The following is a 115,343-nucleotide window of genomic DNA, read 5'->3' on the forward strand; positions in this document are numbered from 1 at the left end:
GATACGGCCGAGGCCGGCTCGGACATCGTCAAGCTCTTCCCCACCGAAGCCGGCGGCATCCCTTACGCCAAGGCGGTCCTGGCGCCGCTCGCGCACGTCCCGATCCTTCCGGCGGGTGGCGTCACCACCGCCAACGTCGGCGACTGGTTCGCCGCAGGCGTCGCGGCGGTCGGAGTGGGCAGCGCCATCACCAAGGCCGGCCGCCCCGACGGCGACATGGGCAAGGTCACCGCAGCGGCGGAGGAGTTCGTGGCCGCGATCGCGCGGGTGAAGCGGTGACCTGCGACGTCGGAGCCCTGCCCGTCGCCTACATCACGCTCGGCGGGGCGGGGTCGGGTAAGTCGACCTTGTCGAGACACCTCAGCTCCCTCACGGGCGCGGCGTATCTCGACAAGGACACGCTCGCCGAGCCCCTCGTGCGAGTGGCTCTCGAGGCGTTCGGGCAGGATCCCACCGATCGGGAATCCAACGAGCTGTACCTGCGGACCGTCATGCCGGCCGAGTACGAGACGCTCTTCACGACCGCCGGCCGGAATCTGGAACTCGGCCACTCCGTCGTCCTTGATGCGCCGTTCGTGGCCTACCTCGGAGACCCCGACTTCCTGCGTCGCTCGACCGAGAGTGCAGGCTGGCCCGCCGCTCGTATCCGAGTGATCCACGTACGCACCTCGCCCGAGGTCGTGCGGCAACGGTTGATCGAGCGCGGCAGCGAGCGGGACCGGGTCAAGCTCGCCGGATGGGACGTCTACTGGGAGCGATTCGGCGCGCTCGAGTGCCGCTGGAACACCGGCGAGCACGACGTCGTCGTGAACGATGACGAGTCGGCGTTCACGCGTCTGCGTGAGCTGGTGCAGCAGAGCTGACCGCCGAGTTCTCGGGGTCTGACGACCAGGATCACCCGTTGCTCTTGACAGCGATGGCGGAGGCATGTGACGTTTCGTAACGCCGTTACAGGCGGCGCGGGCGTATCCACGATGGCGAGGAGACGAAGACATGGCACTGGCCGATCACGTCACACATGCAATGCGTGTGCTCGAACTGCTGGCGCCGCATCCCGAAGGCCGACGCATCACGGAGATCGCTGAACGCCTGGGCGTCAACAAGGCCATCGCTCATCGTCTCCTCGCCGCCCTGGCCGACGCGGGCTATGTGAATCAGGATCCCCGCACCTCCAGCTACTTCGCCACGCACAGCCTCGGCGCCCTGGGGCTCCGCCAGCTGTCCTCGTCAGCGGTGGAAACGTGGGCTCAGCGAAGCCTGGACTCGCTCGCGGCGGAGTGTGAAGAGCTCGTTCGCCTGGCGGTGGCCACCAACGACTCCTTGAAGTGGATCGCCAAAGCCCAGGGGGCGAACTCGTCCCTTCGCATCGACCCTGTCATGGGCCAGGACGCGGTCCCCCACGCCACTGCGTCCGGGAAGGCGTGGCTCGCCACTCTTTCCGCGGACCGAGTCGAGACCGTGCTGGCGCACGCAAGCCGTCTCGACGTCACCCCCAGGTCCCCCCTCGATCGGTCCGCTCTCCACGTCGAGCTCGACGAGGTTCGTCACCGCGGGTACGCCACGACGATTGAGGAGATGGATCTCGGCATCAGTGCCGTGGCGGCCGCCATCCACGGAGCCGGACCGGGCCGGGAGGCCACCGGGACGATCAGCATCGCGGGCCCCTCCGTGCGGATGACCCGAGCGCGCATGGCCGAGCTGGCGCCACCCCTGCTCGCGGCCGCGGCTGACGTCTCCCGGAGCTGGCCGAGTTACACCTACCTCGTCGCAGACGAGGAACTCTCCGCCTAGACAGGCAGACACCCTTTCAACAGGTTCAGCGACCCTCGGCCCGGGGCGTTGGGATGTTCACTCGCGGCCAAATGCAATGGAGAATGCAATGACGCCCTCACGTTGCGCGCCCAGCGCATCCACCCCCGACAGCGCAGATCCTGTCCCGCGTAAGGGACGGGCCCGTAACCTGCTCGCCGGGACCGTCGGGCACTTTGTCGAGTGGTACGACTGGTACGTATACGGTCTTCTCGCCTCTGTCTTCTCCGCACAGATCTTCCCCTCGGACTCGAAGTTCGCGTCCCTCATCGCCGCGTTCCTCACTTACGCCATCGGGTTCGTCGTGCGGCCTCTGAGCGGCATCATGATCTCCCCACTTGCCGACCGGTACGGGCGTCGACGCGTCCTGTCCCTCGCGGTCTCGGGGATGACTCTCGGCGCGTTGATCATCGGGTTCACCCCCTCGTACGCGACCATCGGCTACTTCGCGCCGATCCTGTTCGTCGTCGCCCGCATCCTCCAGGGCATCTCCGCCGGTGCCGAGGGGCAGAGCGCCATCGCGTTCATGGTGGAACACTCTCCAGCCGACCGGCGTGGACTGTTCGGCTCCTTCACCAACATGGCCAGCGGGCTGGCAACCCTCGCCGCAACGGGCGCCGCGGCCGCCGTCACCTCCGTCTTCACCGACGACGCCCTGGAGTCGTACGGATGGAGGATCCCTTTCATCATCGGTGGTGTGATCGGCGTCGCTGGACTCATCCTCCGCTCCCGCTCGGACGAGTCTCCGGAGTTCGAGGCTGCCAGCACGCTCGACGAGCAGAAGTCCGCACCCGCGAAGCTCCTCCAACTGCTCCGCGAGCACCCGAAGGCGATCCTGCAGACTGCTGCCCTTTCCGCTCCCGCCGTGGCCTACTACACCTGGGCGACGTTCCTGCCCACCTACGCCAACCTCACCTCGGACCGAGACCTGTCCTCCACCCTTGCCGGCAGCGTGATCGGCCTGGCCCTGCTGGTTGTCGTCGTTCCCGCCAGCGGCTACCTCTCCGACCGTCTCGGCCGCCGGAAGATCTTCCCCATCATCGGCGCCATCGGAATGATCGTCCTGTTCTATCCGCTCCTTCTCCTGCTACAGGCGCCCGGCTTCGGTGTCTACGTCATCGTCGCCGCCTCCGGATGGGTTGTCCTCGGAATCTGGCAAGGCGTCTACCCCACCATCCAGGCTGAGCTGTTCCCCGCCTCGGTCCGCGTCTCCGGAATCGGATTCGCCCATCAGATCGTCATCGCCCTCTTCGGCGGTACCGCCCCCCTCGTCGCGTCCGCGTTCGTCGGCGCCGGACGGCCCATGTACGTGGCGATCTACATGATCGTCGTCGTCGCCCTGTGCCTCATCGTCTACTTCACGCTCCCGGAGACCGGCAGCCGCGCCCCGCGGGAGATCGTTTCCGCGACCGACACCCTCGCCCTCGTCACGATCGACGACTCGTCCACTGCTGCCAGTTCAACCCCCGCCCCGTACAAGGAGTCCCGGTCGTAGTCGCTCGTGCTCCCGAGCGCGTGACGCGGGACACTCCAAAGACTGAAAAGATCGAACGGAAACGCACATGATCATCAATACTTTTTCGTACCTTTGGTCGACAACGGCGATCGATGCGATATCGGAGTTGGTCCGGAACGGGTACAACACCTTCGAGGTCCCCATCAGCTCTCCCCACTGCTGGCCGGAAGAGATCTCCAGCTCCGAGCGTTCGGCAATCCTGGCAGAACTCAACGAGAACGGCGCCAAGATCCGGTCCCTGAACGCCGGCGGATACGACATCAATCTGGCCAGTCCTGCTGCCAGCATGCGCCGGAAGAGCATCGAGCACATCGCCTCGGTGATCGACCTTGCGGTGGCTTGGGATGTCCCTGAAGTCGTGATCTCACCCGGCACGCGGCGTCCAATGATCTCCCCTCCACTGGAGAAGGTATACGGGTGGATGCACGAAAGCCTGGATGAGCTGATCCCGCTGGCCAAGCGAGCGGGAAAGCGACTCCTCTTCGAGAACACCCCTTACTGCTTTGCTCCCACGATTGGGGAACTGGCGGAAATCGTCGGCACTGTCAACGATGACGCACTGAAAATCGTGTACGACGTCGCGAATGCTGCTTACATCGGGGAGGATCCCGTGTCGAGTCTGCGCTTGCATCACCGATCGGTTGCACTCATGCATATCTCCGACACGGGTACGGAGACTTGGGGCCACGACCCCATCGGCACTGGGGTGATCGATTGGAGCAACTTGGGCGCAGCAGTTCAAGAAACAATCGGGGTGGACAATGTAGTGCTCGAAATCATCCGGGAAAAGAACACCCTTGAAGAATTCGCGAAGGCAATGCGTGACCTCAGTGAAGAGGGTTGGACCGTCGGACAGTGATTTCAGTGCCTCGGGGTTCAGGGTGACTCCGAGGGGCATCGAAGATGCAAATATGCAAGGAGAGTGTGCAATGAGGGCTCTGGTCAGTGGCGGAAGCAGCGGTATCGGCGCGGCCGCAAGCCTTAGGCTCGCAGAGGCAGCGCTTGCCCGTGGCGAACAGCCGATGATCGCGGTAGCCGGCCTTACTGCGAACGCGCGACAAGACGAGGTCGTCCGATCGATCCAGTCGATGGGCGGCAAGGCCATTGCATTGACAGGAGACCTGGGTGATCCCGGCGTGCCCGGTCAGCTGGTAACCGCTGCGGTCGACGAGTTCGGCGGCTTGGATGCGCTGGTGGCAAATGCCGGAATCGCCAGCCCTGGCGCACTCAAGGATCTCTCCCTCGAGGACTGGGACAGCATGTTCTCCGTCAACCTTCGCGGGGCGTGGCTGCTTGCCAAAGCGAGTTACCCGCACCTGAAGGATAGCCGCGGGTCCGCCTGTTTCACCTCTTCAATGTCCGGCCAGCTCCCACATGCCGGATCGGGTGCTTACAGTCCGACCAAGGCTGCGCTCACACTGTTGGCTCAGACGCTCGCACTGGAGTGGGCACCTGACGGAATCCGCGTGAACGTGGTATCCCCGGGCATGACTCGCACGCAGATGACTGAACAAATGTACCTCGACCCCGAAGTCAAGAAGGCGAGGGAAGAAATCATCCCGTTGGCGAAAATTGGCGACCCGATGGATATCGCGAACGTGATCGAGTTTCTTGTCAGCCCGCTGGCGGGATATGTCACCGGCCAGGATGTCTGCGTCGATGGGGGTTTCTCCAAGTCTATTCTCAGTCACATTCCCGGTCGGCCCAGCTCCAAGTCCTGACGGGAACTGTTCCACCAGCTTGACAGTCACACAGCGGCGCCCCTTGGAAGCCCGGCCCTCCCGAGGGGAGCCTGTCGGTCATTCGGCGACGTCGACTCCGTAGCCACGAGCCAGGTCGGCCAGGCCGTGTTCATAGCCCTGACCGACGGCACGCAGCCGCCAGCCCTCTCCTCGGCGGTAGAGCTCGGCAAGGATCATGGTGCGCTCGGTGGTAGCGGCGTCGAGGGTGGCCCGGGCGGCCGGGGCCGCGCCGATCGCGCAGGTGGCGGTGATCTCGATAGCTCCGACGTCGGAGAAAGTCGCGACGCCGTCTGTCGCGGCGGCGATGACTACCCTGTGGGTCTCCAGGGGCAGGCGCTCCAGGTCCGCGGTGACGGCCTGCTCCGTCGGACCGTCCGTGGTGAGCCGCACGGTCCCGTCCGGGTGCTCGGGGGCGCTGTAGAAGACGAAGTCCTCATCTCCGGGAACCTGTTCCCGCGCGTCCACCGCGAAGGCGACGACGTCCACGTCGCAGTCGGCCTGCTGACGCCAGGTGGCGGCCACCGTCCAGGGCGTTCCGGTTTCGGACAGGTCGATGACGGCACCTCGGACCAGCACCGCAGCCGAGTCCGGCTGGTTCCCGGCTGTGCTCTTCGTCGGTGCGGGTGCGGGTGCGAGCAGCCAGTCGGCGTCGTGGACGCGGAGACCGAGGGCGGTGATGCGAGTCATGCGCCGGTCCGTTTCGCCGCCGGGCAGCACGACGACGTCGGTCACGCCGGCGGAGAGGTTGACCGCCGCGGAGGCGCCAAGGACGACGGCACGCGCGCGTGCCCCGACGGCCTGATCGTGGGTGCCGCCCAGGACCAGGACTCTGCGTCCGGTGAGCGACTGATCCGCCGTGACGGTGGACGCGGTCGGTGCGGCAGTGCGCTGGGCCGGGAGGTTCTGCGTGGGCGCAGGCTGTGCGGTCGCAGCACTCGCGGGCGTTTGCGCCACGCGACGCGGCCGGGCGGTGCCCTTGGCCTGGCCCGGCTGCACACTCTCCAGCAGCCGCAGATAGGTCGGCTCGTCCACGAGGGGGACGCCCTCGTCCGCCGCGCGATTCAGCTTTGCAGTTCCGGCGCCGGGATCGTTGGTGACGACGACGCTGGTCAGGCCGCTGACCGAGGTCATCATGTTCAGCCCGGCCGTCGCCGAGCGGGCGACCAGTTCCTCGCGGGCGACCTGGGTGTCGCCCGTGATGGCGACCTTCATCCCCTGGACCAGCGCCCCGCCCGATTCCAGACGACCGGGATTGCGGTACGCGCACGGTGTCTTGGGGACGTACGGCTTGTAGTCCTGGCGCGGCGGACAGTCCAGGAGCGGCAGGGACAGACCCAGTTGCTCGGCCGCACCCAGCGAGCCGCGCAGGACACCGGAGAGCACCCGTACGTCGTCCCGCGCGTCGTGGGCCTTCTCCTGGCGCACGCCGTAGTGCGCGGCGAGGGTGCCCAGCTTGAGATCGGGGGTCGCGGGTCCGACCAGACGATTGAGGGCCAGCGTGCACAGCCGCCTGCTCACCGGCACCCAGGACCGGACGTGGGCGAACTCGTGGGCCAGGAAGTCGTAGTCGAACTGGGCGTTGTGGGCGACCAGGACGCGGCTGCTCAGCAGCGCTCCCACCTGCGGCGCGATGTCCTCGAAGGTGGGAGCGCCGGCGAGACGGTCGGAGGTGAGGCCGTGGATATGCGCCGGGCCGGGGTCGCAGCCCGGATTGAGGAGGGTGGAGAACTCCCCCGTCCGGTTGCCCTGTGCGTCGAGCGTGAGGATCGCGAGGGACAGGACACGGTCCCGGCCGGGTCTCAGCCCGGAGGTCTCCACATCCACCAGCGCCCAGTCATAAGCGTAGTCAGGCAGGGTGGACCACTTCGGGCTCGATGACAGCAGGGCCATATATGACTTCCCCCCAGAAACAGCTGCGCACTCGACCTCTCCGTAATGATGGTCGAAGGGGTGAGATTTTCGCACGTATCGGGCCCTGTTCGTGGTGGATCCATGACGAAGAGCCAGCTCGGCCCCGCCTGGACAAGTTTCGGCCTCGGCCACGGCCGAGGCGACACGGTGACTTGATGGATCACCGATGCCCACTCCGCGTACGCACCCTGAACCGCCCCGGGTTCGTTAGAGATCTCAGTTGGTGGCTGTGAGCTGGGGTTTCGTGGTTGCTCGGTAGGAGTTGGCTTCGTATTCGACGGGCGGAATGTGCCCTATCTCACCGTGGAGTCGGCGGTGGTTGTACCAGTCGACCCACTCGGCGGTGGCGAGTTCGACGTGCGAGAGCGTCTTCCATGGCCGCATCGGCTTGATGACCTCGGTCTTGAACAGGCCGATCGTCGACTCCATCAGCGCGTTGTCGTACGCGTCGCCGACCGAGCCGATGGAGGCCGCGATCTGGGCCGCATCCAGGTGTTCGGCCAGCCGGAATGACGTGTATTGCGACCCCGCGTCGGAGTGGTGGACCAGTTCGCCGGGCACGGGCGGCCGGCCGTCGCGGTCGCGCTGCCACAGACCCATGTCCAGGGCTCAGGACGAGTTGGGTCTCCTTCGACAGCGAGGCGGACCAGCCGACGATGCGGCGGGAGAAAGTGTCCACGACGAAGGCGACATAGACGACGCCCGCCCAGGTGGCCACGTGCGTGAAGTCGGCGACCCAGGTCCGGTTGGGGGCCGGGGCGACGAAGTCCCGGTCGACGCGGTCCGGGGCCCGGGCGGCGGCTGGGTCCGGCATGGGGGTGATCACCTTCTTGCCGCGCACCGCGCCGGCGATGCCGATTTCGCGCATCGGGCGCTCGGTCGTGCAGCGGGCCGCCGCATGCCCCTGCCGCTTCAGCTCGCGCCAGACCTTTCTCGCGCCATAGACACGGTAGTTGGACTGGTAGACCTCCTGGATCAGCTCCTTGAGTTCTTCGTCCCGCACCGCTCGCGGCGAAGGAGCCGCTTGTCGTTTCTTGCAGGCGTAGTAGGTGGAGGGGGCGATCTTGCAGCCGTGCTGGGTCAGCGTGCGGCAGATCGACTCGACCCCGCCGAAGCGGACCCGGTGCTCGTCGATGAACGTTACGAGCGAGGCAGTGGCCGGTCGAGCTCGGCTGCGGAGAAACTCGCCGCGGCCTTCAAGATCTCATTCGCGCGCATGAGTTCGGCGATCTCCTTCTTCATCGCCTTGATCTGCGCGGATTCCCCGCTCGTGGTCCCCGGCAGGGTCCCGGAATCGATCTGGTCCTGGCGGGCCCACTTGCGCAGCGTCTCGCGTGAGCCGATACCGAGCTTGACCATGACCGCGTTGATCGCGGCGGACTCGGTCGGGTAGTCACCGCGGACCTCAGCGACCATGCGCACCGCGCGCTTGCGCAGCTCAGGGGGATAAGAGGAGGGACGTGCCATGACTCTGATCCTTACACGGAATCGAGTCTCTATTCGAACCGGGGCGGTTCAACCCGCGGGAACAGACCGCCGACCTCCAGCAGCAACTCCTCCAGCCGGTCCGACCACTCCGCATCCGTGATCTCGGCCGGAACCTCCAGCAACTCTGCCTGCATACACGGCAGTTACCCGCCACCAGAGATCACCGAACTACCACACCCACCGTGATCTACAACTGAAGGGCCTGAGCCTCGATCTTGCAGAAGGGTCCGCCGATGGATTCGACGGACCCTTTCGAACAATTGAGGTTAATCCTCACCGTGTAGCGCGCGATACTGGGAATAGACACGCGCTAGTGTCCTGCGCCAGAAATTGCAGGCTTAAGTCTGTTTCAGGTTTCGGTGGTCGGTGGGTTGATTTTGGTGAGGTAGTCGGCGAGGGAGTTGAGGATCTCGTCGGCGGTCTTGGTCCAGGTGAAGGGCCTGGGGTTCTTGTTCCATCCGTCGATCCAGGCCCTGATGTCTTGCTCAAGGGCCTTCACGGAGGTGTGGACGCCGCGGCGGATGAGCTTGTCCGTCAACAGGCCGAACCATCGCTCGACCTGGTTCATCCAGGAGGAGCCGGTGGGGGTGAAGTGGACGTGGAAGCGGGGGTGTTTTCCCAGCCAAGTCCTGATCTCGGCGGTGTTGTGGGTGGCGTAGTTGTCACAGACCAGATGGACGTCGAGGCCGACGGGCACCGCCTTGTCGATCCGGATCAGGAACTTCTTGAACTCGATGGCCCGGTGGCGGCGGTGCAGTTGCGATATGACGCTGCCGTCGGCGATGTTGAACGCGGCGAACAGGCTCGTGATGCAGTACCGGTAGTAGTCGTGGGTGCGCCGCTCGGGCATGCCCGGCATCATCGGCAGTACGGGCTGGGACCGGTCCAGCGCCTGGATCTGGCTCTTCTCGTCCACGCACAGCACCACCGCCTTCTCGGGCGGATGGTGGTACAGGCCGACGACGTCGACGACCTTCGCGATGAATTGCGGGTCGGTGGAGAGCTTGAAGGCGTCCTGGAGATGGGGCTTGAGGTCGAACTTCTTCCAGATCCGCCCGATGGTGGACTTCGACAGGCCGGTGTGCTGGGCCATCGAAGCCCGCGACCAGTGGGTGTCCTGACCCGGGGTGGACTCCAACGTCGCCGTGAGCACGTCCTCGACCTGGTCCAACAGGATCGAGGGCGGTCTGCCGGGACGCGGCTCATCACTCAGCCCGTCCAGCCGCAAGCGGATGAACCTCGACCGCCAACGGTTCACCGTTCCGTGTGAAACACCGAGCTCGGCGGCGACCTCCTTGTTCGTCCCACCGTCCGCGCACCGCAGCACGATCCTCGCCCGCAGCGCCAAAAACTGCGCGGTCTTCGCCCGCCGCGCCCAGCGCGTCAACTCCGCGCGCTCAGCCTCGGTGAGGACCAGGTCCGGCTTGCGCCGGCCCGGTCGCGGCTCGTCGGCCAGACCTGCCAGCCGGTGAGCCGCGAACCGGGAGCGCCACTTGCGCACCGTCGCCACATTCACACCCAAGTCGGCCGCCACCTGTGAACTTGACGCACCATCTGCACAAGACAGGACGATCCGAGCGCGCTCGGCCGAACGAGATCCCGCCCCACCACCCGCCCAACGCGACAACTCGGCGCGCTCCTCCTCGGACAGCACAACCTCGACAGCACGCGGACCCCGATGCGACATGAAAACAGCCTACAGATTTAAGACCATATTTTCCGGCGCATCACACTAGGTCGACGTCCTTTGGGTCGATCTTCAGGTAGACCAGCAGCTTGCTTCGCTGCGGCGGGCACAGGCAGGCGAAGTTTCGCAGCCGCTGATACGCCCGGTAGGTCTTGCGCTCAACCCGGTTCACGCCATCCCCGAGCCCGAGCAGGACCTTGTCGACCGCGCCCGCCAACTCCACCATCGACGCGCCCTGGACGCCGGCCGCCGCCCGGACAACTGCCTGGCGCCGACTCCGGTGGCCCACCTGCATGCCGCAGCTCACTGAGGCCACGGTCTCAAGCCCGAGCAGGTCGCTGCCGAAGAGCCGGTAGCGGACCAGGTCGATCGACCTCCGGTGCTCGCGCACGGCGTGCACGTCGTAGCGAGTGAAGTCGCCGGCGATGCAGATCAGGCGTGGAGCGCTCCACAGGACCTGGGACGCGGCCGTCACCCCGAGCCGGTCGCGGACCAGGTACTCGAACTCAGCGCCGTGGTCCATCAGCCACGAGAGGTAGAACAGCCCCTGGTTGATGACGCCGGCGTCGACACCGCGCTTGTACTCCACGATGACCGGCGATCCGTTTTCGTCCAGCCCGAGCGAGTCGATCCGGCCCCCGTGCACCGGCCCGGTGCCGTACTCGCTCGCCAGGAACCGGACGCCCAGCAGCGTCTCCATGTGCGCCTCGACGAGACTCTGCACATCTGCCTCGATCTCAGCAAGAAGCGGCATGACCTCGGTCATGCCTCTATTGGCCGTGTCCATGCGGAACAGCTTCAGGCCCGACACCTTCCCCTCCTCGGCTCGGAGATCACCAACGCCGACGAGGTACAGGATTGTTTCCGCAAGAGCGTTCGAGGGTGTGAAGATGGGGTGAGAAGCACTTTCGAGACCATGGGAAGGTGCCAGCACCCCACCGGTCACTCGAACGGCCAGATCCCACATACGTCCCACAAAACACCTGGCTACCCATCACAGATTCGGTAAAGCGCAGGTCAGAGCGGGTCTACGTGGGATACAGCAGGCGCCTTCTAAGCGCTTGGCCGCAAGTTCGAGTCCTGCCGGGGGCGCATGTCTCCGCCCACTTGAGAGGGCTTTTTGCTGGTCAGAGCGGGTGCAGCCAGATACAATAGAACGCCGGACCGCCCCCGGCGCTCGCGGGGAAGGTCCGGAGCTGTCCGACTGTCACCGGGCCTCTGCGGGTGGCTGCGGTGAATACGCGGAGAAGTTCTCCAGGGTCGACGGGGCCGGCTACCGATCGGCTGACGCTTCCCCTTCGCGGCCCGTGCACCGCAGCCGCTCGTTGCGGAAGATTTCAAGTCCAGTGAGATGGTCGTGACGGGGAGCCGGATCAGATCCGGCGGGCTTGGCCCTGGTCATGAGAGGGTGGTTCTCCTGTCGTGCCCTCGCAAGCCAACCCGACGAGGCGGGACGTCTCACCCAAGGCTGACAGAGAGGGGTCGGGCCATGGCGGGTACGGTGGCTTCTGTACACGCTGGCCCACGACGAAGTCGAGCAGGCTGTGCATGACATGACGGGTCCTCGCATACGCGGGGGTGGTCCCCGAGATCATCCATCTTGAGGTGTACCGAATCTGTGATCCCCGCGCATGCGGGGCTACGAGGCGACACAGGTGCGTTCTGTTATGAGCACAGGAGTCAGTCTGAACTGAGATCATCTCCCCCTTTTCTCCCGTCAACTCTTATGAACCGAGAACATCCTCTTGAGGTGATCCTTTCAGCACCCGACCAACTAGGCGTCTCCCGACTTCGGCTGAAAGCCCGCGAGGCTCGGTGTGGAGCCACTAGGCTCCACACCGAGCCTCAAGCTCGGCCCAGCATGTGGGCCGGACTCGGATACATACTCCGCAGCATCGGAGAGCCGAGCCCGACCCGTCCCCAAGTGCCTCAAGGACAAGGAGATTCTAGCCATGCCCGCGTTAATCGCGCCTGACCAGCCGCCCGATCCCCCGATCTGGGGGCTGATCACCGCCATGATCGCTGCCTCGCCGGACCGGCCCTGGGCCTGGGCAGCCCTTCTCGCAGTCGGCGTCGTGCTCTCCAGCCGACGCCGAACCTGACCCTCCTGGCCCTTACGTGAGGGCGGGCACCCGCGCCAGCGGCTGTCCGCCCTCACCTGGCCGACAGCCCTGCCACGTCGTCCGTATCACGACCCGCTTACAGTGCTGACCAGCTCTGCGGAGGGAAACCGACATGAACCCCGTCGACATCGCTTCTTCCCGCCCCGAGCCGGATGCACGAGCCCTCTCTGCATCTGCCCGGTCTGCCTGGGCTAAGCACGACCGCAAAACCGATGGCTGGCTTCCGCTGTGGCGTCACATGATGGACAGCGCGTCAGTGGCGGGAAAGTTGTGGGAGGACTGGCTGCCCGCGTCCGTCAAGCGGCTGGTGTCCGAGCCTTTGCCAGGCGGCGGTGACGACGCCGCGCGGCTCGTACGTTTCCTCTCGGCGTCCCACGACATCGCCAAGTGCACACCGGCTTTCGCCTGCCAGGTCGAGCAGCTGGCCCAGCGGATGCGGGACCACGGACTGGACATGCCCACCGTCAAGGAGTACGGGCAGGACCGGAAACTGGCGCCACACGGGCTGGCGGGGCAGTTGGTGCTGCAGGAATGGATGCGGGAGCGGTTCGGGCTGGGGGCGCGAGTCGCCGGGCAGTTCGCGGTGGTGGCTGGAGGGCACCACGGTGTACCGCCGGGAAGTCCACAGATCCATGATCTGCAACTACGGCCGCATCTCCTGCGGCATCCCGGACCGAGTGAGGCCGTATGGCACCGGACGCAGTACGAACTTCTCGACTGGTGTGCCCAGTTGACGGGCGTGACAGGGCTGTTGCCGACGTGGCGTGGAGTCCGGTTGCCTCAGCCGGTGCAGGTGCTGTTGACGGCTGTGGTGATCCTCTCGGACTGGATCGCCAGTGCCCCTGAGCTGTTTCCCTACGCACCCGAGTCATGGCATCCGGTGGGTGCAGCCGGTGAGCAGCGTCGGCTGCTCGCTGCCTGGGAGGGCTTGAATCTCCCCGGTCCCTGGCAGCCGCAGATGCCCACGGCATCGCCGCGGGAGTTGTTCCGTCAGCGTTTCCCCAAGCTCCAGGACGCGGCGCTTCGTCCGGTCCAGCAGGAGGCGGTCCGGATGGCGCAGGTCATGGATCCGGCCGGCCTGCTCATCATCGAAGCACCGATGGGTGAGGGGAAGACCGAGGCCGCGCTGGCGGCGGCGGAGATCCTCGCGGCGCGTTCAGGCGCCGGCGGTCTGCTGATGGCGCTTCCCACCCGGGCGACCGGGGACGCGATGTTCGACCGGCTCCTGTCCTGGCTCGACGCGTTGCCCACGAACGGATCGCGGATGCGGTCGGTAGTCCTGGCTCACGCGAAGGCCGCACTCAAAGAGAGTTGGGCTGGCCTGCTGCGTGAAGGAAGCCGGGCCATCACCGCCGTCGAACCCGACGGGAGCCGGCAAGAGGTCACGCCAAGGGACAGGGATCAGGGCGGAGTGCAGCATCCTGCCGGTCTCCATGCTCACCAGTGGCTTCGCGGGCGGAAGAAGCAGCTGCTTGCCTCTTTCGCTGTCGGGACGGTGGACCAGGTGCTGTTCGCGGCTCTCAAGAGCCGTCATCTGGCCCTGCGCCATCTCGCGATGGCGGGCAAGGTGGTGGTGATCGACGAGGTGCACGCGTACGACGCCTACATGAACCGCTATCTGGACCGGACCCTTGAGTGGCTGGCCGCTTACCGGGTCCCGGTTGTGCTCCTTTCCGCCACCCTTCCGGCGGAGCGGAGGCGGGCTCTCGCCGCCGCCTATGCGGGCGATGGCGGTGCCGCGTCGGTCGCAGCGGACGCTGACGCCTACCCGCTGCTGACCGCCGTATCGCCGGGACAGGACGCGTTGACCGCCCGGCCGGCCGCGGCTTCCGACCGTGGCTCGGCCGTCGTGCTGGAGCGCATGGATGACGATCTCGACACACTGGCCGATCGGCTTGACGCGGAACTGGCCGACGGCGGATGCGCCCTCATCGTACGGAACACCGTGGGACGGGTGTTGGAGGCCGCCGAGGCGCTGAAGGACCGACTCGGTGAAGCGCGGGTGACCGTGGCCCACTCGCGGTTTCTGGCAGCCGACCGAGCCGCCAACGAGGTCGGTCTATTACGCAAGTTCGGCCCGGGCGGCGAGCGGCCGGCGCGGCATGTGGTGGTCGCCAGCCAGGTGGTGGAGCAGTCCCTCGACGTGAGTTTCGACGTGCTGGTCACCGACTTGGCACCCGTCGACCTTGTGCTGCAGCGTATGGGGCGGTTGCACCGGCACCCCTCGCCCCGGCCGGCCCGGCTGTCCACTCCCCGGTGTCTGATCACCGGCGTCGACTGGAGCGCGTCGCCACCCGCACCCGTGGCAGGCACCCGGGCTGTATATCCAGGCGACTGGACCCTGTTGCGTTCGCTCGCCACCCTCACACCGCACCTCGACGGCGTTCCCGTAAGACTGCCGCACGACATCAGCGCGCTGGTACAGAGCGCGTACGGCGGTGGGCCGTTGGGCCCGGTGGCCTGGGCAGGCAACATCGCTGAAGCCGAGGGACGGCACCGGGCTCTGCTCGCGGAGAAGCGGCGCAGGGCGGACGGCTTCCTGCTGGGACCCGTACGGCGTGCCGGCCGGCCGGTGTACGGATGGCTGGAGGCTCATGCGGGAGACGCGGACGACAGCCCGGCCGGGCGGGCACAGGTACGGGACGGCGAGGAGACACTGGAAGTCCTTGTCATCCAGCGGCAGGCCGACGGACGGCTGACCACCGTGCCATGGTTGGACGAGGGGCAGGAGGGCGGACGGGGCGGCCGGGAATTGCCCGTCGACTTCCCCCCGAACCGGCGTTCGGCCGAGGCGGTGGCCGCCAGCGCACTCACTCTGCCCGGACGGTTCAGCAAGCCCTGGATGATCGACCGCACCATCGCGGACCTGGAGAAGTTCCTGGTCCCGGCCTGGCAGGTGAAGGAATGCCCCTGGCTGGCGGGCGAATTGATCCTCGTCCTGGACGAGCGTTGTCAGACCCGGCTGGCAGGCTTCTCCCTGAGCTACAGCCGCGCCGAGGGACTGCGGGTAGCCGACCCCGGCGCGTCCGGGGACGGTCCGGACGGCCCCGGCAGTACAGAGCAGGAAAGGGACGAGCACGGTGCACAACAGTCGGCCGCGCAGCGAACGGTTACAGAAGTCTCGGCGGAATCAGGTGTCGCGAAGCAGAGTGGCGGCCCGGTGAGCCTGCCCGGACCTCGGCGCGGCCATGAGCGCGTCGATGACGTCGGCCCGGCAGCCTTCAACCTGGTGCGTGAGGCGTGGGTTCCGGTACAGCGCCTCGATGGCACGGTGGTAGAGCTGTCGTTGCGAGAGGTTTTCGAGGGCGCTGACACCTTGCGCGGGATCGTCGGCGACGTCCCCACCCAGAATCCCGTTCTGCTCAGGCTGCTGCTGGCGGTTCTCCATGATGTCCTGGAGGGGCCAGCCACCCTTGAGGACTGGGAAGACCTGTGGCAAAGCCGGGCACCGTTCACGGCTGCCGCCGACTACCTGCAACGCCACGCCGACCGCTTCGAACTTTTCGACGAAAAACGGCCGTTCTTCCAAGTGGCCGGACTCAGGACCGCGAAGGACGAGGTCGCTCCCCTCAGCCGGATCGTCGCCGACGTTCCCACGGGTTCCGCCCTGTTCTCCATGCGGCGTCCGGGTGTGGAGCGGCTGTCTTTTGCTGAAGCCGCGCGATGGCTGCTCCACGCTCACGCCTTCGATACCTCGGGCATCAAGTCCGCGATGAAGGGTGATGAGACACGCAGCAAGGCGGGCAAGGTCTATCCCCTGGGCGTCGGTTCGCTGGGGCATCTGGGCTGTGTGTTCGCCGAGGGAGACACTCTGCGGGAGACCCTGCTGCTCAATCTCATTCCGTTCGAGGAGGCGTATGGGGGAAGCGAGTTCGCCGAGCGGATCGGTGAGGACCGGCCGGTCTGGCGCCAGGACGAGCCGTACGGCCCTGGTCCCCGCGGTGAGCGTGCGGGCGGTGCCGACCCCATGGGCTTGCGGGACCTGTACACCTGGCAGTCTCGCCGGATCCGCCTGTGCGCTGCGGCAGGTGCGGTGACGGGTGTCGTCCTGGGCTATGGCGATCCCCTCCTCCCGCCCGCGCCGTGGCTGCTGGAGCCCATGAGCGGGTGGCGCCGTAGCCCCGTGCAGGAGAAGAAACAGAGCCGGGCGCTGGTCTACACCCCGTCCCGGCACGATCCGAACAGGTCGGCGTGGCGGGGTCTCGGTGCCCTGCTCCCCGCCCGTACCCAGCACGAGGAGTCGACAGGCCGCGGGGAGCCACCCGAGCAGCTGCGCTCCGGTGTCACCCGGTGGTACAGCCAGGTCATCACCGAGAGCGAGATCGATCCTGGGAAGCTGATCCGGCTCCGCCTGACTGGCATGGTCTACGGCACGCAGCAGTCCGTGATCGATGAGATCGTCGACGACTCCGTCGTGCTCCCAGTCGTCACTCTGCACGAGACCAACCCGGTGTACGGTGCCGCAGCCCTGGATGCCGTCAGCGACGCCGAAAAGGCCGTAGAGGCGCTGGGGCACCTCGCCCGCAATCTCGCCCGCGCTGCCGGAAGCGACCACCCGGCGGCGGGCGCGTCAGCCCGGGATCTCGGATACGGCGCCCTGGACGGCCCGTATCGCGCATGGCTGCGGGACCTGGCGCGGCAGCCGGACCTCCAGGCGGCCCGGCACACGTGGCGGGAGACCGTTCGCCGTCACATGCTCCGGCTGGCCCGGCAGGAGGTCAGGTCCGCCGGACCGGCGGCCAGCGAGGGCCGAGTGCTCGATCTCCCCGGCCGAGGCGCAATCCTGATGGACACCGGCCGCGCCGAACTCTGGTTCCACACACGGCTGCACCAGGTGCTGGGCCCGCCGTCGACTACTGCTTGACGGCCACCACCGCAGCCTCCTTCGAACGCCCCTCGTCAGGAGAACATCCATGGCACCGAACCCCCCGGCTCCCCCCGGCACCAAGGACACGGACAGCGGCGCCGGCCTTTCACTCCCTCGCCAAGCCGTTGCGCGCACCATCGGACGGTTGCAGTCGGGCTACCAGCGGGATGTCCCGTGGGCCGTCGCGTCCGTCGCACGGCTGCGCAGGGAGGCCGGCCGGGACGCACACGTCTCCCCCACCGCCTGGGGACTGGACCACCTGGAAACCCTGGCCGAACTCCGCGAGGAGCAGCGGGTGGCCGACGCAGAGCAAGGCAGTGACGGCAGCATCTCGCCTGCCTACTTCTCTTCCTCGGCTTACACACGGCGCCAGGAACAGGAACGCCGTGAGGACACGGCCGTCCACGTCGCTGTGACACTGTGGGCGCTGCACCAGCAGTCGCTGCGCGACGAGCCCATGCACCTGGCCGGATGGTCGCTCGGCCGCTCCGTTCGCCGTCTCGCCCACGGAAAGACAGGCATCCGTGACAGCGGCACGGCCACCGGCGACAGCGGCACCGCCGATGAAATCCGGGCCGCGGAACGGGTCGAGAACGCCAGCGAGACCGTGCGCCGACGATTCGTACGCATCGGAGCCGCGTCGGACACGGACGTTCTGGCAACCCGGCTGCGCGAGATGGCGTTGCTCCTGCGCTCGGCGCGTATCCCTCTCGACTACACGCTCCTAGCCGACCAACTCCTGCTGTGGCAGGACGAGAACCGCCGGGACGATGTCCGCCGTGGGTGGGGCCGCGACTTCCACCGCCACCACAGATCCTCCCCCCAGGCCCGTCCGGACGGCACCGACGGCACGCTGGGCACCGAAATCGCGCCGACGGAGGACCTCGATGCGGCCGACGCCGACTCCTGACCACGGCTGCCTCCGACCCCAACCACTATCCCTTCCCGCTCCCTTTTCCGGTCGTCAGACGAGAGAACGGAACACTCGTGACCCGCACCATCCTCGACATCCACATCCTGCAGAACGTGCCGCCGAGCAATATGAACCGGGACGACACCGGAACACCGAAGTCCGCCTACTACGGGGGTGTGCGCAGGGCCCGGGTATCGAGCCAGGCGTGGAAGCGTGCCACTCGGAGCCGCTTCAACGAACTGCTGCCGCCGGAGGAACTCGGCGTGCGGACCAAGAAGGTGGTCGAGGCCCTCGCAGAACGCATCTCCGCCTATGACCCGTCGGTGGCAGGCACGGCCGTCCGGCTCGCGGAGGAGACCCTGCGGGTCACCACTGGCTCATCGTTCGACCCGCCGAAGCGGAAGGTCCGGGACGGCGAGGATGAGGCGGTTGCCGAGTCGAAGTACCTGATGTTCCTCAGCCGGCGGCAGCTGGACGCACTCGCCGAGGTCGCGGTGTCGGCCAGCGGCGGAGGCGATGTCGAAAGCCTCAAGAAGTCCTTCAAGGACAAGGAACAGAAGGCCAGGGCACGTCACGCGGTCGACACCCGGCACTCGGTGGACATCGCGCTCTTCGGCCGGATGGTCGCCGACTCCGCCGACCTCAACGTGGAGGCGGCCACCCAGGTGGCGCACGCACTGAGCGTGCACCGGTCGGACATCGAGTCGGACTTCTACACGGCGGTCGATGACCGCAGCAGCGCATCCGAACCAGGCGCCGGCATGATCGGCACGGTCGACTTCAACTCCGCGACGCTGTACCGGTACGCGGCGGTCGACGTCGACGAACTCCAGCGCAACCTCGGCGCCGGCCTCAAGGAGGACGAGCCCCCGAGCACCCCCACGGCGAAAGCGGTCACCGCCTTCCTCGAAGCGTTCATCACCTCCCTGCCGACCGGAAAGATCAACTCGTTCGGCAACCACACCCTGCCCTCCGCCGTGATCGTCACAATTCGTGACCGGTGGCCGATCAGCTTCGTCGGCGCCTTCGAGGAGCCGGTACCGAAATCCGCCCAGGGCGGGTTCCTGCGGGAGAGCTGCCATCGGCTCGCCGCGTACGTACCCGACCTGGAGCGGCAGTACGGTCTCGAAAACCAGCCCACCTGGGTGTTCCGCGTCGGTGAGGAGACACAGGCGTTGGCAGAACTGGGCACCGGTGTGACGCTGCCCGCCCTGCTTGACCAAGTCGGCCGCACGGTGTCCGAACGCCTGGAGTCGGGAGCATGACGGTCCTGCTTCTGCGCTTGGCGGGCCCATTGCAGGCGTGGGGATCAGCGGCCCGCTTCGTGCGCCGGACCACGGAGAACGCGCCCACGAAGAGCGGTGTGCTGGGGCTGCTGGCCGCAGCCCAGGGACGTCCGCGCGGCGCGGACCTGTCCGACCTGGCCGAGCTGCGCTTCGGCGTGCGTATCGACCAGCCAGGAACACGAGTGCGGGACTTCCACAAGGCCCAACACGCCGAGTCGGGAAGGGTGATGCCACTGTCGGAGCGGTACTACCTCGCCGACGCGGTCTTCGTCGCCGGCGTCGAAGGCGCACAAGAGCTGATCGGGCAACTGCACCAGGCGCTGGGCGCGCCCCGCTTCCTCCCCTATCTGGGCCGGCGTTCCTGCCCGCCGGCCCAGCCACTGCTGTTCGAAGGCTCCCTGGCCGAAGGGCCGTTGGAAGACGCTCTGCGTGCCGCGCCATGGCAGGCGTCACGGTGGTACATCAGGCAGGTGGACCGTACCGGGGCCAGTGAGGAACAGCTGGACGTGCTGATGGACTGCCCCACGGACGAAACCCCCGACTTCTCGCTGCGGGACACACCCGTCACCTTCGCCCCACGTCACCGGCAGTACACGATGCGGGGCGTGCGAACCGGACACGTGAACGCCCCCGCGCACGACCCGACCGCGCATCTGCGCCGGGCCGCTCCAAACAGCCTTCCAGGCCCTTCCCCATACGCCTCCTAGGACCCGCCGATGTACCTGACCCGTTTCCGTTTCAACACCGCCCGGCCCGAGGCACAACGGCTCCTCGGCTCCCCGAACCGTCTGCACGGTGCCGTGAACATGGCCTTCCCCGAACCCCCGGCACGCGACGGCAACGGCCCACGCGTGCTGTGGCGGCTCGACCACGCACCGGCGGGCCGTGTCGACCTCTTCATCTCCAGCCCCTCCCGCCCCGACCTCACCCATCTCACCGAGCAGGCGGGCTGGCCGAGCCTGGGCGCCGAGGGCTGGGCCACCTTCGCCTACGGTGAGTTCCTCGAAGCCCTCCGGCAAGGCGATGTCTGGGCATTCCGCCTCACCGCCAACCCGGTGCACCACATCCGTAAAGAGCCCGAACCACTGGGCACCCCTACCAAGCGCGCCGCTCACGTCTCCCCGCGCCACCAGATCGGCTGGCTGCTCAAACACCAGGAGCGCGCAGGCTTCACCGTGATCAAAAGGCCGGCCGACGACAACACCGCCACAGCCGACGAGAGCTACGAGGTGACCGTGCACGACCGGATGCCGATCCGGTTCGGCAAGTCCCCCAACGAGGGCACGAAGATGCGCGGAGGCCGTACACAGGACGGACGCACACCCGTTGCCCGGGACGTCCGCTTCGTCCGCGCCACCTTCGACGGCAGACTCACGATCACCGACCTCATGGCGTTCCGCCGCACCCTGACCCACGGACTGGGCAAGGCCAAGGCATACGGCTGCGGCCTGATGACCCTCGCACCGGTGCGGTGAGGCCATGAGCACGATCAGCAAACGCACCCTCTCCTCGCCCCGCGAACTGACCCGCATCGGCGACCGCATCTCCTACCTCTACCTGGAGCGCTGCACCGTCCACCGGGACGACAACGCCATCACCGCCACGGATGCCGACGGCATCACCCACATCCCCTCGGCCACGATCGGCACCCTGCTGCTCGGCCCCGGGACACGCGTGACCCACCAGGCCATGGCGCTCCTCGGCGAGAGCGGCGCCGCAGTGGTATGGGTCGGCGAACACGGCGTGCGCTACTACGCCGGCGGACGCGCCCTGACCCGCTCCTCAAAGCTGCTCGAAGCGCAGGCCACGGCATGGGCAAACCGGCGTACGCGCCTGGAGGTGGCGCGCGCCATGTACCGCTTACGCTTTCCCGACGAGGACCCGTCGGGGAGCACCCGCGACGAACTGCTCCGGATGGAGGGCCGTCGCCTCAAGGAGTGCTATCGCCGCGAGTCGCAGCGTACCGGGGTGCCCTGGCGACGCCGCGACTACCACCGGGACGACTTCGCCGCCGCCGACGCTCCCAACCAGGGCGTCACGGCAGCGGCGCAGTGCATGTACGGCGTCGCCCACGCCGTAGTCGCCGCACTGGGCCTGTCCCCCGGGCTCGGCTTCGTCCATTCCGGACACGAGCGGTCCTTCGTCCTGGATATCGCCGACCTGTACAAGACGGAGATCGCCATCCCAGCCGCCTTCGACGCCGCGGCCGAAGGCGAGGATGACATCCCGACGCGCACACGCCGGGCCCTGCGGGACCGCATCAACAAGACACAGCTCCTGGACCGCTGCGCGAACGACATCAAGAAACTGCTGCGCTACGAGGAATCCAAAACCACCGCCGACGCGGACCACGTGGGACTCCAGACCGACAGCGGCGAACTCCTCGACAGCGGACGCAACTACGGGGACGAGCCGATCTGGTGACCGTCATCATCCTCACCAACTGCCCTGCCGGCCTACGCGGATTCCTCACCCGCTGGCTCCTGGAAATCTCACCAGGCGTCTTCCTCGGCTCACCCTCCGCCCGCGTCCGCGACACCCTCTGGGACGAAGTCCGCACCTACTCCGGCCAAGGACGCGCCCTGCTCGCCTACCACACCGACAACGAACAGGGGTTCACCTTCCGCACCCACGACCACGCCTGGCACCCCACCGACCACGAGGGCCTCACCCTCCTTCACCGCCCCTCTACCCCGGCCACGCCACGCCCGACAACCGAGCCGCCACGCCAGGGATGGAGCAAAGCAGCGAAACGACGAAGGTTCGGACGGTGAGAACGAACAAGAACCCAGCGCCCGTTATCACCCATTCGCCCCTTGCTCGGAAAGTGAGTAAAAACCAGTCCTCCCGGCCATAAAAACCCAGGTCGGCTCCTGTGGTCCCCGCGCACGCGGGGGTGGTCCCCGCGTTGCCGAATTGCTGGGCGTAGAGCCAGGGTGGTCCCCGCGCACGCGGGGGTGGTCCCACGGAGGCGACATCGACGCGGCCGGGGCGGCAGTGGTCCCCGCGCACGCGGGGGTGGTCCCCACCGCAATCTCAAGGGCGCTTGACGGAGCAGGTGGTCCCCGCGCACGCGGGGGTGGTCCCGTTTGTCGGGTGTCCGCCCATGATCAGCCGCAGTGGTCCCCGCGCACGCGGGGGTGGTCCCTGCGAGGTCTTGCCCTCTCGGGGAGGGGCCACGTGGTCCCCGCGCACGCGGGGGTGGTCCCCTGCTGGAACTCGGCCTGGACTGCGAGGAGCTCGTGGTCCCCGCGCACGCGGGGGTGGTCCCGTCATCAACGCGGCCAAGGTCAGCGGCCGGTGGTGGTCCCCGCGCACGCGGGGGTGGTCCCCGCAGTCGGCACCCTCCCCGCCTCGGAAGGCGGTGGTCCCCGCGCACGCGGGGGTGGTCCCAGGCCGAAGCAGCCGCAGGCGGGGCAGGGGTGGTGGTCCCCGCGCACGCGGGGGTGGTCCCCTCGAATACCCCGAAGGCGCCGTCCTCTACGAGTGGTCCCCGCGCACGCGGGGGTGGTCCCTCGATCCGCGCGTGCCGCCAGTTCCGCTCCCGGTGGTCCCCGCGCACGCGGGGGTGGTCCCTAACCCGACAGCCAGAAAGGCCCGCCCGTGACGTGGTCCCCGCGCACGCGGGGGTGGTCCCCGTGCACGATGGAGTCCATGCGGTCTGGGGAGGTGGTCCCCGCGCACGCGGGGGTGGTCCCTCCAGCTCGTCCACCTACGTCGGAGGACGCATGTGGTCCCCGCGCACGCGGGGGTGGTCCCTCGGCTTCGCCCTCAAGACGGCAGCCAAGCAAGTGGTCCCCGCGCACGCGGGGGTGGTCCCGCGAGGGACGCAACCCCGCGTTCGTCATCAACGTGGTCCCCGCGCACGCGGGGGTGGTCCCACGGAAGCGCCTTCGGTGACCAGGGTGTAGGCGTGGTCCCCGCGCACGCGGGGGTGGTCCCTGTCCACCACCGGTGCCGGGGTGCTGCCGGCGGTGGTCCCCGCGCACGCGGGGGTGGTCCCGCGGCCACGAGGGAGACACCTGCTGAGCGGGCGTGGTCCCCGCGCACGCGGGGGTGGTCCCCACTTGCCGCACTGGCCGCACTGCCAGTCGTCGTGGTCCCCGCGCACGCGGGGGTGGTCCCTTGCATCAAAAGCGAGCCGAGGAAATCGGCAAGTGGTCCCCGCGCACGCGGGGGTGGTCCCTACATCTACGCCTCCGCCAGGCGCCGGGCATGGTGGTCCCCGCGCACGCGGGGGTGGTCCCACTCCGCGCCGAGCTTCGTATTGGCTTGGGGTGTGGTCCCCGCGCACGCGGGGGTGGTCCCACGCATCCCGAGCACGGGATGGGTGATCTCCCGTGGTCCCCGCGCACGCGGGGGTGGTCCCCCTTGAACCGCACCGCCTGGCGGGCCGCGCTGGTGGTCCCCGCGCACGCGGGGGTGGTCCCAAGATGCTGGACCTGCTCAACAAGCACCGAGAGTGGTCCCCGCGCACGCGGGGGTGGTCCCTGATCGTCGGTGGTGTCGACCCTGACGACGTCGTGGTCCCCGCGCACGCGGGGGTGGTCCCGTGTACCACTTGCCCTTGTACTGCGACAGGACGTGGTCCCCGCGCACGCGGGGGTGGTCCCCAGACCAGCACGGCCAGTTCGGCGATGGGGGAGTGGTCCCCGCGCACGCGGGGGTGGTCCCTGCTCGGCGGCGGCAATGGCGACCGCCTCCCGGTGGTCCCCGCGCACGCGGGGGTGGTCCCAGGTAGAACCGCTGCTCCCGCTCATCGAGCTTGTGGTCCCCGCGCACGCGGGGGTGGTCCCGACGCGCGGGTGTCCGTGAACGGGACCGCCACGTGGTCCCCGCGCACGCGGGGGTGGTCCCGTGCAGATCATGCATTAACGACTGATCGATTCGTGGTCCCCGCGCACGCGGGGGTGGTCCCCCGGAATCCGGATCGACGACACCTTCGAGTACGTGGTCCCCGCGCACGCGGGGGTGGTCCCATGAGTCCTTCTTTCAGGGGGTGACGGTGAAGGTGGTCCCCGCGCACGCGGGGGTGGTCCCCCATTCCGGGAACCCAAATTGTCCCGATTCTTGTGGTCCCCGCGCACGCGGGGGTGGTCCCCTGTCCGACTACCGGGCGACGATGATCGCCCGGTGGTCCCCGCGCACGCGGGGGTGGTCCCAACGCCAGGAGGTGCTGGAGGCGATCAGGGAGGTGGTCCCCGCGCACGCGGGGGTGGTCCCCGACGGCGGCGAGCGGGGCCAGGACCTGGCCGGTGGTCCCCGCGCACGCGGGGGTGGTCCCATCCCCGCCGGCTGCTGGTCGGCCGCGAGCAGGTGGTCCCCGCGCACGCGGGGGTGGTCCCGCGGCCCACGCCGATGTTGCTGGCGTATTTCTGTGGTCCCCGCGCACGCGGGGGTGGTCCCCCTGGGGACGACAAGCGGCCGCCGGGCCCCGTGTGGTCCCCGCGCACGCGGGGGTGGTCCCGCCCTCGGCGCGGAGGGCGGTGAGTATGGCGGGTGGTCCCCGCGCACGCGGGGGTGGTCCCGGACGGTCGGACGCTGAGATCGCCTCGGTCCTGTGGTCCCCGCGCACGCGGGGGTGGTCCCTGTCACCGCACGACGGAGCCCCGGACCTGATGGTGGTCCCCGCGCACGCGGGGGTGGTCCCGGCATGCGGCCACATTGGAGGCCCGGCCCACCGTGGTCCCCGCGCACGCGGGGGTGGTCCCCCCTGATGTGTGCAGTGAATGGCGGAAGAATTGTGGTCCCCGCGCACGCGGGGGTGGTCCCAAGCGGTCAGGTGGTGCGGGCTCGCTCGTACCGTGGTCCCCGCGCACGCGGGGGTGGTCCCCGGGGTCGCCTGCCGCCAGGAACCTTCTCGTAGTGGTCCCCGCGCACGCGGGGGTGGTCCCCAGCGCGAGCACTGGTTGCACTGCCAGTTGCCGTGGTCCCCGCGCACGCGGGGGTGGTCCCGCGTGAGGGCACTTGTTGAGGCATGGAACAGGGTGGTCCCCGCGCACGCGGGGGTGGTCCCTGCGTGAGCGGCTGCTGTCCCACCTCGGCCTGGTGGTCCCCGCGCACGCGGGGGTGGTCCCGCACCAGCCCACAGTCCGGCGGGTGCGGCCAGGTGGTCCCCGCGCACGCGGGGGTGGTCCCCGGCTGCTGATGGTGGGCCGAAAGATCAAAAGGTGGTCCCCGCGCACGCGGGGGTGGTCCCGTGCGCCAGATCATCCGCAACGGCGCGTCCGGGTGGTCCCCGCGCACGCGGGGGTGGTCCCGACGCCTGGTGGCGCCCTGGGTGGACGTCTCAGTGGTCCCCGCGCACGCGGGGGTGGTCCCAAGCGCTGCGGCTTCCGCGCGTTCAGCGCATGGTGGTCCCCGCGCACGCGGGGGTGGTCCCACGATCTACCCAGTCCTCCAGACTGCCCTGAGGTGGCCTGTCGGCCTGTGACGCCTGCTGCCGCCTCGGGTCGCCTGGACGACGACCATGCGAAGTAGGCCGAGCGCCGTTCCCCCAGCGCCAAGCCACAGGGGTCCTCGCCTGCCGCGAGCTGTTAAAGCAGCGAGCGCTGTCGATCGTTCAGGGCGGATCGCCGACGCACGAGCTACCCGGCCCCCGCCGCACCGCCGCCACTGTATGGAACCGAAAGAGTGGCCACGGGCAATGGGAGTCCTCTGGGACTTCTCTGGGACTTCCGGCCGCATCAACGGGCATGACCGTGAAACAGCCGAAAGGCCGTTTGCACGGGTCAGGAACTCATGCCGACAGAGCGCTGCAGGTCACGGGGCCGCCTGGTCTCTTCCGGAACAAGTGACCATCAGAAACCAGCAGTTCCGCGCAGAGCGTCGCCCACCCTCAGCGCCCCATCGATACACACCACCCGACAGGGCCTGACCTGCAGCAATTCACCTGACACTGCATCAGAACGAGCGTCAAATGAGCGTCACGAGCGTCATTTCAGCGTCAAGATGTCGCCCGTAACGCCCATACCGCACATAATGCGCACGGACAAAACCGCAGGTCAGGAGCCCTTTGCGGCCGGTTCAAGGATGGCGACACACTCCACGTGGTGCGTCATCGGGAACAGGTCGAACGCCCGCAGTGTGCGCGGGCGGTAGCCGGCTTCCTGGAAGTAGGCCAGGTCGCGGGCGAGGGCCGCCGGGTCGCATGCCACGTAGGCGATACGGCGGGCGCCCAGGGACGCGAGGTGGGCCACGGTGCGGCGGCCGGCGCCCGCCCGGGGCGGGTCCAGGACGATCAGGTCCGCCTCGGTGATGCCGGTGCGCGGCAGGATCTGGTCGACCTTGCCCTGCTCGATACGGACCCGGGGGAACTCCCGGAGGTTGTGCCGGGCGTCCTCGACGGCACGCCTGCCGGACTCGATGCCCAGCACCGCGCCGTTGTCACCGACCCGGTCCGCGATCGCCCCGGCGAACAGGCCCACTCCGCAGTACAGGTCCAGCGCCGTCTCGCCCTTCCTCGGCAGCAGACCCTGCATCACGGCCTCCACCAGCAGCTGCGGCGCCTGCGGGTGCACCTGCCAGAAGCCGCCCATGCCCACGCGGTACGTACGGCCGTCGGCGCGTTCGCGGACGAAGTCGCGGCCGTGCACCCGGTGCACTCCCCCGTCGTTCTCCGCCACGTGGTCGACCGGCTCGACGTCGTGCGAACGGTGCTTGCGCAGCCCCGCGCGCCCGCTCTCGTCGACCGCGTACTGCACCCGGGAGCGCCAGGCCGGCACCTCGCCCGCGGGCAGCTTGTCGCCGGGCGCGGGCATCACGGTCCCGTCCCAGCCCGCCTCCTCGGGCGTGAGCCCCGCGAGCCGCCGCAGCTGCTCGGCGATGACCTCGCCCTTGAACCGCCGCTGCGCGCCCGGCTTGGCGTGCTGCCAGTCGCAGCCGCCGCAGCGTCCGGGACCCGCGTACGGGCAGGGCGCCTCGACCCGGTCCTTGGCGGCGTCCAGGATCTCCACCGCGTCGGCCCGCAGATAGCGGGAGTCCTCCCCGCCCTCCGTCACCCGGGCCAGGACCCGCTCGCCGGGCAGGGCGTGCCGTACGAACAGCACCCGGCCCTCGTCGGTGCGGGCGACGCAGTGGCCCCCGTGGGCGACCGGGCCGACCTCGACCTCGTACTGCGTCCCGATCAGCGACCCCGGAGACTCCTGCGCAGCCGGAGAAGCCGGTGAATCCTGTGAGGTTGATGAAGCCGGTGAAGCCTGCGGTTCGGTGTGCATGAGGGAGTGGCTCCAAGGTTCAAGGGGTACGGCGGGACGACAAGCCCACCAGTCTACGTCCGCGTCACCCGTGCGGCCTCCCGGCTCGTCCCCGGCCGTTCGGCTCCCCCGTCATCCCTTGCCGCTCGGCTCCTTCGGCCGCCGGTCCACCGGCCCCCGCCGCACCGAGCCCGGCGCGCTGTACTCCGCGCGCCGCTTGGCCCGCTTCTTCGCCAGCTCGGAGGACTCCAGCTGGTACGGCACCGAGGTCACCATCACGCCGGGCGTGAACAGCAGTCGCCCCTTGAGCCGCAGCGCGCTCTGGTTGTGCAGGAGGTGCTCGTACCAGCGGCCGACGACGTACTCCGGGATGTAGACGCTGATCACGTCGCGCGGGTTCTCGCCGCGCAGCCCGCGTACGTACTCGATCACGGGCCGGGTGATCTCGCGGTACGGGGAGTCGAGGATCTTCAGCGGCACATTGATGCCCCGTCGCTCCCATTCCTCCCGGAGCGCCTTCGTCTCGGCCGGGTCGACCTTGATGCTGACCGCCTCCAGGGTGTCGGAACGCATCAGCTTGGCGTACGCGAGCGCGCGCAGCGTGGGCTTGTGCAGCTTGGAGACCAGCACGATGGAGTGCACCCGGGACGGCCGGACGGCCTCCTCTGACGGCCCCTCGGCCGCGGCGATCTCGGTCGAGACGCGGTCGTAGTGACGGCGGATCGCCGTCATCGTCCCGTAGAAGATCACCATGCCGAGCAGCGCGACCCAGGCGCCGTGGGTGAACTTGGTGGCCAGGACGACGACCAGCACCAGCCCGGTGAAGAAGGCACCGAAGGCGTTGATGGCCCGGGAGCGGTGCATGTGGCGGCGCTTGGCGGCGTCGCGCTCGGTCCGCAGATGGCGGTTCCAGTGCCGGACCATGCCGGTCTGGCTGAGCGTGAAGGAGACGAAGACCCCGACGATGTAGAGCTGGATCAGCCGGGTGGAGTCCGCGCCGTAGACCCAGACCAGCAGCCCGGCGGCCCCGGCCAGCAGCACGATGCCGTTGGAGAAGGCCAGCCGGTCGCCGCGGGTGTGCAGCTGGCGCGGCAGGTAGCGGTCCTGGGCGAGGATCGAGCCGAGGAGCGGGAAGCCGTTGTACGCGGTGTTGGCGGCAAGGAACAGCACCAGGGCGGTGGCCGCCGCGAGGAGGACGAAGAAGAACGTGCCCTGGCCGAAGACGGCGGCGGCGACCTGGGAGATCACCGGATTCTGGACATAGGCGGACCCGACCGGCACACCGTTCCGCAAGAGGTTCATGCCCGGTGACTCGGTCATCTTCACGTCGGTGGCCAGTGCCAGGCCGATGATGCCGCAGAACATGGTGACGGCGAGGCCGCCCATCAGGGCGAGGGTCGTCGCCGCGTTCCTGCTCTTCGGCTTGCGGAAGGCCGGGACGCCGTTGCTGATGGCCTCCACACCGGTGAGGGCGGCACAGCCCGAGGAGAACGCCCGCAGCAGCAGGAAGATGAGCGCGAAGCCCGCCAGGCCCTGGTGCTCGGCCTTGATCTCGAAGCCGGCGGTCGGGGCGCGCATGGTCTCGCCGAGGACGATCCCCCGGAACGCGCCCCAGAGGATCATGATGAACACGCCGCCGACGAAGACGTACGTGGGGATCGCGAAGAGCTTCCCCGACTCCCGTACGCCGCGCAGGTTCATCAGGGTCAGCAGCACGATGACCCCCAGGGCGCAGAGGACCTTGTTCTCCACGACGAACGGGATCGCGGAGCCCAGGTTCTCCACCCCGGAGGCGATCGACACGGCCACCGTCAGGACGTAGTCGACCAGCAGCGCGCTGGCGACCGTGAGGCCGGCCTTGGGACCGAGGTTCGTGGTGGCCACCTCGTAGTCGCCGCCGCCGCTGGGGTAGGCGTGCACGTTCTGCCGGTAGGAGGCGACGACGGTGAACATCAGCACCACGACGGCCAGCGCGATCCAGGGGCTGAAGTGGTACGCCGAAACGCCCGCGACCGACAGGACCAGGAGGACCTCCCCCGGCGCGTACGCCACCGACGACAGGGGGTCGGAGGCGAAGACGGGGAGGGCGATGCGCTTGGGGAGGAGGGTCTCCCCCAGTCTGTCGCTGCGCAGGGCCCGCCCGATGAGGAGCCGCTTGGGCACGTCGGTCAATTTGGACACGCAGAGGATGGTATTCGCTTGTCCCGTCCCGCTGTGCCGCCCACCCCCTCTCGTCCCACGGCCCCGGCCCCGCTCCTCGCCCCGTCCCCGCGCGCGGGGACGGACGCGGGCGGCCGCACGGGGGTACGGGTACGGGATGAGGGCTTCGTCCCTCCCGCCGCATAAGCTCGACCCACGGAGAGCCGTGTACGCCGTTCCGCCTGGTGCCCGGCACGTCGGAAGAGGAAGAGTGAACAGGGTGTTTTCGCAGGTCATCGAGATGACCAGGACTGCGGGGTAAGACGACATGCACATCGTCATCATGGGCTGCGGCCGGGTGGGGGCCGCGCTCGCGCAGAACCTGGAGCAACAGGGGCACACCGTCGCCGTCATCGATCAGGATCCGACCGCCTTCCGCCGGCTCGGCTCGGGCTTCGGCGGCCGGCGGGTCAGCGGGGTCGGCTTCGACCAGGACACCCTGCGTGAGGCGGGCATCGAGGACGCCGGCGCCTTCGCCGCGGTGAGCAGCGGCGACAACTCGAACATCATCGCGGCGCGGGTGGCGCGCGAGATGTTCGGCATCGAGAACGTCGCCGCCAGGATCTACGATCCGCGCCGGGCCGAGGTCTACCAGCGCCTGGGCATCCCGACGGTTGCCACGGTCCGCTGGACCGCCGACCAGATGCTGCGCCGCCTGCTGCCGTCCGGCGCCGAGCCGCTGTGGCGGGACCCGAGCGGAGCCGTACAGCTCGCCGAGGTGCACACGCACGAGAGCTGGATCGGGCAGAAGATCAGTACGTTGCAGGAGGAGACGGGCGTGCGTGTGGCCTTCCTCACCCGGCTCGGCGAGGCGATGCTGCCGACGTCCCAGACCGTGCTCCAGGAAGGCGATCTCGTCCACGTGATGATGCGGACCGAGGACATCGAGAAGGTCGAGGCGGCATTCGCCCAGGGCCCGGACGGAGGCATGGGCTGATGCGCGTCGCGATTGCCGGGGCCGGCGCGGTGGGCCGTTCCATCGCGAGTGAGCTGCTGGAGAACGGGCACGAGATCCTGCTGATCGACAAGGCGCCGACGGCGATCTCGGTGGAGCGCGTGCCGCTCGCCGAGTGGCTGCTGGCGGACGCCTGCGAGATCACCTCGCTGGACGAGGCGGCGCTCCAGCGCTGCAACGTCGTGATCGCGGCGACGGGCGACGACAAGGTGAACCTGGTCGTCTCGCTGCTCGCGAAGACGGAGTACGGCGTGCCGCGCGTGGTGGCCCGGGTCAACAACCCGAAGAACGAGTGGTTGTTCAACGAGTCCTGGGGCGTGGACGTCGCGGTGTCCACCCCGCGGCTGATGTCGGCGCTGGTAGAGGAGGCGGTGAGCGTCGGGGACCTGGTACGGCTGCTCCGTTTCAGCCACGGCGACGCGAACCTGGTCGAACTGACCCTGCCCCCGGAGTCGGCCGTGACCGGCACGCAGGTGGGCGACGTGGTCTGGCCGGAGGACACATCGCTGGTCACGATCATCCGCGGGACGCGCGTGCTGACACCGGGCCCGGAGGAGACGCTGGAAGCGGGCGACGAGCTGCTGTTCGTGGCGGCGCAGGCGCGGGAGGAGCAGCTGGAGGACCTGCTGTCGGTACGGCGCGAGTCCGACTGACGACCGATACGGCTCCCGCCGGGGGGGTTGGCGGCCGCGTGCCGCGCCCGGCGGGGCCGTGGCCGCCCTCCCGTTCCCACCGTTCCCGGCGACCGGCGGAGGCCCCGGGGCCGTCGGCCGGGTGCCGAAGAGGGACAACGCACCGCGCCGCCCGCGCGGCGGGGCCCAGTGCGTCGGCCCCCGCCCCGCGCTCCCGTCCACCGCCCGGCGCAGCCGGCGCGACCACCCCGGGGGCCGGGGCGCGAGCCGGGGTTTCGGGAAGGGGCGGGACGGGGAGCAGGCCCGTCGCAGGCGCGCCCTGGGCACGACCGCCCGCGCCCGCTCCCGCGTGCCGCTCGTCAGTCCGTGCGGCGGTGCCTCGCAGGCCCGTGTTCCGTGCCGCCGGCACCGGCATTAGTACCCGCACCAGAGGACCCCGCGCCATTGGCCTCCGCCGCCGCCCGCGCCTCCTCCGCCTCCATCTCGGCGAACACGTCGATCGGCGCCGGTGCCTTCGCCAGGAAGATCCAGGTGAGGTAGACCGCCAGCAGGAACGGCGGGATCTTCAGCGTCACCAGCACCCAGCCGAGCTGCGTCGTGTCCGCCCACCAGTACAGCGGGAAGAGGATCGCGCACTTGCCGAGCAGGATCAGCCCCCACGCCCAACTGGCCTTCGCGTACGCCTTCTTGCGACCGGGGTTGCGCGTGCGCCAGGACAGGTTCTCCTTGAAGACCGGGCCCAGGATCAGCCCGATCAGCGGCACGCCCGCCAGCGTCGTGACGATGTACGCCAGCCCCAGCCCCAGCGTGTACAGCATGCCGGGCAGGTAGAAGTCCTTCGCGTTGCCCGTCATCATCGCGAACACGACACCGAAGGCGACACCGAAGACCCCGCTGAACGCGTGCTTGACGGTGTCCTTCCTGATCAGCCGGACCAGCACGAGCACCAGCGAGACGGCCAGCGCCGCGATCGCCGAGGTGTGCAGGTCCTTGTTGACCGTGAAGATCGTGACGAAGAGCAGTCCGGGCAGGACCGTCTCGATCATGCCGCGCAGGCCGCCGAACGCTTCGAAGAGCGCTGCCTCGGTGACGGCCCTCGCCTCACCCTCCGGGTCGGGCGAGCCCGACGGGGCGGCGGGTGAGGCGGTGGGGGTGTGCGAGGGGGCGGATTTGTCGGCTGACGTCACCGGCTACTCCTGTCCGAGCGGTCGGAGTTCGTATTTGGGGTTGAAGAGCACCCGCCGGCCGTGGCTCAACGAGATCCGGCCGGAGGCGATCAGCTTGCGGCCCGGCTCTATGCCCACGATGGAGCGCCGGCCCAGCCACACCACGTCCAGCGGCGCGGAGCCGTCGAACAGCTCCGCCTCCAGCGCGGGCACGCCGGCCCGGGGACGCAGGGTGACCGTCCGCAGCGTACCGGTGACACGGACGACCTGGCGGTCGTCGCAGTCGGAGATACGGGTGCAGCCCGACGCCTGCGCGTCCTCGCGCAGTTCCTCGGACTCCAGATCCTCCTGGGAGCTGGAGAGCCGGTTGAGCATCCGGCGGAATCGGCCGGTCGACTTCTCGGCACTCATGGTCAAAGCGTACCGGGGTACGGGCGTGGCCGGGTCATCCTCCCGATCACCGCCTCGCCCCGTGCCGACGCGCCCCGGAAGCAGCCGACGGCCGCACTCCGGGAGCACCACGCGCAGTCGGCGGGACCCAAGCCGGCACATGCCGGCCGGACCGGAGCCGACTGGGCGGAAACCGGCCGGACGGAAGCAGGCCGGACACAAGCCCGCCGGGCGTATCCGCATCAACGCTCGAAGCGGTAGCCCATCCCCGGCTCGGTGACGAAGTGCCGCGGGTGCGACGGATCCATCTCCAGCTTGCGCCGCAGCTGCGCCATGTAGACCCGCAGGTAGTTGGTCTCGGTGCCGTACGACGGTCCCCACACCTCCTGGAGCAGCTGCTTCTGGCTGACCAGCCGGCCCGTGTTCCGTACCAGGACCTCCAGCAGGTGCCACTCCGTCGGGGTGAGCCGTACGTCCCGGCCTTCCCGGTGGACCTTCTTCGCGGCGAGGTCGACGGTGAAGTTCTCGGTCTCGACCATCGCCGTGCCGTCGTCCGTCTCCCCGCCCACCGGCTCCGCCCGCCGGACCGCGGCGCGCAGCCGGGCCAGCAGCTCGTCCATGCCGAAGGGTTTCGTCACGTAGTCGTCGGCGCCCGCGTCCAGCGCCTCCACCTTCTCGTCGGAGGTGTGGCGGGCCGAGAGCACCAGGATCGGCACGCGCGTCCAGCCGCGCAGCCCCTTGATGACCTCGACGCCGTCCATGTCCGGCAGCCCGAGGTCGAGCACGACCACGTCGGGGTGGCGCGCCGCCGCGAGTTCCAGCGCGCCCGCTCCGTCGGCGGCGGCGTCCACGTCGTACTTGCGTGCCTTCAGGTTGATCACGAGGGCGCGCACGATCTGCGGCTCGTCGTCGACCACGAGGACCCGGGTCATGGGGCCTGCCTTTCTGCTGTCCCGGTCGTCCCGGTCAGGTGCCGATCCGGGCGGGTGATTCGGGGCGGGCCGGAGCGCGTCCGGACGCCGCGGAGAGGGTGAGGACCATGGTCAGTCCTCCGCCGGGGGTGTCCTCGGCGTCGAGAGTGCCGCCCATCGCCTCCACGAAGCCGCGGGCGACCGCGAGCCCGAGCCCGACACCCGCTCCGCGCGGCGCGTCCCCGTGCCGCTGGAAGGGCTCGAATATACGGTCCTTGGCGTCGTCGGGAACGCCGGGGCCGCGGTCCACGACCCGCAGCTCCACGCGTTCGCCGAGCGCGCTGGCCGCGACGGTGACGCGGCGGTCCTCGGGGCTGTACTTGACGGCGTTCTCGACGATGTTGGCGACGGCGCGCTCCAGCAGCCCCGGGTCGACGGCCACCATGGGCAGCGTCTCGGGGACGTCCAGGTCGACGCTGCCCTCCGGAACGCCGACGAGCGCCCACGGGACCACCTCGTCCAGGTCGATCTCGCGGATCAGCGGGGTGACGGTGCCGGTCTGGAGCCGGGACATGTCGAGCAGGTTGCCCACCAGGTGGTCGAGGCGGTCGGCACCGTGCTCGATGCCTTCGAGCAGTTCGGCCTGGTCCTCCTCGGACCATTCGACGTCGTCCGAGCGCAGGGAGGAGACGGCCGCCTTGATCCCCGCCAGGGGGGTGCGCAGGTCGTGGCTGACGGCCGCCAGCAGGGCGGTGCGGATGCGGTTGCCCTCGGCCAGCGCACGGGCCTGCTCGGCCTCGCCCACCAGGCGCTGCCGGTCCAGTACGACGGCGGCCTGGGCGGCGAACGCGGCGAGCACCCGCCGGTCCTCCGCGGGCAGCACCCGGCCCGAGAGCGCCAGCGCCATGTGGTCGCCGACCGGCATGTCCACGTCGGCGGACTCGGGCCGGTCCACGGGCTGGGGTCCGACGCTGGCGGCGGGCGTCCAGGGATCGACATCGCTCTTGCGTTCGAGAAGGGCCACCGACTCCATGGAGAACGTCTCCCGCACCCGCTCCAGCAGCGCCTCCAGCGTGGTCTCGCCGCGCAGCACGCTGCCCGCGAGGAAGGACAGGATCTCGGCCTCCGCCCGCAGTCTGGCCGCCTGCTGGGTTCTTCGGGCCGCCAGATCCACCACGGACGCCACGGACACCGCCACCGCGAAGAAGATCACGATGGCGACCAGGTTCTTCGGGTCCTGCACGGTCAGGGTGTGGCTGGGCGGGGTGAAGTAGTAGTTGAGCAGGAGCGAGCCCACGGCCGCCGAGCCGAGCGCCGGAAGCAGACCGCCGATCAGCGCGGACATGACGGTCAGGAAGAGGAACAGCAGGACGTCGTTGGCCAGCCCGAGCGTGTTGTGCAGCTCGCTCAGCAGCAGGGACAGCAGCACCGGCGCGGCGACCCCGCACAGCCAGCCCCACAGGACCCGGGACCGGCCCAGCCGGGCTCCCCGGGCCACCGGCAGCCCGCGGCCCTTGGCCGCCTCCTCGTGCGTGACGATGTGGACGTCCAGGTCGGGGCCGGACTCCCGGGCGACGGTGGCTCCGACGCCCGGCCCGAAGACGTACTGCCAGGTCTTGCGGCGGCTGGAGCCGAGGACGATCTGGGTGGCGTTCACCCCGCGGGCGAACTCCAGCAGCGCGGAGGGGATGTCGTCGCCGACGACATGGTGGAAGGTGCCTCCCAGGTCCTCGACCAGGGAGCGCTGGACGGCGAGTTCCTTGGGCGAGGCGGACGTCAGCCCGTCGCTGCGGGCGATGTAGACGGCGAGGACCTCGCCGCCCGCGCCCTTCTCGGCCAGCCGGACGGCGCGGCGGATGAGCGTACGTCCCTCGGGGCCGCCGGTGAGGCCGACGACGATCCGCTCGCGCGCCTGCCAGGTGGAGCGGATGCCGTGCTCGCCGCGGTACTGCCGCAGGTACTCGTCCGCCCTGTCGGCGACCCACAGCAGCGCCAGCTCCCGCAGCGCGGTGAGGTTGCCGGGACGGAAGTAGTGCGAGAGCGCCGCGTCGATCTTGTCGGGCTTGTAGACGTTGCCGTGCGCGAGCCGGCGGCGCAGCGCCTGGGGCGACATGTCGACCAGCTCGATCTGGTCGGCCCGGCGGACTATCTCGTCGGGCACGGTCTCCCGCTGCCGTACCCCCGTTATCGACTCGACCACGTCGCCGAGTGATTCCAGGTGCTGGATGTTGACGGTCGAGATGACCTCGATCCCGGCCTGGAGCAGCTCCTCGATGTCCTGCCAGCGCTTGGCGTTGCGGGAGCCCGGCACATTGGTGTGCGCCATCTCGTCCACCAGCGCGACGGCCGGGCGGCGCGCCAGCACCGCGTCGACGTCCATCTCGGTGAAGACCGTTCCCCGGTACTGGAGCTCCTGGCGGGGGACCGTTTCCAGGCCGTGCAGCATGACCTCGGTGCGCGGCCGGTCGTAGTGCTCCACGAAGCCGACGACGCAGTCGGTGCCCCGCTCCACGCGCCGGTGCGCCTCGGAGAGCATCGCGTACGTCTTGCCGACGCCCGGTGCCGCTCCCAGGTAGATCCGAAACTTGCCGCGTCCCATGGCCCCATTGTCGGCCCACGTGAGCCCTCGCGTCCGCCGCGTCGACCGCCCCGGCTGTCCCGCCCCGCCCGGCCACACCGACGCCGGCGCCGGGGCGGGCTCCGACTGTGGGGACCCACCGCTCAACGGGTCAGCTCCCTCAGTGCGACGTTGAGCTCCAGCACGTTCACCCGGGGCTCCCCCATGAAGCCGAGGACCCGCTGCCGCGTGTGTTCGTCGACCAGCCTCGCCACCCGCTCCGCGGGCAGGTGGTTGCGCTCGGCGACCCGCCGCACCTGGAGGTGGGCGTACGCCGGGGAGATGTCCGGGTCGAGGCCCGAGCCGGAGGACAGGACGGCGTCCGGCGGCACGGCGGAGGGCCGTACGGGGTGACCGGGGGTCGAGTTGTCCCGGACGACGGCGGCCCTGGCCTCCCGGACCGACCGGATCAGCTCCTTGTCGTCGCCGGCCCGGTTGGTCGCTCCGGACACCAGCAGTCGGTAACGCGTGTTGACGGTGTTGTCGGAGAGGCCGTCCGACGGGCGCGGCTGGAACCAGCGCAGATCGGGTGCGGGGGTTTTCCGGCCCTCCGCCTGCGGCAGGTCGTAGCGCTGTCCGATCAGCGAGGAGCCGACGACGGTGCCGCGCTCCCTGATCTCGGAGCCGTTCGCCCGGTGCGGGAAGAGCCCCTGGGCGACGCCCGTGACCGCCAGTGGGTAGAGCACGCCGCAGAGCACGGTCAGGACGAGCAGGGCGCGCAGGCTCGCCGCGAACAGCCGCGCCGCGCCGCCCGCCGAACCGTTCATGGACATCACGTCGTTCACCGGATTCCGGGGATGAGGGAGATGATCAGGTCGATGATCTTGATGCCGACGAAGGGGGCGACCAGGCCGCCGAGGCCGTAGACCGCGAGGTTCCTGCGGAGCATCCGGTCCGCGGTCATCGGCCGGTAGCGCACGCCCTTGAGCGCGAGCGGGACGAGCGCGACGATGATCAGGGCGTTGAAGACGACCGCGGAGAGGATCGCGGACTCCGGTGAGGACAGCCGCATCACATTGAGCGTGTCCAGGCCGGGGTACACCACGGCGAACATGGCCGGGATGATCGCGAAGTACTTCGCCACGTCGTTGGCGATCGAGAAGGTCGTCAGCGCGCCCCGCGTGATCAGCAGCTGCTTGCCGATCTCCACGATCTCGATCAGCTTGGTGGGGTCGGAGTCCAGGTCGACCATGTTCCCGGCCTCCTTGGCGGCCGAGGTGCCGGTGTTCATGGCCACTCCGACGTCCGCCTGGGCCAGCGCCGGGGCGTCGTTGGTGCCGTCCCCGGTCATCGCGACCAGCTTGGCACCGGCCTGCTCGCGGCGAATCAGGGCCATCTTGTCCTCGGGCGTGGCCTCGGCGAGGAAGTCGTCCACCCCGGCCTCGGCCGCGATCGCGCGGGCGGTCATCGGGTTGTCGCCGGTGATCATGACGGTTCTGATGCCCATCCGGCGCAGCTCGTCGAACCGTTCCCGCATGCCGGCCTTGACGACGTCCTTGAGGTGGATGACGCCGAGGACCCGGGCCCCGTCGGCGTCCTCCAGGGCCACCAGCAGCGGCGTGCCGCCTGCCGCGGAGATCCGCTCCGTCAGGTCCGCCGCGTCGTCGGCGATCCGGCCGCCGCGCTCCCCGACCCAGGCGGTGATGGAGCCGGCCGCTCCCTTGCGCACCCGCCGTCGGGCGCCGTCGTCGTCGAGGTCGACGCCGGACATCCGGGTCTGCGCCGTGAAGGCGACCCACTCGGCACCGGCCAGCTCGCCCTGGTGGCGCTCGCGCAGGCCGTACTTCTCCTTGGCGAGGACCACGACGGAGCGGCCCTCGGGGGTCTCGTCGGCCAGCGAGGAGAGCTGGGCGGCGTCGGCGAGCTCGGCCTCCGTCACGCCCCTGACCGGGACGAACTCGGCGGCCTGCCGGTTGCCGAACGTGATCGTGCCCGTCTTGTCGAGCAGCAGGGTCGACACGTCGCCCGCCGCCTCGACCGCACGCCCGGACATCGCCAGCACATTGCGCTGCACCAGCCGGTCCATGCCCGCGATGCCGATCGCGGACAGCAGCGCCCCGATCGTCGTGGGGATCAGGCAGACCAGCAGCGCCACCAGCACGATCACGGACTGTTCGGCGTGGGCGTACGCGGCGAACGGCTGGAGGGTGACGACGGCCAGCAGGAAGACGACGGTGAGCGAGGCGAGCAGGATGTTGAGGGCGATCTCGTTGGGGGTCTTCTGCCGGGCCGCGCCCTCGACCAGGGCGATCATCCGGTCGATGAAGGTCTCCCCCGGCCTGGCCGTGATCCTGATGACGATCCGGTCGGAGAGGACCTTCGTGCCGCCGGTGACGGCGCTCCGGTCGCCGCCGGACTCACGGATCACCGGCGCGGACTCGCCGGTGATGGCGGACTCGTCGACCGAGGCGATCCCCTCGGTCACATCGCCGTCGCCGGGGACGATGTCGCCCGCCTCGCAGACCACGTGGTCGCCGACGCGCAGTTCCGTGCCCGGCACGCGTTCCTCGGCGCCTCCGGCCAGCCGGCGGGCGACGGTGTCGGTCTTGGCCCTGCGCAGCGTGTCGGCCTGTGCCTTGCCGCGTCCCTCCGCCACCGCCTCGGCGAGATTGGCGAAGAGGGTGGTCAGCCAGAGCCAGGCGGCGACGGCCCAGCCGAACCAGTCGCCCGGGTTGACCGCCGCGAAGACCGTGGACAGCACGGACCCCACGAGGACCACGAACATCACGGGCGACTTGACCATCACCCGGGGATCGAGCTTGCGTACCGCGTCCGGCAGCGAGAGGAGCAGCTGTTTGGGCTCGAACAGCCCGCCGCCGACCCGCTCCCCGGCGTGTCCGGTACGCGAACCCGTGCGCTGCGCACGAGGGGCACCGGACGCAGGAGTGGCAGGAGGTGCCGTCGTGTGCTTCTTACGGGGGATCATGACGCCAGCCCTTCCGCCAGCGGCCCGAGCGCGAGCGCCGGGAAGTACGTCAGAGCGGCGACGATCACGATCGTCGCGATGAGCAGCCCGGAGAACAGCGGCTTGTCGGTACGGAGCGTGCCGGAGGTCTCGGGTACGGGCGAGCGCTCGGCCAGCGAACCGGCCAGCGCCAGGACGAACACCATCGGAAGGAAGCGGCCCAGCAGCATCACCATGCCGAGCGAGGTGTTGAACCACGGCGTGTCCGCCGCGAGTCCCGCGAACGCCGAGCCGTTGTTGTTGGCCGCCGAGGTGTACGCGTAGAGGATCTCGGAGAAGCCGTGCGGGCCCGTGTTGAGGAGGGAGTCGCGTGGCGTGGGCAGCGCCAGGGCCACGGCGGTGAAGCAGAGCACGAGCGCCGGGGTGATCAGGATGTAGAGGGCGGCCAGTTTGATCTCCCGGCCGCCGATCTTCTTGCCCAGGTACTCGGGGGTGCGGCCGACCATCAGCCCGGCCAGGAAGACCGCGATGACCGCCATGATCAGCACGCCGTACAGGCCGGAGCCGACACCGCCGGGCGCGATCTCGCCGAGCTGCATGCCGAGCATCGCGATTCCCCCGCCGAAACCGGTGAAGGAGGACAGCGCGGAATTGACCGCTCCGGTCGAGGTGAGCGTCGTGGAGACGGCGAAGAGCGAGGAGCCGGCGACCCCGAAGCGGGTCTCCTTGCCCTCCAGCGCGCCGCCCGCGATGTCGTAGGCCGGGGCGCCGTGGTGGAACTCGGTCCACATCATCAGCGCGACGAAGGCGATCCAGATCGCCACCATCGCGGCGAGGATCGCGTACCCCTGCCTGAGACTGCCGGTCATCCGCCCGAAGGTGCGCGTCAGGGCGAACGGGATCAGCAGTATCAGGAAGATCTCGAAGAGGTTGGAGAAGGGGTTGGGGTTCTCGAAGGGGTGTGCGGAGTTGGCGTTGAAGTAGCCGCCGCCGTTGGTGCCCAGCTCCTTGATCGCCTCCTGGGATGCCACCGCGCCGCCGCGCCACTGCTGGGAGCCGCCGAGGAACTGGCCGACCTCGTGGACCCCGGCGAAGTTCTGGACGGCGCCACAGGCCACCAGCACGATCGCGCCGATCAGGGACAGCGGCAGCAGGATCCGTACGGTGCCGCGCACCAGGTCGGCCCAGAAGTTGCCCAGCTCGCCCGTGCGGGACCGGGCGAAGCCCCGGACCAGCGCCACCGCGACCGCCATCCCCACGGCGGCCGACAGGAAGTTCTGCACGGCGAGCCCGCCGGTCTGGACGAGGTGGCCCATGGCCTGCTCACCGGCGTAACTCTGCCAGTTGGTGTTGGAGACGAACGAGGCGGCGGTGTTGAACGCCTGGTCCGGGTCGATCGAGGCGAAGCCCAGCGACCCGGGCAGGCCGCCCTGGAGGCGCTGGAGCAGGTAGAGGAAGAGGACGCTCACCGCGGAGAAGGCGAGGACGCCGCGCAGATAGGCGGGCCAGCGCAGATTCGCGGCCGGGTCGGCGCCGATGCACCGGTAGATCCACTTCTCGACCCGCAGATGCCGGACGGACGAGTAGACCCGGGCCATGTGGTCGCCGAGCGGACGGTACGCCAGTGCGAGCGCGGCGACGAGCGCGAGCAGTTGGAGTACCCCGGCGAGGACGGGACTCATCGCTCAGAACCTCTCGGGGAAGACGAGGGCGAGGACGAGATAGCCCAGCAGGGCGACGGCCACGACCAGGCCGACGACATTCTCGGCGGTCACAGCTTCGTCACCCCCTTGGCGACGAGGGCCACCAGCGCGAAGACCGCGACCGTGGCGAGGACGAAGGCCAGATCGGCCACCGTGTGCTCCTGAGTGAGTGCGGGACGAAAAACGACTCTCAGAGGAAACCCCGCGTTCCGGCCGCAGGCACGCACCGTTGACGGCTCCCATACGCCGTGCCCCGTCGGCTTGACGGACTCCATACACGCCGGTGCGTGCTGCGGGGACCTGCGAAAACGCCTGTGGGCCGCATCCCGTGCGCGGGATGCGGCCCACAGGGCGCGGCGGTGCGGACACGCGCCGCACATCGACATTCAGCCGTACGGCCCTGCCCGCGGGCGGCCGTCGCGCGGCTGCGGCGACCGTCGCCACCGGCCCGGTCGCCGGGTCAGGAGCCGGTCGTCAGGTCATCGGTCAGGAACCGGGTCAGCGCACCTCGGTGATCTCGGGACCGCGCTGGAGCTGCCCCATGCCACCGGAGAAGCGCGAGTTCTCCTGCTCCTCCTGCTGGACGCCCTCGGCAACCATCTGCGCGTCGTCGGGCAGCTTGAGGACGATCGGGTCGCGCGGTGCCATCGGTCCCTCGCCGCGTACCACGACGGTGTCCCGGAAGATCTGCTCCAGCAGTCCCGCGGCCTCCGGCTGCACCGCGCCCTGCCCGGAGATCACCCCGCGCAGGAACCAGCGCGGCCCGTCGATGCCGATGAAGCGCACCAGCTGGACACCGCCGGTGCCGTCCGGCAGCTGCACGGGCACCTGGGCGCGCAGCTCCCAGCCCAGCGGCCCCTCGATCTCGTCGATGATGCCGCCCTGCTGGGTGATGCCGGTGGCGATCTCCTCGCGGACCTCGCCCCAGATGCCCTCGCGCTTGGGCGCGGCGAACGCCTGGAGCTGTACGGCGGAGTCGCGCAGGACGACCGTCGCGGCGACGATCGCGTCACCGGCGACCTCCACGCGCAGCTCCATGCCGTCGACCGTGGGCACGAAGATGCCGCCCAGGTCCACCCGGCCCTCGGCGGGCCTGGAGACCTCGGAGATGTCCCAGGGACCGTCGGGACGGGGCGCCGGCGGAAGGTTGGTCCGGCGAGGGGCCTCGGCCTCCTCGCTCCCGGCGTCGTCCGTGTCGGTGCCGGAGTCCTCGACGAACTGCTCGGTCTCGCCCGCTGTTTCCGCCGTGTCCTGTGCGGATTTCTTCTTGCGACGTCCGAACACGTCACTGTCCTTCCCGGTCGGATACGACCGACGCGTATCGATTCCCACCCTGTACGCCGTCCACGGCGGCATGGCCACCGGTGGACCCGAAGCCCCCCTCGGCCCGCGCGGAGCCGGGGAGCTCCGCCACCTCGTGGAAGCGCACCTTCTCGACCTGCTGGACGACCAGCTGGGCAATCCGGTCGTACCTCTCGAACCGCACGCTCTCGCGCGGATCGAGATTGACCACGATCACTTTGATCTCTCCACGGTACCCGGCATCCACCGTCCCGGGGGCATTCACCATGGCGACACCGCAGCGGGCCGCGAGCCCGGAGCGGGCGTGCACGAAGGCGGCGTAGCCGTCCGGGAGGGCGATGGCCACGCCCGTCGGCAGGACGGCCCGCTCGCCGGGAGCGAGCTCGGCGGCCCGGGTGGTGACGAGGTCGACGCCGGCGTCGCCCGGGTGTCCGTACGAGGGGACCGGCGCCTCGGGGTCGATCCGGCGGATCAGTACGTCGACGGGACTGCGGCTCATGGGGTCACCTCGAAGGCGCCGGCGCGGGCGTGCCCCGGGCGTATCGACACGTACGCCGCCGTGTGCGGCGCGTACCGCGTGCGCGGCCCGCGGGGCGGGTACGGCGACGACACGGCCGGCCCGGCCGGGAGTCCGGGGGGCGCTCCCCGGGATGGCACGTTACTCACAGGCGCAGACCTTACCCGCGCGGTCGCCCCCGTACCGCACCGTGCCAAGCTTGGCTTCATGGAGCCTTCCGCCGTGCGCTACGACGAACGCCTGACCGCCCCCCGCTCCTGGTGGGGGATCGCCGCTCTCATCGGGGTGGCGGGCGGACTGATCCTGCTGCCCCTGGGCCCGTTGCCGATGCTCGGCGGGGTGCTCGCCGCGGGCGCGCTGGCGGCGGCGGGAGTGAGCGCGTACGGCTCGGCGCGGATCCGGGTGGTCGCGGACTCGCTGGTCGCGGGCGACGCCCGGATCCCGGTCGCGGCGCTCGGCGAGGCGGAGCCGCTGGACGGCGAGGAGGCGGTCGCCTGGCGGGGGTACAAGGCCGACCCCCGCGCCTTCCTGCTGCTGCGCAGCTATGTGCCGACGGCGCTGCGCGTGCCGGTCACGGACCCCGAGGACCCGACGCCGTACCTCTACCTCTCGACCCGGTCGCCGAAGCGGCTGGCGGCGGCGCTGACGGCCGTACGCGCGGGTCAGGAAACGGACCGGCCGGCCGGCACCCAGGGCTGACTCCGCGCCCGTGGGGCGTCTCCGCCGGGAAGGACGGACGGGCGGAGCGTCAGGGCCGCGGTCCGCCGGGCAGCTCGGGGAGGGGTTCCTCGGGCTGTTCCAGGGGCGGCAGCCCGGGCAGCGCGTTCCAGGCGACCTGGCGGGCGCGCAGGTCCTTGCGGACGCGCTCGGCCACCTTCTTGGTGTCCCGCCGGTTCATCATCGCGCCGACGGTGGCACCGACCAGGAACGGGACCAGGTTGGGCAGGCTGCGGATCGTGCGCTTCATGATCTGCTGGCGCAGTTCGCGCTTCACCGGGCCGCTCAGGGCGCCGTTGAAGGTGGACGGTCTGGTGATGTCGACGCCGCGCTCCTGCGTCCAGGACGTCAGGTAGGCGGCGCTGCGCTGGGTCAGTGTGCCGGGCGGTCGCAGCCCGTACACCTCGTGCAGTTCCGCGATGAGCTTGAGCTCGATCGCGGCGACGGCGGTGATCTCCGTCGCCAGCTCGGCCGGCATGGCCGGCGGTACGGGCAGCATCGCGACGGCGCCGATCCCGGCGCCGACCGTCGAGCTGCTGTTCGCGGCCCCGGCGATCAGCTTGTCGGCCAGTTCCTCGGGGCCGAGGCCCGGGAACTGTCTGCGCAGGGTCGCGAGGTCCCGCACGGGGACCCGCGGGGCGTTCTCGATGATCCGGTCGGCGAGGTGGCCGAGCGCCGCCTTGGCGCTGCCGCTTCCCTTGCGCACCCCGCGTCTGACGCTGTCCAGCCGTCCGCCGCGGTCCGGTCGGCGGCCCCTGGTCAGGGGGACGCCGAGGGTGGCGGAGGCCTCGGGGGACGCGGCTTCGAGCGAGGCCGAGCGGCCTCGCTCGTCGTCACGCGCGTCGGAACGGGGCAGCGGGACGGCGGCGTGCTCGGAAGTGGGCGTCATGCCCTCAGCCGGGCCCGAGCCGCCCTTGTGCGCCTCCGGTGGGGCCGGACGGCCCGCACGCCGGAAGCGGCGCTTCCTGGACGGTTTGTCGCCTGCCACGGCCGACCGGACCTCAGTCGCAGTCGCGGCAGATCGGCTGGCCGTTCTTCTCGCGGGCCAGCTGACTGCGGTGGTGCACCAGGAAGCAGCTCATGCAGGTGAACTCGTCGGCCTGGCGCGGCAGGACCCGGACGGAGAGCTCCTCGTTGGAGAGATCCGCGCCGGGCAGTTCGAGCCCTTCGGCCTGCTCGAACTCGTCGACGTCGACCGCGGAGGTCGACTTGTCGTTCCGCCGTGCCTTCAGTTCCTCCAGGCTGTCCTGATCGACGTCGTCGTCGGTCTTGCGTGGGGTGTCGTAATCCGTTGCCATGTCGTTCTCCCCCTCTGGGTGTCTGTGGTGTCTCAGCGCTCGTAACGCGTGAGGGGCCGGACTTGTGCCCGGCTCGAGGCGGAGATTTTGCCTCACATCAAGGTCTGTTACTCAATCGACACCCAGCCGTCTCCCCTGGGAGTGATCGGCTTCGGGTGGCGAGGGGGACCGTACACGGTCCCCAGGTGGTACTTCACGGGCGCCACCCCGTGTACTTCCCGTGATCCGACCCCTTGGAAACCCGGACTTTACCGGCTTTCCGCAGGACAATTGATCACGGAGAGTGGACAGGCAGGTATTCGCCCCTGTGATCGATCACACAGGGATCCTCCGGTGCCCGGTCCGCGAAATTCCGCGCAAAGCGAACAAAGCAATCTGCCGCCCGAACACCGCGCGCATTCTCTCAGATCGGGAGAGTGACACGCATCACGAGCCCGCCGCCCTCGCGGGGTTCCGCGTGGATCCGCCCGCCGTGCGCGCGGGCCACGGACCGGGCGATCGACAGGCCGAGGCCCACGCCCTTGTCGCTGCCCGTGCGTTCGGTCCGCAGCCGCCGGAACGGCTCGAAGAGGTTGTCGATCTCGTACGCGGGGACGACCGGGCCGGTGTTCGACACCACCATGACCGCCTGCCCCTGCTGCGACTCGGTCGTGACCTCCACCCAGCCTCCCTCCAGGATGTTGTAACGGACCGCGTTCTGCACCAGGTTGAGGGCGATCCGCTCCAGCAGGACGCCGTTGCCCTGGACGACCACGGGCGCCCGCTCCCCACGCACCTCGACGCCTTTGCTGTCCGCCTCGGCGAGCGTCTGGTCCACCGCGCGGGTGGCCACCTCCGCCAGGTCGACGGGCTTGCGCTCGACGATCTGGTTGTCGCTGCGGGCGAGCAGCAGCAGTCCTTCCACGAGCTGTTCGCTGCGCTCGTTGGTGGCCAGCAGGGTCTTGCCGAGTTGCTGCAGTTCCGTCGGCGCCCCCGGGTCGGAGAGGTGGACCTCCAGGAGGGTCCGGTTGATCGCGAGCGGAGTGCGCAGTTCGTGCGAGGCGTTCGCGACGAACCGCTGCTGGGCGCTGAAGGCCCGCTCCAGCCGGTCGAGCATCTCGTCGAAGGTGTCGGCCAGTTCCTTCAGCTCGTCGTCGGGACCGTCCAGCTCGATCCGGCGCGAGAGGTCGGAGCCGACCACGCGGCGCGCGGTACGGGTGATCCGGCCCAGCGGCGAGAGGACCCGGCCGGCCATCGCGTAGCCGAAGGCGAAGGCGATGACGCTCAGCCCGATCAGGGCGAAGATCGACCGCGTCAGCAGCTCGTCCAGCGCCTGCTGGCGCTGGTGGTTGACGCAGCTGTTCATCGCCGCGTTGAACTCCTCGGGCGGCGCCTGGTCGGGGAAGTTGCAGACGTCGCTGCTCACCTTGCCGGTCACGATCTTGAACGGCAGCTCGCTGCCCACGTGCAGGGCCTGCGCGGCCAGCAGATAGATGATCGAGAGCAGCAGGATCCCGGCGATCAGGAACATCCCGCCGTACAGGAGGGTGAGCCTTATCCGGATCGTCGGCCGCACCCAGGGGAGGGACTGGTCGGGCCGGCGCGGGTCCCAGGTGGGCTTCGGAGGTGCCGCCGGCGGCACCGGGGCGGTCGCCACGGGCATCAGATCCGGTATCCGGAGCCGGGCACCGTGACGATCACGGGCGGCTCACCGAGCTTGCGGCGCAGGGTCATCACGGTGACCCGGACGACATTGGTGAACGGGTCGGTGTTCTCGTCCCACGCCTTCTCCAGCAGCTGCTCGGCCGAGACGACCGCGCCCTCGCTGCGCATCAGGACCTCCAGCACCGCGAATTCCTTGGGCGCGAGCTGGATCTCGCGGCCTTCGCGGAAGACCTCACGGCGGTTGGGGTCCAGCTTGATGCCGGAACGCTCCAGGACCGGAGGCAGCGGTACGGTCGTACGCCGGCCGAGGGCCCGGACCCGGGCCGTGAGCTCCGTGAACGCGAACGGCTTGGGCAGGTAGTCGTCCGCGCCCAGCTCGAGACCCTCGACCCGGTCGCTGACATCGCCCGATGCCGTGAGCATCAGGACCCGGGTGGGCATCCCCAGCTCGACGATCTTTCGGCAGACGTCGTCGCCGTGGACCACGGGGAGGTCTCGGTCGAGCACCACCACGTCGTAGTCGTTGACCCCGATGCGCTCCAGCGCGGCCGCCCCGTCGTAGACCACGTCGACGGCCATGGCCTCCCGGCGCAGTCCGGTGGCCACCGCATCGGCGAGCAGCTGCTCGTCCTCGACGACGAGTACGCGCACGTCGCTTTTTCCTTCCTCTGGGCCCGTCACCCGTGATCAGGGCAGGTTGTGGCACTGGCTGTGCGGCCCCATCCTGCCTGTTACGGCCATAAACCGACGGTAAGGCGATGTCGGGTGACCAGGCACATCAGGGGCCGTCGCGGAACGGACCGGATTTATTGAAGCGTGGAGGTTTCTGGCGCTCCGCCCCTGGGGATGACGACTGCACACCCGAGATCGCGCCCTGTTTGTGGCTTGCCACACCCTTGTCTGCCAATCCAGAGGCAGTGGGTGCGTGATCTACCCGCCGTCGGCACACCCCCGTGCCACTGACCGACGCCGGCACACCCCCGTGCCGCTGACCCACGACGAGGGGGCGCAATGGACGCGTTCACCGCCGGGCTTCTCCAGCGTATAAAAGCCACGGAGACCGACCTGACCCGCGCCCGGGAGACGGGCGACGACTTCCTCGCGGACGTCGAACAGGAAGAGCTGGAAGACCTTCGGCGGCTCGCCGCCGAACACGGTGTGGAAGTGGGCGCGGGCAGCGCCTGACATCCGGAACCGGGGTCATACAGACACAGTCGCAGACACACAGTCGTAGACATATACAGATCCATACGCAGTACAGAGCCGTAGAGACCTACAGAGAGGGCTCCGACGCCGAGGGGATCGGCGCCGGGGCCCTTCTGCCTGTCGTCCGCCCCGATCAGTCGGGGATCAGTCGTGCCAGGCGCCGTACTCCTCCAGGAGCGCCTGCAGGGGCTCGAAGACCCCGGGGGACGCGGCCACCGTCAGATCGCCGTCCGGCCGGGCGCCTGGCCGGCCGCCGGTGAGCGCGCCCGCCTCGCGGGCGATGAGCTCGCCGGCCGCCAGGTCCCAGGGGTGCAGCCCGCGCTCGTAGTAGCCGTCCAGCCGGCCCGCCGCGACGTCGCTGAGGTCGGCGGCGGCCGAGCCACCGCGCCGGATGTCCCGCAGCCGCGGGATCAGCTTCTGGGCGATCTCCGCCTGGTGGGCGCGTACGGCGGTGACGTAGTTGAAGCCGGTCGAGACGAGGGCCTGGTCCAGCGGCGGCGCGGGCCGGCAGCGGACCGGCCGGTCGTTCAGGAAGGCGCCGCCCCCGCGTACGGCCCGGAAGGTCTCCGCCCGCATGGGGATCTCCACGACGCCCACCAGCGTCTCCCCCTCGTGCTCCGCCGCCACGGACACGGCCCAGGTGGGCAGGCCGTACAGATAGTTGACGGTGCCGTCCAGCGGGTCGACGATCCAGCGGACGCCACTGGTGCCTGCCGAGCTGGCGCCCTCCTCGCCGAGGAAGCCGTCGTCCGGGCGGCGCTCGGCGATGTAGCCCGTGATCAGTTTCTCGGCGGCGATGTCCATCTCGGTGACGACGTCGATGGGGCTGGACTTGGTCGCGGCGACGGCCAGGTCGTCGGGCCGGCCGTCGCGCAGCAGCGCGCCGGCCCGGTGGGCCGCCTCCAGGGCCAGGGTCAGCAGTTCGGCGGAGAGGTCCGCGTCCGGTCGGGGGGCGTCGGTCACAGGGGCTCCGTAAGGGGTCGGGAGGGCCGGGTCGGGCGCGGGGCCGGCCGGCCGAGAGGCCGCCGGTCCCGGGCTCACGCGTAGACGCTGTCGGCGCCCGCGGCGGCGGGCTTGGGGGCACGGGCCGGGCAGCAGCCCACCGGGCAGAGGTCATGGCCGGGCCCCAGCGCGCCGAGGGCACAGCGCGTCACCTCGCGCCCCCGCTCGGCGGCGGCGCGCTCCACGACGAGGTCGCGTACGGCGGCGGCGAAGCGCGGATCCGCGCCCACCGTCGCCGAGCGGCGCACCGGCAGCCCCAGCTCGGCGGCCTTGGCGGTGGCCTCGGTGTCCAGGTCGTACAGCACCTCCATGTGGTCGGAGACGAAGCCGATCGGGGCCATGACGACCGCCGGGACGCCCTGCCCGTGCAGCTCCTCCAGGTGGTCGCAGATGTCCGGTTCCAGCCACGGGATGTGCGGGGCGCCGCTGCGCGACTGGTAGACGAGCCGCCAGGGGTGTTCGGCCCCGGTCTCCTCCCGTACGGCGTCCGCGATCAGGCGGGCGACGTCCAGGTGCTGTGCCACGTAGGCCCCGCCCTCACCGTGCGCCTCGACGGGGCCCGAGGTGTCGGCCGCCGCGACGGGGATGGAGTGCGTGGTGAAGGCGATGTGCGCGCCCGCGCGGACGTCCTCCGGCAGGTCCGCGAGCGAGGCCAGCACCCCTTCGATCATGGGGCGCAGGAAACCGGGGTGGTTGAAGTAGTGCCGCAGCTTGTCCACCCGGGGGACGTCGATCCCCTCGGCGGTCAGGGTGGCCAGCGCCTCCGCGAGGTTCTCGCGGTACTGGCGGCAGCCGGAGTACGAGGCGTACGCGCTGGTGGCGAGCACGGCGACGCGCCGCCGGCCGTCCGCGGCCATCTCGCGCAGCGTGTCGGTCAGGTACGGCGCCCAGTTGCGGTTGCCCCAGTACACGGGCAGGTCCAGGCCGTGCTCGGCGAAGTCCTCGCGCAGCGCGTCGAGCAGGGCGCGGTTCTGGCCGTTGATCGGGCTGACCCCGCCGAACAGGAAGTAGTGCTGCCCCACTTCCTTGAGCCGCTCCGTGGGGATGCCCCGGCCCCTGGTCACGTTCTCCAGGAACGGGACCACGTCGTCGGGCCCTTCCGGGCCGCCGAACGACAACAGGAGGAGGGCGTCGTAGGGGGAGGTGTCGAGCTGTTCGGCCATGAATCGATCCTGCCACCAGCCCCGCGGCGCCGGTACCGCGCCCCGGCCCGTGGCGTGGCGGGCCCCGGGGCGCGGTACGGCGCGTGACGGCGTGCGGGCGGGGCGCGTACGGCATCGGCCCCGGCGCCGGGGCCGTGTGCCGCGCATCGCGCCGGCCAGAAAATCGGGGGCGTGCGGGCGGTGCGCGACCGTAAGCTGTTCCGTCGCCGTTCGTTCCTTACCGGAGCCCTGCCGGATCGTTCCTCTCCGCAGCGCCCGTTCCCTCACCGGAGTGCCCCTTGCCCAGTTCCTACCGCGCGATCTTCGCGGCTCCCGGTACCGGGGGATTCAGCACCGCCGGCCTGATCGGCCGGCTCCCGCTGGCCATGATGGGTATCGGCGTGGTGACGATGGTCTCCCAGCTCACCGGGCGGTACGGGCTGGCCGGCGCGCTGTCGGCGATGATGGCGATGTCGGCCGCCGTCCTCGGCCCGCAGATCTCCCGACTGGTGGACCGGCACGGCCAGCGGCGCGTCCTGCGCCCGGCGACCCTGATCGCGGTGGCGGCGGTCGCGGGCCTGCTGCTCTGTGCCGAGTGGGGCGCGCCGGACTGGACGCTGTTCGTCTTCGCGACCGGCACGGGCTGTGTGCCGAGCCTGGGCGCGATGGTGCGGGCTCGCTGGGCGGAGATCTACCGGGGTTCGCCGCGCGAGCTGCACACCGCGTATTCGTGGGAGTCGATCGTCGACGAGATGTGCTTCATCGTCGGTCCGATCGTCTCGATCGGTCTGTCGACGGCCTGGTTCCCCGCCGCGGGCCCGTTGCTGGCGGGGGTCTTCCTGGTCGTCGGCGTCCTGTGGCTGACGGCTCAGCGGGCCACCGAGCCCGTCCCCCGGCCGCGTGCCGAGCACACCGGCGGGTCGGCGCTGCGTTCACCGGGCCTGCGGGTGCTGGCGGCGACCTTCCTGGCGACGGGCGCGATCTTCGGCGCGGTCGACGTGGTGACGGTCGCCTTCGCCGAGGAGCGGGGCCACAAGACGGCGGCGAGCCTGGTGCTGGCCGTGTACGCCCTGGGATCGTGCCTGGCCGGGGTGGTGTTCGGGATGCTGCATCTGTCCGGGCCGCCCGCGCGGAGGTGGCTGGTGGGCGTCTGCGCCATGGCCGTGAGTATGATCCCCCTCCAACTGGCCGGGAATCTGCCGTTCTTGGCCGTGGCGCTCTTCGTCGCGGGTCTGTCCATCGCACCGACGATGGTGACCACGGTGGCCCTCGTCGAGGCGCACGTACCGCGCACCAAGCTGACCGAGGGCATGACCTGGACCAGTACCGGGCTCTTGGTCGGGGTGGCGCTCGGCTCGTCGGCCGCCGGCTGGGTGGTCGACGCGGCCGGTGCCCGGGCGGGGTACGCGGTGCCCGCGGTGGCGGGCGCCGTCGCGGCCGCGGTGGCGTTCCTGGGGTTCCGCCGGCTGCGCGAGCCGGCACCGACGCGGGGAGGGCACGGGGCGGATGACCGGAATCCTGACAGGCGGGACGGGATCGAGAGCGTGGCGTAACTGGGGGGGGACGGTCACCGCCCGGCCCTCCCGGCAGGTCTCCCCCGCCTCCGCGGACGCCGTCGCCGCCGCCGTGCGCCGGGCCGCCGAGGACGGGCTGAGGGTCAAGGCCGTCGGTACTGGGCACTCGTTCACCGCCACCGCCGCCACGGACGGGGTGCTGATCCGGCCCGAGCGGCTGGTCGGCATCCGGAGGCTCGACCGGGCGGCGGGCACCGTCACCGTCGCCGCGGGCACGCCACTCGGAAGGCTGAACGCGGCGCTGGCCCGGGCGGGCCTGTCGCTCACGAACATGGGCGACATCATGGAGCAGACGGTCTCCGGCGCGACCGCCACCGGCACCCATGGCACCGGCCGCGACTCGGCCTCGATCGCGGCACAGATCCGCGCCCTGGAGCTGGTCACCGCGGACGGCTCGCTGCTGCGCTGCTCCCCCGAGGAGAACCCGGACGTCTTCGCCGCCGCCCGGGTCGGGCTCGGCGCGCTGGGTGTGGTCACCTCGGTCACGTTCGCCGTGGAGCCGTTGTTCCTGCTGACAGCGCGTGAGGCACCGATGTCGTTCGACCGGGTCACCGCCGAGTTCGATCAGCATGTCGCCGAGAACGAGCATTTCGAGTTCTATTGGTTTCCGCACACGGACAACTGCAATACCAAGCGCAACAACCGCAGCGCGGGGCCCGCGGCTCCCCTCGGTCGCGTCCGGGGCTGGATCGACGACGAGTTCCTCTCCAACGGGGTCCTCCAGGTGGCGTGTTCGCTCGGCCGGGCCGTGCCCGCCACCGTTCCCCCCCTCGCCCGCGTCTCCAGTCGCGCGCTGTCCGCGCGTACGTACACGGACATCCCTTACAAGGTCTTCACGACACCGCGCCGGGTGCGCTTCGTGGAGATGGAGTACGCGCTGCCCCGGGAGGCGGTGGTCGAGGCGCTGCGCGAGGTCAAGGCCATGGTCGAGCGGTCCCCTCTGCGGGTGAGCTTCCCGGTGGAGGTCCGGACGGCGCCCGCGGACGACATCGCCCTCTCGACGGCCTCGGGCCGCGAGAGCGCGTACATCGCGGTGCACCTGTTCCGGGGCACGCCCCACCGCGCGTACTTCACCGCGGTGGAACGCGTCATGACCGCGCACGGCGGACGGCCGCACTGGGGCAAGATCCACACCCGGGACGCGGCGTACCTGTCCGCGGCCTATCCGCGCTTCGGCGAGTTCACGGCGCTCCGCGACCGGCTGGACCCGGACCGGCTGTTCGGCAACGACTACCTGCGCCGGGTGCTGGGCGACTGACGGGCCATGGCTCTCCCGCCGTCACCGGTTCGCCGTGCCGGCGCCGGAGTCGGCCCCGGACCCCGTACCGGAGCCGGAACCGGAATCCGGTGTGGCGCCGGTTCCGGAGCCGTCGGGCCCGGAGGGACCGGAGGTGTCCGTTCCGGATCCGCCGCCCGAGGTGCCGGAGGGCGCCGGCGTCGGGTCGCCGGACCGTGCGCCGTCGCCCGCGCCGGAGGGCGGGGTGGCGGGCGTACGGGACGGACCGGCGCCGCCGCCCCCGTCACCGCCCGCGCCCTGACCGGTGTCCGGCGACGTGTTCGGGTCGGGGCTCGCCCCGCCGTCCTGCCCCTGTCCCTGCCCGCCGGACGAAGAGCCGGAGGACGGGGTGGGCGCGGGACCGTCCTCCGGTACGGATCCACCGCCACCGCCGCGTACGACGGACCCGACGGTCGTCGCATGGCCGCCGCCCAGACCCTGACCGGACATCAGTTCGTATCCGGTGACACCGGCCATGGCGAGCACGAAGACGCCGACGGCCGCGAGCAGCGGGCGCTTCCAGCCGCGCTCCCGTCTCCGAGCACGAGCCCGGGCACGGGCACCATGGGTGGTGGCCTCGCCGTACTCGGTGTTCAGGTCCGTCGGCACACGCAGCAGCCGGGTCGCGTCAACAGGAACGTACGGATCGCCCGGATCGGGGGATTCGCCGGGCACGCGCGGATTGCCGGAACCACCCGGATCCGCGACGCTCGTCGCGCCGCCCCCACCGTTCCGGTCGCTCCGCACCACCACCTGACGGCCTCCGGGCTTGGCCTGGACGGTGACCACGCGGATCTGTTCCCCGGTTCGCCGGAACAGGTGCTGGAAGACCGAGCCGCCACACGTGGCCACGACGCTGACCACTCCCGCGCCGAGGACCGTGCCGTACACGCCCAGCCGGGAGGCGAGGACCGCCGCCGCGATCGCGGCGAGGGCGCTGCCCGCGACCTGCGGAAGGTTCAGATCGAGGCGTCGCCGCTCGGCGGGCGCGCCGGCGCCCCGCTCCCCCGCCTCGTCCCGCTCATCGCCCGTACTCAGCTCCGCTTCCGTATCCCGCACCACGCGTCGCGTGCCACTGCCCTGCTTCTGGTGCATCTAAAGCCCCTGCTTGCCCATCTGTCCCAGCTTGCACCCGGAAGTGACCGATGAGCGAAGGGGATAGTTCCGTTTCGGGGGATTGTGTGAAGCATCCCACCCGCCGATCCGCCCCACGTACCGTCAGCGGCGGCCTCGCGCGGACAAGTCCCCGGCCGGAGAGAATCTCGAGCGGCGCGCCGGTCCACCCGGATGGCCCGAATGGAGTACTGTGGCGAGCCCTGGGGCCGGACTCCCTCACGGGTGGCCGGGGACCTACGGGAAGGGGGCCGCACGTGGCACTCGATCCGGCGGAGCCGACGGCACCGTACGGGCGCCTGCTGCACAGAGTGACCGGGTTCGTCACTCCGCGTGGCGAGCAGGTACCGTGCCATGACGGCGATCCAGGCCCCCGGCCCGACACGCCGGGCAGTACGGAAAGGTTGTGGCAGGCTGCACCCGGGCAGGTCACACTCGACTAGCGGAAGCAGCGACGCACGTGACGTCGGCAGGCACCACCCGGGAGGTCCCCATGCCCGAACTGCGTGTCGTGGCCGTCTCCAACGACGGCACACGACTGGTGCTCAAGGCTGCCGACAGTACGGAATACACGCTTCCGATCGATGAGCGGCTGCGCGCCGCCGTGCGCAACGACCGCGCCCGTCTCGGCCAGATCGAGATCGAGGTGGAGAGCCACCTCAGGCCGCGCGACATCCAGGCGCGGATACGAGCCGGTGCCTCCGCGGAGGAGGTCGCCCAGCACGCGGGCATCCCGGTGGACCGGGTCCGCCGGTTCGAGGGCCCCGTGCTCGCCGAGCGCGCCTTCATGGCCGAGCGCGCCCGGAAGACACCCGTCCGGCGCCCCGGCGAGAACACCGGACCCCAGCTCGGCGAGGCGGTGCAGGAGAGACTGACGCTGCGCGGCGCCGAGAAGGACACCGTCCAGTGGGACTCCTGGCGCCGGGACGACGGCACGTGGGAAGTGCTGCTGGTCTACCGCGTCGCGGGCGAGCCGCACGCGGCGAGCTGGACGTACGACCCGCCGAGGCGGCTCGTACAGGCCGTCGACGACGAGGCGCGCGCGCTGATCGGCGACACGGACGACACGGTCACGCAGGAGCCGAGCTTCCCGTTCGTCCCGCGGATCGCCCGGCTGCCGCGCGACCGGCCGCTGGACCGTTCGCTCGACCGGCAGTTGGAGCGGCCGCCCTCGGCGGAGCCGGAGGAGGCCGACGAGCGTGACTCCCTGACCAGCCTTCTGGAGGCGGTGCCGAGCTTCCGCGGCGACATGGTCGTACCAGAACGTCCCGCCCTGCCGGATTCGTCCTCGTCGGCGTCCCTGGACGTGGACGAGGAGCCGGAGGAGGCCGAGGAGCCGATCGCGCCCGCCGCGTCGGCCGGCGCCGGCTCGGCGTACGCGGACGTGCTGATGCCCCGTTCGGTCGCCGGGCACCGCGACCGGCTCACGGGCACGACGGACCGCCAGGCCGAGGCGGACGGGGTGCGTCCGGGACGGCGGGCCGCGGTACCGAGCTGGGACGAGATCGTGTTCGGCACGCGCCGCAAGAAACAGGACTGACGGCGGCGACGGGCCCCGTCGGGGTAAGTGGATCAGCACGTCCTTACATACGTACGCCGACGGGCCCGTACTCACCGCATCCGGAGTACGGGCCCGTCGGCTCGGGTACGGACTTCGGATGAGGAAGTCCCTCGCGCGCGTCCCTGTGGGGCCCCCCACCTGTCGGCCCGCGCTCGGTGGCCTGCCGGGGGGTCCGGGGCAGGCCTACTGGGGGTCCGGGCCCGTGGCGACCGGGCGGGACTCGTCCGCCGACCACTGCGACCAGGAACCCGCGTACAGCGCGGCCGGAACGCCCGCGAGTTCGAGCGCCAGCACCTCATGGGCGGCGGAGACACCGGAACCGCAGTAGACACCGACCCGGGCGCCCTTGGTCGCGCCGAGTGCCGCGAAGCGGTCCGCGAGGTCGTCCGCGGGGAGAAACCGTCCGTTCTCGGCCACGTTCTCCGTGGTGGGCGCGGAGAGGGCGCCGGGGATGTGGCCGCCGACCCGGTCGATGGGCTCGACGTCGCCCCGGTAGCGTTCGGCCGCCCGCGCGTCCAGCAGCAGCCCGTCGCGGGCGAGGGCCGCCGCTCCGTCCGCGTCCAGCAGCGGGAGCGACCCCGGGACGGGGGCGAAGTCCCCCTCCTCCGGCTTGGGCTCCTCGGTGGACAGCGGTCCTTCCCAGGCGGCCAGCCCGCCGTCCAGGACCCGTACGTCCCGGTGGCCCGCCCAGCGCAGCAGCCACCAGGCGCGGGCCGCCGCCCAGCCCTGCCCGCCGTCGTACACGACGACCGGGGTGTCCTGACCCACGCCGGCCCGGCGCATCACCGCGCCGAAGTCGGCCACGTCCGGCAGGGGGTGGCGACCGCCGGCACCGGGCGGCGCCGACAGTTCCGTGTCCAGGTCGACGTAGACGGCACCGGGCAGGTGCCCGGCCTCGTACGCCGGACGTCCGGGCGGACCGCCCAGCTGCCAGCGGACGTCGAGCAGTACGGGCGGTCGCGGCCCGGCCGACTCGCTCGCGAGATCGGCCGCGTTGATGATGGCTGTCATGGATGCCATCCTCCCGTACAGGGCGGCCCGCGCGTACCCGGCCGCCCACCGGACGCGACATCGTGACAACAGTAAGTAAACACCCGATCGAGTTCCCGCCGAACGCGGCCCGGTCGAGCGGCGCCGCGCGGCACCGAGTGCGAGCATCGCACCGCCCTTGTCCGGCACGACGGCACGACGGGTCCGAGGAGAGAGTGACGATGGCCGAGGAAGCGATCCGGCGCACACCCGGAACTCCCTGCTGGGTGAGTCTGATGGTGAGCGACCTGGCGGCGACCGAGGAGTTCTACGGGGGTTTGTTCGGCTGGGAGTTCGAGCCGGGCCCGCAGCAGCTCGGACCGTATGTGCGCGGACTCCTCGACGGCAGGGAGGTCGCCGGGATCGGCCGGCTGCCGGGCGGCAGGCGGTTGCCGACCGCCTGGCTGACGTATCTGGCCACGGATGACGCGGACAAGACCGCGGAGACGATCCGAAGCTGTGGCGGCACGGTCGCCGTCGGCCCGCTGGAAGCCGCCGAGGCGGGCCGGATGGCCATCGCGGCGGACCCGGCGGGCGCGGTCCTCGGCATCTGGCAGGCCGCCGCGCACCCGGGAACGGCGGTGTCCGGTCCTCCCGGCACGCCTGTCTGGAACGAGCTGTTCACGCGGGAGACGGCCTCGGTCGCCCGCTTCTACGAGTCGCTCTTCGGCTACGAGGTGGAGCCGGCCGGCCCCGCGGGTACGGACGAACTGACGCTGCGTCTGGAGGACCGCCCGGTCGGGTCCCTGCACGGCCTGGGCCGCGCCCTGCCCCGCGACCGGGGCGCCCACTGGATGACGTCCTTCGAGGTGGCCGACACGGACGCGGCGGCCCGGCTGGTCACGGACCTGGGCGGTCGGCTCCTCGAAGCCCCGCGCGACGCCGGGCGCGGCCGGACGGCGACGGTCACCGACCCGGAGGGCGCGGTCTTCACGATCGTATGCTCGGGTGCGCGCTGAACCTGCGGGGCCGGACGGTTGACGAACCGCCTGTCAGGCGAGTTCGCCGCGCTTGACGGCGGAGACGAACGACGACCAGCCGTCGGCGTGGAAGACGAGCACGGGGCCCCGCGCGTTCTTGGAGTCACGGACCGGGACGGTGGGGTGTCCGTCGGCGACTTCGAGGCAGTCGCCGTTGCTGGGGCCGCTGTGGCTCGACTTGCGCCACTTTTGGAGGGGCCCCGCTTCCGGGACCTGTTGTTCACTGCGCCTCATGCTCGTATTCCTCCGCTACGGCTCTCACCAGGGCCACTGAGTCGACATGAGACAGCGCGTCCCCCAGGACCATGTTGTAGGCCCGCTGCGCATCACGAACCATGGCCGGATCGTCCATCAAGTGGCCTGTCCGGAAACCCTCGACATAGGAGATCGGCGGGGCGTCCTCGAACGACATCAAGTACAGCATGCTCTCGACCAAGGCGTGTGCGCCCGCCGCGAACGGCACCACATGGAGTCTGAGTCGCCCGGCTTCCGCCATGCCCGCCATCTTGCCCAACTGATCAGCCATGACGCGCGGCCCGCCGACTCGACGCCGGAGCACCGTCTCGTCCACCAAGCACCACAGTACGGGCCCCTCCGGATTCTCCAGGATCTGAGCACGCTCCAGACGGTTGACCACCCTTCGGTCAAGATCCTTGGCTTGATGATTCGGACGATAGGCGCGGAACATTTCCCGCGCGTAGGGCCCCGTCTGGAGCAGGCCGGGCACGACGGACAGGCTGAAATGCCGAATTTCGGTGGCCTGCCGCTCGAACTCCGCAACGAAGTTGAAGTGTTCGGCGTACTTCCCGTCGAGGTCTGTCAGCCAACGCGCGAAGAACCCGTCCGTCCCCAGCGCCATATCGATCCGCTGCGCGTCCGCCGGGCTCGACAGCCGCCGCCCCGCCTCGAAGTGGCTGATCAACGTCGGAGAACACACCACCCCGTCGCTCAACGCCTCTTGCGTCATCTCCGCCGCCAGGCGCCGGATCTTCAACTCCTCTCCGTACTTCTGCCGAGGGGTCCGTCGCATCCGTTCGTCCGCCATGGGTACCAACTCCCCTTCCTGACGCCTGCTCCGTCATGCGCCAACCACTGGCAAGCCTAGCGACGCAAGCAACATGCTGTGAGCGATTCATCACAGAGAGCGAAGCAAGGAGCGTCAACGTGTTGGACCTCGGACTCCGTCGTATCCGGCGGCTGTTCCGCCGCTCTGCCACCGCCCGGCATCGCGCCGGGGCTGTCGTCACGCCACCCCAGGCGGCTCGACCCCGTACGCCGGCTTCCGCGCCCGCACCTCACCCGCCCGTGCCACCGCTGCGGCGCCCGGTGGTCGTCGCATATTCCGTCGCGCTCCCCCGGACACGTGATCGAGACGCGGTTCACCCAACTCCCGTACGGCCTCCGGATCGAGGTGCATGACGCGTCGCCGACTCCGCCCGAGCCGCGTACTCCGGGCGCGGACGCGTGCGACGGGCGCGGGCTCGTCCTCGTCGCCGCGCTCGCGGAGACGTGGGGGGTCCATGACCGGCGCGGTCCCGGCAAGGCGGTGTGGGCGACGCTCTCGCTGCCGGCGTCCGCCGGGGCGGACGACACCGGCGGGGCACATCGTCTCGGCGGGTGAGTGCCACCAGCTCGGCGTAGCCCGTGGCCGCCGACCTCCGGCCAGTACCCAGTCGGACGGCCGGTGCGGCCCCAGCGCCTCCTGGACCGGTGAACGGGAGTGAATGCGCCACCGCGAAAGAGCGCGCACAGCCCTCGCGCTGCGCACCGAACCCGCTGGGCGCCCCGTGGAAAACAGGGGGCGCTCGCTCATCCGGGGGAAGCTGCCACGAGTGCCCTTGAAGGTAATGACACCGACATGTCAACTGGTGCTTCGCGCGTTCCGATCGGTACTGAGCGTCTCTCCCTCGTGCAGCATCTCCTGCCGGGTTCCCTCGAGAAAAAGAGGAAGGACATGCGAAAACTGAAGTCTGCGGTCGCCGGATCCATCACAGGGGCACTGGCGTTGGCCGGAGTGGTGATGGCAGCTCCCGTCGCCTCGGCCGACACCCCCGCCCACTGCGCCATGCGCTTCGAGAACGCGGCCCACGGCGTCCTCATCGTCGATTGTCAGAAGGGGTCGCCCCAGCTGCGGGTACGAGCCACCGCGGACTGCCAGGCCATCGACGGCCAGAGGTACAAGGTCACCACCCCCTGGCAGCGGCTGAGCGCCGAGCAGATGATCCACTTCAGCACCCAGTGCAAGGGCTCGGACCCCGTCGTCGGAGCACATCTCGACATCGAGTGAGCGAAACACCCGACAGGGCGTCCCTTCGCCCGGCCTGTGGGGCTGAGCGAGGGACGCACACTTCGCCATGGCGCCGGCGGTCGCCGGTGCCACGGGCAAGGAGGGACGTCGCGGTCAGGCGGGGCCGATGGGCAGGACGTCCGGGGAGAGCGTGGCCGCGCGGGCGGTGGCGGCGGTCATCCGGCGGCGGTGGTGGCGCCGGCAGAGCACCTCGTAGCCGACCTCGCCGCCGGACTGGTGGACGTCCCCGACGACGACCTGCGCGCCCTCGACGACCATGACGCCGCCGACCGTGCGGGCGTTGTGGGTGGCCCGGGCGCCACACCAGCACAGCGCCTCGACCTGGAGGACCTCGACCCGGTCGGCCAGTTCCACCAGCCGCTGCGAGCCGGGGAAGAGCTTGGAGCGGAAGTCGGTGGTGATGCCGAAGGTGAAGACGTCCAGCTCCAGGTCGTCCACGACCCGGGCGAGCTGGTCGATCTGCTCGGGCGCGAGGAACTGCGCCTCGTCGACGATGACGTAGTCGCACCGGCCACCCTGGGAGAGCCGGTCGACCAGATACGCGTAGAAGTCGAAGCCGTCCGCCGCCTCGACGGCGTCCGTGACGAGGCCCAGGCGGGAGGAGAGCTTGCCCTCCCCCGCGCGGTCGTCACGGCTGAAGATCATGCCCTGGAGTCCGCGGGCCGACCGGTTGTGTTCGATCTGGAGAGCGAGGGTGCTCTTTCCGCAGTCCATGGTTCCGGAGAAGAACACCAGCTCGGGCATGACAGGGTGACGGCCTTTCGAAAGGTGAGGTCGGGGCCACTCGTGTGGTGGTCGTGCTGCCGAGGCCCCGGGTGAACGCGTCCGCGCGCCGTCGCGCGGAAGGCTACGAGCGTACTTCCAGGAGCGGGACGAGTTGCTCGACGGGGGTCATGGAGCCGTGCATGCCCACCATCGCGGACTCGTTCGGCTCCCGGACCGAGGCGGTGATCACGACGTCGTCGTGGGCCGCCGCGATGACATCGCCGAGCCGCCCGTACACCCGCTCGTCGAGCATGCCCGGCGGGCCGAACCAGCCCGCGGCGACGGCCTCGTCCCGGCTCGCGACCCAGAACTGTTCGCCCAGCACCTCGCGCCAGACGGCGAGCACGTCGCTCTCGGCGCCCGGTACGGCGTACACATGGCGGGCCCGGCCCTCGCCGCCCAGCAGGGCGACGCCGGCCTTCAGCTCCCAGTCCTCGTCGAAGTCGACGCGCGACCGCTCGTCGAAGGGGATGTCGATCATCCCGTGGTCGGCGGTGACGTAGAGCGCGGCCCGGGGCGGGAGTTGCGCGGCGAGCCGCTGGACGAGCCGGTCCACGTACATCAGCTGGCCCCGCCAGGCGTCGGAGTCGACGCCGAAGCGGTGGCCGTTGCCGTCGACCTCGCTGTAGTACGTGTAGACCAGCGACCGGTCGCCCGCGGCGAGTTGCCCGGCGGCGAGGTCCATGCGCTCCTCGCCGGTGAGCCTGCCGTGGAAGGTGCCGCCGCTGAGCGCGATCCGGGTGAGCGGGGTGTCGGCGAACGCCGGGGAGCTCACCTGCGCGGTGTGCACCCCGGCGGCCTCGGCGAGCTGGAAGACGGTGGGGTACGGCTGCCAGGCGTGCGGGTCCGTCCACGGCTTCCAGCGGAGCTGGTTCATCAGCTCGCCGGTCGCGGGGTCCCGGACGGTGTAGCCGGGCAGTCCGTGCGCGGCGGGCGGCAGCCCCGTGCCCACGGACGCCAGGGAGGTCGCGGTGGTGGCGGGGAACCCGGCGGTCAGCGGCCGGCCGGTGTTGCCGCGCGAGGTGCCCAGAAGCGACGTCAGGTACGGCGCCTCGTCCGGGTGGGCCTTGATCTGCTCCCAGCCGAGGCCGTCGATCAGAAACACGCAGTTCCGGTCGGCGGGGGTCAGTTCGGTGATGTTCGCGGTCAGATCCGGTACGCCTTGGCCGGCCGCGAGGGTGGGCAGCAGGTCGGCCAGGGAGCCGCTGCCGTACTCAGGGAGCGGCGCGGTGTGGAGGGCGAGCGGGACGGGGTCCTGCTCGTACGCCGGGGACTGGTGCCCGGGCCGGTTGACCTCCCGGACCTGGCCCCACGCCTGATCGCGTGCCTGGTCGTGTGCCTTGCCCGGTCCTCGGTCCTGCCCTTGGTCCTGTCGGACGGCCTCGGCGGACATCAGCGGCTGGTCGCCGCGGCGGCCGCGGTGGCCTCGGACAGGGACTGGGCGAAGGCGAGTGCCTGCCGGACGGTGTCGGGGCCGTCCCCCGCCTCGCTGACGCGCAGGCTCAGGTCGTCGGCCGTGGTGTTGCCGGTGTAGCCGTGGTCCGCCTCGCAGTTGGGGTCGCCGCAGGCGGCGGGCTCCAGGTCGATACGGGAGACGGCGCCCCAGCCGATGGTGAGGACGACCTCGCGCGGCAGGGTGCCCGGCTTGTACGACTCCGGGTTCGCGACGACCCGGCTGACCACGACCGAGGAGATCCGGTCGAGCTTGACCGATTCGGTGGAGGTGGTGGCGTACGGAGTCGGGGAGCTGGAGTCGGCGGCCTGCTCGTCGGTGTGGCTGACGATGAAGCGGTGGGCGGTCAGGACGAGGACGGTGACATGCCGCCGTACCTCGTTGGCGTCGAAGGTCGTCTCCTGGTGGACCAGGTACGACGAGATCCGCTCGCCGCCGACGGCGGCCTCCACCGCCTCGGCCACGAGAGCCGGGTAGTAGCCGCTGCGCTCGATCGCCGTGCGCAGCCCCTGGGTCGTCGTACCGGTCTTCGCCATGGGCTCCATCCTACGGGGGCCGGATGACTGCGGAAGACGTCCGGGGCGGGGCCGTGGACGGTCGTGGCCAGGTCCTGGGCCGCCGACGGCACCGGGCGGGGCGGTGCCCCGGGGGAGGCGAGGGCCACGACGCTCGGGGCCACCACGGGGGCCACCACGCTCGGGGGCCACGACGCTCGGGGCCACCACGCTCGGGGGCCACGGTGCTCGGCCTCGTGGGTGCGAGGCCAGGCTCCGGTCTTCGGTCGGTCGTCCTCGGCGGCCTCGGGGGTCCGGCCGGCCTCTCGGCGGGGACGCGGGTCTCAGTAGTCCGGGAGGTGGCGCGGGCCGAGGTCGTCGCGGGCGGGCGGCGGCGCGAGCCGGACGCTCGCGTCCAGGACGGAGAGGCCGCGGGGGGCGACGACGACGGGCTCCAGCGAGACGGAGACGATCTCGGGGTGGTCGTCCACCAGCCGGGACACCCGCAGGAGCAGTTCCTCCAGGGCGGGGGTGTCGACCGGGGCGGAGCCCCGCCAGCCGAACAGGAGCGGTGCCGTCCTGATGGACCTGATCAACTCGGCGGCGTCGCGGTCGGTGGCGGGCACGAGCCGGTGGGCGACGTCCCCGAGCAGTTCGGAGGGGACGCCCGCGAGACCGAAGGAGAGGACCGAGCCCGCGGCCGCGTCGATGACGGCCCGTACGACCGTGTCCACGCCGCGCGGGACCATGGACTGGACGACGGGCCGCAGTTCCGCCGGGCTGCCCAGGGCGTCGGTCAGCTCGCGGTGGGCCAAGCGCAGTTGCGCCTCGTCGGCGAGGTCGAGCCGGACGCCGCCGAGGTCGGCGCGGTGGCGCAGATGCGGAGCGGTGGTCTTGAGCGCGACGGGATAGCCGAGCCGGGCCGCCGCCGCGGCGGCCTCGTCGGGACCGGGCGCGGCCAGGGCCTGCCGCACGGGGATGCCGTACATCCCGAGCAGCGCACGCGCGTCGTCCGCCGGGACGGGGATGCTCCTGGGGCCGTCGGCGGACGCCTGGCCGGACGGATCGCGAGGGCCCAGCAGCCGCTCTATCAGCGCGGTGGCCGCGGCCTCGTCGATGTCGTCGTACTCGGGCACCTTGCCGGGCTCGGCGGCCTGCCGCCGCCACCGCGCGTACCGGACGGCCTCGGCGAGCGCCCGTACCGCGCGCTCGGCGGCGGGGTAGGCGGGGATACGGCCGGAGCCGCCGCGGCCGATCGCTTCGGGACCGGCCGTACCGCCGAGCGTCCGACCGGCGGTGCCGGACACGCCGGACACGCCGGTGCCGGACCCGCCGGTGCCGGACCCGCCCAAGGCGGACGCGCCGGAGTCGGACGCGCCGGGTCCCGGCTCCGGTCCCGCCGCCGGACGCCCGGCCCGCGCTCGTACGCCGTCGTACGCCTCGTCCACGCGCGGCCCCTCCTCCGGGCCGTCCGCGTCCGGCCGGTTCTCGGGCAGGGCGTGCGGCGGGTTGTTCGAGGCCGTCGCGAGCGCCTCCGTCAGACCGCCGAGTTCCACGTGCACCACCATCACCGGCTTCGCCGGCGCCGTGGCCGCCGCCTCGCGCAGGGCCGCGCCCAGGGCGTCGGCGTCGGGCGGGCCGGTCATGGCCGTCCCGGCCACGGCCGGTATCGCCGTCACCACCGCCGCGTCGCAGTCCGGGTCCGCCAGGGCCTTCGTGAGGGCCGTACCGAAGTCGGCCGGGGTCGCGGCGGTCGTCAGGTCGCGCGGCGGCAGCGGGCTCAGGCCCTCCGTACGGCAGGCGTCGTACGTGAGCAGGCCCAGCGACTCCGAGTTGCCGAGGATCGCCACGCGCGGTCCCGCCGGGAGCGGCTGGGAGGAGAGCAACAGGCCCGCGTCGACCAGTTCGGTGACCGTGTCCACCCGGATCACCCCCGCCTGGCGCATGAGCGCCGACACCGTCGCGTCCGGGATCCGGCCCACCGGGACCGCGTGCCCCTGGGGCGTGCTGCCGCTGTGCCGCGCGCCCTTGACGACCACGACCGGCTTCACCGCCGCCGTGCGCCGGGCGAGCCGGGTGAACTTGCGCGGATTGCCGATCGTTTCGAGGTAGAGGAGGGCCACATCGGTGTCCGGGTCCTCGAAGACGTACTGGAGGAAGTCGTTCCCCGACACGTCCGCCCTGTTGCCCGCCGAGACGAAGGACGACAGGCCGGCGCCGCGCCGGTGCAGCGCGGACAGCAGGGCGATGCCGATCGCGCCGGACTGGGTGAACATGCCGATGCGCCCGCGCGCGGGGAGTTCGGGGGCGAGGGACGCGTTGAGCCGGACCGCGTCGGCCGTGTTGATGATCCCCAAGGCGTTGGGGCCGATGACGCGCATCCCGTACGAGCGGGCCCGCCGCACCAGTTCGCGCTGGCGCTCCCGCCCCCGCGACCCGCTCTCCGCGTAGCCCGCCGAGAGGACCACCAGCCCCTGTACGCCGTGCCGGCCGCAGTCCTCGACCGCTTCGGGCACCCGCTCCGCGGGGACGGCGAGCACCGCGAGGTCCACGGGCCGGTCCACCCCGCCCCGCCCTGTCAGGGAACGGACGGCCGGGACGCCGTCGATCCGGTCCTGGTCCGGGGCGAAGGCGTCGTTCACCGCGTACGTACGGCCTGTGAAGCCCGCGGCGAGCAGATTGCGCAGCACCGTACGGCCGACGCCTCCGGGCGCACGGCCCGCGCCGACGACCGCGACCGACCCGGGGGCGAGCAGGCGCTGCACCGAGCGGGCCTCGGCACGCTGCTCGCGGGCGTACTGGACGGCGACGGACTCGGCGGTCGGTTCCAGGTCGAGCGTGAGCCGGACGGCGCCGTCCTCGAAGCTGCGCCGCTGGGTGTACCCGGCGTCCCGGAAGACCTTGATCATCTTGCTGTTGGCGGGCAGCACCTCGGCGGCGAAGCGCCGGATGCCGCGCTCGCGGGCGACCGCCGCGATGTGCTCCAGGAGCGCGGAGGCGACCCCGCGCCCCTGGTGCGCGTCCTGGACGAGGAAGGCGACCTCCGCCTCCTCGGCGGGCGCGGAGGCGGGCAGTCCGCGGGCGTCGACGCGGTCGTACCGCACGGTCGCGATGAACCGGCCGCTCACCGTCACGGCGAGTCCTACCCGGTCCACGTAGTCGTGGTGGGTGAAGCGGTGCACGTCCTTGGCGGACAGGCGGGGGTAGGGGGCGAAGAAGCGGTAGTACTTCGACTCGTCGGAGACCTGCTCGTAGAAGCTGACCAGCCGCTGGGCGTCGTCCGGGGTGATGGGCCTGATACGGGCCGTGCCGCCGTCCCTGAGCACCACGTCCGCCTCCCAGTGGGAGGGGTACGCGAAGTCCGGCGGCTTCTCCATGCCCACAGCGTACGGCGCGGGTCCGACACCGGCCGGTCCGCTGCCCGAACCCCGGTCGATCCTGAGCCGGGCCGTCCGGAGCCCGGCCGGACCGTCCCGGGCGGGGCCGCGTCCGGCCGTCGGACGTGGGCCGGGAGGGGTGGCGGAGGACCACGTGTCAGCACATGAGAGGCTGGGGGCAGGCAGCATTATTCAGACTTTTTGCGACTTGAAGGGCAACACACCATGGCTGAGCGCCGCGTCAATGTCGGCTGGGCCGAGGGCCTGCACGCTCGTCCCGCCTCCATCTTCGTCCGCGCCGCCACGGCCGCCGGCATCCCCGTGACCATCGCCAAGGCCGGGGGCAACCCGGTCAACGCCGCGTCCATGCTCGCGGTGCTCGGTCTGGGCGCGCAGGGCGGCGAGGAGATCGTGCTCGCGTCCGACGCGGAGGACGCCGAGATCGCCCTTGACCGGCTGGCGAAGCTGGTCGCCGAGGGCCTCGACGAACTGCCCGAGACGGTCTGACCTCAAGACGGTCCGCCCCCGAGACGGTCCGCCCCCGAGACGGTCCGACCCTGAGACGGCCCGAGGCCGCGGGGCCCGTTTTCCCGGCCCTCTTTTCGTGAATGGGCAGCAAAAAACAGACCCCCGCCTATTTACTGTCTTTGTATACGGCGGGCATGTTAAGCGCGGACGCTCTCGGTGTTTACGCCGTGTTGCGAAACCCTCACCCTTTCCCGGCCCGCCTCCGGCCTGCGCAGCCGGTGCGCGGCCGTGGCCCGCTCCGCGTGCAGGGCGGTGAGCGTGCGCGCCCGCTCCGCGTCCCCGCGCGCCACCGCGTCCACGATCGCGCCGTGCTCGGCCCACGCCTCCACGGGGTGTGCGGGCTGTTCGACCGTGTACATCCAGGCGATCTTGTGCCGGAGCTGGGTGAGCAGCGCGATCAGGCCGGGGCTCGCGGACGCCTGTGTGAGCGTCTCGTGGAACCAGGCGCCGAGTGAGCGCAGGTCCTGGCCCTGCCCCCGGCGGGCCCGCTCCTGCCCCAGTCTGACCAGGCCGCGCAGGACCTTCAGATGCGCGTCGGTGCGGCGCTGGGCGGCCCGGGCGGCGCCCAGGGGCTCCAGCAGCAGACGCACCTCCAGCAGATCGGCGGCCTCCTGCTCCGTCGGCTCGGCCACGCACGCGCCCGCATGGCGGCGAGTGGTCACGAACCCCTCCGACTCCAGGGTGCGCAGCGCCTCGCGCACCGGGACGCGGGAGACGCCGTAGCGCCGGGCCAGCTGCTCCTCGGTGAGCCTGCTGCCCCGCTCGAACAGTCCGGAGACGATGTCGTCGCGGATCGCCGTGCATACCGAGTGCGCGGGAATGCGCATGTCCGAACCTCCGACTTAATCGGCGTGAAACTCTTCCGATTGACGCCTGTTCCGTGACTCTATTGCAGCAGCAACGAATTTCCGATGGCCACCCGGAATCCATGGATATCTTTTGGCCAGAAACAGCGGAAGAGCCCGGCCCGGGAGCGGAACGGAACGGACGGCGCAGGACCGGACGCGTCAGGCCCCGGCGCGCTGCCGGGGCCTGACGGGGGCTGGGGAAACGGAGGTGTGCGGGATTCGGAGTACGCGCCCGCGCACGCGGGGCAGCGCACCGCACACGGAAGCGCGGGAGCACGGGGGCGCGGACGCCCCGGCGCGTCAGAGGTTCACGCCGTGCGCGCGCAGGTAGCCGACCGGGTCCATGTCCGACCCGTAGTCCGGGCTGGTACGGGCCTCGAAGTGCAGGTGCGGCCCGGTGACGTTGCCCGTCGCGCCGGACAGACCGATCTGCTCGCCCGGGGTGACGCTCTGCCCGACGGAGACGCCGATGGAGGAGAGGTGGCCGTACTGCGTGTACGTGCCGTCGTGCATCCGGATCACGATGTTGTTGCCGTACGAACCGCCCCAGCCGGCCTCGACCACCGTGCCGGTGCCGACGGAGACGACCGGGGTGCCGGAGGCGGCACGGAAGTCGACACCGGAGTGGCTGCCGGAGGACCACAGGGAGCCGCCCGACTGGTAGCCGGTCGTGACGTACGAGCCGGCGACGGGCAGCTGGAAGGTGTTCAGCCGCTTGCGCTCCGCCTCCCGGGCGACGCGGATCTCCTCGGCGCGCGCCTCCTTGGCGCGGGCCTCCGCCCTGCGTTCGGCCTCGGCCTTCGCCACGGCCCTTGCCCTCTCCTGGGCGGCGGCCCGGGCCTGCGCGTCTGCCTGGTCGTCGACCGTACCGGCCAGGTCGTCCCCGAGGGCGACGGCCCCGGTCAGACCGGTGTGCGAGGCGGCCTGGGCGTCGGCGGCGCCGCCGGCGAACGCCGGGGAGGCCGCGAGGGTGCCGATGACGCCGGTCGCGGTGAGCGTCGCGGCGCCCGCGGCTCTCGCGCTCGTACGGCTCATCTGGCTGCGGGCACGATGCTTCCCGGTGGCGCGGGTGAAAGCCATGGGGTGGCCGGTCCTTTCCTTCCTTCTCGCCTACCGGGTTAGCTGACGGGTTCGGAGCAGGAAGGTCTCCTACGGGCCCCTCCGCGCGCCGCGCGAAGGCGTCCGATTCACCCCAGGGACACGGTGGGTCCCCGGCTCCCCGGCGAACCGGGAACTCGGCGATGGCTGTCCGTGCCGCGGGATGCGGCGGGACGGGCGAACAGCCGGACCGACGCTAAGCGCGTCATCTTTCGATAACCAAACGGACACGTGTTTTTGTAGCGCAGCCCACACCCCAGACAGGCAACCTCTCCCTCAAACAAGCCAATTGACCAACAAAACGGAAATAAGACCGGAACCCCGGCAGCTCCCTGCCGCCGGGGTTCCCTCTGTGGTAAGGAGATCCACGGATCAGCTCGTGAAGATCCGCGAATCAGCTCGCGACGACGGTCACTTCACCGATGCCGAGCGCCTTGACCGGCTCCTCGATCTGCGCGGCGTCCCCCACGAGCACGGTGACGAGCCGGTCCACCGGGAAGGCGTTGACGGCCGCGGCGGTCGCCTCGACCGTGCCTGTCTCGGCCAGGCGCGCGTACAACTGCGCCTGGAAGTCGTCCGGGAGGTGCTGTTCGACCTGGTCGGCGAGCGTGGCCGCGACCGACGCCGCCATCTCGTACTTCAGCGGGGCCACCCCCACCAGGTTCTGCACGGCCACGTCGCGCTCGGCGTCGGTGAGCCCGTCGGCCGCCAGGGTGCGCAGCACCGTCCAGAGGTCGGCGAGCGCCGGGCCGGTGGACTCGGTGTCCACGGAGCCGCTGATCGCGAGCATCGCGGCGCCCGTCGCCCCGCCCGGCGACGAGGGCGCCGCGGAGCGCAGCACCTGGCTGAAGGCCCGGACACCGTAGGTGTAGCCCTTCTCCTCGCGCAGCACGCGGTCGAGCCGGGAGGTGAGCGTGCCGCCGAGGCAGTATGTGCCGAGCACCTGGGCGGGCCAGACCCGGTCGTGCCGGTCCGGGCCGATCCGGCCGATCAGCAGCTGGGTCTGGACGGCGCCCGGCCGGTCCACGATCACGACCCGGCCGGTGTCGTCGGCCGTCACCGGCGGTACGGGGCGGGGCGCGGCGGTGTTGCCGGTCCAGGCACCGAGGCTGTCGGTCAGCAGCGCGTCCAGGTCCACGCCGGAGAGGTCGCCGACGATCACCGCCGTGGCCGTGGCGGGGCGCACGTGCGCTTCGTAGAACGCGCGCACCCCGGCGGCGTCGATGCGCTCGACCGTCTCCTCGGTGCCCTGGCGCGGCCGGGACAGGCGCGAGGAGGCGGGGAAGAGCTCCTTGGAGAGCTGCTTGGCGGCCCGGCGCCCGGGGTTGGCGGTCTCGTGCGGGATCTCGTCCAGCCGGTTGCGGACCAGCCGCTCCACCTCGCTGTCCGCGAAGGCGGGGGCCCGCAGCGCCTCGGCGAGCAGGCCGAGCGCCTTGGCCAGCCGGGAGACGGGGACCTCCAGGGAGAGCCGGACGCCCGGGTGGTCCGCGTGCGCGTCGAGCGTGGCGCCGCAGCGCTCCAGCTCGGCGGCGAACTCCTCGGCGGTGTGCTTGTCGGTGCCCTCCGAGAAGGCACGGGCCATGATCGTGGCGACGCCGTCGAGGCCCTCCGGCTCGGCGTCCAGCGGCGCGTCGAGGTTGATCTCGACGGCCACCACCTGCTGGCCGGGGCGGTCGCAGCGCAGCACCGTCAGCCCGTTGGGGAGGGTGCCGCGCTCGGGGGCCGGGAAGGCCCAGGGCTTGGCGGTGCCGGCGGTCGGCTGCGGGTGGAGGTCCATGGTCACGGCAGCGTCGGTCACTGGTCCGCCCCTTCGTGCTCGTCGGTCTCGTCGGCGGTGGCGGCGTCGGCGCCTTCGGCAGCGGTGTCGCCGTCGGCGGCGGCGAGCGGCTCGTACACCAGCACCGCCCTGTTGTCCGGGTGCAGCCGCGCCGCGGCGACGGCGCGCACCTCTTCCGCGGAGATGTCCAGGATCCGGCCGACGGCGGTCAGCGCCAGCTGCGGGTCGCCGAACAGGACCGCGTACCGGCACAGTTCGTCGGCGCGGCCGGCGACGGTGCCGAGCCGGTCCAGCCACTCGCGCTCCAGCTGGGCCTGGGCCCGCTCCATCTCCTCCTCGGTGGGTCCGTCGGCGGCGAGCCGGGCCAGCTCCTCGTCGACGGCCGCCTCGATCCGGTCCACCTCGACGCCGCCGGACGCCTTCACGTCCAGCCAGCCGAGCGAGGGGGCGCCGGCCAGCCGCAGCAGCCCGAATCCGGCGCCCACCGCCGTACGGTCCCGGCGCACCAGTCGGTTGTGGAGGCGGGAGGACTCGCCGCCGCCGAGGACGGTGAGCGCCAGGTCGGCGGCGTCGCACTCGCGCGTGCCGTCGTGGGGCAGCCGGTAGGCGGCCATCAGCGCGCGGGCCGGGACCTCCTCGTGGATCTCCTGGCGCAGCTGCTCGCCGATGATGTCGGGCAGCGTGCCGTCGCGCGGCGGCTTCTTGCCGTCGTGGGACGGGATGGAGCCGAAGTACTTCTCGATCCAGGCGAGCGTCTGCTCGGGGTCGATGTCGCCGACGACCGACAGCACGGCGTTGTTCGGCGCGTAGTTGGTACGGAAGAACGCGCGGGCGTCCTCCAGGGTCGCGGCGTCCAAGTCGGCCATGGAGCCGATCGGCGTGTGGTGGTACGGGTGGCCGTCGGGGTAGGAGAGGGCGGTCAGCCGCTCGAAAGCCGTGCCGTAGGGCACGTTGTCGTAGCGCTGGCGGCGCTCGTTCTTGACGACGTCCCGCTGGTTCTCCATGGACTCCTCGTCGAGCGCGGCGAGGAGCGAGCCCATGCGGTCCGCCTCCAGCCAGAGCGCCAGCTCCAACTGGTGGGCGGGCATCGTCTCGAAGTAGTTGGTGCGCTCGAAGCTGGTGGTGCCGTTGAGGGAACCGCCCGCGCCCTGCACCAGTTCGAAGTGGCCGTTGCCCCGGACCTGGGCCGAGCCCTGGAACATCAGGTGCTCGAAGAGGTGAGCCAGGCCGGTACGGCCCTTGACTTCGTGGCGCGAACCGACGTCGTACCAGAGGCAGACCGCGGCGACCGGGGTCAGGTGGTCCTCGGAGAGCACCACGCGCAGGCCGTTGTCCAGCCGGTGCTCAGTCGCTGTCAGGCCGCTGGTACCGGCCTGCGCTGTGGCCGTGTGACCCATGGGCATGTACGTCCCTTCGATCGCGATATGGAGAGGTCCTGCCACTGTATGCAAGCGTGCTGACACCTGGCGAAGTTCCCGCGCCCGTTCCCTCGCCGCGTACCCTCGACGCACGGCCGACGACGGGTCGAGGTCGGTGTTGTCGGTGGCCCGGTCCACAATGGTCGGCGTCGGACCGCGACGTTGTCGTACGGATCCCGCGCCCCGCCAGCAGCTGGCCATTGGTCCAGCACCCTGATCCTGTGAAGGAGCCGCAGCAGCGATGGCCCGCCGCAGCACGAAGACCCCGCCGCCGGAGGACTTCGAGGAGAGGATCCTCGACATCGACGTGGTCGATGAAATGCAGGGCTCCTTCCTCGAGTACGCCTACTCGGTGATCTACTCCCGTGCCCTGCCGGACGCCCGGGACGGCATGAAGCCGGTGCACCGCCGGATCGTTTACCAGATGAACGAGATGGGGCTGCGCCCCGACCGTGGCTATGTGAAGTGCGCCCGGGTCGTCGGTGAGGTGATGGGTAAGCTCCACCCGCACGGCGACGCCTCCATTTACGACGCTCTGGTCAGGATGGCACAGCCGTTCTCGATGCGGCTTCCCCTGGTCGACGGCCATGGCAACTTCGGTTCGCTCGGCAACGACGACCCGCCGGCCGCGATGCGGTACACAGAGTGCCGGATGGCCGACGCGACGTCACTGATGACGGAGTCGATCGACGAGGACACCGTCGATTTCGAGCCCAATTACGACGGTCAGGAGCGGGAGCCGGTCACGCTCCCGGCCGCGTATCCGAACCTGCTGGTCAACGGCGCCTCCGGGATCGCCGTCGGCATGGCGACGAACATGCCGCCGCACAACCTGGGCGAGGTCGTGGCGGCCGCCCGCCATCTGATCAAGCATCCGGGCGCCGACCTGGAGACGCTGATGCGGTTCGTCCCGGGGCCCGACCTGCCCACCGGCGGCCGGATCGTCGGCACGGGCGGCATCAAGGACGCGTACGAGAAGGGCCGCGGCACGTTCAAGATCCGTGCCACGACGACGGTGGAGGACGTCACCGCGCGCCGCAAGGGCCTGGTCGTCACGGAGCTGCCGTTCGCGGTCGGTCCCGAGAAGGTCATCTCGAAGATCAAGGACCTGGTCTCCGCCAAGAAGCTCCAGGGCATCGCGGACGTCAAGGACCTCACGGACCGGGCCCACGGACTGCGCCTGGTCATCGAGATCAAGAACGGCTTCGTGCCCGAGGCGGTGCTGGAGCAGCTCTACAAGCTGACGCCGATGGAGGAGTCCTTCGGCATCAACAACGTGGCGCTGGTCGACGGGCAGCCGCTGACGCTGGGCCTGAAGGAACTGCTGGAGGTCTACCTGGACCACCGGTTCACGGTGGTGCGCCGGCGCAGCGAGTTCCGGCGGACCAAGCGGCGCGACCGGCTTCACCTGGTCGAGGGACTTCTGGTCGCGCTGGTCGACATCGACGAGGTCATCCGGCTGATCCGGTCGAGCGACAACTCGGCGCAGGCCAAGGAGCGGCTGATCGAGCGCTTCTCGCTGAGCGACGTCCAGACGCAGTACATCCTGGACACGCCGCTGCGCCGGCTCACCCGCTTCGACCGCATCGAGCTGGAGAGCGAGCGCGACCGGCTCAACGGGGAGATCGACGAGCTGACCGGGATCCTGGAGTCGGACACGGAGCTGCGCAAGCTCGTCTCCGGCGAACTGGCCGCGGTGGCGAAGAAGTTCGGCACGCCCCGGCGCACCCAGCTGCTGGAGTCCACGGGCGTCGAGGTGGCCGCGGTGCCGCTGCAGGTCGCCGACGACCCGTGCCGGGTCCTGCTGTCCTCGACCGGTCTGCTGGCGCGTACGGCCAACGGCGAACCGCTGGCCGGCGGTGACGGCAAGCGCGTCAAGCACGACGTGATCGTCTCGGCCGTGCCGGCGACGGCGCGCGGCGACGTGGGCGCGGTGACCTCCGCGGGGCGGCTGCTGCGCATCGCGGTGATCGACCTGCCCCAGCTGCCGGCCGCGACCGCCGCGCCGAACCTGTCGGGAGGCGCGCCGGTGTCGGAGTTCCTCGCGCTGGAGGACGACGAGACGCTCATCTGTCTGACCACGCTCGACGAGTCGTCGCCAGGACTCGCGCTGGGCACTCTCCAGGGCGTGGTCAAGCGGGTGGTCCCCGACTATCCCGCCAACAAGGAGGAGTTGGAGGTCATCTCCCTCAAGGAGGGCGACCGGATCGTCGGCGCGGCGGAGCTGCGCACGGGCGAGGAGGACCTGGTCTTCATCACCTCCGACGCGCAACTGCTGCGCTACCAGGCGTCGCAGGTACGGCCGCAGGGCAGGGCCGCGGGCGGCATGGCGGGCATCAAGCTGGCCGAGGGCGCGTCCGTGATCTCCTTCACGGCGGTGGATCCGGCGGCGGACGCGGCGGTGTTCACGCTGACCGGCTCGCTCGGCACGCTGGACGTCCCGGCGCGTACGGCCAAGCTCACCCCCTTCGACCAGTATCCGCGCAAGGGCCGGGCCACGGGCGGCGTGCGCTGTCACCGCTTCTTGAAGGGCGAGGATCTGCTGACGCTGGCCTGGGCGGGGGCCACCCCGGCGCGCGCCGCGCAGAAGAACGGCACACCGGTGAAGCTGCCGGAGCCCGACCCGCGCCGGGACGGTTCGGGGACGCCCTACACCGCGGCGATCGACGTGCTGGCCGGGCCCGCGCACTGACACGCGCCGGCCGGGCCCGCGCACTGAAGGTCAGGCCCGCGCGCCGACGGCCGGGCCGGCCGGTGTGCTCACGGCCTGTCCGGCCCGTCAGGGTCCGCGGCCCCGGACAGGCCGGGCACGTACCGCAGGACGCCCCACATCGCCCGGTCATCGACGGCGCCCGGGCCGTCGGGCTCCGGGGGGCCCGTCTGTTCGCAGGCCGCCAGCTCCTTGAGCAGGGCGTCCCCGTCGATGCCCGAGCCGATCAGCACGAGTTGGGTGCCCGGCTCCTCGTCGCGGGGCCAGGGCTCAGGGTGGAAGCGCAGGAACCGGCCGACCGCGTGGAGCGCGTAACGGTTGGCCGCGTCGTACGCTCCGAAGCCGACGAAGCCCTTGATGCGGTACAGGCCGTCGGGGCGTGAATCGAGGAACGCCATGAGCCGCCGGGGGTCCACCGGGGCGCGCGAGGTGAACGAGACGCTCTCGTAGCCCGCGTGGAGGTGGCCGTTATGGCTGGAGTGGCCGTCATGGCCGTCACGGGCTCCCGCGCCGTCCCACAGGTCCTCGAAGGAGAGCTGGCGCACCTTCTCCTCCTCGGCCGGCCGGACGGCCGGGTCGAACAGCAGCGCCGGGTCGATCCGCCCGTACGAGGCGGAGACCGCCGGCGTCCCCGGGCTCAGCTCGCCGAGGGTGGCGCGCAGGCGCCGCAGTTCCGGCTCCGCCACCCGGTCGGTCTTGTTGAGGACCACGAGGTCGGCGATCGCCAGGTGCCGGTCGATCTCGGGATGGCGCTCCCGGGTGGCGTCGAACTCGGCCGCGTCGACGACCTCGACCAGCCCTCCGTACACCGTGCGGGGGTTGTCGCCGGCGAGGATCATCCGGACCAGCTCCTGCGGTTCGGCGAGGCCGCTGGCCTCGATCACGATGATGTCGATCCGCGCGGAGGGCTTGGTCAGCAGCTCCAGGTAGCCGTCGAGTTCGCTCGCGTCGACGGCGCAGCACAGACAGCCGTCGCCGAGCGAGACCGTCGATCCGACCTGTCCCGCGACCGTCATGGCGTCGATCTCGATGGCGCCGAAGTCGTTGACGACCACGGCGATCCGGTTGCCGGCGCGGTGCCGCAGCAGATGGTTGAGCAGGGTCGTCTTGCCCGATCCCAGGAAGCCCGCGAGAACGACCACCGGGATCCGCTGCCTGCTCACTGGTGCGCCTCCGTGCCGCCGGCGGGTCGGTTCCCTCCCGCTCAGCCGGCCGGCACCGGCTGCGGCGGGGGCGGTCCCGCGTACCGGGCCGCCGGGCGGATGATCTTGGAGTCGGCCGCCTGCTCCAGGATATGGGCGCTCCAGCCGACCGCCCGGGCCGCGGCGAAGGTGGGTGTGAACATGGCGCGCGGCAGCCCGCACAGCTCCATGACCACCCCGGCGTAGAACTCCACGTTGGTGTGCAGCTCGCGGCCGGGCTTCAGCTCCGCGAGGACCGCCTCCACCCGCGCCTCGACCTGGACGGCGAAGTCCACGAGCGGCCCGCCGAACTCCTGGGCGATCTCCCGCAGCAGGCGCGAGCGCGGGTCCTCGGTGCGGTAGACGGGGTGCCCGAAGCCCATGATCCGCTCGCCCGCCAGAACGCGTTCCCTGATCCAGGGCTCGATACGGTCCACGGTGCCGATGGCGTCGAGGGTGTCGAGCGCCCGGCTCGGCGCCCCGCCGTGCAGCGGCCCCGACAGCGCCCCGACCGCACCGGTCAGGCAGGCCGCGAGGTCGGCACCCGTGGAGGCGATCACCCGGGCGGTGAAGGTGGAGGCGTTGAAACCGTGGTCGACCGTGCTGATCAGGTACCGCTCGATCGCCCGCGCCCGCCGCGGCTCGGGCACCGAACCGGTGAGCATGTACAGGTAGTTGGCCGCGTACGGCAGGTCCTCGCGCGGTTCGACGGGCTCCAGCCCCTGTCCGAGCCGGTACAGCGCGGTCAGCAGCGTCGGTACGGCCGCGCACAGGGCGAGGGCGTCGCCGCGGCGGCGCTCCGGGTCGGTGTCGTACAACGGCTGCAGGCCGGCGGACGCACCGTGGAGGGACAGCGCGGTCCGCAGCCCGGCGAGCGGGCCCGAGGCGCCGCAGGAGCGGGCGACGGCGGGCAGGACGGCCTTGACGTCGTCGGGCAGCTGGCGCAGGGCCGCGGTCCGCGCGGTGAACTCGGCACGCCCGGCGGCGTCCGGCAGCGCGCCGTGGCACATGAGGTGCCATACGTCCTCGAAGGCACGGCTCTTCGCCAGTTCGACGGCGGAGTACTGGCGGTAGTGGTAGAAGCCCTCCTGGCCCCGGACGTCACCGAGCGCGGTGTCGGTGACGACGACGCCCGCGAGTCCGCGCGGCGCGTCGGCCGCCTGGTCGCTCTGCATGTATCTCCTCCTTCATACCTGACTCGACTGTCCATGCTTGATTCAATCCCTGTCAACATTGATTGAATCAATGTATGTACGATCGGAGTGTGGAGCGTATGGACGAGGACGACACGGAGCCGCGGCGGCTGACCACCCAGGAGGCGGCCCGGCGTCTCGGGGTGAAGCCGGAGACGGTGTACGCGTACGTCAGCAGGGGGCTGCTCACCAGCCGGCGTGATCCGGTGGGGCGCGGGAGCACGTTCGACGCCAAGGAGGTGGACGCGCTCGTACGCAAGGGCCGCCGCGAACCGGCGGCGGGCAGCGACGCCCTCCAGCGGATTCGTACCGGCATCACCCTGATCGACACGGACCGGTACTACTACCGGGGCGTGGACGCCACGGAACTGGCCCGGCACTTCTCCTACGAGGAGGTCGCCGACTGGCTCTGGACGGGCACCTCGACCCCGGGGATCCGGTTCAACGCGCCCGCGGAGCCCCTCGCCGCGAGCCGCCGCGCGGTCGAATCGCTGCCCGTCCACAGCGGTCCGGCCGACCGGCTGCGGGTGGCCGTCGTCGCGGCGTCGACCGTCGACCCGCTCCGTTTCGACCTGTCTCGGAACACGGTGCTCGGCACCGCGCGTACGCTCGTTCCCGTCCTGGTCGACGCGCTGCCCGCGGCCGGTCCCGCGCACCACGGGGACGGCCGGCTGGCCCGGCGGCTGTGGTCACGGCTGACCGCGCGGCAGCCCGGCGAGGCCGGCGTACGGGCCCTGGACATGGCGCTGACGCTGCTCATCGACCACGATCTGGCCGCCTCGACGCTGGCCGTACGGGTCGCCGCCTCGGCCCGGGCCCATCCGTACGCCGTGGTGGCCACGGGGCTGAGCGCGCTGGAGGGGCCGTTGCACGGGGCCGCGAGCGGTCTGGCCCACCGGATGCTGACCGAGGTCCTGGAACGGGGCAGCGCGGCGGCCGTGGTGGCGGACCACCTGCGCGCCGGGCATCCGGTGCCGGGGCTCGGTCACCGGCTCTACCCGGGCCGGGACCCGCGCGCGGAGGCGTTGTTCGGCGTCCTCGGGGAGCTGCCGGGGGCCGGCCCCGTACTGGCGGCGGCGCGCGAGGTGGAGGCGATGGCGGCCCGGTCCGGGCGGCCCCGCGCCAATGTCGACCTGGCGCTCGCCGTCCTGTCGGTCGCCACCGGCATGCCGGCCGAGGCGGGCGAGACCGTCTTCGCGGTGGCACGCACGGCGGGCTGGATCGCGCACGCGCTGGAGGAGTACGCGGAGCACCCGCTGCGGCTGCGGCCGAGCGGGCAGTACGACGGTCCCCGCCCGCCCAGGCCGCTGCCCTGAGCGTGCCGCGGGCCCGGCCCACCACACCGGGGGCGGCCCGCAGTGCGGGGGCACCCGCCGTACAGGAGCCACGCGCGGCGCGCCGCCGTACGCTGCCCGGGCCGGCTCAGCCGCGCAGCCAGACCGCCGTGTCCGTCGGCAGGCGCCCGGCGTCGTCCAGCGGACCGCTGGTGAGCAGGACGGCTCTGTGCTCCGGCAACTCGGCGGGCTCCCGCCCGAGGTTGACCACGCAGATCAGCGCCTCGCCGGAGCAGTCCGTGTCCCGGCGGAACGCCAGCACCTCAGGCCCCGCCGCCAGCCAGCCGAGTGCGGGCGCCCCGAAGCCCTGTTCCATACGGCGCAGCCGGAGCGCCGCGCGGTAGAGGCAGAGCATCGAGTCGGGGTCGCGCTCCTGGCGGTCCGCCGCGTACGAGGGCCAGGAGGCGGGCTGCGGGAGCCATGGCCGCGTACGGGATCCGAAGCCCGCGTACGGGGCGTCCGCCGACCACGGCAGCGGCACCCGGCAGCCGTCGCGGCCCGGGTCCGTACCCCCGGAGCGTACGTGCATGGGGTCCTGGATCCGGTCGAGCGGGATGTCGGCCTCCGGGAGGCCCAGCTCCTCCCCCTGGTAGATGTAGACGGCCCCCGGCAGCGCCAGCGAGAGCAGCGCGCCGGCCCGGGCTCGGCGTGTGCCGAGTGCGTGGTCCGTCGGTGTGCCGAACGCCTTGGCGGCGAAGTCGAACCCTGTCTGCGCACGGCCGTAGCGGGTGACCGTGCGCGTCACGTCGTGGTTGCAGAGCACCCACGTGGCGGGGGCGCCGACCGGCGCGTGCTCGGCGAGCGTCTCGTCGATGGCCGCCCGCAGCCGCCGCGCCTCCCACGGGCAGGCCATGAACGTGAAGTTGAACGCGGTGTGCAGTTCGTCGGGGCGCAGGTAGCGCACGAAGCGCTCGGTGTCGGGCAGCCACACCTCGCCGACGAAGACGGCGTCGTATTCGTCGGCGATGGCGCGCCAGGAGCGGTAGATCCCGTGCAGTTCGTTCCGGTCGGTGTACGGGTGCGGGTCACGTCCCGGGGTGAAGTCGGGCAGCGCCGGGTCCTTGGCGAGCAGTGCGGCGGAGTCGATCCGCACTCCGGCGACGCCCCGCTCGAACCAGAAACGCAGCACGTCCTCGTGTTCGCGGCGGACCGCCGGGTGGGCCCAGTTGAGGTCGGGCTGTTCCGGCGCGAACAGGTGCAGGTACCATTCCCCGTCGTCCAGTCGGGTCCAGGGCGTGCCGCCGAATTCGGACACCCAGTAGTTCGGCGGCAGTTCGCCGTTCACGCCGCGTCCCGGCCGGAAGTGGAACAGCTCGCGCTCGGGGCTGCCCGGGCCCGCCGCCAGCGCCGCCCTGAACCAGGCGTGCTGGTCGGAGACGTGGTTGGGGACGATGTCGATAATCGTCCGGATACCGTGTTCGCGTGCCTCCGCAATCAGCTTCTCGGCTTCGGCGAGAGTGCCGAACGCCGGGTCGATGGTGCGGTAGTCCGCCACGTCGTAGCCGCCGTCGGCCAGGGGCGAGAGGTACCAGGGGGTGAACCAGAGGGCGTCGACGCCCAGTTCCACGAGGTACGGCAGCCTGGCCCGGACGCCCGCGAGGTCGCCGGTGCCGTCTCCGTCCCCGTCGGCGAAACTCCGTACGTAGATCTGATAGATGGCGGCATGACGCCACCACGCTCTGCCAGCGGGCTCCAGGGAGCTGCCTGCCATGCGGTGTCGTTCCTTTCGGGAAGTCGGACGACCGGCGCTCGCGAGACCGGCGGCCGGGCCGGGTTCAACCCTTGACGCCGCCGGCGCTGATCCCGGCGATGATGTGCCGCTGGAAGACCAGGAACATCAGCACCATCGGGATACTCGCGATGACCATGGCGGCGATCAGGACCGACAGCGGGATATTCTGCGACAACTGGACGAGGGCGACGCTGATGGGCTGCTGGTCGGTGTCCGAGAAGACCATCAACGGCCAGAGGAAGTCCTGCCAGACCGCGACGAGCGCGAAGATGGACACGACGCCGAGCACCGGCCGGGACATGGGCAGCAGGATCGACCACAGCGTGCGGAGCTTTCCCGCGCCGTCGATCTCCGCAGCCTCCAGCACATCGCGCGGTATCTGGTCGAAGAACCGTTTGAGCAGGTAGAGGTTGAAGGCGTTGGCCACGGCCGGCAGCCAGATGCCCAGCGGGTCGTTGAGCAGGCTGGTGTGCAGCAGCGGCAGGTCCGCGATCGTCAGGTATTTCGGTACGAGCAGGGCCTGGGCCGGGACCATCAGCGTGGCCAGGATGCCGCCGAGGACGACCTTGCCGAAGGCCGGCCTCAGCTTGGACAGCGCGTAGGCCGCCGCCGTGCACAGGACGATCTGGAGGATCCACGCGCCGGTGGCCTGCACCACCGTGTTCCACAGGTGCCGGGGCAGCCGCATCAGGTCCCAGGCGTCGGTGTACGCGGCGAGGTGCCAGCTCTCCGGAACCAGGGTCGGCGGGGTGCGGACGAGTTCGTCGGGCGGCTTCATCGCGCCGGTGGCCATCCAGTACACGGGGAACAGGAAGGCCAGGGCGAAGGCGAGGACGACCCCGCCGAAGACGGTCCAGTACACCGCCCTGCCCCGGGCGGTGGCGAGCGCGAGCGGGGACACCAGGGTGCGTACGGCCGGTGTGCCGGGGGCGGCCGGGGCCGCGGTGCGTCGGGGCATGGCGCCGCGCTCCTCTCAGTCGTCGGTGCGGGTGAGCCGCAGGTAGAGGGCGGAGAACAGACCGAGCACGATCAGCAGCAGCACGCTCAGCGCGCAGGCCCCGCCGAAGTCGTTGTAAAGGAAGGCGTATTTGTAGATGAGGTAGAGGACCGTGACGGTGGAGTTCTCCGGACCGCCACCGGTGATCACGAACGGCTCGGTGAAAATCTGCATCGTGGCGATGATCTGGAGCAGCATCAGCATGAGCATGATGAAGCGGGTCTGCGGAACGGTCACATGGCGCACGCGCTGGAATATGTTCGCCCCGTCCAGCTCCGCCGCCTCGTACAGTTCGCCCGGGATGCCCTGAAGCGCGGCCAGGTAGATCAGGACCGTGCCGCCCATGTTGGCCCAGGTCGCCACGAGGACCAGGGAGATCAGCGCGGTGTCCGCCCCGTTGGTCCAGTTCGAGGTGGGCAGGTGCGCCCAGCGCAGCACCTCGTTGGCGAGACCGGCGCCCGGGTCGTAGAACCACTTCCACAACAGGGCGCTGACCACTGGGGGGATCATCACCGGCAGGTAGACGACCACCCGGAAGAACGCCCTGGCGTGCCGGAGTTCGTTGAGGACGAGTGCCATTACGAAGGGCACCGCGAAGCCGATGATGAGGGCGAACAGGGTAAAGGTCAGCGTGTTGCGCCAGGCCGCCCCGAACTCCGGGTCCTGGAAGACCCGGGTGAAGTTGGCGGTTCCCACCCACGCGGGCTCCGCTCCGGGCGTGTACTTCTGGAAGGCGATGATCACCGCGCGGATCGCCGGGTACCAGGAGAACAGCGCGAAGGAGAGCAGACCGCCGATCAGGAAGGCATGGGCGCGCGCCTGGTGGGAGAGCCTCCGGCGCAGGTGTCCCGGCGCCACCCGGGCACGGTCCGCCGGGCGCGGACCGGATGCGCCGCCGGCCAGCGCGGTGGCGGACCGCCGCCCGCGGCCGGGGGCCGGGGGGCGCGGGTGCCCCTGGCCGCTCTTCATCGGTGTGTCGGCCGCGGGCATGGTCACTCAGCCCCGGGCCAGGATTTCGTCGATCTTGGACTGGGCGTCCTCCAGGAGCCGGCCGGCGTCGGCGTCCTCCTTGGTGAGCACGGCGGACACCGCGCCGTCGAGGACCGAGTAGATCTGCTGGGCCTTCGGCGGCTCCAGCTTCGCGGTGAGCCGTGCGCTGCCGTCAAGGAAGGAACGGTAGTTCTCGACCGGGACGTTGGCGTACCGCTTCTTCAGCTGCTGGTCCCGTCCGTCGCGGGCGCCGCTCCACAGCCGGGGCTCGGGCATGCCGACGGGGGCCTTGGCCTCCGAGGCGCGCTTCCAGTCGTTGAGGCCGGTGCCGGGCGTGTTGGTCTGGAACTCCAGCCATTTCAGACCGGCCTCGATCTGGGCCGGGGTCGCCTTCTTGTTGAACATGTAGCCGTCGCCGCCGATGAGCGTGCCCCTGCCCCCCGGCATGGGGGCGAGCGCGAGATCGTCGTAGCTCGCGCCCTTCTCCTTGACCAGGATCGGCACGTTGTCGGGCGCCGCGAGGTACATACCGAGCTTGCCGGAGCCCATCATCTGCTGGACGTCGTTGAGGACGAGGAGCTGTTTGCTGCCCATGGAGTCGTCCTCCCAGCGCATGGCGTGCAGGTTCGCCAGCACGGCCCGCCCCTCGGGGCTGTCGACCGCCCCCTTCTTGCCGTCGGCGGTGACGATGTCGCCGCCCCGGGAGTACATCGCGGCGGTGAAGTGCCAGCCGCCCTGGTTCTGCGCGCTGTAGTCCGCGTACCCCACGTACCCGTCGCCGAGCGCGGCGATCTTCTTGGCGGCGGCGCGGACCTCTTCCCAGGTGGCCGGGGGCGTGCTGGGGTCGAGCCCGGCCCGCTCGAAGAGCTTCTTGCTGTAGAGCAGACCCATCGAGTAGTTCGTGCGCGGGATGCCGTAGACCTTGCCGCCGGCGCTGTAGACGTCGCGGAGCGAGCGCTGGATGTCGCCGTAGCCCTTCATGTCCTTGACGTACGAGGTGATGTCCGCGGCCTGGTTGATGTCGATGACGTGCCGGGCGTCCGTGAAGTACGTGTAGAAGACGTCCTCCATCTGGCCGCCGGCGAGCTTGGCGTCGAAGGTCTTGGGGTCCTGGCAGGGGAAGGCGTCACGGCCGATGACGTCGATGTCCGGGTTCGCCTTCTCGAACGTCCTGATGTCGTCCTCGAAGTTCTTCCGGTCGATCTTGGCGCTCTTGGGCGGCATGCAGTTCACGGTGACGCGCGTCCTGCCGTCGGCGCCGCTGTCGCCGCCCGAGCCGCCGCACGCGGCCACGGCGGTGAGGGTGAACGCGGAGGCCAGGACGGCGGTGCGGGCACGGCGAAAACCGGAACGTCTCATCGATGGGACCCCTCCAGTGCGGCAGCGCGGGACGCCCACAGCTGCGCGCTGTGTGGCGGCGCTCACTCAATCACCAACCACCGATGTCCGCAATATGTCGCTCCAATATCGCAAATACTCGACAACTTCACGGCCACTGCCTGCGTGGAACAGTGGGATACGACACCGGGCAGACGGACGGCCCCGTACACGAGGGTGTACGGGGCCGTCCCGGCCGACCGGACCGGCAGAGGGGCCGGACCGGGCCGGGCCTCAGCCGCGGGGCGCCTGCGCCGTGGAGCCGCGCACCACCAGCTCCGGCTCGAACAACAGCTCACCGGGCGGCACCGAACCGCCCTGGATCTGCGCGGTCAGCATCTCCACGGCCGCCCGCCCCATCGCCTCGATGGGCTGACGGACCGTGGTCAGCGGCGGCTCGGTGCAGTTCATGAACGCGGAGTCGTCGAAACCGACCACGGACACCTCGTCCGGCACCCGGAGGCCGCGCCGGCGGGCGGCCCGTACCGCGCCGAGGGCGAGCGGATCGCTGGCGCAGATGATGCCCGTGACCCCCCGGTCCAGCAGGCGCGAGGCCGCCGCCTGTCCGCCCTCCAGTGAGAACATCGTGCGCTCGACGCGCTCGTCCGGCAGGGGCGCGCCGCCCGCGCGCGCCGCCGTCAGCTTGCGGCGCGACGGCACGTGGTCGGCCGGGCCGAGCACGAGCCCGATGCGCTCGTGACCGAGCGAGACCAGGTGGCGCCACCCTTGTCGGACCGCGACGGCGTCGTCGCAGGAGATGCAGGGGAAGTCGAGGTTCTCGATGGAGGCGTTGATCAGGACGACCGGGATCCGCCGCTCGGCGAGCCGCCGGTAGTGCTCGTGCGGGGCGTCCGCCTGCGCGAACAGGCCGCCCGCGAAGACCACGCCGGACACCTGCTGCTGGAGGAGGAGTTCGACGTAGTCGGCCTCGGAGACGCCGCCCTTGGTCTGGGTGCACAGCACCGGGGTCAGCCCCTGCTGTGCCAGTGCGCCCCCGATGACCTCGGCGAACGCCGGGAAGATGGGGTTCTGGAGCTCGGGCAGCACCAGTCCGACCAGCCGGGCTCGCTCGCCGCGCAGCTGCGTGGGACGCTCGTAGCCGAGGACGTCCAGCGCGGTCAGGACGGACTGCCGCGTCGCCTCGGAGACACCCGGCTTGCCGTTGAGCACCCGGCTGACCGTGGCCTCGCTGACCCCAACCTTCTTCGCCACCTGAGCAAGTCGTCGCGTCATGCGCGCAAGAGTATCGCAAATTATGCAAGTTACTTGCTTATGCATGACAAGCTCACGCAAGCCCGCCCCACAGTGGCGGGGCCGGCCGGAGGGTGCTCCGGCCGGCCCGGTCCTGACGCTCGGCCGCTACGGATTACTGATGATTCTGAAGGTGGAGGTGGTGTTCCGGATGTCCACGGCGTTGTTCTCCAGCCGCAGCCCGTTGAAGGTCACCTCGCCGACGGCCGGGCCCTGCCCGTCCTCCGGCATCTCGTTCGCCCACAGCCCGAAGCCGGACTTGGCGTCGTAGGCGTCGCCGCTCTTGCGGGCGCCGGTGACCGAGATGTCGCTCAGGACGGTGTCCTTGATCGGGTTCTGGGCCGTTCCTCCCACGTACTGAGTCTGGAACATGATGCCGCTGTAGGTCGGATCGACGATGTCGACCTTGTTGATCCGGATTCCCTGGAACACCTTGGACGCCGAGAACAGCCAGATCCCCGGGAACGTCTGCCCCTTCCAGAAGTGGCCGCCCGCCCTGACGACCGACACGTTCTCGATCGTCGTCGGACCGGGGCCGAACCCGTTCATGGGGTAGCCGAAGTCCAGCGAGCTGACCGTGATGCCCGAGTACACCAGGGTGTCCGCGATGTGGATGTTGCGGAAGGTGTTGTCGTAGCCGCCGTACACGGCGACGCCCGCGGCCCGCCAGGTGAGAATCGTGGTCAGGTTCTCGTACACGTTGTTCTTCATGTCCGCGCCGCCGGCGTCGATCGCCGAGAACAGCGCGAAGCTGTCGTCGCCCGTCGCCCTGGCCTCGTTGTTGACGACATGGTTGTCCGTGCTGCCGTTGGTCATGTTGATGCCATCGGCGAACATGTTCCGGATCCGCGAGTTCTTGATCGTGACACGGTCCGTATTGGCACCCCAGTAGAGACAGACCATGTGCTCGTTCCAGACATTGTCGATCACCATGTCCGAGACGTTGGCGAAGTCGAAGACCTTGCCGGGGCCGTCGATCCGTGAGGTGTAGTTGCCGAAGTAGGCGAACCCGGAGAAGGCCGATCCGTTGGCGGTCGGGTCCGCTCGGAAACCGACATCGGTGTTCTCTTGCGTCGTCGGAGCACGGAACCGGGTGAACCAGGGCCCGGCTCCCACGACCTTGACCGCCTTCCCGTACACCTGGAACTTGCTCGCCGTCTGGTAGTCACCGGCCGGCAGATAGACGCCGGCCAGCTTTCCCGTGGTGTCCATCCGGACCTTGTCCAGGGCGTTCTGGACGTCCTGGTGGGTGAAGCCGGCGGGGACGGTGTACGCGGCCGGGTCCGGGTTGGCGGTCTGTGTGGCCTGCTCCAGGCTGACGAAGTCGACGGCGTACGTGGACGTGTTGGCCGCGTCCTTCTGGAGCCTGATCCTGCTGCCCTTCGGAACGGTCCGGCCCAGCATCACGTTCGCCTCGTCGTAGATGTGCCGGGGCGCTCCGGCGCTCGGCGAGTTGCCCGGGCTCGCCTCGTCCCCGTACAGCCAGGCGTACTTCGAGGTGAGGGCGACCGCCTTGAGGAAGGTGCCGTCGACATAGAGGTTCAGGGTGGAGTCGATGCCTCCGCCGCCCGGTGCGTCCGGCATGGAGAACCGGGTGACCAGGGTGTTGGTGTCGGCCTTCGCGGTGAATTCGACGAAGTCCCCCGTGGCGTTGAGCGTGACGGCCTTGCGGCCGGACGCCTCGCCCGCGATGTCGCCGATGGCCCTGTTGGGCCCGACGACCCGGGCACCGCCGCCGGTGACGCCGTCCTCGGCCTCGTACAGGTCGAACGGCAGCTGCGCGCCGCGCCCGACGAACAGCGGCCGGCTGCTGGTGTTGTTAGCGCGTTTGCCGGGCAGTTCGTTGGCGTCGTCGGCCAGGACGACCTTCGCCGTGTACCTGCCGTTCGCTGCCGTCCAGGTCCCGAGAGCGACCGGCGTGGAGGTCGCGCCGGGCCGGAGAGTCCCGTTGTACGCGCCGGTCAGGCTCTTCACCGTGGCTCCGGCGGAGTCCAGCAGGGACAGCGTGATGCCGTGGGCGCCCGCCGCCGAGGCCACCGTGCCCTGGTTCTCGACCGTGACGGAGAAGGCCACGGTGTCACCGGCCGCGGGCGCGGAGGGCGAGGTGGAGACAGCGGCGGCTACCAGGTCGGAGCTGTCGACCGGCTTCACCACCAGTGGACTGTCGCCCGTGCGGGCGTTGTTGGTCTCGTCCTGCTCGACGACCGTGTCGGCCGGGTCGGCGACGGCGGCGATCCGGTAGTCGCCGGCGTCCCGGGGGCCGATGTCGGCGGTGACGGTGGCCGAGGCACCGGCGGCGAGCGCGCCCACCTGCGCGGTGCCCGCCCTGGTGTCGTCCAGCCGGAACTCGACCGAGGAGGCGGGCGCCGCGAGCGATCCGGCGTTGCGTACGGTCGCGGAGAGCGTGATCCGATCGGTCTCGACCGGCGCCGAGGGCGTCGCGCGGACCTCGGTGACCTGAAAGTCGGGGTTGGGCGCCGGGTTGCCGAGCACCTGGAACTCGGCCACCTGCCCGGCCGCCCCGCCGGTGTTGGAGGTGAACTTCAACTGGACGTCGGCGACCCGGGCGCTGACGGGGATCGTCACTGCGTTGCCGGTGGCCGGGTCGAAGGCGTAGTCCTTGGCCGCCGCCAGGCTCGTGAAGCCGGACACGTTCTGTTCGCGACCCAGTACCTGGATGTTCTGGGTCCGCGGGCCCCAGGCACTGTCCGGGTTCAGCCGGACGACAACGCTCCGGGCGTCCGCGTCGGCGCCCAGTTTCACGGTCAGGGTGTTGGGGTAACTGCCGCCCGCCCCCTCCCAGTAGGTCGTCACCTTGTCGTCGTTGGCGTTGGCCGCGACATACGTCTGGACCGTGGAGGAGGCGCTGATGGGCTTTCCGACGGCGAGGTTGATCAGCGCGCCCGTGTCACCGTTCCTGGTCACCGTGTTGCTGTCGGCCGACTGGTTGCCCGCCGCGTCCTTGGCCCGTACGCGGTACGAGACCGTGGAGCCGACCGGCTGGATGTCGGTGTAGGTGGTGACCGTGCCGGCGACGCCGGTGCGCAGCTCGCCGTTGGCGTAGATGTCGTAGCCGGTCACACCCGTGTCGTCGGTCGATGCCTGCCAGGTCAGCCGGATCCGGCCGGGCGCCGGCTCGGTGAGGGACAGCCTCGCCGGGGCGGTGGGCGCCTGGATGTCGCCGCTCTCGGGTCCGTGGATCTCCAACTCGGACACCTGGCCGCCGGGCTGCACGGTGTTGGCCGTGATCAGCACCCGCACATAGCGGGTCGTGGTGGCGTCGAAGGCGATGGTCACCGCGTTGCCGCCCGCCGGGGCGAAGGTGTACGCCCTGGCGGCCGTCAGGTCGGAGAAGGCGGCGTTGTCCGTGCTGCCCTGGATCTTGAGTGTCTGGTCCCGGGTCTCCCAGCCGTCCGGAAGGCGCAGCACGACCTCGTTGACGCGGACGGAGGCGGCGAGGTCGGCCTGGATCCACTGGGGGAAGGCGTTGTTGCGGCTCTCCCAGTAGCTGGCCCTGCTGCCGTCGTTGGCGTTGCCGGCCGCATAGACCTCGGTGTGGCTGCTCGCGGTCAGGGTCTTGCCGAGGGCGAGGTTCACCGAGGCGGCGGCCGCGGTGCCCACCTCCACCTCGGCGAGCTGCGCTTTCCCGCCGACCGAGTTGGCCGTGAAGTTCACCCGTACGAAACGCGCCCGGGTGGCCGGGAAGGCGATCGTCACCGTGTTCCCCGTGCCCTTGCCGAAGGTGTAGGCGGCCGAGGTCTTCAGGGCGGCGAAGCCGGCGCCGTCGAGGCTGCCCTCGACGGAGAGAGTCTGCCGCCGGGATTCCCAGCCCGCCGGGAGCTTCAGAACGACCTTGTCGACCCGGCGGACGGTGCCGAGGTCGGTCCGCACCCACTGCGGGGAGCCGTCCCCGCCGCCCTCCCAGTACGTGGCGGAGTCCCCGTCCGTCACGTCGCGGGCGCTGCCGTGGCTCGTTCCGGGACTCACCGACGCGGCCCTGTTCGCGGCGGGGGCGCGGCCGGGGACGGGGCTGTCGGCCACCGCTGTGGGCGCCGGCCACCCGGTCATCAGAAGGCCGGCGGTGACGGTGGCGGCGAGGACGCGCCATACAGGGCGTGTCGTTCTACGGCGTATCGGTCTCATGGATCCCCGATCTTCGGCCTCGGCGCGAGGGCGGCGAGGGGTGCGGCTCGGACTGCCTGGCTGAGTGATCCGGTTTTCTGCACAGATCAAAGCGTCTTTTGCGCGAACTGGTCAGAGAGTTGCAGAGAAATAGGGGACCGTCCACGGTCGTGACGAGATCCGTCACCCTGCCTCCCGCAACAGCACCCCCCGACCTTCTTGCAACGTGAGGCAAAGTCACAGCGCCACCCACTCCGACCAGGGAACTGCAAACGAACCGCAAACCACGCAAGCAATTTGCAGACAGGCCGACATTCCGGAAAAACGCCGGGCCCTTTACCGTTCGTACGTATGAGGGCCGGACCGAACAGCACAGGGAGACGACGGAGGCTCGGCTGGCCGCGCCGGGTCTTCTCGCAGGTGCTGCTGATGCAGATCGCCATCGCCGCGGGCGTCACCGTGCTGGCCACCGGGCTGTTCCTCGCGCCCTTCAGCGAGGAGCTCGACGAACAGGCGATGCGCCGGGCGCTCGTGATCGCCGAGACGACCGCGTCGGCACGGGTCGCCGAGGACCTCAAGGACACCCGGCCCACGGTCGAGGGCCCCGTGCAGGCCGAGGCGGAGCGCATCAGGCGGTCCACCGGCGCCGAGTATGTGGTGATCATGGACCGGCACGGCGTGCGCTGGTCGCACACCGACCGCGCGCAGATCGGCAAGGTCGTCTCCACCGACCCGAGCGCGGCGCTCGCCGGCCGCCACGTCATGGAACTGGACAGCGGCACGCTGGGCCGCTCGGCCCGGGGCAAGGTCCCCCTGCGCGACTCCTCGGACCGGATCGTCGGTGCCGTCTCGGTCGGTATCGCGTACGACAGCGTCCGCGACCGGCTTCTCGCCTCGATCCCCGAACTGCTCGCGTACGCGGGCGGGGCACTGGCCGCCGGGGCGCTCGCCGCGTATCTGATCTCCAGGCGCCTCCAGCGACGGACCCACGACCTGGCGTTCTCCGACATCTCCGCCTTGCTCGCCGAGCGCGAGGCCATGCTGCACAGTCTGCGGGAGGGCGTGGTCGCGCTGGACGGCACCGGCCGGATCCGGCTGATGAACGACGAGGCGCAGCGGCTGCTGCGGCTCGGCCCCGACGCCACCGGGCGGCCCCTCGACACGGTGCTCGGCCCGGGACGCACCACCGAGGTGCTCGGCGGCCGGGTGGTGGGCGAGGACCTGCTGACCGTCCGGGGCAGTCGGGTGCTGGTCGTCAACCGGATGCCCACCGACGACGGCGGGGCCGTGGTCACCCTGCGCGACCGTACGGAGCTGGAGCGGCTCGGCCGGGAACTGGACGCCACCCGTGGCCTCATCGACGCTCTGCGGGCCCAGGACCACGAGCACGCGAACCATATGCATACCCTGCTGGGACTGCTGGAACTGGAGATGCACGAGGAGGCGGTGGAGTTCGTGACCGAGGTCGTCGGGGTGCACCGGACCACCGCCGAGCAGATCACCGAGCGCGTCCACGACCCGCTGCCCGCCGCGCTGCTGGTCGGCAAGGCCACGGTCGCCGCGGAGCGGGGCGTTCCGCTGCGGCTCTCCCCGGACTCGCTGCTGCCCGACCGGCTGGTGGACCCACAGGGGCTGGTGACGGTCGTGGGCAATCTGGTCGACAACGCGCTGGACGCCGCGGCCGGTTCCGAGAATCCGGGGATCGAGGTGGAGCTGCGCGCCGAGGGCCGTACGGTCGTCGTCGTGGTCTCCGACAGCGGCCCCGGCATCGCGGAGGCCGAGCGCGATCTCGTGTTCGCCGAGGGCTGGTCGACCAAGGAGCTGCCGGCCCACGGCAAGCGCGGACTCGGGCTGGCGATGGTGCGCAGGCTCGCCGAGCGGCAGGGCGGCAGCGCGCGGGTCGACGCGGCGGCGGACGGCGGAGCGGAGTTCACGGTCGTCCTCCCGGAGGCACTGACAGGGGCGGACCAGGCGGCCACAGCGGACCGGGCGGGGACGGAACGGCCGGGCCCCGCGGACCGGGCGGACCTCGCGGACCTCTCGGACCGGGCGGATCACGGCATGGCGCGCGGCATGTCCACGACGGGCCTGGACCCGGCGGTCGCGCCACCGTCACCGAGGCCGGCACCGACACCGACACTGCACGAGCGGGCCACCGCGAGGGAGAAACGGTGATCGACGTACTGGTCGTGGACGACGATGTCCGGGTCGCGGGGATCAACGCGGCCTATGTGACCAAGATGGCGGGCTTCCGCGTGGTGGCCGAGGCCCACTCCGCCGCCGAGGCGCTCGCCCGGGTGGCGGAGCACTCCGTCGATCTCGTCCTGCTCGACCACTATCTGCCGGACCGGAACGGGCTCGCGGTGGTCCAGGAACTGCGCCGACACGGCCACCAGACCGACGTGATCATGGTGACGGCGGCCCGGGACGTGGCCACCGTCCAGGCGGCGATGCGCCATGGCGCGCTCCAGTACCTGGTGAAACCGTTCACCTTCGCCGGACTGCGGGCCAAGCTGGAGGCGTACGCCGGACTCCGCAGGACTGTGGAGGGCGGCGGCGAGGCGGAACAGTCGGAAGTCGACCGGATGTTCGGCGCCCTGTCCGTCGCGACCGCGCCCGCCCTGCCCAAGGGCCACTCCCCTACCACGGCCGAGCTGGTCCGCCAGGTGCTGCTGAGCGCCGAGGGCCCCCTCTCGGCCCAGGAGATCGCGGAGCACGCGGGCATGAGCCGGCAGACCGCACAGCGCTACCTGAAACTGCTGGAGCAGACCGGACGGGTACGGCTCAGCCTCCGGTACGGGGAGACGGGGCGCCCCGAGCACCGCTACACGTGGGCGGCGAGCGCCTGACCGGTCGGCGAGCAAGGGCCGACCAGGGCGAGCACCTCGGCCTCCCGTGCGGTCAGCCCGCCGGGCAGCGCGGCCGGGACGGATGGCGCGGGCTGCGCAGTCACCCGTTCCAGCAGTCGCCGCTGGAGGGCGGGCGCCAGCCCGGCCTGCCCTGCCGCGACGTCCTCGACAGCCGGTCTACCGGGAGACGGCCCGACGCCGGCCGAGAGACGAGCCGACGCGGGCCGCGAGAGGGCCCGGAGTCGGCCGAGGCGGCTCAGGTGTCGATGCGCGAGCGGTCCAGGGTCGCGGCGGAGCTGGTGATGAACTCCTTGCGGGGCGCCACCTCGTTGCCCATCAGCAGGTCGAAGATCTGCTCGGCCGACTCCAGGTCCCCGATGTTGATCCGCCGCAAGGTGCGGTGACGCGGGTCCATCGTGGTCTCGGCCAGCTGGTCGGCGTCCATCTCACCGAGGCCTTTGTAGCGCTGGATCGAGTCCTTGAACCGGATGTTCTTGCGCTGGAACTCCAGCAGCGTCTGGCGCAGCTCGTTGTCCGAGTACGTGTACACGTACTTGTTCTGGCCCTTCTTGGGCTGCACCAGCTCGATGCGGTGCAGCGGCGGTACGGCGGCGAAGACCCGGCCCGCCTCCACCATCGGCCGCATGTAGCGCTGGAAGAGCGTGAGCAGCAGGCACCGGATGTGGGCTCCGTCGACATCGGCGTCCACCAGGAGCACGATCTTGCCGTAGCGGGCGGCGTCGATGTCGAAGGTCCGCCCGGATCCCGCTCCTATGACCTGGATGATCGCCCCGCACTCGGCGTTCTTGAGCATGTCGGAGACGGACGACTTCTGCACGTTGAGGATCTTGCCGCGGATGGGCAGCAGGGCCTGGAACTCACTGTTCCGGGCGAGCTTGGCCGTGCCGAGCGCGGAATCGCCCTCCACGATGAACAGCTCGCTGCGCTCGACGTCGTCACTGCGGCAGTCGGCGAGCTTGGCGGGCAGCGAGGAGGACTCGAGCGCGGTCTTCCTGCGCTGCGCCTCCTTGTGCTGACGGGCCGCGATACGCGTGCGGGCGGCGGCCACGACCTTGTCCAGCACGGCCCGCGCCTGCGCCTTGGCATCGCGCTTCGTCGACGTCAGGAAGTCCTTGAGCTCCTTGGCGACGACATTGGCGACGATCCGGTTGGCGGCCGACGTACCGAGGATCTCCTTGGTCTGGCCCTCGAACTGCGGCTCCGCGAGCCGGACCGTCACCACGGCGGTGAGGCCCTCCAGAGCGTCGTCCTTGACGACGTCGTCCTCCGCGACACGCAGGAGCTTGGCCGAACGCAGCGCCTCGTTGACCGTCCTGGTCACCGAACGTTCGAACCCGGTCACATGCGTGCCCCCCTTGGGGGTGGCGATGATGTTGACGAACGACCTGATCGTGGAGTCGTAGCCGGTGCCCCAGCGCAGCGCGATGTCGACGCCCAGTTCACGGGTGACCTCGGTGGGGGTCATGTGCCCGCGGTCGTCCAGGACCGGAACGGTCTCCTTGAACGTCCCCTGACCGGTCAGCCGGAGCACGTCGCACACGGCCTTGTCCTGGGCGAGGTACTCGCAGAACTCGCTGATTCCGCCGTCGAAGCGGAAGGTCTCCACGGAGGCGCCGCTGTCCTCGCCGTTGCCGCCCGACCGCTCGTCCCTGACGACGATGGTCAGGCCGGGGACGAGGAAGGCGGTCTGGCGGGCGCGCTGGTGCAGCGTCTCCAGCGAGAGCCGGGCGTCCTTGAGGAAGATCTGCCGGTCGGCCCAGTACCGCACGCGCGTGCCGGTGCGGGTCTTGGGCACCCGCTTGCCCTTGACCAGGCCGTTCGAGGGGTCGAACGGGGCGTCGGGCCCCTGCTCGGTGAAGATGCCGGGGACCCCCCGGCGGAAGCTGATCGCGTGCGTGGCGCTGTTGCGGTCCACCTCGACGTCCAGCCGGGCGGACAAGGCGTTGACGACCGAGGCGCCCACGCCGTGGAGCCCGCCCGAGGCGGCGTACGAGCCGCCGCCGAACTTGCCTCCCGCGTGCAGCTTGGTCATCACGACCTCGACGCCGGACAGGCCGGTCTTGGGCTCGACGTCGACCGGGATGCCCCGGCCGTTGTCCTTGACCTCGACCGAGCCGTCGTCGTGCAGGATCACCTCGATGTGGTCGCAGTAGCCGCCGAGGGCCTCGTCGACCGAGTTGTCGATGATCTCCCAGAGGCAGTGCATCAGGCCACGGCTGTCCGTCGAGCCGATGTACATTCCGGGGCGCTTGCGGACCGCTTCGAGCCCCTCAAGGACGAGCAGGTGCCGCGCGGTGTAGTTGGAGCCGTCACGGTCTGCGGTCAGCAGCGCAGTGGACGGCACGGACGTATCGGCGGTCACGCGGTTCGCTCCTCGCTGAATTTGGATGGGGGCCCGGTGGGGTAAAGGCCCGGCTTCTGTCACCGGTCAGAGCGTACAGAGGCCAGGTAGAGCCGTTGTCACGCCACCCTCGCCGATTCTTATGCTAGTCCAAGGTCGCATACGTGTTCGATCCCTCGAGGGAGTGAAGCACACATCACGTTCCCTTCCAGGCATGAACCATTTAGGCTCCGGGCACGTCCTCCTCAACAACCGGCAAGCCAGCCGGGGAGGGCACCCCCGACAAGCGACCCCGAGCGAACCCCAAGCAAGCGAAACCCGTAGCGCGAAGCTCCACCAAGCAATACGGCCCATTCGCCGCCAACCGTCAGTATCCAGCCACCACCAGAAAGAATTTTCAAGGAAAAGCCGCGAGCGGGAACGTTTTCGGCCTGGTTGGATGTTGACCCTGGTACGACAGCTCGTCGAGCTAGAGAAGAGGCGACGTGACTACTGTTCTGACCCCCGCGAGCCCGCTGACGGCGGCTGACCGCTGCGACCGCTGCGGCGCCCAGGCATATCTGCGCGTCCGCCTGTCCAGCGGTGGTGAGCTGCTCTTCTGTGCCCACCACGGGCGCAAGTTCGAGCCGGAACTCAAGAAGATCGCCGCGGAAATACAGGATGAGACCGACCGACTGACGGCCGTACCGGCCGGCGGCGGTGAAGAGGAACGCTGACACCTCGCATCCGACGACGAGCCAGGCGCCGGTCCCGAGCCGGCCGACGGGCGGCCACCCGCACAGCGGGTGGCCGCCCGTTCTCGTCGGCGTGAGGCGTGCCTTTCCCCGCCCGGTCAGCCGCCATGGGCCCCGACGGCCTCGGCCACCAGCGGTACGTCGACCGTGATCCGCGTGTACACCCCCGGGCTCTCGGGGCGCCCGCAGCCGCTGCCCCAGGAGACGAGGCCGATGAGCCGTCCCTGGGCCACCAGCGGCCCGCCGCTGTCTCCCTGGCACGCGTCATGCCTGCCCCCGGGATCGCCCGCACAGAGCATCGTGGAGGGCTCGTAGCGGCCCCCTGAGCCGCCCGGGTAGGCCTTCCGGCACTCGGCGTCGTCCAGGACGGTCACGCGCGCCGCACGCAGCGCGTCGGCGTACGTACCGCTACCGGTGGTGTCGCCCCAGCCGTAGACGTGCGCCTCGGTCCCAGGCTCGGTGACCGGGTTCCCCGGCTCCGCCGACCGGATCACATACCCCCTCGGCAGCGCCCGGGACAGCGTCACGACGGCGAGGTCCGACCTGTTGGTGTCCCGGTCGTAGGCGGGGTCCGTACGCACGGAGCGCACCGCGACCTCCCTCCCGCCGCCGCCACGCAGCCGCTCGCGGCCCGCGATGACCCGGAGGTCGCCGACCTCCTCCGGAGCGGCGCCGAGAACGTCGGAGCTCATGCAATGGGCCGCCGTCAGGACCTTCGTCGGCGCCACCACCACTCCTCCGCAGAACTGGCCCGCCCGCTTGGTGCCGAACCGGCCGACACTGGAGAGGGCCACGACCCAAGGACTGTCAGCGGTCCGCACCGGCTGGCCGCCGACAATCACCCGATCGGCCGCGGCGGGCGTGGGCGCGACGAGCGGAAGCGCGACCCCGGTGGCGACCACGGCCAGCCCGCCGGTCAGCTTTCGGGCAAGGGAACGGCGCATTCGGGCTCCTGACTCTCCGGTTTACCTTGATATACCCAGAGTCACCCACTCAGTCGGGGCTCGCACCCCCGCGCACAGCGCGGGCCCGGATTCTCGGTGACATCCGGGCCCTCACATGTGCTTCCGCGCGCCCCCAGAACCACCCTCAGGACGCAACGCCGCGCCACCGGCGAGCCTGTGGTGCGGCGCGGGGTGGCCGGCCGGGTCCGGTCAGTCCAGGTAGTCCCGGAGCACCTGCGAACGCGACGGGTGGCGCAGCTTCGACATGGTCTTCGACTCGATCTGGCGGATGCGCTCACGCGTCACGCCGTAGACCTTGCCGATCTCGTCCAGCGTCTTGGGCTGACCGTCGGTGAGGCCGAAGCGCATGGAGACCACACCCGCCTCACGCTCGGAGAGCGTGTCGAGCACGGAGTGGAGCTGCTCCTGGAGGAGTGTGAAGCTCACGGCGTCGGCGGGCACGACCGCCTCGGAGTCCTCGATGAGGTCTCCGAACTCGCTGTCGCCGTCCTCGCCCAGCGGCGTGTGCAGCGAGATCGGCTCCCGGCCGTACTTCTGGACCTCGATGACCTTCTCGGGGGTCATGTCGAGCTCCTTGGCCAGCTCCTCCGGGGTGGGCTCGCGGCCCAGGTCCTGGAGCATCTGGCGCTGCACGCGGGCGAGCTTGTTGATGACCTCGACCATGTGCACCGGGATACGGATGGTGCGCGCCTGGTCCGCCATGGCGCGGGTGATCGCCTGCCGGATCCACCAGGTGGCGTACGTGGAGAACTTGTAGCCCTTGGTGTAGTCGAACTTCTCGACCGCGCGGATCAGGCCCAGGTTGCCCTCCTGGATCAGGTCCAGGAAGAGCATGCCGCGGCCGGTGTAGCGCTTGGCCAGCGAGACCACCAGCCGGAGGTTGGCCTCCAGCAGGTGGTTCTTGGCGCGGCGGCCGTCCTCGGCGATGATCTCCAGCTCGCGCTTGAGTTTGGGGGCGAGCTTGTCGGAGTTCGACAGCTTGTCCTCGGCGAACAGGCCGGCCTCGATGCGCTTGGCGAGCTCGACCTCCTGCTCGGCGTTGAGGAGCGGGACCTTGCCGATCTGCTTCAGGTAGTCCTTGACCGGGTCGGCGGTGGCACCGGCGACGGCCACCTGCTGGGCCGGCGCGTCGTCCTCGTCGTCGTCGGAGAGGACGAAGCCCTTGTTCTCGCCCTCGGGCTCCTCGTCCTCGCCCTTGACGACGGGTACCTCGTCGGTCGGCTCCTCGCCGTCGATGAGGTCCTCGACGTCCTTCTTGGCGACGGTCTTCTTCGCGGTCGTCTTCTTGGCCGCGGTCTTCTTGACCGTGGCCTTCTTGGCGGCGGACTTCTTGGCCGCGGCCTTCTTGGCGGGCGCGGCCGGCTCTCCGGCCGCGGCGTCCACGGTCCCCGCGGCGGGGGCCGCCGTGGCGGCGACGGTCTTCGCCGCGGCCGTCTTGGCGGCGACGGTCTTGGTGGCGGTGCGCTTGACCGGGCTCTTCGCTGCGACGCTCTTGCGGGTGCGCTTCGGCGACTCCGCGGCACTGACCATCAGCGTCACACCCTCTTCCTCCAGAATCTGGTTGAGGCTGCGCAGAACATTTTTCCACTGGGTTGGCGGAATCTGGTCGGCCTCGAAGGCGCGACGCACGTCATCGCCGGCGATCTGCCCATCAGCCTTTCCCCGCTCGATGAGCGCCATCACAGACTCGGACTCGGCGATCTCCGGCGGGAGCGTACGGGATGTGCTGGCCGACACGAACAACCTCTCGGAACGATGGGAACGGCTTCCGGCCCCGCCCAGGATCGGGTCGGAGCCGACGACCGTCGACTGGGGATGGGCCGACGGCGCGGGCTTGGACCTCGGGGGTGAATACAGCGCCATACGCGGCGGCCGTATTCCCTCCTCGGCTGTCACCTCTTAGGTCATCGCGCTGGCTCGAGGAGTGTTACGCCCAATCCACGTGGCCCGAGTCACACCCCATATGCGACAAACCATCCAGGGGTGCGTTTAAGGCCCCACAATCGCGTCGCCGGACCCCCCGGGTCCGGCGACACACGATGCGTACGCCCCGTACGCCCCCGACTGGGCCCGTGATCAGTGCTCGCGGGGCGCCGGAACGACGCGCTCCACCTCGGGCTGGACGGTGAGCAGTTGACGCATGGCCGATTCGGCACCAGACGCGTCACCCCCGGCGAGGGCGTCGACGATCCGCGCGTGGTGGGCGAGCGAGGCATCGGTGGGACGGTCGCATCCGGTGACCGGGCCGCCGGAGACCTGGAGCGCGGCGGAGACGATCCCCGAAAGGTGCTCCAGCATCCGGTTCCCGGCGAGCTGGATCAGCAGGGAGTGGAACTCGGCGTCCGCACGGGCGAAGGTGATGGCATCACCCTGGGTGAGGGCGTGCCTCATGATCCCCACCATGTCGGAGAGGCGCTGCTGGGCGTCCGCCCGGCCGTGCCCGGCCGCCAGGCGTGCGGCGAGCGGCTCGATCGTCCAGCGCAGCTCGCTCAGCTCACGCCGCTGGTCGTCCCGCTGCGGCCCGAACGCGCGCCACTCGATGATGTCGGGGTCCAGCAGGTTCCAGTCGCTCACCGGCCGGACCCGGGTGCCGACATTGGGGCGGGCGCTGACGAGGCCCTTGGCCTCGAGGACGCGCAGCGACTCCCGCACCACCGTGCGGGAGACCTCGAAGCGCTGGCCGATCTCCTCCGGCACGAGCGGCCGGTCGGCACCCAGATCGCCGGAGACGATCATCTGGCCGAGCTGCTGGACGAGTTGGCCGTGCAGGCCGCGGCCGCGGCTGGTCGTCGACCGCCGCCCCACCCGGCCCAGATCGGTGTCGGCACCCTCCCAGACGGGGGTGGCCACGCGGTCGCCGACGGACGTCTCCGCGTAGGGGTAGCGGTCGAGTTCACCCGAGTCGGCGAGGCCGGTGTCGACGGAGCGGGCGGCGGTCATCATGGTGTGCGCAAGGGTACTCACGCATCCTTTGTCGGCGTTGCTCCCACCACCCTTGAGGTCTTTGGTGAAAAGCACACGAAAGGGTGATCGGCGCCCGCCCTTCAATTGACGCCTTATCGGAAAGAAGCGGGCTTTTTCAGGGGAGTTATGGGCAGGAAGGCACGATATGGCTGATTTTCAGTCACCAACGGACTCTGCGGGAAAGGCCGATGAACAGATACGCGCACAGCAGGGCCGTCAGCGACAACGCCAGTGCCAGGGCGACCGGTTGGGCGAGGAGCCCGGACAGGACCGGCAGCCACCGGTCGACCTGGTGCGACCAGTCCAGCCAGGCCGCCCAGCCGCTCTCGTGCAACCTGCGCGTGAACCCGGCGGCGGTACGCACGGACGGACCGTCGAGCACCGTCCGGAGAAGGGGAACGACCACCGTCGGCACGACGACGACCGAGGCCACGCCGGCCATCGTGATCCGGAACACCCCCGCGCCCAACAGCCCCACCCAGCCGCAGCCGACGGCCAGCGCCGCCCAATCCGCGGCGAGTTCGGGCCAGTTGCCAGGGACGGGGACGGCGTCCGCGCCGTACACCAGGCGCAGCGCGCCGAGGTCGGCCGCCGCCGTGACGAGTGCGAGGAGCAAGGCCGCTCCCGCCGTGACGGCGAGTTTGGCGAGCAGCAGGCCCAGTCGGCGCGGCACGCAGCCGCGCGCTTCGGCCAGGGCGGGATAGCGGAACTCCTCGCCGAACGAGAGCGCGCCGAGCAGTCCGGCCCCCAAGGCGGCGGGCGGCAGCGGCAGGAGCGCCGGCCAGGCGGCGAACAGGTCCGGAAGCGGCGTGCGGCCGGCGCGGGCGAGCGGGACGGCGATCAGGACGGACGGGACGAGGACGGCGGCAACGGCGAGAAGGGCGGCGGGAGTACCGAACATCCGGCGGAGTTCGTACCGCACCGGCCGGAGCGGACCGCGGACCGGGCGGCCGAGCCCTGGCGGCGTGAACCGACCGCCGCCGGGGCGGTCGTCACGGCCGTCCGCGGACCTCGGTCGGCGGACGCCCCTTTCGCGCCGGGCGTCGCCGGGCGTGCCACCGCGCGGGTGCGCGTGCGGGGAACCGTCCGCACGGCCGGGGTCGGGGCGCGGCACGCGCACCGCCCGGTCGTCCGTACCGGGGGCCGGCGCGGGCCCGGGGACGAGGCCCGGCGAGGGGGCGGAACCCGGCGCGGGGACGCCGGCGTCCCCGATCTCGTCGGCGAGCTGGTGGACCAGCACGCCGTGCCGGAACGCGGTCTCGCCGATCTCCGGGCAGCTGCTTCCGTAGACGGTGATCCGGCTGCCCGCCTCCGTGACGACCTCGACGGAGCGCCTGCGGGCCCGGGCCTCGCGGCTGAGAGCGTCCGCGAGGCGGGCCGCGTGCGGCGTCCTGACCGCGACGCGCGGGCGCAGTCTGGTGCGCGCGAAGGAGGCGACGTCCTGGGCGGCGACGAGACGCCCCGCGTCCAGGGTGACCACGTGATCGGCGGTGCGGGCGGCCTCCTTGGGGTCGGCGGTCGTGTACAGAACCGTGCCGCCCTGGCCGGCATGCGCCCGCAACAGCCCGAACAGCCAACCGCTCTCGCGCGGTGAGAGACCCGCCGAGGGAGCGTCGAGCAGCAGTGTGTGCGGATCGCCCAACAGGGCACAGGCGAGCCCGAGTCGGCGGTCCATGCCGAGGGAAAGGGTGCCCAGGCGTTCACCCCGCAGCGCACCGAGGCCCATGATGTCGAGGAGTTCGTCGGCACGCGCCGCGGGGACACCGACGGCCGCCGCCAACATCCGCAGCTGGCCACGGGCCGTTCGCGCCGGATGGCCCGGCACGTCGCCGAGGAGCACTCCGATCTCGCGGCAGGGACGGCTGAGACGGTGGAGCGGACGACCGCGGAACAGGGTCGTCCCACGCCCCGGTTCGAGGTCGAGCATGAGCCGCAGCGCGGTCGTCTTGCCCGCACCGGGGGCGCCGAGAAGGGCCGTCACGGAGCCCGGGGGCGCCTCGAAGCTCAGATTGTCGACGGCGCGCGGGAGGTCTCGACGGGGTTCGCTGGTCAGTCCGATCGCCTGGAGCATCGCTTCTCTCGCGGGAGATGGGACCACTCGGACGCTGAGTGGACACCGCAGCAAGATAACGCTATATGTCAGACTTTCAGCGCAATAGCGGTGTCCCGGGTGTGGAGTGTCCCCGCACCGGGCCGTTCCCGACGGCAGCGGCGGCCGGGAACGGGGGCCGGTGTCAGACCTCGGGACGCAGCATGGGCGGGTTGAGGATGGTCGCCCCGCCCGCCCGGAACAACTGCGCGGGCCGGCCGCCCTGCCGGGTCGTGGTCCCGCCCGACGGGACCAGGAACCCCGGTGTTCCCGTGACCTTGCGGTGGAAGTTGCGCGGATCGAGCGCCACACCCCACACCGCCTCGTACACGCGCCGCAACTCGCCGACGGTGAACTCGGGCGGGCAGAACGCCGTGGCGAGGGAGGAGTACTCGATCTTCGAGCGGGCCCGCTCCACCCCGTCCGCGAGGATCCGCGCGTGGTCGAACGCGAGCTGCGCCGTCTGCTCGCCCTCTCTCGCGTACCCGCCCTCCGCACTGAGCAGGTCCTCGACCGGCGCCCAGCGGGCGCTGTTCGCGTCGCCCCCCGCGCGTGGCGCGGGCAGGTCGGGCGAGAGCGCCAGATGGGCCACGCTGACGACCCGCATCCTCGGATCGCGCTCCGGGTCACCGTAGGTGGCGAGCTGCTCGAGATGGGCGGCGCTCCCCGGTGCCGAGGAGACCTCGTCGTGAGCGCACAGGCCCGTCTCCTCGGTCAGCTCCCGCGCCGCCGCCGCTGCCAGGTCCTCGTCACCGCGGACGAACCCGCCGGGCAACGCCCACCGCCCCTGGAACGGCGGCTCCCCGCGCCGGACGACGAGCGCGCACAGCGCGTGTCGGCGCACGGTGAGCACGACCAGATCGACGGTGACGGCGAAGGGCGGGAAGGCCGATGGGTCGTAGGGCGACATGCGGCGATCATAGTCGTCTGCCTGACGATAAACACTCCTTCCGTTCAAGGTACCGAGCACTTCTTCGCCGTCCCCGCGCCCCCTCGCGGCACGGCTCAGTCCGGGCGCCGTCCCGTCAGCGGACAGCCGGGCGCTCAGCGCTCACCTGCCGCTCCTGGTGCCGCGCCTGCCGGTCCGCCCCCGCGCCCGCTCCGGGGCCGTCGTCGCGCCGGGACGTGGCCCCGCGGCCGGGAGGGCCTTGCGTACGGAGCCAGGAGGGGCCGGGCGCGGCCCCGGCCGTCCGGACTTCGGGCGCGCCGCGCGCTGTCCGTGGCGGGCGCGCTCCTGCCGCTCCGAGCGCAGACAACGGCGCAGCGCTTCCGGATCGAGCCCTTCGTTGCACGCCTGGTGGAGCAGCTGGGCGAAGACGTACCGGGGGTCGATCCGCAGGGCGAGCGCGAGAGCGACCCGGGCGGCCGGCTCGTCGCCGGTGGACCAGGAGACCCACGCCGCGAGGGTCAGCGGAGCCGTGGCGTACTCGCCGTACGGGCCGACGCAGCGGCGGGCCAACGTGCGCCAGAGACGTAACGCGGGTGCCGCCTCGGAGCCTTCCATCCACTCGGCCGCGCGGTCCCGGGTCTCCCGGTCCTGAAGGCCGACGATGACGGCCGCGGCCTCGTCATGGCCGATGAGCCGGTCGTCCTCGGCGTCCTGGTCGGTGCGGCCCGTGGCGGGCACCGGTGCCTGCGACAACCGCTCCATCAGCGATTCCGCCAGCTTCAGGGTTTCCTCCGCGACCTGTTTCCGGCCGGCTCCGGCCAGGATCCTGGGCACCAGCGCCGCCCCCGCGTCGTCCAGGGCCCGCGCCTGGTCCTCCGCCTCCGCGGCGGGCCACGGCGCCAGCCGTGCCTCCATCTCCCGCAGCGAGCCGCGCACCCGCACCCCGGCGTAGGCGGCGGCCGCGGCCATCACCGATGTGCCCGGCAGGGCGAGGCCCGTCCCTTCGGGCGGGCAGCAGCGGACGTCCGGACAGCAGTAGGACCAGAAGCGGCCCTCCGAGATGCACAGCACCTCGTAGACGGGGACGTCGAGGCTTCCGCACGCGGTGCGCAGCCGCTGCGCCAGGGGGCGCAGGCGCTCCATCACCCGCCGGCCCGTCTCTCCTTCCGCGGGGTCCTGGCAGAGGAAGGCGACGATGCCGTCGGGCCGGGGGCCACGCCGCTCGCTCCCCTCGATCAGGCACTCGGCGAGTTGCTCGGCCACCGGCGCCCATTCCTGCGGCGCCCGCGGGATGCCGAGCCTGAGCCGCCCTCCGAAGCGGCCCCGCTCGCCGTGCAGCGCGACCATGACGATGGAGTCGGTGGGGTGGAAGCCGAGCAGATACGGCAGCGCGTCGGCGAGTTCCGCCGGGCTGCGCAGCGTGATCTGCTGCCCGTCGGCGGATCCGGTCGGTTCGTGGGGTTCACGGTGCTGGTTCATGGCACGACCGTCCCGCATCGGCCGCGCTCCCGCGACCCCTGTGGATAACTGTTGTCCACAGGCTCGGGGTCGCGTTGGCGCGGTGTCGGAGTCATCGGGTTGCATGGGGGGCATGACCAACGCAGACCGCGCGGACCTCCGCGCCTCGGCCGACTCCGACCTACCCGGGAGGCGAGGAACTGGAGCGGGCGCTACACGTCTGGTTCGACCTCTTTCGGAAGCACCTGGAGTGGTTTTACTTCTTCGACGTGAAGCCGAAGCCGCTGGTGGACCACGCGGTGGAAGTGATCCGCGAGCACGGCTTGGAGTGGAAGAGCGTGCCACAGCGGAAGAAGGAGATCGCTCAGGCTGTCCGGAGCACGAGAAAGGCTGCGCAGCACCTGAGGTCCCTCGGCTCGGAGATCCGGCGTATCCAGGATCTGGGGCAACGAGTCCGCGCCGAGGCCGAACGAGTGCTCACGTGGGATTTCGTCCCACGCGCAGAAGAGGACGAGGCATTGGCCGACCGCGCCCGCCAGGAGGCACGTCCACCTTCTCCGCCTCCTGTCCGACCACCTCGGACGGCTCCTGGAGGACATGAAGAGTTCCATCACCTCCGCTACTCGGACTGGCGTCCTGCCGATGACCGATGCCAAGGCCGCGTCCGAACTGGACGGCGAGACGGTGGAACAGATCATGCACAAGCCGAAGGCGTCGAATTCAGGCCCGTGGAAGCTGATTGAGCAGTGGCAGGCGCCGCTGAACAACTCGAACGCCTTGAGGATCTGACCTCTTTCGGCCGTCCCGGAAACGACCGCCGGCTCATGTCCCGCCGCCACAGCCACCGCCGCACGAACTGGACGCGCCGACACCGCCGTCGTTGGCCCAGCCGGAGGTAGCGGCGGAGCCCGTACCGGCAACCCGCTCCGGTTCAGGGACGCGAACGCCCGCCTCGGCGACGCAGCGCTCGCACAGCGCCCCGAACTCGGGCCACTGCTCAGGTCCCCTCCGCCCGTTTGCCACACCGAGCCAGATCGCCACCGGCACATGCACGGCCAGGGCGATCATGAACCAGAGCCCCTCCGCGCCCGGCTGGCGGGCGTAGAAACCGACGCCGAGGACGAGGACGGCGAACAGACCGCACACCGCGGCCCACCCTTCCCTCGCGCCGGGCACGTCGCGCGTCCGACGAACGGGGAGGTTGCGCCGTGCTGTCCGCCGCAACTGGGAGCGGAAGGCCGGGAAGCGGGACGATGCTCTCACCTCCTCCAGAGAGCCGCTCCCTCCGGCGTCGTCAACGGCCGTCTGCAGTGACCCCAGCAGGAGGTGCGTTTCCGGTCCTGCTTCCGCGATCGCCCGGCGCCGGCCGCGGAAGGAGCGGGGCCCGGCGGAGAGCAGCAGCATCCCGGCCTGTGTCGCGGCCCGCTCTCCCTCAAGGTGATACATGGCGAGAACGGGTTTCGCGCCACCGGTCTCGAAGAAGCGTCCGATGGCCTTCCGGTCGCGCCGGAGCACGTAACGGAGGCGGACCAGCGAGAACGCCATGAACGTCGTGAAAGCGCCCACCCAGACCGCCGCGAAGGCCCAGAAGGTCGGTAAGTCCGTCAAGAAGCCTGGCATCCGTTGTCCCCCGCTGTCCCTCGCCGATTCATCCGGTCCGTCAGGGCTGCCGAGCGAGCGGTGTCCCTGGCTTCCAGAGTGGCAGGAACGACTCCCGCCGCACAGATGCCCGCCAGATCCCCGATTCCGGGACGGTCGCCCGCCGGGGCGGGCGGAGCGCGGGAGGCGTCCCGAAAACGGCGGGGCGCCACGGAGAAGCGGGACGAGCCGCTTCGGGCGGCCAAGCGGGAGGGGAACGCGTGAACGCCGAGCTGGACGAGATCGCCCGCGCCGGGCTGATCGAGCGCGAACCGTGCCCACGGTGCGGTGCGCCACCCGGGTCGGTGTGCCGGGCGAACTCCGGCGTCGTCACCGTCGACTACCACACCGGCCGGTACGCGAAGATCCCCATGCTGAAGTCCGGGCCCGCGATCCGTATCCCGGCCGCGCGCGGGCCAGGCCGTACCTGGCAGCCCGGCCCCGAACCCGCCCTCGACCCCGCGCTCCTCGCGCGGGCCGGCGACCGCATCGGGTACGCCCGTGTCTCCAGCCAGGGCCAGGACCTCGCCGGACAGGTCCGCCTCCTGAAGAAGGCCAACTGCGTGCGGATCTACGTCGAGAAGATCGGCGCCCGGGAGAAGATCCGCCCCGAGTACAACGCCGCCCTCGCCGACCTGCGCCCGGCCGACACTCTCACCGTCACCATGTTCGACCGCCTCGGCCGCAACATGATCGAGCTCATCACCGCATCACAGGGCCTCGCCGAACGCGACCACCGCCTGGAGATCCTCAGCGGCCCGCTCGCCGGGATGTACGACCCGCAGGGCGCCGGCAAGGTGCTCTTCGTCATGTTCGCAGCGATGGCGGAGGTCGAGCGGGAGTTCATCCACGAGCGGACCCTCATCGGCCTCGACACCGCGGCCGCGAACGGCAACCACGGCGGCGGCCCGCCGGCCGTCCACGGCGACATGCTCGCCATCGCGCTCCGACGCCGCCACGCCAACGAACCCGTCACCTCGGTGTCGGCCGCTCCACCCTCTACCGGACGCTGTCCGCGTACGACGAAGCCGTCTCCACCGGCCGCGAACCTGACGGCACCACGGACGGGGAACCGGCGCACTGACGAAACCCTGCGCCGCGCTGACATCTACTCTGCGCACGACAAGGTAGCCGGGGAGGAGCGCGAGTGCGCGGCGGGGTTTCTCTACGGTGGATCCATGCCGGCCAGACCTGTTCCAGCCCGAGGCGTGCGTGCTTACCTCATCACTCCCGACGGTCGACGTCTTTCCTATCTCGACTTCGGTCCGGACGGGGGCCGGCCTCTGCTGGCGTTGCATGGGCATCTTGGTGAGGGCGCTGATTTCGCTGAGTTGGCCGGTGCCCTCGGTTCTGACGGGTGGCGGGTGTTCGCGCCCGATCAGCGTGGACACGGAGACTCCGACCGGGCGGAGCGGTACGATCGGAGCGGATACCTTGATGATCTCCGTTTCCTGCTCGAACACTTGGGCCTCGGCTGTCGGGCCCTGCCCGTTCTCGGGCACTCTCTCGGCGCCATCAACGGCTATCACCTTGCCGCGGACCGGCCCGGCACGGTAAGCGCCCTGATCAACATCGACGGGCCCGCGTATCTGCCCCTCGTGGACCCCGTACCGCTGTCCTTCCTGCTCGAGCTGCCGTACACCGCCTCCACAAGCGAAGAACTCCTCGCCGCCTGCGGTCCCCTGGCGCCCCTGCTGGAGAACGGACTGCGGCCTCACCACGACGGCTGGCGGCTCGCCTGCCACCCCAAGGACATGGTCGACTCAGACACCCGCGTGCTCGGCGACCACTGGCGGCAGTGGCTGGGCTCCGACTGCCCCGCACTGCTCCTGCACGGCACGGCCAGCACCGTTCTGCCCACCGCTCAGGCCCACGAGATGGCATCCCGGCGCCCCGGCACCCTCCTGGTCGAACTGGACGCCGATCACTGGGTTCACCTACGGAAGCCGGAAGAGTCAGCGCGCGCAATCCGCCGATTCCTCAATGGCTGCTTGTGAGCAGCCGCAGGCGTGCTCTTCCCGCACGTCGTGCTCAAGGAGGAACTGCTGCTGCAGGGGGCACCCAGCGCTTGCGGAGCTCGCCCGGTCAGGGCGTCGCGTGAGCCTGCTTCAACGCCATCCTCGCGGTCACTACGTCGTCCAGTCCTTCCCAGAACTCGTGTGTGATCACGGCGGCGGACAGGTCGACCAGTCGGCGTCGCAGCTCGGTGACCTGCTGCTTCTGTTCGTCCGTGTATCCGGGGCTGTCCGGCATCGAGGACCGGTAGCTGCTCTGTGCCCGCTGCTCGTCCTGCCAGCCGGGCATCGGCTCGACGGACCAGGGCAGCTCGGAGCAGAGCTGGGTGTAGCGGTCTGGGGTCTGCTGGAGCTCCGCTTGGAGGTCTAGGAGATCGGACGGAAAGTTGAAGGATCTGGAGGTCTTGGCCACGCCAGAAATCATATGCGCGTTCGATTTTGGTTGGTCCTGAGACTCGCGGGTGTCCGGTCCCGGCTGCTGAGGAACCCCATGGCCGTCAGCAGGCGGCGTGGTCAGGGCGACACCGGGTGAGGGTGCGCAGGGCGGTGGGGTGTACGCCGGAGCGGGCGGCTCAGGGCGAGACGCCGGCGGCGCAGCCAGGGTCGGAGGGGCAGGTTGCGCCGGAATTCGACGGGAGTGGGGTCTCGGGGACAGGGAGGCCGGGTTCAGGGGGCGTGGGGCGGCAGGTCGGGGCTCTGCGGCTGGCTCCCGTTGACGCGTGGTTCTCTTCCTCCGGTTCTGGGGACGGAAGGACTGGGCGGCCGCTGTTGAGGTCCTCGTACCGGTCCTGGTCCCTGTCAGTCATCCAGAACCGGTGGATCCGCGAGCCGGTCCGGAATTCGATCGGAACGATCAGACCGGCTGCCGTCTGCCGTACCAGGTCGTCGAAGAACACGTCCCTGGGCTTGGGCGTGACGTGCATCTTGCCGCAGCGCCGCTGGCTGTCCGGGCACCGGTACAGGGCGCGGATGTCGCACCGCCAAAAGTCGAGCGCGCGGAATCCGGAGACGACACGCAGGTCGCCCGACTTCGCGATCACGTGGGCGGGAAGCTTGTCGCTCCGTGTCCAGTGCGCGTCGGTGCGGCGGGCGTAGTCCTCGCGGTCGGTGTGCCACGCCGGGGTGATGCCGTGCTTCGCGGCCTTACTCGCCCGGGCGCGCACGCTCCGCGGACCGTTGGCCCCGGCAGTGGCCAACTGCACCTCCCACCCGATCCGGCGCCCATCTGCCCCTGCACGAGCGTGTCGGTCTGGATCCAGGACCGCGGCCCGATGCTTGTACGGACCTCGCTGTCCGCGCGGAAGCCGGCGTCTTCGGCGGTCCGTACGATCCGCTCCTGGTACGCCTTGTGTTCGTCGGACATGGTGGCGCTGTGCCGTTCTTCGTCCTCGGCTCGCTCGCGGACGGCTTCTCGCCGGCCGTTCGCCCGCTGCCGCAGGTACATCCACGCCACGACGCCAGCGTCCCGGCATACCCCGCCGCACTGAAGGTCCCGCTCGGACACCGGCACGTTCCTGTCCGCGTACAGCCGGTCCGTCTTGTAGAGCATCTCCCACAGGTCGTCGTACGACGGGTGGCCCAGGTCCTCACGGGTGAGGTCCAGTTCGATACGCTTGCCAGACGACGTTCGCCACCACGCACCGCCTTTCAAGCTGGCTCGCAGAGTGATCGTTCGCACTACGCTCCGACCGTGGCCTACATCGTGACGCTGCCAGCGAGGCAGATGAAAAAGATCCACGAGCGACTGCGTTTGCAGCTCCGCCTGACCAAGGTCCTCACGGCACAAGACCAGCCGGTTGGGCCGAATCCAGGCCCGCCAATGGCCTTGGTGATCAGCGAAGACACAGACAGCAGCGCCGACCAGCGATCCCGACGTCTGATCTGGATGGGCAGCGTGGCCCGCCACAACACCCCCGGCACTGTCGACAAGAGCATCACCATCGATCCCCTACGTGAGTGCATGGAGGATGTACCCATCGACGGGGAGGACGGCCTTCTCGCCCTGCTGAGCACTGACTTGCGGAGCGAATTCGAGCAAGCAAGTCTTATCGGCACCGCCAAATGGTGCAGCCGTGAAGTCTGGCAGGCGCTTGAGACAGGACTCCGCGCCAGGTTTCCCCGTCTCACCCCACTCATCGACTGGCTGCTCGCTCAGGCCAACCCGCCAGCACTTGATAGTCGTGACAAAGCAGATCAGGCGTGGCAAGAACAGCAAGATGCGGTCCGGAGCATCTTGCGGATCGCCGATTTTCCCCTGCCTTCACTGAACGCCTGGAAGCGTCCCGAGTCCCGCGAAGCACCCTACACCGCAGGCATCATCCCGCAGCCCTCGGAGAACAGCCTGATTGAATATGACGTGCGCGCCGCAGGGCGGGCGTTCGGCCTCGACAGCGACTGGGTAAACGGAAGCGGAGCCAGATGCGACATCAACGTTCTTTGGGATTCCAGCGGGCGGCGACGGCTTGAGGTAACCAACGTCAACGCCCTCCCCCTGGAGTCTCGGACCGGAACCGACATGATTTACTATCACGTCCCCACCAAAAGTTTCACACTCGTTCAATACAAGCGCCTGGATCCACGCAGGCGAGAGATACGTGTCGACGAACGGTTGCGAAGCCAGCTGGATCGACTCGAAAAAGTGGCACAGCTGAACAGTCCGCCCACGCAACCATATGAATGGCGCCTAGGAAGCGACCCCTGCTTCCTCAAGCTCGCCTACTGGCCCGAAGACACTTCCAAGCAACCAGTCGAGGGACTCGCTCACGGAATGTACCTTCCGGTTTCTTACGTGCGCATGCTGCTTGAAAACGACTGCACACTCAGCTCCCAGAAAGGCAGTCAAGCTCGGCTGCTGGGCTACGATCGCGTCGAACGTCATCTCGTGGGAGCACAGTTTGTTGAACTAGTTAAAGAAGGACTGGTCGGCACGGTCGGTACCACTCGAGAGCAGTTGTGGTCCATGGTCAAGCGTCGCGTGAGCGAAGGACAAAATGTCCTCGTCGCCGAGGAAAACAGTAGCGAGTCTGCACGCGACCGGCAAAAAAGGAATCGGACTCGAACCTCCAAAGACAATTCGTACGTGCACCAGGTATACCGGCAAGAATCACTCTTCGGCCCTGTCTCCGAACAATAGAAACCTGGCCGGCCTGTCGCCAAGGTCCGCAGAGTTCGCCTACCCGGCCAGGGCAAGGACGAGCGGGAGTACCTCGTCCGCTCCGGCCTGGCGCAGAAGGCGTGCGCCAACAGCCAGGGTCCAGCCGGAGTCGGTGTAGTCGTCGACGAGCAGGACCGGGCCGGGGGTGGCGGCCAGGACGGCAGCAAGTGCGTCGGGCACGGTGAACGAGCCGACCAGGGCCCGCAGCCGCTGGGCGGAGTTGCTGCGGTGCGCCGCATACTCATCCGCCTGCGGGATGTAGGCCAGGCTGCCGAGCAGCGGCAGCCTGCCGACCCGGGCCACACCCTCGGCCAGGGAGGCGACCAGCTGGGGGCGGGTGCGGGACGGCATGGCGACAATCCCCACCGGCCGCGCCACCGCGTCAGGAGAGCCGCTGGCCCAGCCGCCCGGCGAGCGGGCCCAGTCCGCCAGCACAGTCACGACGGCGTTCAGCACGTCGTCCGGCACTTTGCCGTCCGCCGCCTGCGCCGACAGAAGCGGGCGCAGGCGGTTGCCCCAACCGATGTCCGACAGCCTGCCCAGCGCACGCCCGGTGAGCGCCTGCTGGCCTGCGGGGATCCGGCCCTTGAGGTCCATGCCGATCGCGGTGAGCCCGGTCGGCCACATCTTGCGGGGCTCGACCTCAGCTCCCGGACGGTCCAACTCCCCCGTCGCAGCCGCAAGGGCCCTAGGAGAGACAGCAGAATCGAGCCAGGGCCCGGTGCAGATATCGCAGCGACCACACGGCGCCGCCTTCTCGTCATCGAGCTGCCGCTGCAAGAACTCCATCCGACACCCCGCGGTCGCCACGTAGTCCCGCATCGCCTGCTGCTCCGACGCCCGCTGCTTCGCAACCCACGCATACCGCTCCGCGTCGTAGGCCCACGGCTGCCCGGTGGCGGTCCAGCCACCCTTGACCCGCTTGACCGCCCCGTCCACGTCCAGGACCTTGAGCATGGTCTCCAGCCGCGAGCGCCGCAGATCCACCAACGGCTCCAGCGCCGGCAGCGACAACGGACGGCTCGCCTCCTCCAGCACCGCCAGCGTGCGCCGTACCTGCTCCTCGGGAGGGAATCCCACCGAAGCGAAGTACGCCCAGATCGCCTCGTCCTCCCGCCCCGGCAGCAGCAACACATCCGCGTGGTCCACACCACGTCCCGCACGCCCCACCTGCTGGTAGTAGGCGATCGGCGACGAAGGCGAGCCCAGGTGCACCACGAAACCGAGGTCGGGCTTGTCGAAGCCCATGCCGAGCGCGGAGGTCGCCACCAGGGCCTTCACCCGGTTCGCCAGCAGGTCCTCCTCCGCCTGCAGCCGATCGGCGTTCTCCGTCTTCCCCGTATAGGAAGCCACCGGATACCCACGCTGCCGCAGGAACGCCGCGACCTCCTCCGCCGCCGCCACCGTCAGCGTGTAGATGATCCCCGAACCCGGCAGATCCCCCAGCCGGTCCCCCAGCCACGCCAGCCGATGCGCCGCATCCGGCAACTCCATCACACCCAGCCGAAGGCTCTCCCGGTCCAGCGGCCCCCGCAGCACCAGAGCGTCCCCGCTCCCGGTACCAAGCTGCTCCGCAACGTCCGCGGTCACCCGCGCGTTCGCGGTCGCCGTCGTGGCCAGGACCGGAACCCCCGTCGGCAGCTCCGCGAGCATCGTGCGCAGCCGACGGTAATCGGGCCGGAAATCATGACCCCAGTCGGAAATGCAGTGCGCCTCATCCACCACCAGCAGACCGGTCGTCGCCGCGAGCCTCGGCAGCACCTGATCACGGAACTCCACGGAATTGAGACGTTCCGGACTCACGAGGAGAACGTCGGTCTCACCGCGCTCCACCTCCTCGTAGATCGTTTCCCACTCCTCCGGATTGGCCGAGTTGATCGTGCGCGCCTGGATCCCGGCCCGCGCCGCCGACTCCACCTGGTTGCGCATCAGCGCCAGCAACGGCGAAATGATCACCGTCGGGCCGGCCCCACGTCGACGCAACAGCGCGGTGGCAACGAAATACACCGCCGATTTACCCCAACCGGTGCGCTGCACCACCAGCGCCCGACGGCGCTCCTCCACCAGGGCAGCTACCGCCTGCCACTGGTCCTCCCGCAGCCGCGCCGAACCCCCGGGGGCCCCTACCAGCTCGGCGAGAATGGCGTCGGCTTCAGTGCGCAGCTCCAGGGTGTCCATGCCCCCATGCAACCCGATGGCACCGACAATCAGCGAATCCACCCACCGCGGCAGAAGGCTCGCGAAGAGCGCGCCCGCCCCACACAAGCCGAGAGCGTTCGAGGCCGATCGCTCGGCCCTGGAATCCCCTCAACCGACTCGTTTACCCAGGTCAGGACTGCACTTCCGCCTGGAATTGGAATGCCGTCCCAGTTCCGTAGCCCGGAGCGGCTGAACAACCCGGACTTCCGCGACCAGGTCCTGCCCCGGCTCGCGGCGGCGACCGGATTGCTGGTGGTCGACGAGGCGCACTGCATCTCGGACTGGGGCCATGATTTCCGGCCCGACTACCGGCGGCTGCGCACCATGCTCGCGGAGCTGCCGTCGGGCGTCCCTGTCCTCACCACCACGGCGACGGCGAACGCGCGGGTGACGGCCGACGTCGCCGAGCAGCTCGGGACGGGCGCGGGCACGGACGCGCTGGTGCTGCGCGGGCCGCTGGACCGGGAGAGCCTCAGTCTCCATGTGCTCCGGCTGCCCGACGCGGCACACCGGCTGGCCTGGCTGGCCGATCACCTCGGCGAGCTGCCCGGCTCCGGCATCATCTACACCCTGACGGTCGCGGCGGCGGAGGAGGTCACCGCGTACCTGCGCCAGTGCGGGCACACCGTCGCCCCGTACACGGGCCGTACGGAGAACGCGGACCGTCAGCAGGCCGAGGACGATCTGCTGGCCAACAGGGTCAAGGCCCTGGTGGCCACCTCCGCGCTCGGCATGGGATTCGACAAGCCCGACCTCGGTTTCGTGGTCCATCTCGGGTCGCCCTCCTCCCCCATCGCCTATTACCAGCAGGTGGGCCGCGCCGGGCGCGGGGTGGAGCACGCGGAGGTGCTGTTGCTGCCCGGCGCGGAGGACGAGGCCATCTGGCGGTACTTCGCCTCGGTGGCGTTCCCGCCCGAAGAGCTGGTCCGCCGCACCCTCGACGTGCTGGGGAACAGCGACCGGCCACTGTCCCTGCCCGCCCTGGAACCGCTGGTCGAGCTGCGGCGCACCCGCCTGGAGACCATGCTCAAGGTGCTCGACGTGGACGGCGCGGTGCGCCGGGTGAAGGGCGGCTGGACTGCCACGGGGGCGCCGTGGGTGTACGACGCGGAGCGGTACGCCTGGGTGGCGCGGCAGCGGGAGGCCGAACAGCAGTCGATGCGCGACTACGCCGGGGCCACCGGCTGCCGGATGGAGTTCCTGCGCCGGCAACTGGACGACGAGGAGGCCGCCCCGTGCGGACGGTGTGACAACTGTGCGGGGCCGCGGTTCGAGACGAAGGTGACCGGCGCCGCTCTGGACGCGGCGCGCGGGGAGCTGGGCAGGCCCGGTGTGGAGGTGGCGCCGCGCACGATGTGGCCGACCGGGCTCGCCTCGGTCGGTGTCGGTCTCAAGGGGCGCATCCCGGAGGGGGAACGGTCCTTCGCGGGCCGGGCCCTGGGGCGCCTGTCCGACATCGGCTGGGGGAACCGGCTCCGCCCGCTGCTGACGGAGCGGTTGCCGTCGGCCGCTGCGGGTCCGGTGCCCGACGATGTCGCCGATGCCGTGGTGCGAGTGCTCGCGGACTGGGCGAAGGGCCCCGGCGGCTGGGCGTCGGGGGCGCCCGACGCACCGCCCCGGCCGGCCGGTGTGGTCACGATGGCCTCACGCGGCAGGCCTCGGCTGGTGGCCTCGCTCGGCGGCAGGATCGCCGAGGTCGGCCGGATGCCCCTGCTGGGCACGGTCACGTACGCCCCGGAGGCGGAGGGCGCCCGGCCGTCCCGTACGAACAGCGCCCAGCGGGTGCGGGCCCTGCACGAAACACTGACCGTGCCGGCGGAGCTGGCGGACGCGGTCGCGTCGGCCGGTGGCCCCGTCCTGCTCGTCGACGACCTCGCCGACAGCGGGTGGACCCTGGTGGTGGCCGCCCGGCTGCTGCGCAGGGCCGGCGCGCAGGGGGTGTTTCCACTGGTCCTCGCCGTTCAGGGGTGACAGGAGTCGACGGCAGGGACACGGCGTGCGGGGATATACACAGCATCGGCGGGCATTTCAGGCGCCCGTGCCAATTGCTCGTTGCCGCACGCCCGTGCGACAGCGAGAATTGAAAGCGTCCCCGTACGGTCCGGCAGCGCCCGTTGGCGCCGGGCCGCGGCGCGCCCACTACCGCCTCTGCCCACCCGGTGGGCGCGTATGCGAAGGGAGGACCATTGACCTTCGGATCCGCTCCGTCCGCGTCCACGTCGATCAGCGCGGGGGCACGTTCCGTCAGCCACCCCACCAGGATGCTGGAACCCGCCGAATGGGCAGCCGCGGGAATTCCCCTGCTGCGCAACCCGCGTGAGGTCGTCAGTGGCCTGCACAGCCGGCACGAGCCCCTCGTGGGTACCGTCGTCGTGGCCGTCCTCGATCACGAGGAACGGCTCGCGGCCAGCGCCTCGTTCGTGCCGCGCGCCGCCCAAGTGGACGGCTGGGACTACCGCAACGCGCTGCTGGCCCACCTGCGCCGGGTCATCCCGCACGATCTGCGCCGTCGCACGCCCGTACGCACCGCCGTCCTGCTCTTCTGCCGCGACGGCGACGAACGGTGGACGCCCCAGGACGGGGCCTGGATGTGGGGGCTGCGGGACGCCTGCACCCTGCACGGTCTGCGCTGCGGCGCGTACCTCGTCCTCACCGGGGGCGGCTGGCAGGTGCTGGGCGAGGGCCGTGGGGGCCGTCGCCCCCACTCCGCCTCCCCGCCCGCCGCGCTGTCGGAGTCGGTGGCCGAACCCGGCCCCGCTCCACCGGGCGGCGGTGGCACCGCCGTGGAGATGCTGCGCCGCACGGCCGCCCGCTGAGCGCCCGGACGACGGAGCCGCGCACCGAGTCCGGCGACGACCGGTCGCCCGGCGAACGCGCGGCGGACCCGGCCACCCGGTAGGGGCGGCCGGGACACGGCCGGCACGGCCGGGCGTCGCCTCAGCCGCCCGCGCCGAGCACGTCCCGCACACGCTGGGCGTCACCGCCGCACACGACGAGCAGCGCACCCGCTCGTTCCCGGGCCAGGCGCAGCACCTGGGAAAGGGTGTCGGCGCCGCCGTTGACCGCGACCACCACGACGGGACGGGGCCGCGCACGGGCGACCGCGGCCGCACCGGCGAAGAACACGTCGTCCCCGGCGTCGTGCTGGGCCCAGTAGGAGGCCTCGCCGAACGACAGCTCGTGCTTGGCCCACGGGTGCTGTTCCCCGGTGGTGAGAACGAGGATGTCGCCCGGCGCGCGACCGGAGTCGAGCAGCAGGTCGACGGCCTCCTCGGCCGCCCCGAGAGCAGCGTCGGCAGAGGCGGGGATCAGCTGGATCTGCGGGCCGGACGACCCGGGCGCCGAGGAGGCGGAGGACGCCGAGGAGGAGGGAGCGGCGGATCCGGGAGCCTGGGGCTTCCCGGCGGAGTTGTGCGAGCGCTGCGCCGGCGGCGCGGGCCTCGCGGGACCGGGCCCCGGACGGCCGGGGCGCGGTGCGGCCGCGGAGCGCGGCCCGGGGACGGGTCGCGGACCGGGGACAGGTCGAGGGGTCGGCGCCGTACGGCCGCTGGCCGGCGTGGCGCTGGAACCCTGGGCTCTCTCGTGAATCTGAGGCTCCTGAGGGATGAGAGGCATGGCTGGTTGTCTATCAAACACCGGTGCGAAAAGCATCGGTTGGATTCGGTTCGTGGGCGTATTCACACCCACCTGCCTGCCGC

At 70.6% G+C, this 115,343-nt stretch carries 90 protein-coding genes, 2 pseudogenes, 1 CRISPR repeat array and 1 riboswitch (1 of these 94 only partly in view); of the genes and pseudogenes, 35 read left to right on the forward strand and 57 right to left on the reverse strand.

Annotated elements, in window-relative coordinates; translation table 11 throughout:
- From IG02_RS0111840 to IG02_RS0111865, 6 genes are all read left to right on the forward strand, one after another.
- Positions 1-279: the final stretch of a bifunctional 4-hydroxy-2-oxoglutarate aldolase/2-dehydro-3-deoxy-phosphogluconate aldolase gene (locus tag IG02_RS0111840; RefSeq protein WP_234314709.1), read on the forward strand. The gene continues 450 nt to the left of window position 1, outside the view; 279 of the gene's 729 nt are visible here — the last part of the coding sequence; its start codon lies off the left edge, out of view; it ends in the stop codon at positions 277-279.
- Positions 276-863: an AAA family ATPase gene (locus IG02_RS0111845; RefSeq protein ID WP_199814003.1), complete on the forward strand. Its 588-nt coding sequence runs from the start codon at positions 276-278 to the stop codon at positions 861-863. The genes IG02_RS0111840 and IG02_RS0111845 overlap by 4 nt, the downstream gene beginning before the upstream one ends.
- A 130-nt stretch (positions 864-993) precedes the next feature.
- Positions 994-1,791 carry an IclR family transcriptional regulator gene (locus IG02_RS0111850; protein WP_030745182.1) on the forward strand — a complete coding sequence of 266 codons (798 nt, stop codon included), beginning with the start codon at positions 994-996 and terminating at the stop codon, positions 1,789-1,791.
- An 88-nt stretch (positions 1,792-1,879) separates the two neighbouring features.
- Positions 1,880-3,304, forward strand: a complete 1,425-nt coding sequence (locus tag IG02_RS0111855) for an MFS transporter (RefSeq protein WP_037802753.1) — start codon at positions 1,880-1,882, stop codon at positions 3,302-3,304.
- A gap of 67 nt (positions 3,305-3,371) precedes the next feature.
- Entirely contained in the window at positions 3,372-4,184 is an 813-nt protein-coding gene (locus tag IG02_RS0111860) for a sugar phosphate isomerase/epimerase family protein (RefSeq protein ID WP_030745186.1), read from the forward strand.
- A 70-nt stretch (positions 4,185-4,254) separates the two neighbouring features.
- Positions 4,255-5,046, forward strand: coding sequence for an SDR family NAD(P)-dependent oxidoreductase (locus IG02_RS0111865; RefSeq protein WP_030745188.1), 792 nt, complete (start codon positions 4,255-4,257; stop codon positions 5,044-5,046).
- A 78-nt stretch (positions 5,047-5,124) separates the two neighbouring features.
- Here the strand turns inward: IG02_RS0111865 and IG02_RS0111870 are convergent, their stop codons facing one another.
- From IG02_RS0111870 to IG02_RS0111895, 5 genes and pseudogenes are all read right to left on the reverse strand, one after another.
- Entirely contained in the window at positions 5,125-6,957 is a 1,833-nt protein-coding gene (locus IG02_RS0111870; RefSeq protein WP_030745190.1) for a TerD family protein, read from the reverse strand.
- Between the two features lie 237 nt (positions 6,958-7,194).
- Positions 7,195-8,445 (reverse strand): annotated as a pseudogene (locus IG02_RS36255) (IS3 family transposase).
- A 29-nt stretch (positions 8,446-8,474) separates the two neighbouring features.
- The gene (locus IG02_RS43440; RefSeq protein ID WP_267958503.1) at positions 8,475-8,600 is read right to left on the reverse strand and encodes a hypothetical protein; all 126 of its coding nucleotides are present in this window, start codon (positions 8,598-8,600) and stop codon (positions 8,475-8,477) included.
- A gap of 215 nt (positions 8,601-8,815) precedes the next feature.
- Positions 8,816-10,153 (reverse strand): IS630 family transposase, encoded by a 1,338-nt coding sequence (locus IG02_RS0111890; RefSeq protein ID WP_234314710.1) that lies wholly within the window; start codon positions 10,151-10,153, stop codon positions 8,816-8,818.
- A gap of 40 nt (positions 10,154-10,193) precedes the next feature.
- Complete coding sequence (locus tag IG02_RS0111895) at positions 10,194-10,964, reverse strand: transporter (RefSeq protein ID WP_030745196.1); 771 nt, start codon at positions 10,962-10,964, stop codon at positions 10,194-10,196.
- Between the two features lie 1,141 nt (positions 10,965-12,105).
- On the opposite strand from IG02_RS0111895, the gene IG02_RS41520 reads away from it, so the two are divergent.
- The 8 genes from IG02_RS41520 (at position 12,106) to cas2e (ending at position 22,116) form a co-directional block, all read left to right on the forward strand.
- Positions 12,106-12,255: an MYXO-CTERM sorting domain-containing protein gene (locus IG02_RS41520; protein WP_158712276.1), complete on the forward strand. Its 150-nt coding sequence runs from the start codon at positions 12,106-12,108 to the stop codon at positions 12,253-12,255.
- Positions 12,256-12,388: 133 nt separating this feature from the next.
- Positions 12,389-17,140, forward strand: coding sequence for a type I-E CRISPR-associated protein Cse1/CasA (gene casA / locus IG02_RS36260; protein WP_078854402.1), 4,752 nt, complete (start codon positions 12,389-12,391; stop codon positions 17,138-17,140).
- Between the two features lie 49 nt (positions 17,141-17,189).
- Positions 17,190-18,053, forward strand: coding sequence for a type I-E CRISPR-associated protein Cse2/CasB (gene casB, locus IG02_RS0111910; protein WP_051764877.1), 864 nt, complete (start codon positions 17,190-17,192; stop codon positions 18,051-18,053).
- A 77-nt stretch (positions 18,054-18,130) separates the two neighbouring features.
- Positions 18,131-19,321, forward strand: a complete 1,191-nt coding sequence (cas7e, locus tag IG02_RS0111915) for a type I-E CRISPR-associated protein Cas7/Cse4/CasC (RefSeq protein ID WP_030745202.1) — start codon at positions 18,131-18,133, stop codon at positions 19,319-19,321.
- Positions 19,318-20,049 (forward strand): type I-E CRISPR-associated protein Cas5/CasD, encoded by a 732-nt coding sequence (cas5e, locus tag IG02_RS0111920; protein WP_037802755.1) that lies wholly within the window; start codon positions 19,318-19,320, stop codon positions 20,047-20,049. The genes cas7e and cas5e overlap by 4 nt, the downstream gene beginning before the upstream one ends.
- Before the next feature lie 9 nt (positions 20,050-20,058).
- Positions 20,059-20,817, forward strand: coding sequence for a type I-E CRISPR-associated protein Cas6/Cse3/CasE (gene cas6e, locus IG02_RS0111925; protein WP_030745206.1), 759 nt, complete (start codon positions 20,059-20,061; stop codon positions 20,815-20,817).
- 4 nt (positions 20,818-20,821) lie between these two features.
- The gene (gene cas1e, locus IG02_RS0111930; RefSeq protein WP_030745208.1) at positions 20,822-21,766 is read left to right on the forward strand and encodes a type I-E CRISPR-associated endonuclease Cas1e; all 945 of its coding nucleotides are present in this window, start codon (positions 20,822-20,824) and stop codon (positions 21,764-21,766) included.
- A complete protein-coding gene (cas2e, locus tag IG02_RS0111935; protein WP_030745210.1) occupies positions 21,763-22,116 on the forward strand; it encodes a type I-E CRISPR-associated endoribonuclease Cas2e in 354 nt (117 codons plus the stop codon). The genes cas1e and cas2e overlap by 4 nt, the downstream gene beginning before the upstream one ends.
- A 101-nt stretch (positions 22,117-22,217) precedes the next feature.
- A CRISPR array of direct repeats spans positions 22,218-25,724; the repeat unit is 29 nt; unit sequence GTGGTCCCCGCGCACGCGGGGGTGGTCCC.
- A gap of 622 nt (positions 25,725-26,346) precedes the next feature.
- Here cas2e and IG02_RS0111940 read toward each other — a convergent pair.
- Both IG02_RS0111940 and IG02_RS0111945 read right to left on the reverse strand, forming a co-directional pair.
- On the reverse strand, positions 26,347-27,558 hold the full coding sequence (locus tag IG02_RS0111940; protein WP_078854403.1) for a class I SAM-dependent RNA methyltransferase: 1,212 nt from the start codon (positions 27,556-27,558) through the stop codon (positions 26,347-26,349).
- A 111-nt stretch (positions 27,559-27,669) separates the two neighbouring features.
- Complete coding sequence (locus IG02_RS0111945; protein ID WP_030745214.1) at positions 27,670-29,718, reverse strand: APC family permease; 2,049 nt, start codon at positions 29,716-29,718, stop codon at positions 27,670-27,672.
- 286 nt (positions 29,719-30,004) lie between these two features.
- Here IG02_RS0111945 and IG02_RS0111950 point away from each other — a divergent pair, with 286 nt between their 5' ends.
- Both IG02_RS0111950 and IG02_RS0111955 read left to right on the forward strand, forming a co-directional pair.
- Positions 30,005-30,673, forward strand: a complete 669-nt coding sequence (locus tag IG02_RS0111950; RefSeq protein ID WP_030745216.1) for a potassium channel family protein — start codon at positions 30,005-30,007, stop codon at positions 30,671-30,673.
- Positions 30,673-31,344: a potassium channel family protein gene (locus IG02_RS0111955; RefSeq protein WP_030745218.1), complete on the forward strand. Its 672-nt coding sequence runs from the start codon at positions 30,673-30,675 to the stop codon at positions 31,342-31,344. Before IG02_RS0111950 ends, IG02_RS0111955 begins: the two co-directional genes overlap by 1 nt.
- Positions 31,345-31,682: 338 nt before the next feature.
- Here the strand turns inward: IG02_RS0111955 and IG02_RS0111960 are convergent, their stop codons facing one another.
- From IG02_RS0111960 to dut, 11 genes are all read right to left on the reverse strand, one after another.
- Positions 31,683-32,510 (reverse strand): DUF3159 domain-containing protein, encoded by an 828-nt coding sequence (locus IG02_RS0111960; RefSeq protein ID WP_063756767.1) that lies wholly within the window; start codon positions 32,508-32,510, stop codon positions 31,683-31,685.
- 3 nt (positions 32,511-32,513) lie between these two features.
- Entirely contained in the window at positions 32,514-32,900 is a 387-nt protein-coding gene (locus IG02_RS0111965; protein WP_078854404.1) for an OB-fold nucleic acid binding domain-containing protein, read from the reverse strand.
- A gap of 221 nt (positions 32,901-33,121) precedes the next feature.
- The gene (locus IG02_RS0111970) at positions 33,122-33,811 is read right to left on the reverse strand and encodes a response regulator (protein ID WP_030745224.1); all 690 of its coding nucleotides are present in this window, start codon (positions 33,809-33,811) and stop codon (positions 33,122-33,124) included.
- Positions 33,812-33,845: 34 nt separating this feature from the next.
- A complete protein-coding gene (locus IG02_RS0111975; protein ID WP_030745225.1) occupies positions 33,846-36,389 on the reverse strand; it encodes a sensor histidine kinase in 2,544 nt (847 codons plus the stop codon).
- Between the two features lie 122 nt (positions 36,390-36,511).
- Complete coding sequence (locus IG02_RS0111980; RefSeq protein ID WP_030745226.1) at positions 36,512-37,174, reverse strand: potassium-transporting ATPase subunit C; 663 nt, start codon at positions 37,172-37,174, stop codon at positions 36,512-36,514.
- Between the two features lie 14 nt (positions 37,175-37,188).
- The gene (gene kdpB / locus IG02_RS0111985) at positions 37,189-39,333 is read right to left on the reverse strand and encodes a potassium-transporting ATPase subunit KdpB (RefSeq protein WP_030745227.1); all 2,145 of its coding nucleotides are present in this window, start codon (positions 39,331-39,333) and stop codon (positions 37,189-37,191) included.
- Positions 39,330-40,994, reverse strand: a complete 1,665-nt coding sequence (gene kdpA, locus IG02_RS0111990) for a potassium-transporting ATPase subunit KdpA (protein WP_030745229.1) — start codon at positions 40,992-40,994, stop codon at positions 39,330-39,332. Before kdpA ends, kdpB begins: the two co-directional genes overlap by 4 nt.
- Before the next feature lie 3 nt (positions 40,995-40,997).
- Positions 40,998-41,087: a K(+)-transporting ATPase subunit F gene (gene kdpF / locus IG02_RS38265; protein ID WP_037802756.1), complete on the reverse strand. Its 90-nt coding sequence runs from the start codon at positions 41,085-41,087 to the stop codon at positions 40,998-41,000.
- Entirely contained in the window at positions 41,084-41,290 is a 207-nt protein-coding gene (locus IG02_RS39210) for a hypothetical protein (protein WP_078854405.1), read from the reverse strand. The genes kdpF and IG02_RS39210 overlap by 4 nt, the downstream gene beginning before the upstream one ends.
- A gap of 223 nt (positions 41,291-41,513) precedes the next feature.
- Positions 41,514-42,299: a DUF3710 domain-containing protein gene (locus IG02_RS0112005; protein ID WP_030745231.1), complete on the reverse strand. Its 786-nt coding sequence runs from the start codon at positions 42,297-42,299 to the stop codon at positions 41,514-41,516.
- Position 42,300: 1 nt separating this feature from the next.
- Positions 42,301-42,816, reverse strand: a complete 516-nt coding sequence (dut, locus tag IG02_RS0112010; RefSeq protein ID WP_030745233.1) for a dUTP diphosphatase — start codon at positions 42,814-42,816, stop codon at positions 42,301-42,303.
- Positions 42,817-43,041: 225 nt separating this feature from the next.
- On the opposite strand from dut, the gene IG02_RS0112015 reads away from it, so the two are divergent.
- Positions 43,042-43,533, forward strand: a complete 492-nt coding sequence (locus IG02_RS0112015) for a DUF3093 domain-containing protein (RefSeq protein WP_030745235.1) — start codon at positions 43,042-43,044, stop codon at positions 43,531-43,533.
- 49 nt (positions 43,534-43,582) lie between these two features.
- Here the strand turns inward: IG02_RS0112015 and IG02_RS0112020 are convergent, their stop codons facing one another.
- The 4 genes from IG02_RS0112020 to IG02_RS0112035 all read right to left on the reverse strand — a co-directional run bounded on the left by IG02_RS0112020 (position 43,583) and on the right by IG02_RS0112035 (position 47,144).
- The gene (locus tag IG02_RS0112020; protein ID WP_030745237.1) at positions 43,583-44,539 is read right to left on the reverse strand and encodes a hypothetical protein; all 957 of its coding nucleotides are present in this window, start codon (positions 44,537-44,539) and stop codon (positions 43,583-43,585) included.
- A gap of 13 nt (positions 44,540-44,552) precedes the next feature.
- Positions 44,553-44,849, reverse strand: coding sequence for a DUF4193 domain-containing protein (locus tag IG02_RS0112025; RefSeq protein ID WP_030350183.1), 297 nt, complete (start codon positions 44,847-44,849; stop codon positions 44,553-44,555).
- A 403-nt stretch (positions 44,850-45,252) separates the two neighbouring features.
- Positions 45,253-46,485 carry a sensor histidine kinase gene (locus IG02_RS0112030; RefSeq protein ID WP_030745238.1) on the reverse strand — a complete coding sequence of 411 codons (1,233 nt, stop codon included), beginning with the start codon at positions 46,483-46,485 and terminating at the stop codon, positions 45,253-45,255.
- A gap of 5 nt (positions 46,486-46,490) precedes the next feature.
- On the reverse strand, positions 46,491-47,144 hold the full coding sequence (locus tag IG02_RS0112035; protein ID WP_030745240.1) for a response regulator transcription factor: 654 nt from the start codon (positions 47,142-47,144) through the stop codon (positions 46,491-46,493).
- A 360-nt stretch (positions 47,145-47,504) separates the two neighbouring features.
- On the opposite strand from IG02_RS0112035, the gene IG02_RS42130 reads away from it, so the two are divergent.
- Positions 47,505-47,678, forward strand: coding sequence for a hypothetical protein (locus IG02_RS42130; protein ID WP_199814004.1), 174 nt, complete (start codon positions 47,505-47,507; stop codon positions 47,676-47,678).
- A gap of 165 nt (positions 47,679-47,843) precedes the next feature.
- Here the strand turns inward: IG02_RS42130 and IG02_RS0112045 are convergent, their stop codons facing one another.
- Positions 47,844-48,662, reverse strand: a complete 819-nt coding sequence (locus IG02_RS0112045; protein ID WP_030745242.1) for an inositol monophosphatase family protein — start codon at positions 48,660-48,662, stop codon at positions 47,844-47,846.
- A gap of 74 nt (positions 48,663-48,736) precedes the next feature.
- The gene (locus IG02_RS0112050; protein ID WP_030745244.1) at positions 48,737-49,864 is read right to left on the reverse strand and encodes a ferrochelatase; all 1,128 of its coding nucleotides are present in this window, start codon (positions 49,862-49,864) and stop codon (positions 48,737-48,739) included.
- A gap of 278 nt (positions 49,865-50,142) precedes the next feature.
- Here IG02_RS0112050 and IG02_RS0112055 point away from each other — a divergent pair, with 278 nt between their 5' ends.
- Both IG02_RS0112055 and IG02_RS0112060 read left to right on the forward strand, forming a co-directional pair.
- Entirely contained in the window at positions 50,143-51,396 is a 1,254-nt protein-coding gene (locus IG02_RS0112055) for an MFS transporter (RefSeq protein WP_030745245.1), read from the forward strand.
- Complete coding sequence (locus tag IG02_RS0112060; RefSeq protein ID WP_030745247.1) at positions 51,350-52,675, forward strand: D-arabinono-1,4-lactone oxidase; 1,326 nt, start codon at positions 51,350-51,352, stop codon at positions 52,673-52,675. The genes IG02_RS0112055 and IG02_RS0112060 overlap by 47 nt, the downstream gene beginning before the upstream one ends.
- A gap of 21 nt (positions 52,676-52,696) precedes the next feature.
- Here IG02_RS0112060 and IG02_RS0112065 read toward each other — a convergent pair whose 3' ends face one another.
- The gene (locus tag IG02_RS0112065) at positions 52,697-53,788 is read right to left on the reverse strand and encodes a hypothetical protein (protein WP_051764879.1); all 1,092 of its coding nucleotides are present in this window, start codon (positions 53,786-53,788) and stop codon (positions 52,697-52,699) included.
- Between the two features lie 511 nt (positions 53,789-54,299).
- On the opposite strand from IG02_RS0112065, the gene sepH reads away from it, so the two are divergent.
- Entirely contained in the window at positions 54,300-55,346 is a 1,047-nt protein-coding gene (gene sepH, locus IG02_RS0112070) for a septation protein SepH (protein ID WP_037802843.1), read from the forward strand.
- Positions 55,347-55,550: 204 nt separating this feature from the next.
- On the opposite strand, the gene IG02_RS0112075 is transcribed toward sepH, so the two are convergent.
- Positions 55,551-56,378 (reverse strand): sulfurtransferase, encoded by an 828-nt coding sequence (locus IG02_RS0112075; RefSeq protein WP_030745254.1) that lies wholly within the window; start codon positions 56,376-56,378, stop codon positions 55,551-55,553.
- 200 nt (positions 56,379-56,578) lie between these two features.
- Between IG02_RS0112075 and IG02_RS0112080 the strand changes: the two genes are divergently transcribed.
- On the forward strand, positions 56,579-57,355 hold the full coding sequence (locus IG02_RS0112080; protein WP_030745255.1) for a VOC family protein: 777 nt from the start codon (positions 56,579-56,581) through the stop codon (positions 57,353-57,355).
- A gap of 33 nt (positions 57,356-57,388) precedes the next feature.
- Here the strand turns inward: IG02_RS0112080 and IG02_RS0112085 are convergent, their stop codons facing one another.
- Both IG02_RS0112085 and IG02_RS0112090 read right to left on the reverse strand, forming a co-directional pair.
- Positions 57,389-57,610 carry a DUF397 domain-containing protein gene (locus IG02_RS0112085; RefSeq protein ID WP_030745256.1) on the reverse strand — a complete coding sequence of 74 codons (222 nt, stop codon included), beginning with the start codon at positions 57,608-57,610 and terminating at the stop codon, positions 57,389-57,391.
- Positions 57,597-58,421 carry a helix-turn-helix domain-containing protein gene (locus tag IG02_RS0112090; RefSeq protein ID WP_030745258.1) on the reverse strand — a complete coding sequence of 275 codons (825 nt, stop codon included), beginning with the start codon at positions 58,419-58,421 and terminating at the stop codon, positions 57,597-57,599. Before IG02_RS0112090 ends, IG02_RS0112085 begins: the two co-directional genes overlap by 14 nt.
- A gap of 318 nt (positions 58,422-58,739) precedes the next feature.
- Between IG02_RS0112090 and IG02_RS36270 the strand changes: the two genes are divergently transcribed.
- Both IG02_RS36270 and IG02_RS0112100 read left to right on the forward strand, forming a co-directional pair.
- Complete coding sequence (locus IG02_RS36270; protein WP_037802760.1) at positions 58,740-58,997, forward strand: ATP-binding protein; 258 nt, start codon at positions 58,740-58,742, stop codon at positions 58,995-58,997.
- A 333-nt stretch (positions 58,998-59,330) separates the two neighbouring features.
- On the forward strand, positions 59,331-59,663 hold the full coding sequence (locus tag IG02_RS0112100; RefSeq protein ID WP_158712277.1) for a hypothetical protein: 333 nt from the start codon (positions 59,331-59,333) through the stop codon (positions 59,661-59,663).
- Positions 59,664-59,777: 114 nt separating this feature from the next.
- Here the strand turns inward: IG02_RS0112100 and IG02_RS0112105 are convergent, their stop codons facing one another.
- The 4 genes from IG02_RS0112105 to IG02_RS0112120 form a co-directional block, all read right to left on the reverse strand.
- Positions 59,778-60,428, reverse strand: a complete 651-nt coding sequence (locus IG02_RS0112105) for a thymidine kinase (RefSeq protein ID WP_030745264.1) — start codon at positions 60,426-60,428, stop codon at positions 59,778-59,780.
- Positions 60,429-60,531: 103 nt separating this feature from the next.
- Positions 60,532-61,842 carry an alkaline phosphatase family protein gene (locus tag IG02_RS0112110; RefSeq protein WP_078854406.1) on the reverse strand — a complete coding sequence of 437 codons (1,311 nt, stop codon included), beginning with the start codon at positions 61,840-61,842 and terminating at the stop codon, positions 60,532-60,534.
- Positions 61,842-62,438 (reverse strand): DUF5998 family protein, encoded by a 597-nt coding sequence (locus tag IG02_RS0112115; RefSeq protein ID WP_030745267.1) that lies wholly within the window; start codon positions 62,436-62,438, stop codon positions 61,842-61,844. The genes IG02_RS0112110 and IG02_RS0112115 overlap by 1 nt, the downstream gene beginning before the upstream one ends.
- A 302-nt stretch (positions 62,439-62,740) precedes the next feature.
- Positions 62,741-65,773: a bifunctional GNAT family N-acetyltransferase/acetate--CoA ligase family protein gene (locus IG02_RS0112120; protein WP_030745268.1), complete on the reverse strand. Its 3,033-nt coding sequence runs from the start codon at positions 65,771-65,773 to the stop codon at positions 62,741-62,743.
- A 225-nt stretch (positions 65,774-65,998) separates the two neighbouring features.
- On the opposite strand from IG02_RS0112120, the gene IG02_RS0112125 reads away from it, so the two are divergent.
- Positions 65,999-66,280: an HPr family phosphocarrier protein gene (locus IG02_RS0112125; protein WP_030745269.1), complete on the forward strand. Its 282-nt coding sequence runs from the start codon at positions 65,999-66,001 to the stop codon at positions 66,278-66,280.
- Between the two features lie 158 nt (positions 66,281-66,438).
- On the opposite strand, the gene IG02_RS0112130 is transcribed toward IG02_RS0112125, so the two are convergent.
- From IG02_RS0112130 to IG02_RS0112145, 4 genes are all read right to left on the reverse strand, one after another.
- Entirely contained in the window at positions 66,439-67,128 is a 690-nt protein-coding gene (locus tag IG02_RS0112130; RefSeq protein ID WP_030745271.1) for a GntR family transcriptional regulator, read from the reverse strand.
- Positions 67,129-67,449: 321 nt separating this feature from the next.
- Positions 67,450-68,229 carry a M23 family metallopeptidase gene (locus tag IG02_RS0112135; RefSeq protein ID WP_030745280.1) on the reverse strand — a complete coding sequence of 260 codons (780 nt, stop codon included), beginning with the start codon at positions 68,227-68,229 and terminating at the stop codon, positions 67,450-67,452.
- Positions 68,230-68,242: 13 nt separating this feature from the next.
- A riboswitch (cyclic di-AMP (ydaO/yuaA leader) is annotated at positions 68,243-68,400 on the reverse strand.
- A gap of 241 nt (positions 68,401-68,641) precedes the next feature.
- A complete protein-coding gene (locus IG02_RS0112140) occupies positions 68,642-70,024 on the reverse strand; it encodes a M16 family metallopeptidase (protein WP_030745282.1) in 1,383 nt (460 codons plus the stop codon).
- Positions 70,025-70,041: 17 nt separating this feature from the next.
- Positions 70,042-71,427, reverse strand: coding sequence for a M16 family metallopeptidase (locus tag IG02_RS0112145; RefSeq protein WP_030745283.1), 1,386 nt, complete (start codon positions 71,425-71,427; stop codon positions 70,042-70,044).
- A gap of 256 nt (positions 71,428-71,683) precedes the next feature.
- On the opposite strand from IG02_RS0112145, the gene IG02_RS0112150 reads away from it, so the two are divergent.
- Complete coding sequence (locus tag IG02_RS0112150; RefSeq protein ID WP_030745285.1) at positions 71,684-74,134, forward strand: DNA gyrase/topoisomerase IV subunit A; 2,451 nt, start codon at positions 71,684-71,686, stop codon at positions 74,132-74,134.
- 68 nt (positions 74,135-74,202) lie between these two features.
- Here the strand turns inward: IG02_RS0112150 and IG02_RS0112155 are convergent, their stop codons facing one another.
- Entirely contained in the window at positions 74,203-75,315 is a 1,113-nt protein-coding gene (locus IG02_RS0112155; RefSeq protein ID WP_030745287.1) for a CobW family GTP-binding protein, read from the reverse strand.
- Between the two features lie 41 nt (positions 75,316-75,356).
- Positions 75,357-76,508 carry a citrate synthase/methylcitrate synthase gene (locus tag IG02_RS0112160; protein WP_030745289.1) on the reverse strand — a complete coding sequence of 384 codons (1,152 nt, stop codon included), beginning with the start codon at positions 76,506-76,508 and terminating at the stop codon, positions 75,357-75,359.
- A 98-nt stretch (positions 76,509-76,606) separates the two neighbouring features.
- Here IG02_RS0112160 and IG02_RS0112165 point away from each other — a divergent pair, with 98 nt between their 5' ends.
- Complete coding sequence (locus IG02_RS0112165; RefSeq protein ID WP_030745290.1) at positions 76,607-77,842, forward strand: citrate synthase; 1,236 nt, start codon at positions 76,607-76,609, stop codon at positions 77,840-77,842.
- A gap of 106 nt (positions 77,843-77,948) precedes the next feature.
- On the opposite strand, the gene IG02_RS0112170 is transcribed toward IG02_RS0112165, so the two are convergent.
- The 6 genes from IG02_RS0112170 to IG02_RS0112195 all read right to left on the reverse strand — a co-directional run bounded on the left by IG02_RS0112170 (position 77,949) and on the right by IG02_RS0112195 (position 88,350).
- On the reverse strand, positions 77,949-79,571 hold the full coding sequence (locus IG02_RS0112170; RefSeq protein ID WP_030745292.1) for a glycoside hydrolase family 13 protein: 1,623 nt from the start codon (positions 79,569-79,571) through the stop codon (positions 77,949-77,951).
- 64 nt (positions 79,572-79,635) lie between these two features.
- Positions 79,636-80,550, reverse strand: coding sequence for a carbohydrate ABC transporter permease (locus tag IG02_RS0112175; RefSeq protein WP_051764881.1), 915 nt, complete (start codon positions 80,548-80,550; stop codon positions 79,636-79,638).
- Between the two features lie 15 nt (positions 80,551-80,565).
- Positions 80,566-81,558 carry a carbohydrate ABC transporter permease gene (locus IG02_RS0112180; protein ID WP_030745296.1) on the reverse strand — a complete coding sequence of 331 codons (993 nt, stop codon included), beginning with the start codon at positions 81,556-81,558 and terminating at the stop codon, positions 80,566-80,568.
- Positions 81,559-81,585: 27 nt separating this feature from the next.
- Positions 81,586-82,938 (reverse strand): ABC transporter substrate-binding protein, encoded by a 1,353-nt coding sequence (locus IG02_RS0112185; protein WP_030745299.1) that lies wholly within the window; start codon positions 82,936-82,938, stop codon positions 81,586-81,588.
- Positions 82,939-83,190: 252 nt separating this feature from the next.
- Positions 83,191-84,189, reverse strand: coding sequence for a LacI family DNA-binding transcriptional regulator (locus IG02_RS0112190; protein ID WP_030745301.1), 999 nt, complete (start codon positions 84,187-84,189; stop codon positions 83,191-83,193).
- A gap of 126 nt (positions 84,190-84,315) precedes the next feature.
- Positions 84,316-88,350, reverse strand: a complete 4,035-nt coding sequence (locus IG02_RS0112195) for a discoidin domain-containing protein (protein ID WP_420707737.1) — start codon at positions 88,348-88,350, stop codon at positions 84,316-84,318.
- A 330-nt stretch (positions 88,351-88,680) separates the two neighbouring features.
- On the opposite strand from IG02_RS0112195, the gene IG02_RS0112200 reads away from it, so the two are divergent.
- Both IG02_RS0112200 and IG02_RS0112205 read left to right on the forward strand, forming a co-directional pair.
- Positions 88,681-90,504, forward strand: coding sequence for a sensor histidine kinase (locus IG02_RS0112200; protein WP_078854407.1), 1,824 nt, complete (start codon positions 88,681-88,683; stop codon positions 90,502-90,504).
- On the forward strand, positions 90,501-91,178 hold the full coding sequence (locus IG02_RS0112205) for a DUF7342 family protein (protein WP_030745307.1): 678 nt from the start codon (positions 90,501-90,503) through the stop codon (positions 91,176-91,178). Before IG02_RS0112200 ends, IG02_RS0112205 begins: the two co-directional genes overlap by 4 nt.
- Here the strand turns inward: IG02_RS0112205 and IG02_RS43860 are convergent.
- Positions 91,154-91,282, reverse strand: coding sequence for a hypothetical protein (locus IG02_RS43860; protein WP_420707738.1), 129 nt, complete (start codon positions 91,280-91,282; stop codon positions 91,154-91,156). The two genes, IG02_RS0112205 and IG02_RS43860, sit on opposite strands and share 25 nt — an antisense overlap.
- Positions 91,283-91,434: 152 nt before the next feature.
- A complete protein-coding gene (locus IG02_RS0112210; RefSeq protein WP_030745309.1) occupies positions 91,435-93,561 on the reverse strand; it encodes a DNA gyrase/topoisomerase IV subunit B in 2,127 nt (708 codons plus the stop codon).
- A 464-nt stretch (positions 93,562-94,025) separates the two neighbouring features.
- On the opposite strand from IG02_RS0112210, the gene IG02_RS0112215 reads away from it, so the two are divergent.
- Entirely contained in the window at positions 94,026-94,256 is a 231-nt protein-coding gene (locus tag IG02_RS0112215) for a DUF7455 domain-containing protein (protein WP_030745311.1), read from the forward strand.
- Positions 94,257-94,372: 116 nt separating this feature from the next.
- On the opposite strand, the gene IG02_RS0112220 is transcribed toward IG02_RS0112215, so the two are convergent.
- The 6 genes from IG02_RS0112220 to IG02_RS0112245 all read right to left on the reverse strand — a co-directional run bounded on the left by IG02_RS0112220 (position 94,373) and on the right by IG02_RS0112245 (position 102,660).
- Entirely contained in the window at positions 94,373-95,218 is an 846-nt protein-coding gene (locus IG02_RS0112220) for a serine protease (protein WP_030745313.1), read from the reverse strand.
- A gap of 210 nt (positions 95,219-95,428) precedes the next feature.
- Entirely contained in the window at positions 95,429-96,976 is a 1,548-nt protein-coding gene (locus IG02_RS0112225) for an RNA polymerase sigma factor (RefSeq protein ID WP_030745315.1), read from the reverse strand.
- Positions 96,977-97,315: 339 nt separating this feature from the next.
- A complete protein-coding gene (locus IG02_RS0112230; RefSeq protein ID WP_051764883.1) occupies positions 97,316-98,203 on the reverse strand; it encodes a FadR/GntR family transcriptional regulator in 888 nt (295 codons plus the stop codon).
- Between the two features lie 160 nt (positions 98,204-98,363).
- Positions 98,364-100,274, reverse strand: coding sequence for an ATP-binding cassette domain-containing protein (locus IG02_RS0112235; RefSeq protein ID WP_030745319.1), 1,911 nt, complete (start codon positions 100,272-100,274; stop codon positions 98,364-98,366).
- 163 nt (positions 100,275-100,437) lie between these two features.
- Positions 100,438-101,202: an NUDIX hydrolase gene (locus IG02_RS0112240; RefSeq protein WP_030745321.1), complete on the reverse strand. Its 765-nt coding sequence runs from the start codon at positions 101,200-101,202 to the stop codon at positions 100,438-100,440.
- Positions 101,203-101,343: 141 nt separating this feature from the next.
- Entirely contained in the window at positions 101,344-102,660 is a 1,317-nt protein-coding gene (locus IG02_RS0112245) for a DUF4192 domain-containing protein (RefSeq protein WP_030745322.1), read from the reverse strand.
- A 621-nt stretch (positions 102,661-103,281) separates the two neighbouring features.
- Here IG02_RS0112245 and IG02_RS41525 point away from each other — a divergent pair.
- On the forward strand, positions 103,282-103,428 hold the full coding sequence (locus IG02_RS41525) for a hypothetical protein (protein ID WP_158712278.1): 147 nt from the start codon (positions 103,282-103,284) through the stop codon (positions 103,426-103,428).
- Between the two features lie 33 nt (positions 103,429-103,461).
- Here the strand turns inward: IG02_RS41525 and IG02_RS0112255 are convergent, their stop codons facing one another.
- Positions 103,462-104,247: a hypothetical protein gene (locus tag IG02_RS0112255; protein WP_234314711.1), complete on the reverse strand. Its 786-nt coding sequence runs from the start codon at positions 104,245-104,247 to the stop codon at positions 103,462-103,464.
- A gap of 251 nt (positions 104,248-104,498) precedes the next feature.
- Between IG02_RS0112255 and IG02_RS39215 the strand changes: the two genes are divergently transcribed.
- Positions 104,499-106,274 (forward strand): alpha/beta fold hydrolase, encoded by a 1,776-nt coding sequence (locus IG02_RS39215; protein ID WP_078854408.1) that lies wholly within the window; start codon positions 104,499-104,501, stop codon positions 106,272-106,274.
- 88 nt (positions 106,275-106,362) lie between these two features.
- Here IG02_RS39215 and IG02_RS0112265 read toward each other — a convergent pair whose 3' ends face one another.
- Entirely contained in the window at positions 106,363-106,704 is a 342-nt protein-coding gene (locus IG02_RS0112265) for a hypothetical protein (protein ID WP_234314712.1), read from the reverse strand.
- Positions 106,705-106,864: 160 nt separating this feature from the next.
- A complete protein-coding gene (locus tag IG02_RS0112270; protein WP_158712279.1) occupies positions 106,865-107,488 on the reverse strand; it encodes a hypothetical protein in 624 nt (207 codons plus the stop codon).
- Between the two features lie 494 nt (positions 107,489-107,982).
- On the opposite strand from IG02_RS0112270, the gene IG02_RS39220 reads away from it, so the two are divergent.
- The gene (locus IG02_RS39220) at positions 107,983-109,425 is read left to right on the forward strand and encodes a hypothetical protein (protein WP_078854409.1); all 1,443 of its coding nucleotides are present in this window, start codon (positions 107,983-107,985) and stop codon (positions 109,423-109,425) included.
- A 39-nt stretch (positions 109,426-109,464) separates the two neighbouring features.
- Here IG02_RS39220 and IG02_RS0112280 read toward each other — a convergent pair whose 3' ends face one another.
- The gene (locus IG02_RS0112280; RefSeq protein WP_030745336.1) at positions 109,465-111,624 is read right to left on the reverse strand and encodes a RecQ family ATP-dependent DNA helicase; all 2,160 of its coding nucleotides are present in this window, start codon (positions 111,622-111,624) and stop codon (positions 109,465-109,467) included.
- 198 nt (positions 111,625-111,822) lie between these two features.
- On the opposite strand from IG02_RS0112280, the pseudogene IG02_RS0112285 reads away from it, so the two are divergent.
- A pseudogene (locus tag IG02_RS0112285) lies at positions 111,823-113,616 on the forward strand (helicase-related protein); the annotation flags it as partial.
- A 215-nt stretch (positions 113,617-113,831) separates the two neighbouring features.
- Positions 113,832-114,461: a hypothetical protein gene (locus IG02_RS0112290; protein WP_030745340.1), complete on the forward strand. Its 630-nt coding sequence runs from the start codon at positions 113,832-113,834 to the stop codon at positions 114,459-114,461.
- 121 nt (positions 114,462-114,582) lie between these two features.
- Here the strand turns inward: IG02_RS0112290 and IG02_RS0112295 are convergent, their stop codons facing one another.
- On the reverse strand, positions 114,583-115,260 hold the full coding sequence (locus IG02_RS0112295) for a hypothetical protein (RefSeq protein ID WP_030745342.1): 678 nt from the start codon (positions 115,258-115,260) through the stop codon (positions 114,583-114,585).
- Positions 115,261-115,343: the final 83 nt, after the last annotated feature.

This window comes from Streptomyces sp. NRRL F-5135 (assembly GCF_000719775.1).
Lineage (GTDB): Bacteria > Actinomycetota > Actinomycetes > Streptomycetales > Streptomycetaceae > Streptomyces > Streptomyces hebeiensis.

Coding starts and splice junctions, on each gene's coding strand:
- IG02_RS0111850 (WP_030745182.1), top strand. CDS start 994: ATGGCACTGGCCGATCACGTCACACATGCAATGCGTGTGCTCGAACTG.
- IG02_RS0111855 (WP_037802753.1), top strand. CDS start 1,880: ATGACGCCCTCACGTTGCGCGCCCAGCGCATCCACCCCCGACAGCGCA.
- IG02_RS0111860 (WP_030745186.1), top strand. CDS start 3,372: ATGATCATCAATACTTTTTCGTACCTTTGGTCGACAACGGCGATCGAT.
- IG02_RS0111865 (WP_030745188.1), top strand. CDS start 4,255: ATGAGGGCTCTGGTCAGTGGCGGAAGCAGCGGTATCGGCGCGGCCGCA.
- IG02_RS0111870 (WP_030745190.1), bottom strand. CDS start 6,957: ATGGCCCTGCTGTCATCGAGCCCGAAGTGGTCCACCCTGCCTGACTAC.
- IG02_RS43440 (WP_267958503.1), bottom strand. CDS start 8,600: ATGCAGGCAGAGTTGCTGGAGGTTCCGGCCGAGATCACGGATGCGGAG.
- IG02_RS0111890 (WP_234314710.1), bottom strand. CDS start 10,153: ATGTCGCATCGGGGTCCGCGTGCTGTCGAGGTTGTGCTGTCCGAGGAG.
- IG02_RS41520 (WP_158712276.1), top strand. CDS start 12,106: ATGCCCGCGTTAATCGCGCCTGACCAGCCGCCCGATCCCCCGATCTGG.
- casA (WP_078854402.1), top strand. CDS start 12,389: ATGAACCCCGTCGACATCGCTTCTTCCCGCCCCGAGCCGGATGCACGA.
- casB (WP_051764877.1), top strand. CDS start 17,190: ATGGCACCGAACCCCCCGGCTCCCCCCGGCACCAAGGACACGGACAGC.
- cas5e (WP_037802755.1), top strand. CDS start 19,318: ATGACGGTCCTGCTTCTGCGCTTGGCGGGCCCATTGCAGGCGTGGGGA.
- cas6e (WP_030745206.1), top strand. CDS start 20,059: ATGTACCTGACCCGTTTCCGTTTCAACACCGCCCGGCCCGAGGCACAA.
- cas1e (WP_030745208.1), top strand. CDS start 20,822: ATGAGCACGATCAGCAAACGCACCCTCTCCTCGCCCCGCGAACTGACC.
- IG02_RS0111940 (WP_078854403.1), bottom strand. CDS start 27,558: ATGCACACCGAACCGCAGGCTTCACCGGCTTCATCAACCTCACAGGAT.
- IG02_RS0111950 (WP_030745216.1), top strand. CDS start 30,005: ATGCACATCGTCATCATGGGCTGCGGCCGGGTGGGGGCCGCGCTCGCG.
- IG02_RS0111955 (WP_030745218.1), top strand. CDS start 30,673: ATGCGCGTCGCGATTGCCGGGGCCGGCGCGGTGGGCCGTTCCATCGCG.
- IG02_RS0111965 (WP_078854404.1), bottom strand. CDS start 32,900: ATGAGTGCCGAGAAGTCGACCGGCCGATTCCGCCGGATGCTCAACCGG.
- IG02_RS0111970 (WP_030745224.1), bottom strand. CDS start 33,811: ATGACCCGGGTCCTCGTGGTCGACGACGAGCCGCAGATCGTGCGCGCC.
- IG02_RS0111975 (WP_030745225.1), bottom strand. CDS start 36,389: ATGGGACGCGGCAAGTTTCGGATCTACCTGGGAGCGGCACCGGGCGTC.
- IG02_RS0111980 (WP_030745226.1), bottom strand. CDS start 37,174: ATGAACGGTTCGGCGGGCGGCGCGGCGCGGCTGTTCGCGGCGAGCCTG.
- kdpB (WP_030745227.1), bottom strand. CDS start 39,333: ATGATCCCCCGTAAGAAGCACACGACGGCACCTCCTGCCACTCCTGCG.
- kdpA (WP_030745229.1), bottom strand. CDS start 40,994: ATGAGTCCCGTCCTCGCCGGGGTACTCCAACTGCTCGCGCTCGTCGCC.
- IG02_RS39210 (WP_078854405.1), bottom strand. CDS start 41,290: ATGGAGTCCGTCAAGCCGACGGGGCACGGCGTATGGGAGCCGTCAACG.
- dut (WP_030745233.1), bottom strand. CDS start 42,816: ATGAGCCGCAGTCCCGTCGACGTACTGATCCGCCGGATCGACCCCGAG.
- IG02_RS0112015 (WP_030745235.1), top strand. CDS start 43,042: ATGGAGCCTTCCGCCGTGCGCTACGACGAACGCCTGACCGCCCCCCGC.
- IG02_RS0112025 (WP_030350183.1), bottom strand. CDS start 44,849: ATGGCAACGGATTACGACACCCCACGCAAGACCGACGACGACGTCGAT.
- IG02_RS42130 (WP_199814004.1), top strand. CDS start 47,505: ATGGACGCGTTCACCGCCGGGCTTCTCCAGCGTATAAAAGCCACGGAG.
- IG02_RS0112050 (WP_030745244.1), bottom strand. CDS start 49,864: ATGGCCGAACAGCTCGACACCTCCCCCTACGACGCCCTCCTCCTGTTG.
- IG02_RS0112060 (WP_030745247.1), top strand. CDS start 51,350: ATGACCGGAATCCTGACAGGCGGGACGGGATCGAGAGCGTGGCGTAAC.
- IG02_RS0112065 (WP_051764879.1), bottom strand. CDS start 53,788: ATGCACCAGAAGCAGGGCAGTGGCACGCGACGCGTGGTGCGGGATACG.
- sepH (WP_037802843.1), top strand. CDS start 54,300: ATGCCCGAACTGCGTGTCGTGGCCGTCTCCAACGACGGCACACGACTG.
- IG02_RS0112075 (WP_030745254.1), bottom strand. CDS start 56,378: ATGACAGCCATCATCAACGCGGCCGATCTCGCGAGCGAGTCGGCCGGG.
- IG02_RS0112080 (WP_030745255.1), top strand. CDS start 56,579: ATGGCCGAGGAAGCGATCCGGCGCACACCCGGAACTCCCTGCTGGGTG.
- IG02_RS0112085 (WP_030745256.1), bottom strand. CDS start 57,610: ATGAGGCGCAGTGAACAACAGGTCCCGGAAGCGGGGCCCCTCCAAAAG.
- IG02_RS0112090 (WP_030745258.1), bottom strand. CDS start 58,421: ATGGCGGACGAACGGATGCGACGGACCCCTCGGCAGAAGTACGGAGAG.
- IG02_RS0112100 (WP_158712277.1), top strand. CDS start 59,331: ATGCGAAAACTGAAGTCTGCGGTCGCCGGATCCATCACAGGGGCACTG.
- IG02_RS0112105 (WP_030745264.1), bottom strand. CDS start 60,428: ATGCCCGAGCTGGTGTTCTTCTCCGGAACCATGGACTGCGGAAAGAGC.
- IG02_RS0112110 (WP_078854406.1), bottom strand. CDS start 61,842: ATGTCCGCCGAGGCCGTCCGACAGGACCAAGGGCAGGACCGAGGACCG.
- IG02_RS0112115 (WP_030745267.1), bottom strand. CDS start 62,438: ATGGCGAAGACCGGTACGACGACCCAGGGGCTGCGCACGGCGATCGAG.
- IG02_RS0112120 (WP_030745268.1), bottom strand. CDS start 65,773: ATGGAGAAGCCGCCGGACTTCGCGTACCCCTCCCACTGGGAGGCGGAC.
- IG02_RS0112125 (WP_030745269.1), top strand. CDS start 65,999: ATGGCTGAGCGCCGCGTCAATGTCGGCTGGGCCGAGGGCCTGCACGCT.
- IG02_RS0112130 (WP_030745271.1), bottom strand. CDS start 67,128: ATGCGCATTCCCGCGCACTCGGTATGCACGGCGATCCGCGACGACATC.
- IG02_RS0112135 (WP_030745280.1), bottom strand. CDS start 68,229: ATGGCTTTCACCCGCGCCACCGGGAAGCATCGTGCCCGCAGCCAGATG.
- IG02_RS0112140 (WP_030745282.1), bottom strand. CDS start 70,024: ATGGACCTCCACCCGCAGCCGACCGCCGGCACCGCCAAGCCCTGGGCC.
- IG02_RS0112145 (WP_030745283.1), bottom strand. CDS start 71,427: ATGCCCATGGGTCACACGGCCACAGCGCAGGCCGGTACCAGCGGCCTG.
- IG02_RS0112150 (WP_030745285.1), top strand. CDS start 71,684: ATGGCCCGCCGCAGCACGAAGACCCCGCCGCCGGAGGACTTCGAGGAG.
- IG02_RS0112160 (WP_030745289.1), bottom strand. CDS start 76,508: ATGCAGAGCGACCAGGCGGCCGACGCGCCGCGCGGACTCGCGGGCGTC.
- IG02_RS0112165 (WP_030745290.1), top strand. CDS start 76,607: ATGGACGAGGACGACACGGAGCCGCGGCGGCTGACCACCCAGGAGGCG.
- IG02_RS0112170 (WP_030745292.1), bottom strand. CDS start 79,571: ATGGCAGGCAGCTCCCTGGAGCCCGCTGGCAGAGCGTGGTGGCGTCAT.
- IG02_RS0112175 (WP_051764881.1), bottom strand. CDS start 80,550: ATGCCCCGACGCACCGCGGCCCCGGCCGCCCCCGGCACACCGGCCGTA.
- IG02_RS0112180 (WP_030745296.1), bottom strand. CDS start 81,558: ATGAAGAGCGGCCAGGGGCACCCGCGCCCCCCGGCCCCCGGCCGCGGG.
- IG02_RS0112185 (WP_030745299.1), bottom strand. CDS start 82,938: ATGAGACGTTCCGGTTTTCGCCGTGCCCGCACCGCCGTCCTGGCCTCC.
- IG02_RS0112190 (WP_030745301.1), bottom strand. CDS start 84,189: ATGACGCGACGACTTGCTCAGGTGGCGAAGAAGGTTGGGGTCAGCGAG.
- IG02_RS0112195 (WP_420707737.1), bottom strand. CDS start 88,350: ATGAGACCGATACGCCGTAGAACGACACGCCCTGTATGGCGCGTCCTC.
- IG02_RS0112200 (WP_078854407.1), top strand. CDS start 88,681: ATGAGGGCCGGACCGAACAGCACAGGGAGACGACGGAGGCTCGGCTGG.
- IG02_RS0112220 (WP_030745313.1), bottom strand. CDS start 95,218: ATGCGCCGTTCCCTTGCCCGAAAGCTGACCGGCGGGCTGGCCGTGGTC.
- IG02_RS0112235 (WP_030745319.1), bottom strand. CDS start 100,274: ATGCTCCAGGCGATCGGACTGACCAGCGAACCCCGTCGAGACCTCCCG.
- IG02_RS0112240 (WP_030745321.1), bottom strand. CDS start 101,202: ATGTCGCCCTACGACCCATCGGCCTTCCCGCCCTTCGCCGTCACCGTC.
- IG02_RS0112245 (WP_030745322.1), bottom strand. CDS start 102,660: ATGAACCAGCACCGTGAACCCCACGAACCGACCGGATCCGCCGACGGG.
- IG02_RS41525 (WP_158712278.1), top strand. CDS start 103,282: ATGACCGATGCCAAGGCCGCGTCCGAACTGGACGGCGAGACGGTGGAA.
- IG02_RS0112280 (WP_030745336.1), bottom strand. CDS start 111,624: ATGGACACCCTGGAGCTGCGCACTGAAGCCGACGCCATTCTCGCCGAG.
- IG02_RS0112295 (WP_030745342.1), bottom strand. CDS start 115,260: ATGCCTCTCATCCCTCAGGAGCCTCAGATTCACGAGAGAGCCCAGGGT.